Genomic DNA, 113,329 nt, shown 5'->3' on the forward strand with positions numbered 1-113,329 from the left:
TCGCCGAAGGCGGCGGCCCGCAGGCGCTGTACTACAACACTGTGACGCTGCATGACGGCAACCGCTTGCCGGACACGAAGATGTCGAGCCTGGAATCGTATCCGCTGCGGCTGTCGAAGGTGCTCGGCGATGTCGACAAGGTCATCGACATGGTGGCCAGTTCGGGGCGCAAGGCGGTCATTGTGTTCGTTCCCGAACACGGCGCGGCGTTGCGCGGCGATGCAAACCAGATTGCGGGCATGCGCGAAATCCCCACGCCGCGTATCATCCATGTGCCGGTGGGCGTGAAGCTCGTCGGCTTGCCCGGAGGCCAGTCGCCATCCGGCAAGACCGTGACGATCGATGCACCGACCAGCTATCTGGCGCTGTCGCAGCTGATTTCGAACCTGGTGGCAGAGAACCCGTTCCAGCCCGGCGCGCAGACGCTCGATCAGTATGCCGCGGACCTGCCCCAGACCCAGATGATCGGCGAAAACGAAGTCACGGTCACCATGCGCGACGGAAGCGGATACATGGTGCACACGCCCGATGGCGTGTGGATCGAGGGGAAATGATGAAACCGGCCAATGCCCGCGGGCTCGCGCTCGCTCGCAGCGACATCGACGTCCTCGGCAAGGAGGTGGCCGGCTTCGATCCGAATCGGTACTTCGACCAGCAGGACCTGCAGGCGGCACGCGCGGCGGCGCAGCGGTGGCCGCTACTGGCGAGCCTGCTCGGCTATGACAGCGCAGTCCCCGTGCTGGCCGGGAACGACGACCACGCCTAGCCGAGTTCCTGCGTGATGTAGAGGTAGAACGCGCGCGCCATTTCTGCTTCCAGCCTGCGGTCCGACAACCGGTACGTGCCTGACCGGTTCACCAGCGTGTAGATCAGCGTTCCAACCATCGCCTGATACGCGAAGCGGATGCGCGTTTCCAGTTCCGGCGACGCGCCCGCCGGATGCAGCCGCGCCAGCCGTGGCACCACCAGCTCCACGTAGTCCTGGTTCATCCGCTTGAGCGGATCTTCCCCCGTGATCGCGCGCTCGATCAGCGAGGCGCGCAGCACGCCCTCGTTGCGGTACGCCCACATGCGGTTGCTGCGTGCGAGCGATTCCACCACCTCGCGCAGCGTCTTCTCGCCCGCGTCGAACAGCGCCACGCGCTGCGCCATCCCGTCACGCAACTGCGCCACCAGCAGCGTCTGCAGCGCACGGAAGTAGCTTTCCTTGCCGTCGAAGCGACTGTAGAACGCACCGGTCGTTACGCCGGCGTGGGCGCAGATGTCCTGGATCGGGACCTGGTCGAGCGTGCGGTCTTTCAGCAGGCGGCGGCCCGCCTCGAGCAACCGTTCCGTCGTGCGCTTGCCGCGCGAGTAGCGCGGCACCGCGAATCCTTCCTGACCTTCCAGGGGCGTGAGGGCTTGTTTCATCGTGGCCGGCGTCTGTGTCCGTGTTTTCCCAGTGTTGACAAGCTTAACAGGCGTCTTTAGTCTTAAAAACATAATCTTGATTATGAATTCAACGGCGCGCTTCATGCCGCGCCATTGACGCCATTCGGGAGAACAACAAACGTGGAGACAACCCCCGTGCAGTCTGAGGACATGCTGTCCTCGGGCCTGCATCGCATCGCGCGCCGCCTCGACGCGCGCGCCACCGGCATCAGTGCGCTGCGCCGCCTGTCAGGTGGCGCCAACCAGGAAACCTGGTCTTTCAGCCTCGAACGGGCGGACGGTATTGCACCGATGATCCTGCGGCGCTGTCCGCCGCAAACGGCGCGCCCTTCGGGCACCGGCACCGCAGGCTTCACTGGCATGGCGACCGAAGCGGCCTTGCTCGATCGCGCCGCACGCGCTGGCGTGCCGGTGCCGGTGGTGCGGGCACAGCTTGCGCCTGCCGATGGCATCGGCGACGGCTTCATCATGGATCTTGTCGCCGGCGAAACACTGGGCGGACGCATCGTTCGCGATCCCTCCCTGGCGCATGCACGCACGGTGCTGGCCCACCAGTGCGGGCGTGCGCTGGCGGCAATCCACCGCATCGCGCACGCGGATTTGCCGCCATTGCGCGAAGCCGCGGCCGCAGAAGAAGTCGCGAACTACCTCGCACGCCACCGCGCTGGCGGCTCTGCCAAGCCTGTCTTTGAGCTGGCCTTCCAGTGGCTGCAGCGGAATCTGCCCCCCGCTCCCGAGCGCAAAGCGCTCGTCCACGGCGACTTCCGCAACGGCAACCTGATGGTCGGCGAGGATGGCCTGCGCGCCGTGCTCGACTGGGAACTCGCCCATCTCGGCGATCCAATGGAAGACCTCGGCTGGCTATGCGTCAACTCCTGGCGCTTCGGGCACACGAGCCTGCCCGTCGGAGGCTTCGGCACGCGCGAAGACCTGTTCGCCGGCTATGAGGCCGGCGGCGGCACCGTGGACGCGGCGCGCGTGCATTTCTGGGAGGTGTTCGGCTCGCTCAAATGGGGCATCGGCTGCGAAAGCATGGCGCAGGCGCCCGGTGGTGGCGCGCCGCGTACCGTGGAGCGCGCGGCCATCGGCCGGCGCAGCTCCGAGACCGAGATCGACCTGCTGAACCTGCTGGCGCCGCGCCAGGGAGCACGCTGATGCAAGACACACCCAACGCCGCTGACCTGCTGCGGTCGGTCACGGCTTTCCTGCGCCATGCTGCCATCCCGAAGCTGTCGGGACGCGAGGCCTTCGATGCGCGCGTTGCCGCCAATGTGCTCGACATCGTCGAGCGCGAACTGCGGCTGGCGCCCGATGCCAATGCGGCCGAACACGATCGCCTGCGCGCGCTGCTCGGCGCAGACGGCACGCTCGAAGCCCTGAACCGGCACCTGTGCGAAGCCATCGCCGCCGGTCTCATCGATTTGCAGACGCCCGGCCTCGCCGCGCATCTGTGGACCACTACCCTGAACAAGCTCGCCATCGACCAGCCTGCCTACAGCAGCTATCGCGCGGCGTTGCAAGCCATGGAGCAATGAATGGATTTCCAGCTTCCCGCAGAACTCGTCGCCTACCTGGAGGAACTCGACCGCTTCATCGAAGCCGAGATTGCCCCACTGCAAGCCGAAAATGACAACCAGCGCTTCTTCGACCACCGCCGCGAGTGGGCGCGCACGGACTTCGACAACCAGGGCCTGCCGCGTCCCGAATGGGAAGCGCTACTCGCCGAAGCGCGCCGCCGCGCCGATCGCGCTGGGCACCTGCGCTTCGCGCTGCCGCCGGAGTACGGCGGCAAGGGAGGCGGCAACCTGTGGATGGCCGTGATCCGCGAACATCTGGCAGCAAAGGGACTGGGCCTGCATAACGACCTGCAGAACGAGCATTCGATCGTCGGCAACAAGCCGTTCGTGCTGGTCATGCGCGACTACGGCACCGATGCGCAGAAGGCGTTCTTTATCCCCGGCATGCTCGATGAAACCGTCAAGCTCGCGTTCGGCCTGACCGAGCCCGAACACGGATCCGATGCCACGCACATGGCAACGCGTGCCATTCCCGAGAAGCGCGATGGCAAGGAAGGCTGGCGCATCGATGGCGAGAAGATGTGGACCACGGGCATGCACACCGCCACGCATTGCGTGGTCTTCGCGCGCACCAGCGGCGAGGACGGCGACGCACGCGGCATCACGGCTTTCCTCGTGCCGTCGGACACCGCGGGCGTACGCGTGGAAGAGTACCTGTGGACCTTCAACATGCCGACGGACCACCCGCGCGTGAGCTTCACCGGCGTGTGGGTGCCAGCCGACGCAGTGCTCGCCAAGGCCGGTTCGGGGCTATCCGTGGCCCAGCATTTCGTGCACGAGAACCGCATCCGGCAAGCGGCCGCGAGCCTTGGCGCAGCCGAGTACTGCATCCGCGAAAGCGTGCGCTATGCGCGCGAGCGCAAGCCGTTCGGGCAGGAACTCGCGCGCAACCAGGGCATACAGTTCCCGTTGGTCGAGCTGGCCACGCGTGCGCAGATGCTGCGTGCGTTTATCCGCCAGACCGCATGGGAGATGGACCGCATCCCGAAGAAGGAGGTGGAGAAGCAGCTCTCGGACAAGGTCTCGATGTGCAACTACACCGCCAACCGCCTGTGCTGCGAGGCTGCCGACCTGGCCATGCAGGTGCACGGCGGCATTGGCTATTCGCGCCACAAGCCGTTCGAGCACATCTACCGTCACCACCGCCGCTACCGCATTACCGAAGGCTCGGACGAGATCCAGATGCGCAAGGTGGCGGCTTACCTGTTCGGCTATATCAGCCGCGAATCGAAAGCCTGAACGAAGGGACGGAGACCTAGATGAACGTGGACCATTTGGCCACACTGCCGCGCGCCGTGCAGCATCTGGCGCGCGTGCAGAAGACGCAGATTGCCTATGTATTCGAAGGCAGGGAAACCACATACGGCGCATTCGGCACGCATACGGACCGCGTCGCCAACGGCCTGCTGGCTGCGGGGCTGGCACCGGGCGACCGCATTGCGTACCTGGGCAAGAACTGCGACCACTACTTCGAGCTGCTGATCGGCGCTGCCAAGGCGGGCGTCGTGATAACGCCGATCAGCTGGCGGCTCGCCGCGCCGGAGGTGGAGTACATCGCCGCCCATTGCGATGCGGCGCTGCTGTTCGTTGGCAACGAATCGGTCGAACTCGCACAGTCGATCGCATCGCAGCTGCCCGCGCTGCGCGGAGTAGTAGCCATGGAAGACGCCGTGGTCGACTGGCCCGCATACCAGGACTGGCGCGACGGACAGGCCACCACGCCGCCGACGCACGTCAGCCGGCCTGACGACGTCGTGCTGCAGCTCTACACGTCGGGCACCACCGGCCGCCCGAAGGGCGCGATGCTCACGCACCGCAACCTGACCGTCAGCGCGATCATCGCCGAGCGCGAGAACATCGCCTGGCTGCGCTGGGTGCCCGACGATGTCTCGCTCGTGGCCATGCCGGTCGCCCACATCGGCGGCACAGGCTGGGGCCTGCGCGGACTGCTGGCGGGCGCGAAGGGTATCGTGGTCCGCGACTTCGATCCGCGCCGCGTGCTCGACTTCATCGCCAACGACCGCATCAGCAAGCTGTTCCTGGTGCCGTCGGCAATTCAGATCGTGCTGCGCGATCCACGTGCGCGGCAGGTGAACTATTCGCGCTTGCGCTACCTGATCTACGGTTCCGCGCCGATGCCGGCCGACTTGCTGCGCGAAGGCATGGAAGTGTTCGGCTGCGGCTTCGTGCAGACCTATGGCATGACCGAGACCACCGGCAGCGTGACCGGATTGATGCCGGAGGACCATGCGAGCGGCAACACCGCGCTGCTGCGCGCCGCCGGCCGGGCACTGCCGTGGGCCGAAGTGGCGGTGGTCGACGCGGCGGGCAAACACGTGCCGCCTGGCGAAGTCGGCGAGGTCATCGTGCGTTCCTTGCAGACCATGGCCGGCTACTGGAAGCAGCCCGAAGAGACCGCACGCGCGATCGATGCCGACGGATGGCTGCGCACTGGCGATGCTGGCTACATGGACGCGGACGACTACCTCTATATCCACGATCGCGTAAAGGACATGATCATCAGCGGCGGCGAGAACGTCTACCCCGCGGAAGTCGAGAACGCGATCTATGGCCACCCGCATGTAGCCGAAGTCGCCGTGATCGGCGTGCCCGACGCCCGATGGGGCGAGGCGGTGAAGGCCATCGTCGTGCCGCGCGACGGCGCCACGCCAGATGCGCGAGACATCCTGCAGTGGGCGCGCGAACGGCTGGCGGGATTCAAGTTGCCCAAGAGCATCGATTTCGTCGATGCGCTGCCGCGCAATCCGTCGGGCAAGGTGCTGCGGCGCCAATTGCGCGAACCGTACTGGCAAGGCTATACGCGCCGGGTCAACTGAGGCCGGCGGACTAAACAGGATTTGCTTTCATGAACCACACTTTCCGACATCCGCGCCGCCAGTTCCTGAAGCTGGCCCCGGCGAGCCTGCTGCTGGGCGGCGCTGCGGCTACCCTGCATGCGCCGGCCGCGCGTGCACAGGCTTTTCCGGCCAAACCCGTCACGCTGATCGTGCCGTATCCGGCGGGCGGCGCCACCGATGTGCAGATGCGCTCGCTGGCGCTCGCGACGTCGAAGCGATTGGGCCAGCCGATCGTCATCGTCAACCAGCCCGGCGTGGGCGGCACGCTCGGACCTGCCACCATGGCGCGCACCGCCGCGCCGGACGGCTACACGATCTCCGTCATCAATGCGGCGCTGTTCCGGCTGCCGCATATCCAGCGCGTTTCGTACAACGCGCTGACCGACTTTACGTTCATCATGGGTCTCAACAGCTATGTGTATGGCGTGTCGGTGGCCGCGGACTCGCGTTGGAAGCGTGTGGAAGACCTGATCGCCTATGCCCGCGCCAATCCCGGCAAGCTCAGCATCGCATCGGTCGGCAATGGCACCTCGGGCCATATCGCCACGGAACGGCTCGCGAAGATGGCCGGCATCAAGGTCAACTTCGTACCGTTCAAGGGCGGCGCGGACGCGCTGGTCGCGCTGATCGGCGGCCATGTCGACGCGATGATCGAAGCGGGTTGGGGGGCCATGGCCGAAAGCGGCAAGGTGCGGCTGCTCGCCGTTGCGCTGAATGAGCGCCTGAAACGCTGGCCGCAGGTGCCAACGCTCAAGGAGCTGGGCTATGACATCGCTATCCAGTCCGAGGTCGGGCTGGCCGGCCCGAAGGGCATGCCCCCTGCAGTCGTGCAGGCATTGCATGACGCGTTCAAGGCATCGCTGTCCGACCCCGGTTACCAGCAGGCGTTGCAGGCGGAATCGATGCCGAACGTCTACCTGGGCACCGCCGAGTACCGCCAGTATGCGCAAACGCAATTTGCCAGCGACAAGCGCTTTGTCGAGGAGCTAGGCATCCGGCTCGCCGACTGACAGCCGGCGCCACCGCATCCGCCAAAAACACAACGGCGGGGAAATCCGATTGGACTTCCCCGCCGTTGCGCCTTCTTCCCTTTAAACCCGGATCGCCTTACAGCGTGGCGGCCGTCCCCAGGATCGCCGTTGCCTGGCTCGACAGCGTGCCGCCGTTGCCGTGGACCACGGCAACTTCCGCGTCCTTGACCTGGCGGTCACCGCATTCGCCACGCAGCTGGCGCACGGCTTCTATCGTGATGAACATGCCGTACATGCCCGGATGCACGCAAGACAGACCGCCACCGTTGGTGTTCACCGGCAGGCGGCCGCCCGGGGCGATGCCACCGCCACTGACGAAGTGACCGCCCTCGCCCTTCGGGCAGAAGCCAAGGTCTTCGAGGAACAGCAGCGTGTTGATCGTGAACGCGTCGTACAACTCGGCCACATCGACATCCGACGGCTTGAGGCCGGCCATCGCGAAGGCGCGCTCGCCGGATTCCTTGGCTGCCGTGACGGTGACGTCGGGCATGCACGAGATCTGGCGGTGCCACGTTGCTGTCGCGTTGCCGAGCACGTAGACCGGCGGCTTCGCCATGTCCTTGGCGCGGTCGGCGCGGACCATCACGTAGGCGCCGGCACCGTCGGTCACGAGGCAGCAGTCACGCACGGACAGCGGGTCCGACACCATGCGCGCGTTGAGCACGTCTTCGATAGAAAGCGGATCGCGCATCTGCGCTTCCGGATTGAGCTGCGCCCATTTGCGCGCGGCCACGGCCACTTCAGCCAGGTGTTCGCGCGTGGTGCCGTACTGATGCATGTGGCGTGCGGCAGCCAGTGCATAGGACGTGATCGGGCTCAGCGGCTGGTACGGATTCTCGTACGGCTGCGGGTCGAGCACGGCGCGCACTTTGCTGATGCCGGCACGGCCCACCGTCGAGGTGCGCTGGTTGCTGCCGTAGCAGACCAGCACCGCGTCGCACAGGCCGGCTTCGAGCGCCATCATGGCGGGCAGCATGTGCGAGACGAAGCTCGAGCCGCCGATCATGGTGCTGTCGACGAACTTCGGCTTGATGCCGAGGTACTCGGCCACCGGCATCACCCACATGGTGGCGCCGACGCTCGCGGTGGCGATGCCATCGATGTCGCGCATCGACATGCCCGCATCCTTCACGGCGGCCTTGGCGGCCTCCACGAGGATTTCCATTTCAGTCTTGCCATGGGCTTCGCCCAGGCCTGCCTGGCCCACGCCGACGATGGCGACGCTGCCGCGCAAAGAAGACAGACTCATTTTGCTTAGCCCTCCACCGGATCGAACACGACGAGAGCGGGCTCGCCTTCTGCCTTGCCAGGCGCCACGCGCGCCTTGACGCGCATGCCGATGCGCACAGACGTCGGCGCAATGCCTTCGACCCGGCTCATCATGCGCACGCCTTCGTCCAGGTCGACCAGCACGATGTTGTAGTCGCCGCCGGCCTCCGCCTTGCGACGGATCACGCTGGTGGAGTAGACCGTGCCCGTGCCCTCCGGCTCGGTCCAGTCGAGCGCGTCACCGCCGCAGTGCGGGCAGATGTTGCGCGGGAAAAAAACGTGCTTCTTGCAGTCCTGGCAGTGCTGGATGCGGAATTGGCCGGCGGCGAGCATTTCCGCATAGACCTTGTCCGGACCCGCTGCCGATCCTTCTTGGGGCATGGTGTCTCCTTCACAAATGATGCCGCCACGGGGCTTCCATGGCACAGCTGCCAGATTGCCGCACTATGCGCGGTGCAGCAATTCGCATCTGCCAAAGGCAGGATTCCCGAATGCGGAAAGCCTGCTTTGCCGAGGCGTGCCGGCGCTCAGATCACCAGCTCGATCAGGAACGGCCCCTTGCGCTGGTTGGCCATGCGGAACAGGTCGGCAAAGGTCTCCATGTCGTGCGCGCGCGCACCTTCCACACCCATGCCGTTGGCCATCTGCACCCAGTTCAGGTCGGGGTTGCCGATGTCGAGCATGTCGAGCGCGGTCTTGCCCGGATTGGCGCCGACACCGGCCAGCTCGCCGAGCAGGATCGCGTATTTGCGGTTGGCCAGCAGCACGACCGTGACGTCGAGCTGCTCGCGCGCCATGGTCCACAGCGACTGCAGCGTGTACATGCCGGAACCATCGGCCTGCAATGCGACCACGCGGCGACCGGGCGCGGCCACGGCGGCACCGGTGGCCAGCGGCAGGCCGGCGCCGATCGCGCCGCCCGTGAGCTGCAGCCAGTCATGTGGCGCAGCGTTCACGGTCCCCGGATAGAACGCACGCCCGAAACTGACGCTCTCCTCCACCACGATGGCCTGTTCGGGCAGCAGCGCGGTCAGTGTCCTGGCCACGGCTTCCGATGTGACGGCGCCGCGCGCAATGTCGGCAGGCGCCACCGCGGCAGATGCCGGCAGCCCCACGTTTCGTCCGCCCACTTCGTCGGCAAGGCGAGCCAGAGCATCGGCGAGGTCTTCTTCCTCGCGGGCCAGCACGTGCACGACCGCATCTTCCGGATAAGGCCGCGGCGACTTGCCCGGATAGGCGAAGAACGTCACAGGCGCCTGGGCACCGACAAGAATCACATTGCGGATGCCGGCGAGCCTGTCACGCGCTACATCGCCGGAGTAAGGAATGCGGTCCACTGCCAGGCGCCCTCTCCCCCGCGATACGCGTGCGTTGGACATCGGCGTGATCAGCCTTGCCTGCATGGCGGCGGCGATGCGGTGTGCATCGGCCAGCGGCGCTTCGCGCAATGCGCTGCCTGCGAGCACAATCAGCGTGGGCTGGCCAGAGCGCAGCACGCGCGCGGCGTTCTGCACCGCATCCGGCGCGACCTTCGGCACAGGCAGCGGCGGCAGCGGCGCGGCCACTTCACCGCCGGCGTCCCAGCACACATCCGACGGCAGGATCAGGCTGGCCACGCCGCCTGGCGCAGCGCGGGCCGCCTGCACGGCCGCGGCGGCGTCCGCCCCCACCGAGGCTGCGCGCGTCGCCGTGCGCGTCCACACCGAGACCGGGCGGGCCCAGCCTTCGGTATCGGCGGTGAGCGGCGCGTCGAGCGGGCGATGGTAAGTCGCCTGGTCACCGATGATGTTCACGACCGGCGTCTGCGCGCGGCGGGCATTGTGCAGATTGGCCAGGCCATTCGCCAGTCCCGGGCCGCAGTGCAGCAGCGTGGCGGCCGGCTTGTCCGCCATGCGTGCATAGCCGTCGGCGGCCCCAGTCACCACGCCTTCGAACAATCCCAGCACGCAGCGCATGCCGGGAATACGGTCGAGCGCCGCGACGAAGTGCATTTCGCTCGTGCCGGGATTGGCAAAGCAGGTATCCACACCGCTGGACAGCAGAGTCTTGACCAGGCTTTCGGCGCCGTTCATCGCTTGGGAAGTTTCCATGAGTCGGTTTCGTGATTCAAGACGGGTTGGCATCAGACTGCGGGCCGGAGGAGGCCAGCAGATCAAAATCGAGACAGACGAACTCCGTGGGGAATTCGATGCGGGCGTAGTAGACGATCACATCGTCGACGCAGGCGTAGCGGCGTAGTTCGGCCACTGGCGAGCCCACGGCAAGATCGAGCCCGACCGCGGATTCCGCCCCGGCCGCGACAATGGTCAGGCGCTGTCGCGCCGCGCTGACCTGCAGGCCGGGAAAACGGTCGAGTACCTGCACCGAAGCGCCATGCCGGAAGGCATCGGGCTCGCGTGCGAAGACGCCGGCCTCGATGTACACCTCGCACATCGCAAAAGGCCGCCCGTCTGCGCGATGCAGGCGGCGCAGGAAATGGTATTCGGCGGCACGCTGCCCGCTGCATGGCAGGCCAAGGTCAGCGGGCAACGCCACGTTCCCGCGGGATTCGACCAACGCTTCCGTATCAATGGCATCGCCAACGGCGACAGCCTCGTCCCAGCTAGTGGATAGCGACACGCGCCGCTGCGTCCGGCTGCCCGCCTTGACGAATGTCCCACGGCCCCGCGAGCGCTCCAGCAGACCCTCCTCGTCGAGCATCGACAGCGCCTGGTGCATGGTCATTCGCGCCACGCCGTACTGGCGGCACAGCGCGTCGAGCGACGGGATCTGCGCGCCGGGCACCCAGGCGCCGCTTTCGATCTGCCGACGGAAGATGGTCGCCAGCTGCAGATAGACGGGCTGGCGGCTGCGGGAAAGGAGTTCGGTCGAAGGGTGTTCCGGCATGGGAAGTCCAGGCTGATTCGCCTGTCTGTTGCAAAGGCCGCCCAGGCACATTTATACGCGGGGCGGCGTGCCGAAACTTTATAAAGGTATATAAACCTAGACTACTAGGGTTTACCACCCGAAGCGCTCCTTGATCCACACCATGTCTGCGAGGGATGGAGGGAAATGTGACACTCCAAGGAGCATTGGACCGCCGATTAACACCTTGTTCTTAATGCGTCAACTCGCACATTCGCGCTTTGTAATCATCTGTAATGTACTGAGATAATCCCACAGCCAAAAACGGTTGCCAGTCCGGAACCGCGTGGATTCGCATCACGGTGGATGCGGGAGACTAAGACCGAATCCCTGCGCCCTCGCAGGACGCCAGGACAGACGTGGAAGATTTTTCAGCTTTATCAGGTCGGGGAAACGCCGCTCAAGTCGGCACCGCTTTGCCGACTACCGTCCAGAAGTGGCCTCTTCTCGCGAATAAGCTCGCGCAACAGCAGTCCGCCGCCAGCATTTTTGTCATCGCGCTGCTCGCCCACATGATCCTGTGGACGCTGTTGCCAAGCCTGCTGCTGAAAAACGCTTCGCTGGACATCATCGAAGCGCTGGCGTGGGGGCATGAGTGGCAACTCGGTTACGAGAAGGATCCCCCACTCTGGCCGTGGGTGACCGAAGCCCTGACCGTGTGGCCGGGCAAGAATCTGTGGGCCTGCTATCTTGCCGCACAGGTCTGCATCGGGACCGTGTTCGTCTCTGTCTGGCAGCTGGGTTGCCGTATCGCCTCCAGGCGTGAGGCACTGCTGGGTGCCCTTCTGCTCGAGGGTATCTATTACTTCAACTTTCCCACTCCCGAATTCAACGACATTGTCCTGCAGATGCCGTTTGCGGCGCTGTTCGGTTGGCTGTTGCATCGCGCATTGACCGACAACCGGCTTCGCGACTGGTGCCTGGCCGGATTCGTTGCCGGCCTGGGACTATGGGCCCGCTACTCGATGGGGGCTTATCTCATCCCCATGGCCATCTTTGTGCTGCTACACCCGGTGGCACGCCGCCGTCTCGCCGAGGCGGGTCCGTGGGTTCTGGTAGCTACGGCGCTTCTCACCTTTCTGCCGCATATGGCCTGGATCGTGGACAGTGGCTTTATCTCGATCGAATATGTTGCGAGACGGGCGCCTGAGGCAACGAACGGGCTGCATTATGTGGCCAGGCTTTCCTCGTTTATCGGGGCGCAGCTTGCCGCACTGATCCCGATGCTGCTGCTCGCGCTGATGCTCTGGCGCTGGAAGAACCCCAATCCGCAATCGCCGTCGGATTCGCGCGAGTTTGACCGTGCCTACCTTGCGGCGCTGGCCTTTGGTCCGATCGTCTTCTCGGTGATCCTTTCGGCCATGACGCAAAGGCCCCCGCGGGTCATGTGGGCAGCGCCGCTGTTGTGCTACGTGGGACTATTCATCGCCACCTCGATCCGCCCGGTGCTCACGGCCCAGCGCTTGCGTACCTTTGGTCGGGCATGGATCGCCGTGCTGCTGCTTCCGGCGCTGCTGTTCACGCTGGAACAAGTGGCCCGGCCATATGTTATGGGCAAGGAAAACCGCAGCCATTTCCCCGGGCGATCGCTCGCCGCGGAGGTGACAGACAGATGGCATGCCGAGACAGGAACCCCGATGAAGTACGTGATCGGGGATACATGGTATGCCGGCAATGCCGCGTTCTACTCCGATGACCGGCCGTCCGCCTTGTTCGTGCATGGCGGGTATCGGTTCAACCCGTGGGTGACACCGGAAAAGCTAAAAAAGGAGGGCGCAGTCCTGGTCTGGGATGCCGCAAGCGAGGGCGCCGACATCCCGCCCATCATTGCCGAGCAGTTTCCCGGCGCGGCACTGCAGCCCGATGTTTCCGTGCGCGGACCGGCCTCCGTCCATCAGGTCGGCATCGCGTTCCTGCTCCCGTCTAAGACGGCCACGCCGGACCACGGCGAGCGGCTCGCAACGAGCCGCTGACCCGGTATCTTCCCCAGGGAACGCGCGGACGCCCTGCCCGCGCACGTCTTTCCATCGCCATGTCGGCCGACGGCCCGGCGCCACCACAGCCGTGGCCGGTGTCATGACAGTGCCAAAGTCACCACATCCTTGCGCCTAAGCAATGCGGCAAGCGGCCAGAATGCGTTATGCCCCGACCTTCCCCGGGGCATGCGCGACTGCCGCTTCGCAGTCATTCTCAGGAGTCAATCCATGTTGATGCGAGACGTGATCCCCCAAGTGCTGAACCGCGGTACTGCCATGCTGACGCAGGACCTGCTGGAGACACCCCCGCAGAAGACGTTCCACCACGCTATCGATATCTATCTCAAGGATTCGAATGCCTTCATGAACACCTACTTTGCCCGCTATTTCGAATGGCAGGGCATTTGCCGGGAACGCTGGTTCCACGAATGCATCCATGACAACCTGCTGGCCGCCGGCGGCGTCTTCGTGACCAAGCGCGCGCACCAGGAGTATGTCGAGGAAACGTTCCCGTTCCAGCGCGTGGACTGCTACCTGAACACGTTCCAGGTAAAGCAGTGCTCGGCATATCTGCTGTTCCGCTTCTGCGTCGGCGGCAAGCCGGTCTCGCTGGGCTACCAGCAGATCGTCTTTGCCGACCGGGACAAGCGGATCAGCCGCTTCCCGCACGGCATCATCGAGCGCGTGAAGGAATATGAACTGGTGCTGCCGGGGCTGGCCAGCTAAGGGCCTGCGAAGCAGCTAGTTAAGGCCGGCGGCTGGGCAAAGCCGCTGGCCGATACGCAAGCACAGCGCCGCCGGACTGGTCAGCCGGCGGCGCTGGCGCGCAACTGGCTGTCCGCCATGGGCGTGAAGCGCGGCAGCTTCAGCGTGAAGGTGGTATGGGAGCCCGGCATGGACTCGCATTCAATGCGGCCGCCGAACGACTCGATCGCGCGGCGGCAGAAGGCCAGCCCCAGGCCGGCGCCACTGCCATGGGCCTTGGTCGAGAAGAACGGGTCGAAAATGCGCGGCAGCACATTGGCGGGAATGCCGCAGCCGGTGTCGCGGAAGCGCACGACGTGGTACGGGCCTTCGGCCGCGCCTGCGATCTCGATACTACCGTCACCCCGGGCGCGGATCGCATGTAGTGCGTTCTTGAGCAGGTTGAACAGGACGTAGACCAGCAGCGTGTCCGATCCCACGAAGCGCCAGGCGTCGTCGATGCCACGCACCTGCACGCGCACCCTGTCGTCGCCCTGGAACGGATAGCGCTCCAGCGCCTCGTGTACGCATTCGCCGATGCCATGCGGTGCGAACGTGCTGCGGTCCAGCCGCTCGAGCGTGACCGAGGCCAGCGCCATGTCGATGACCGTACTGGTGCCATCAACCTCGCGGGTGATCGCGCCCACAAGGCTGGACACGCGTTCGAGCTGCCCCGGGCGCATGCGGTCTTCGCACAGCCCATGTTCGACGGCGAGCCGATAGCCCTGCAGCACTTCCGGCCAGGTCCGCGCCATTTCCTGCGCCTGCATGCGGATCGACGCGAGCGGCGTGCGCACTTCGTGTGCGACCGTGGCGGCGAGCGAATACGGATGCATGAGGTCGTAGCGCACCACGCTCAGCGCGAGGATGCCAAGGCTCAGCGCCACGAACACCACGCCAGGCGGATAGAAGGCGTAGCCATAGTTGACCGCGTAATCGACTGCCGCGATCGAGTAGAGCACCACCGCCACGAGGCACAGGTTATAGCGCTTGCGGCGTTCCGCAGTGGCGTTTCGGCGCGCTTCGAAGAGGATCCATGCGCTGCGCATCGCGACCAGGACGGTCTGCACCAGATGCAGTGGATGCAGGGGTCCAGCCTTCGGATAGTCGCCGAAAAAGTATGTGTAGTAGCCCGCCACCACCTTGTTGCTGGTGAGCAGCATCACGGCAAGCAGCAGGCTCATGCCGTATGAGGCGAGCAGGATCGGCCGTTCCTGGCGCCGTTCGGTGACTTCGGCAATGAAGTGGTAATACGTGGTCGGCAGGAACAGGATGAACAGGTAGCCGAGCCGCGCCAGCAGCGTCGCCACGTCGGGATGTTCGGCCTGGAACAGGAAGACCCAGGTTCCCTGCCACGCAAACGTGGTCACGCACAGCAGGAAGAACGACGCCGACACGCGCGTCACGCCCTTGGTCACGAGCACATAAAGGCCGTAACCAAGAAAGGTGGACGAGACGAAGGCTGGCAGGGCGGCGTACATGCGTGGCGCGATTAGGGGTGTCTCCGAAGCAACATGACATATTAAGTCGCGACAGGCTGCGGCGTGCATCATTTGATTGCATTCTGAGCTAACCTGCGCTTAACGCACCCCCTACTACCCGGGGATTGCCAAAACAGCAGGGCGGCGGCCGGATACATTTCGTACCCGGCCGCCGCCCTGTAGTGGGATGCCGACGCTTACCAGCGCGAGTCGTTTTCCCAGGCCTTCATCTCGTCTTCGGCGCGTTCCTTCGTGTAGCCGTAGCGCTCGCGGATGCGGCCGGCGAGCTGGTCGCGCTTGCCGTTGATCTGGGCGATGTCGTCATCGGTGAGCTTGCCCCACTTCTCCTTGATCTTGCCCTTGGCCTGGTCCCACTTGCCTTCGATCTGTTCCCAGTTCATGTGGTGCTCCTTGAGGTCGTCGATGGGTCGTCGATGTTCCGCGATGGTGGCGAATGCCGGCATCTGTCAGAACCGGATTAGCGCGCGTACTTCGCCTTCACGTCAGCCTGGCACTTGTCCTTGCTGTCGCCGGTCATGGCATCGCAGCGTTCCTTGTCAGCCTTGTAAGCAGCGTCGGTGGTGTCCTTGCGGGCATCGCGGCGCGCCTCGGCGACATCGGTCCGCGTACCGGTCGCAGCTGCCTTCTCTACCTTGGCTTCGCCGAGCGCCTTCTCATGCGCGGTCTTGGCGTCCTTCTTGCACACGTCCTTGTCGTTGCCGGACTTGTCGTCGCACATTTCCTTGGCTACGTCATAGTCGCGGTCGGCCTTGGTCTTCAGGGCTTTGGCGTGCGCCTTCTCCGTGCCATCGCGAGTTGCCTCGGCGTCGGCCTTGGCGACATCGCGGTCGCGCTTGGCTTCGGCCTTGCACACGTCCTTGGCATTACCCTTCATGCCATCGCATTTGCCCATGGCCGCCTTGTAATTGTCGTTGGCCTGCTTGACCGCAGTGTCGTAATCGGCCTTTGAACCGGTGTGGGTCTGGGCCACGGCGAAGCCTGCGGGGGCGGCGAACATCATCGAACATACTGCTGCTGACAGCCATTTCTTCATCATGTCGGGCTCCTTCCAAGTGAATGATTGGCGGGATTTGCCGGCACAGCCGACAGCGGGGTGCTGCCCGCCTTACTGCATGTGTTCAGGTTAGGTTTTGTGCCGTGCGACATGCAGAAGTGGGGTTCCGAAAGGTGCGTCAGAGGATTCCGACAGGAAACGCCACGGCGCCCAAAGAAAAAGGCCCGTCCTTGGGGGACGGGCCTTGTTACATCGGGGAAATCAGGTATCAGGATGACAGCGAATCCGACAACCGGTTGTTCGGCTCGTCGACTTCCTCGTCCGGCCAGTTTCTTCCGACCATCCATTCATACAGCGTGGGCAGCACGATCAGCGTCAGCATCGTGGCGGTAATCAGGCCACCGATGATCACGATCGCCAGCGGCCGCTGGGTTTCCGCGCCGATGGCGCGAGAAATCGCCATCGGGAAGAGACCTAGCATGGCCAGCAGCGCCGTCATCAGCACCGTGCGCAGCCGGTCCATGGATCCGGTCAGCACGGCCTGGCGCACCGGCATGCCTTCATCGCGCAGTTGGTTGAAGTAGGTCACCATCACCACCCCGTTCAGCACGGCCTGCCCGAAGAGCGCGATAAACCCGATGGCCGCCGACACCGACAGCGGAATGCCCGTCAGGAACAGCGCGAACACGCCGCCGATCAGCGCGAACGGAATGTTCGAGATGATCAGCGTGGCGCTCTTGAACGACTTGAACGCATTGAACAGCAGCAGGAAGATCACCAGCACCGACAACGGCACCACGATCGACAGCCGTGCCATGGCGCGCTCCTGGTTCTCGAACTCGCCCGACCAACTGATCTTGACGTCTTCAGCATTCACGTTTTTCTTGACCAGGGCCTGCATGTCTTTCACCACACTGCCCATGTCGCGGTCGTGGATGAAGATGCCGATCGACGTCGTGCGCTGGCCGTTTTCGCGGCTGATGTTCATGGCGCCGGAGGCGGCACGGAACGTCACCAGCTGCGACAACGGGACCTGCGCGCCATCGGCGGTCTGCATGAAGATGTTCGGCAGGTTCGGCAACTCGCGCTCCGACGGCTTCAGGCGCACAGCGACGCTGAAGTGCTTTTCCCCTTCCCACAGCTCCGTCGCAGCCTTGCCGGCCAGCGCGGTTTCCATCAGGTCCTGCACATCGGCCACGTTGATGCCGTAGCGCGCAGCCTGGGCACGATCGAACTCGAGCACGTACTGCGGCAGTTCGCCGTCACGGTCGATGAACGCACGCATCACGCCCTTGACTGACTGCACGTTGGCGAGAATCTGGTCCGCCACCTGCTTGTTGTGCTGCAGGCTGTCGCTCTGCACCTTGATGACGATCTGACCCTTGATCTGCGAGATCGACTCGAGGATGTTGTCACGCACTGGCTGCGAGAAATTGGGCTCGATGCCCGGCAGCTGCCGCAAGTTGTGGTTGATCTCCTCGATGATCTTGCGCTTGTCGTAGCCCGCGCGCCATTGCTTGTCGTTCTTCAGGTCGACAAGAATTTCCACGGTATTGATCAGCTTCGGATCGGTACCGTCATCGGGACGACCCACCTTGGAAATCGTGGTGTTGACTTCCGGCGTCTTACGGATCACGCCGCGCAGCTTGCGCGCCTGGTCGCGTGCCTCGTCGATCGAAACCGAGGCCGGCAGGTCGAAGCTGACCCACATCGAACCTTCGTCGAGTTCGGGAAGGAATTCGCTGCCCAGGAACTTGCCTACGCCCACGGTCGCCACCAGCAAACCCAGCGCCACGCCGACCACCATCTTCTTGTGGTCGAGCGCCCAGGCCAGCATCGGCTCGTACACCCGCTTGCAATGGCGCACCACGAAGTTGTCGTCGTGGGCGATGTTCTTCTTCAGCAGCAGGTGGCACAGCAGCGGCACCAGCGTCAGCGAGATGATCAGCGAGCCGACCAGCGCACCGGTCACGGTGTAGGCCATCGGCGCGAAGATCTTCCCTTCATGCCGTTGCAGCGTGAAGATCGGGATGTGCGCGGCGATGATGATCACCATTGAAAACACGGTCGGACGGCCGACTTCGGTCGTGGCCTGCAGGATCGCGTAGAGCCGCGCCTTGCTGTCCTGGATCTGCTGTTCCTTCAGTTCGCCGAGGCGTTTGAAGATGTTCTCGACCACGATCACCGCGCCGTCGACGATGATACCGAAGTCCATCGCCCCCAAAGACAGCAGGTTGGCCGGGATGCCGACCCACGTCAGCCCGATGAACGTCGACAGCAGCGCCAGCGGGATCACCAGCGCGACGATGGCCGCCGCGCGCACGTTGGCGAGGAACAGGTACAGCACCGCCATCACCAGCAGCGCGCCTTCGACCAGGTTGCCGAACACCGTGTGCAGTGTCTTGTCGATCAGCGTGGAGCGATCGTAGTACGGCACGATCTTCACGCCCTTGGGCAGGATCTGGTCGTCGAGCAGCTCGATCTTCTTCTTGAGCGCTTCGAGCACCAGCGACGGGTTCTCGCCCTTGCGCATCACCACGATGCCCGAGACGATGTCGTCTTCATCGTCCTGCCCCATCAGGCCCTGCGGCGGCGCCGCGCCGATCTTCACATCGGCGATGTCCTTGACCAGGATCGGCGTGCCGTTGTTCTCCGCCACCACCACGTTAGCGATGTCGGCCGAGGTACGGAAGCTGCCCAGCGAACGCAGCAGGAACTGCTGTCGGCCGTGTGCCACGGCGCCGCCGCCCGCGTTGGAGTTGGCGCGCTGCAGCGCGGTGAACAGCTGCGACAGGGATATCTTGGCGTCGCGCATGCGCGCCAGGTTCGGGTTCACCTCATACTGCTTGGTAGTGCCGCCAATGGTCACCAGGTCGGCCACGCCAGGCACCTGGCGCAGGTTCTTCTCGACCACCCAGTCCTGCAGCGTACGCAGTTCCTGCGCGGTGTAGCCCTTGCCGGTCAGTCGGAATCGGTAAATTTCGCCGATTGCCGTGGACAGCGGCGCCAGGTCGGGATGCACCCCGTCCGGCAGGTCCACGCCGCGCAGGCGTTCCAGGATCTGCTGGCGCGCGGTCACGTCGGTGGCCTTGTCGTTGAAGGTCACCATCATGAACGACAGGCCGAACTGCGTGTGCGAGAACACGCGCACCGAATTCGGCGTGCCGGCCATCGCGGTTTCGATCGGGATGGTCACCTGGCGCTCCACTTCTTCGGCCGCGCGGCCGGGGTAGAGCGTGATGATGTTGACCTGGATGTCGGACACATCCGGGAAGGCCTCGATCGGCAGGTTCTTGAACGCGGCCAGGCCGCCGCCCACAAAGATCAGCAGGCCCAGCCAGACAAACAGCTTCTGGTGCAGGGCAAAATTGACGATACGCGAAATCATCTGGCGGCCGTCCTTATTGCTTGGCCGCAGCGCGCGCGTTGTTGACGGCGGTGGCGTCGCGCAGGATGTCCTGCAGGTAGAGATTGCCGTCGGTCACCACGGTTTCGCCATCCTTGATGCCGTCAACCACCTCGCTGACACCAGGCAACGACACGCCGAGCTTCACCGGACGGCGCACGAAGGTGTTGGGCGCGGTGCGCACGAATACATAGTTGCGGTTGTCGGCCAGGAACACTGCCTTGGACGGCACGGCAATACCCTGGAACGACGCCGCCTGCAGCCGGGCCGTGACGAACATCTCGGCCTTGAGCCGGCGGTCGGCATTGGGCACGGCAAGGCGCACCTTGATGCTGCGCGAAGTCGGGTCGACATAATCGGCGATCTTCACCACGGTGCCAGGGAAGGTCTCGCCCGGATAGGCGGCAGAGATGAGCTGCACGGTCACGCCGGGCTTGAACAGGCCAAGGTCGGCCTCGCCGGCATCGACCTGTGCCCACAGCGTGGTCGGATCGGTTACCAGGAACAGCGGCGCGGTGGGCGGCTGGTCAGGGCGCAGTTCCATGCCGGGGTTGATGTTGCGCTCCACCACCAGTCCGTCGATGGGGCTGCGCAGCGAGAAGCGGTTGGCACCGTCGCCAGCCGCGCCGCCGTACTGCCGCAGCGCCGCCTGCGTGCGCGCCAGGTCGGCCGCCGTGCGTGCGGCGTCGGCCTGGGACTGCTCCAGGTCCTTCTGGGCAATCACGCCTGCTGCGTACAGCTCGCGTTGGCGCGCCAGCGCCTTGGCTGCGACCGAATTGTCGGCGGCAGCTTTGCGCGCATCGGCCTGGGCCACGCCAAAGTCCGACGAGGTCAGGTTTGCCAGCGGCTGGCCGGCTTTTACCGTAGCGCCCGGCTGAACCAGGATTTCCGTCACGCGGCCGGCAAACGGCGTGGAGACGCGCACGGTCTTGTCCTCGTTCCACCCCAGGCGGCCCGGCAGGTTCAGCATGCGCTGGCCACCGGTGCGGGCGGCTTCGCCCGCGATGCCGGGCAGAGTCTTCACGCTCGCCGGGAACTGGACGGTTTCGCCCGTGACCTTGGGCTCGTCATCGGCCTTGGGCGCTTCTTCCTTGCCGCAAGCGGCAAGCGCCAGCGCGCACAGGGACAAGGCGGCCACGCGCGCAGGCAGGCCGGCGGGAGAAACTCGAAACACTTCGGACAGCAGATTAGGGACGCGGCGCATCGGTACGGACCTGGGAATTCGGGATGGAGCTGACGGGAGTGGTGGTGGACTGCAACGCCGTGCGGTAAGCCGACAGGGCCTTGGCGTAGTCGCCCTGGGCATTGGTGGCGTCCAGCCGGGTCTGGCGCAGCGCGCGGCGTGCATCGAGCAAGTCGAGCACGCCGGTTGCGCCCTTCGTATAGGCAAATTCGGCGCTTCCTGCTACCGATTCGGCGGCGGGCACGACGGATTCGCGCATCTGCCTCAGCGACAGGCGTGCGGCTTCGAGCTGGTTGCGCAAGCGTTCGACCTCATTCTGCGCCTCGAGCAGCACGCGGTTGCGATCGTCGAGCGCGGCGTAATAGTCGACCTCGGCGCGGCGCGCTTCGCCGCCATTGCTGTGGCGCACGAACAGCGGAATCGAGACAAAGACGCCGTAGCTGTTGCCGCTGCCGTTCGTATTGGTTTCGGAAATCGGGTAGTGCTCGTATTGCGCACCCACGGTCACATCGGGCACGCGGCCGGCACGGGCAAGGTCACGCGCCGAGGCGGCGGCAGCCAGACGGGCCTCGGCCGCGGTCACGTCGGGGCGGCGCTGCGCAATTTCGAGATCGACCGGCGGGGTCGGCTCGTCGAGCGACGGCCAGTCCGCCACTAGGCGGTTGTCGGCCAGCGTGCCCGGCACCCCCATGGCCTGGGCCAGTTGCGCCTTGTCGCGCATATGGTCGGCCATGGCCTGGCGCATGTCGTTCTGCGCACGCAGGTTGTCGAGCTGGAGCTTGGTCACGTCGGCGCGCGACACGTCGCCGGCCTTCAGGCGAGTCTCGTTAGCCTGCTGCGTGCGGGTATAGAGCGCTACGGTCTCGCTCAGCACCTGGACGCGCTCCTGGCTTACCACGGCATCGTAGAACGCCTGCTCGACGGCGCCGGTCTGCTGGGCCACCACGGCCTGCACGGCCTCGCCGGCCGCCACGCTCGCCTTCTGCGCGGCGTCCTTGCGCAGGTTGCCCTTGTTCGCGGTTTCGATCAGCTGGTCGATGCGGAACGTGGAATCCACGGTCTTGCTGCGCAGGTTGCCGGAGCCGACGCCGGCGTGCGGATTGATGTTCTGCACACCAACGCTCAACACGGGATTCGGGCGCTGCGACGCGATCTGGATATCCGCCTGGCTCGCTTCCTCGCCGCGGCGCGCGGCAATGATGTCGCGGTTGCAGCGCAGAGCATCCTGACGCGCCTGCGCCAGGGTCAGGGTGGCCTTCGGGGGCGGCGGCAGGCAGGGCCCATCGGGCGGCAGCGGCTGGCTCGCCCCGTGGGCCAACGGGGCCGTCAGGCCGGCCACGGCCGCCAGGATGGCGGCAGCAGTAGCGCTTGAAACAGGAAAAGGCACGGTTCGATCTGGCTCGGGTTCGACAACAGTCAAAGGTAAACGACCGTGCCCGCCGATTGGTGCACCGAACTGACGATATTTCGTCATCTGGCGCGTTCCCGTCGCGTGTTATCCGCTATCTACGGGACCTTCGCACGATCTCCCGCCCGCATTCAAACCGAATCGGATTACAAAGCGCTTTCATCCTTGCAAAAAACTACGTTAATTGCTGCGAAAACGCAAAATCAAGGGAAAATCCCAGTAGCTCGGCCCACAGAATGCACCATATAGGTGCATTCATGACAGCGAGGTCGCTATGCCCTCGCCCGGTCATCGAGTCCAAGGCTACGGCCGATGATCTCTTTCATGATCTCGCTGCTGCCCGCATAGATTCGGGAGATTCGCGCATCGGTGTACATGCGGCAGATGCGGTACTCCTCCATATAACCCGCGCCGCCGTGAAACTGAACGCCTTCGTCGACCACCCGCCCCTGCAGTTCCGAAGTCAGTAGTTTGGCCGAAGCCGCGGTTTCGACTGTCAGCGTGCCGGCGTTGTGCTGCAGCACGCACTGGTCGACGAAGGTCTGCAGTGCGTCGAGCTGCGCACGCAACTCCGCCAGCCTGAAGCGGGAATCCTGGAACGTGCCGATCGCCCGGCCGAACGCCTTGCGCTCCTTGACGTAATCCAGCGTGATATCGAACGCCACCTGGGCCGACGCCATGTAGCCGCAGGCGCCGATCAGCCGCTCCTCGGCCAGGTGGCGCGTCAGATAGCGGAAGCCCTGTCCCGGTTCGCCGAGCACATTGGACTTCGGCACCCTGACGTTATCGAAGAAGAGTTCGGAAGTATCTTGCGAGTGCAGGCCCATTTTGCGCAGCTTGCGTCCGCGCTGGAACCCGGGCATGTCGCGCTCGACGATGAACAGGCCGAGCCCATGGCTGCGTTCCGGATCGGTGCGCGCCACCACGACCACGTAGTCGGCGAGTTGCCCGTTCGAGATATAGGTCTTGGCGCCATTGAGCAGCCAGTGGTCGCCCTTATCCTCCGCGCGGGTGCGTATGCCGGCCAGATCCGAGCCGGTCTGCGGCTCGGTCATCGCAATGGCGAAGATCTTCTCGCCGCGCGCCGCGGCCGGCAGCAAACGCTGGCGCTGCTCCTCGTTGCCGATGCGGCCGACATAGGGCGCCACAAGCCGCGAATGCAGCGTGCCGAAGAAACCCGTATCGCCATGGCGCGCATTTTCCTCGATCAGGATCTGTTCGTAGCGGAAGTCATCCACGCCCGCGCCGCCGTACTTCTCGTCCGCCCACATCAGCAGATAGCCCTGGTCCCCAGCCTTGCGAAACACGTCCCGGTCCACGCAACCCTGCTCGCGCCATCGCTCGCCGTGCGGACCAACCTCGCGCTGGTAGAAACGGCGCGCGGACTCGCGAAAGCTCTCGTGTTCGGCGTCGAAGATTAGGCGTTGCATGGGTTGTCTCCTTTCTCGTTTTTGGCTGACGGAATCGGACCAGTGTCGGCCTTGCGGCCGTTGTCAGGTTCGTCGGAAAGGATGATTTTGGGTGCGCCGTGCTGGGCAAGGGTGCATCGAAAAACAGCCTAGCGCCTTGAGACCGGAAATTCTGCGAGTAGCGCCGGCAAGTACACGTCGGGATCAAGGCGGGAAAAATGGGTAGCCAGTCCGGAAGGACTTATCTGCGCATTGATCAATGCCGCCACGAACCAAAAACGCCTTCAATGCAGAGTTTTTGATATGAAACCAACATAACTTTCACTAATCATTCCATCCGCCCGCACCGATACTCAATGCATACAAAACATCGACATGGAGCGGGAAATGGAAGTCACCCTGTGGATTGCCGGGGCGCTCGGCCTGATGGCGCTTGGCGCGACGGTGACGTACCTGATCGGCATGGCCGTGCCGGAACCGGTATTCGAACGCGCCCAGCAGCATGGGCGTTATGCCGGTCTGGGCGCAGCGACGCAAAAGCGCCGTGGCGGCGGCAAGCGTATCCGGCGCTTGCGCATCTTGCCGGCCGCGCATCCCGTCCCGCGCTTGGTGCCGGTGCGCGCCTGAGCGTCTCGGCCCCCTTCAAGACAGCGGAAAATCCCAGCGCTGCGACCAGTCCGATTCTTCACGCACGATGTCGTGGAGAATCCGGACCGCGTCGTCCAGGGCTTGTCTCCCTGGCGAACCGGCATGGACGAGGAATACCGGATACGAGAATTCCGATGCGTCCTCGACGCGTTCCAGCACGCCGCTGTCCAGATAGCTCTGCACAACCCGCGTGCGGAAATAGCCGCTGCCGCCATATTGCAGGATGTACTGCAGCGCCAGCGGCCCGAGATTGAAGTACAGCGATGACCTGGCGTACCCCGGCAACGCGCTGTCATGCTGCCGGCGGAATTCTGGCCCCCAGTCGACATAGACATAAGATCCAGCGCGCTGCGTGGAGCGGATCTGGATCAGCTTCTCTTCCATGAGATGCTCGACGTGCAGGCCAGCCGCGTATTCCGGCTGGTAGACCAGCGCGGCGTCCAGCGTGCCCGACTGCAGCTTGCGTTGTAATTCCGCGCCATCGCCGACTTCGGCGCGCACTGCGTGATCCGGCATCTGCTGGCGCAGGCGCGTAGCCCACAACAGCACAAGGGGGTTACCCAGGCTGATCTCCGCGCCGAACGTCAGCATGCTGCCGAGTCCAGCGGGCAGCGGCAGGTCTCGGCATGCCGCTTCCCAAGTCTGCACGAGCTGGCTGGCATACCCGAGAAAGCGCTGACCATCGGCCGTCAGCCTGGCGCCTGCCTTGTTGCGGTCGAACAGCCGGCAGTTGAGTTGCGATTCCAGGCTCTTGATGCGCGCCGTGACGGCGGTCTGCGTCACATGCAGCTTGTCGGCCGCCGCGAGAAGGCTGCCGGTCCGTACCACTTGCAGAAAGGTGCGGGCAAGTTCGATATCCATGCAAAACGAAGCGGGCTGGACAGGTGGAGTGCCATGCGCCGCACGGCGGCGTGGCTGCCAACCTTACCATGCCCGGGCGGAGGGCGCGCCACTCACCTTGCGGGGACAGCAGGCGCTGGCGCGGCAGTCGTGACGGCACGTACTTGCCCCATCGGCGACGACACGGGCGGCAGTTCGACACGCGTGGCAGCGGCGCGCGGACGCAATGGCGCCATGCCTTCAGCCGGGTGCATGGCCTGGCCGTTGTCATAACCGGTCGCCACGGCCTCAAGATAGCCTGACGGAAACTTCTGTTCGGGCGTGACGGCGGATGGGCCCGGCAAGGTGCCTTGCGCCAGCGCCACGCTGTTTGCGCACATGCCCAGCACACGCAGCAGGATCATGGCACGCCGCGCGCGGCGCAGTACGGTACGGGCGCGCGGCTGCGGCTCTTGGGATTCGGTATGGGTGGTCATTGCGGTTCTCCTGGGGAGCCATCGCTCCGGTTGGGACATCGAGCGTTGGCCCCGCGCTCGAGGCTTATTTCGCAATGACCGTGCCACGGACAGAATGGGGCCTGCCGCACGTATTGCGTCACTCGCGGGCTGCCAGAAGAACGAACGGCACCAACAGGCGCCGTTTGGGGTGTTGGCTGCGGACCAACAAACCGGTGAGCGATGTCAATACCGATAGCGATAGCGGTAGCGCTACCGGGGCCGCACCATTGGCGGCGGATACCAGTTGCCGCCGCTCACGGCAGCATCAGGTCCATACGTGCGGAACGTCAGGTGGTAATCCTGTCCGCCCGGCGTCGGCAACCAGTTGCCATCCGGCGCGCCGGACGGCTTCGCCGGCGCAAAGTACAGCGTCAGCGAGCCGTCGCTGCCGTACTGAAGGCGCGACTCCTTGTTGAGCAGGTAGCGCTTCTTCGGATTCTCCATCACCCGAAAATTGACGGCATCGACCGCGATGACCGACCAGAAGTACCGCACGTGGGCCGCCGGAAGGTCGGCCTTCGGGAAGGTCATCGTGTAGGTATTGGCCCCATTGAGCCGCCCGCCCTCGCCGTCAGTCACGCCCTGAAAGTACACGACTTCCTGCGCCGTGTTGGCCCAGATGCCGGCAAAGTTGGTCCGTGTGCGGGCCTTGTAGTCGCTCCCGTACTGTCCGACGACCGTGGGCCGCGCCCACCCGTTGCGCGCCGTCCCGATCTCCGTCGTCAGCGACTGCATGAATTGCGGGATCGCCTTGTCGCGGATCACCCGATCAATGCGTTCGCGCTGGGCCGGATCGGCCGCCACGTCCGCCGCGATCTGGCGCACGCGCGCCTGCAACGGCTCCATGCCCGGATTGATGTCGGGCTCCGAGTCTAGCGCCAGGGCGGCCGAATCGAATGCCTCCACGCCCGGCAACCGCGTATTGGCAAACGCCGGCGTGGCCGGTACCGGATCGATGCGCGGCGTGCCGGTCATGCGGATCTGGATCTGGCGTTGCAACTGCACCGCCTGCTTGCGGTTCTTGCCGATCTCGACACGCGCCAGCACCCTCGCCGTCTTGCCAGGCAGGTCAATGCGGTGGACATCGGGCTGCAGTTCTACGCTCGCACCCTTCAGGCACAGCCCGTAGCGCGCTGCCGCCCGCTGCGGATAGTTGCGCTGGTTGATATTGGCGACCGTCTCGCCCCATCCATTGAGGAACTGCACGGTGTAGTAACGCCCTTTGATCAGCGGCACGCTGAACACCATGCACGTGCGTTCGTCCACGCCGATCCACGCTTCGCTGTACACCACGTCGAGATTGGGATTGGCCCAGCTCACGCCGCCAACGTCCCGGTGCCGCATCTCGTTCCAGCGAAAGCGCTCCTTCTGGAAATCGACCTGCTCCTGCCGCAATACCAGCAGGCGCCCGAGCAGGTAGACATAGGCGTCGGCCACGTCCTGGTCGGCGGTCGTGCTTGCCGACGGCACAGGTTCCTGCTTGTGGCGTTCCTGCTTGTGGGCGCACGCGCACAGCAACGCGGCAACCGTGACGGTCAACAGGGCGGCGTGGGGTCGCATGCGCGTCTCCTGGCGGACTCGGGATGCCACAGATTGCGCCAGCTTGTCGCGCTGCGCAATCACTCCGTGCGTCTGGATGTGTTTTGCGGAACACAATCAAGGCAGCCGCCAGAAAAAACGCTCGGCTCGGCGAATTGCCTGAAATGGGATTCGGCGCCCCCGGCCTGGCGGCACGTCCCGCAGGCCCCCTCCCGGTTAGCCGGCAGAGGCGACGGCGCAAGAATGCGGATCTGCGGCGCGGGTTACGTGGGTTACGCGGGCTTCTCCGCCCACGCCAGCACCGCCGGCATCGGCACGACAAAGTCATTGCCCTTCATGTACGACGCAACCGTGCCGCGCAGCACGGCCCGGATCTCATCGCGCGCCTTGGGACTTTGCGCACGGATGGTGGCCGCGGCACGCACGGTGCCCTGTGCCAGCGCGTCGAAGAGCTGGTCGGGCGCCGAGAAGCGCCACAGCTGCGGCACCTGCCTGCAGGCTGCGCCAGTGAAGCCGGCGTTCTGCAAGGCGCTGATGCATTGCGGCGGATCGCTGAACTGGAAGAAGTTGGGGCCGGCCGGCAGGCCGACATCCATCGACCCATAGGCCCGGATCGCCGCGTAAACGGCGCCGAAGCCGATCGCGCGTTCGGGCGCGTCCCACACCGTGAAGCCGATGCGCCCGCCGGGACGCAGTACGCGGAATGCCTCGCGCAGCGCCTGGTCCGGATCGGTCAGGTGGCACATGCCGAAACCATTGACCACGGCGTCGAAGCTGTCCGCATCGAACGGCAGGTCCTGCGCATCGGCCTGTTCGAAGTGCAGGCCTGGATGGGTCTTGCGTGCCAGCTCCACCTGCGTGGCAGAGAAATCGATGCCGACCGTGTCCGCGCCCCGCCGGGCCGCAGCAGCGGCAACATAGCCAGCGCCGCTGGCCACATCGAGCACGCGCTGGCCGCTGCCGACGTGCGCGCTGTCGAGCAAGGCATCGACTGATTGCGTCGTGACGACCGTGAGCTGCTCGTGGTAGCGGCTGACGACGCCGGGATCTTCCCAGCCGGCCAGCTCGAAATCACGGAAACTCTCCCCCGTGTGATCCATTGCACCCTCCCTTGGCGAAATTCGCTGCGGGGCGCTGGCCTGCCGCCCTGTCTGGCGCGCGCGCCCCCCCGGCACGCCGGTCGCCAGACAGGCGAAGTATAGTCATCACGGGCCACGCGGTCAGCCACCGCGCAACCGCCGTTCGCGCTGCGCCGCCGCACCGCCGGTCAGTCAGCCGCTATCTCGCGCCGGTCACCCGCCATACGGTATTGCCGACATCGTCCGCCACAAGCAGGCCTCCACGCTTGTCGACTGCAACGCCAACCGGGCGGCCCTGCGCGTCGCCGTTCTGGCCGACGAAGCCGGTGAGAACGTCGAACGGCGCGCCATTGGGACGGCCGTTGTCGAACGGCACGAAGATCACCTTGTATCCAGCAAAGGGCTTGCGGTTCCACGAACCGTGCTGGCTCACGAACATGCCGTGCTGAAACCGCGCGGGCAGGCTGTTGCCGACGGCCCCGGTCATGCCGAGCGATGCCGTATGCGCGCCGACCGCATAGTCCGGCACGATCGCCTTGGCCACCATGTCGGGCGCGGGCGGCTTGACGCGCGTATCGACGTGCTGGCCGTAGTAGCTGTATGGCCAGCCATAGAAGCCGCCATCCCTGACTGAAGTGATGTAGTCGGGCACGAGGTCACTGCCGATTTCGTCTCTCTCGTTGACCGAGGTCCACAGTGCACCGCTTGAAGGTTCCCACGCCATGCCGTTGGGATTGCGCAGGCCGCTTGCGAAGATGCGGTGCTGTCCGGTCTTGCGATCCACCTCCCAGATCGCGGCGCGGCCTGCCTCCTTGTCGATGCCGTTCTCGCCCGCATTGCTGTTTGAACCGACCGTCACATAGAGCTTGCTGCCATCCGGGCTCGCGATGATGTTCTTGGTCCAGTGGTGGTTGATCGTGCCTGCCGGCAGGTCCACTACCTTTTGCGGGGATGCCGTGATGCTGGTTTGTCCTGGCTGGTACGGAAAACGCAGCACGGCATCGGTATCGGCCACGTAGAAGTCATTGCCCACGAGCACCATGCCAAACGGCGAGTGCAGGTCCTTGAGGAATACCGAACGCTCGTCGGCCACGCCGTCGCCATTGGTGTCCCGCAGCAGCGTGATGCGGTTGGCGCTGGGCGTGCCCGCACCCGCGCGCTCCTGGACCTTCTTCATGACCCAGCCGCGAATGCCCTTGTGGTCATCCGGTTTCGGCGGCGCGTTGGTCTCTGCAACGAGCACGTCTCCATTGGGCAGCACGTAGACCCAGCGCGGATGATCGAGCTTGTCGGCAAACGCCGCCACGGACAAACCCTCGGCAGCCGTCGGCCGCGCGCCGTCCGCCCACCCTTTTGCAGGTGCGATATGGATGGTTGGAATGAGCGTCTTATCGGGCGGCGGCAATTGCGGCGTGGGGCCGAAGCCCGCTTCCGACGGAAGCTTTGCCGATTCGCCGCACCCGGCCAGGGCCAGGGCCATGGCGATGGCGACCGCGGCAATGGCGTTCGCCGGCGAACGCGACACGGAAAGACGTGGATGCGGCATAGTGGCACCTCCGGACAAAGCGGCCTTGCTTTGACTATAGGTGCGCGCCTTGCCCGTCTCTGTCAGCGCGCAAGTAGCGCGCTGTAGGACGTTGCCCGACACATGTGCCGAGCCCCGCGATGCCTACGCGGCGATATCTCAGCCGCGATGCGGCGTGTCGAGGCCCTTGATTACTGCGGGACGGGCCACGAAGGCTTCGAGTGCGCGCGTCACATGCGGGAAATCGCCGATGCCGACGAGTTCGCCCGCTTCATAGAAACCCACCAGATTGCGCACCCAAGGGAACGTCGCGATGTCGGCGATCGTGTATTGCTCGCCCATGATCCACGACCGGTCGGCCAGGCGCTGGTTCAGCACGTTGAGCAAGCGGCGGCTCTCGGCCGCATAACGGTCGCGCGGACGCTTGTCCTCGTACTCCTTGCCCGCAAAACGGTTGAAGAATCCCACCTGGCCAAACATGGGACCGATGCCGCCCATCTGGAACATGAGCCACTGGATGGTCTCGTAACGTTCCGCGGGATCGGCAGGAATCAGCTGCCCCGACTTGTCGGCCAGGTACAGCAGGATGGCACCGGATTCCCACAGCGGCAGCGGCTTTGCGCCGGGTCCGTTGGGATCGATGATGGCCGGGATCTTGTTATTGGGATTCAGCGAAAGGAACTCGGGCGACAACTGGTCGTTGTGGTCGAAGCGCACAAGGTGCGGCTCGTAGGGCAGCCCGGTCTCTTCCAGCATCGTGGATACTTTCACGCCGTTCGGCGTGGGCAGCGAATAAAGCTGGATGCGGTCGGGATGCTGCGCTGGCCATTTGCTGGCGATGGGATAGGCGGACAGGTCGGACACAAAAACTCCTGGCAACTGGCGGCACGGCATCAATGCCGCGCCTGAATGTCCGATGATAAACCGCCCGTGCAGGCGCTGCAGGCCGGGGCCTTATTGCGCGATACACCGGAATCAAAGCAAAAAGAAAATCGGGATACCGGCAGAAGAAAATCAGCCGGAAAGAGAAAAGGAAAATACGGAAAAAGGGAGGTGGTGCCCATGGGCAGGATCGAACTGCCGACCTCTCCCTTACCAAGGGAGTGCTCTACCACTGAGCCACATGGGCGACGTCCGGTGCTGGGCACTGGAGCGGGAGACGAGTCTCGAACTCGCGACCTCAACCTTGGCAAGGTTGCGCTCTACCAACTGAGCTACTCCCGCGTTGTTTGGCTCCCCGACCTGGGCTCGAACCAGGGACCTACGGATTAACAGTCCGGCGCTCTACCGACTGAGCTATCGGGGAATCAACGCTTCCTCGTTGAGAGGAGGCCGGATTGTACAACGATTGACCGGCAAGGTGTCAAGCGATGGCGCAAGATTTTTTTGAAGTCTCCGTCACTCCGTGCGCCTCGGGTCTTTATGGCCGCGACTGCTTCGCCTTTCACAAAGATCGACGCAACGGTGGCCGCGTGATCGCGCACGCCCAGCGCTACACTGAACCATGACGCACCCGGAGCCCAACCCCATGCCAACCCTTCGCACCCTCTACCCTGCCATCGAACCGTATGCCACGGGCACGCTCGATGTCGGCGACGGCCACGTGATCCATTACGAGCGCGTCGGCACGCCTGGCGCCAAGCCTGCAGTTTTCCTGCATGGCGGACCCGGCGGCGGCATCAGTGCCGATCATCGCCGGCTGTTCGATCCCGCGCACTACGACGTGCTGCTGTTCGACCAGCGTGGCTGCGGCCGCTCCACGCCGCATGCAGGACTGGAGGCAAACACCACGTGGCATCTCGTCGACGATATCGAGCGCTTGCGCGAACTCGCGGGTGTCGAGCGCTGGCTCGTGTTCGGCGGCTCATGGGGCTCGACGCTGGCGCTCGCCTACGCGCAGAAGCATCCGCAGCGCGCGAGCGAACTCGTGCTGCGCGGCGTCTATACGGTGTCGCAAGCGGAGTTGGACTGGTACTACCAGTTCGGCGTGTCGGAGATGTTCCCCGAGAAGTGGGCGCGCTTTCAGGCGCCGGTGCCGGAAGCGGAACGCGGCAACATGATGGCCGCCTATCGCAAGCTGCTGACCGGCGACGACGAGGCAAAACAACTGCAAGCGGCGCGCGCGTGGAGCGTCTGGGAAGGGGAAACCATCACCCTGCTGCCGGACGCGGACAACAGCGCGAAGCACGATGATGCGCATTTCGCGCTGGCCTTCGCACGGCTCGAGAACCACTACTTCACGCACCGCGCGTGGCTTGAAGACGGGCAACTGCTGCGCGACGCGCATCGCCTGGCTGGGATTCCCGGCGTAATCGTGCACGGCCGCTACGATATGCCTTGCCCTGCGCGCTACGCGTTCGCGTTACACAACGCATGGCCTGACGCAGACTTCCATCTGATCGAAGGTGCGGGACATGCGTGGACCGAGCCGGGTATCCTCGATCAGTTGATTCGGGCCACAGACCGGTTCGCGCAGCAGTAACGTCGCCCCGATTTGTGCGGAACCTTAGTCCCGGTCCGGCGCGCCGGGTGGAAACAGCTTGCGGTACGGGCGCGCCTCGTCTACCGCCCGCGCAAATGCGGGCCGCGCCAGCAGCCGGCTGCGGTAAGCGCGCGCGTTGGTCAGGGCCGGGGCCATGGGATGCACCCAGTCGGCATAGAACAGGGCCGGTGCCGCCGCGCAATCCGCAAGGCCGAAGGCACCGGCCGCAGCCCATTCGCGCCCGGCCATGGCACGGTCGAGCCACTGGTATGAACGGTCCAGCAACTGCCTGGCGTCGGCCACCCCTGCCGCATCGCGCTGCCCAGGCGCGCGGATGTAGTCGAACACGATGCGCTGCATCGGCGTCATGACGTAGTTGTCGAAGAAGCGGCCCATCATGCGGACCTCCAACGCGTCGTCGGGGTCCGGCGGAATCCATTGCACGGGACCGCGATGGTGGATGTCGAGGTACTCGATGATGATGGTCGACTCGACCACGGTGCGCCCCGCGTCGACCAGCACCGGCATGCGTTGCATTGGCCAGAGCGCGGCGTGCTCGGCCAGCGTGTCGGGATGCTCCGGCGACAGCATCCGAAATTCGAACGGCGTGCCGTTTTCATACAAGGCAATCAGAACCTTCTGGCAGTACGAGGAAAACGGGTGCGCATACAGCAGCATGGTTACCTCCGGAATGACAGCGAGTTGAACAAATCTGACCGGCACTCCGGCTCAGAACACGCCGAGCGCAAGGCCGGCCGCCAGGCCCGCGCCGACTTCAGCGCAGCGCTCCAGATCGTCGGCGCCAATATTCTTGGGAGCGAGGATGCGCTCCGGCGTCTGCGCGTGCGTGCAGACGATCAAACCCGGCGCCACGCTCTTCAGGCGCCAGCCGGTCGCGATGCGGTCGATCTGCCGCAAGGCGTTCTGCCCGTCACTACCCGCGCAGATCATGGCGGCGTAAGGACGCCCGTTCACGCGATCGAGTGCGGCGTAGTAGCAGCGGTCGAAGAAATCCTTCATCAGGCCCGACATCGCGGCCAGGTTCTCCGGCGTCGCGAACAGGTAGCCGTCGGCGGCAAGTACATCGTCCGGTCCTGCATCAACCGCACGCAGCAGCGTGACCGTGACGTCTGGCTGCTCGCTGGCCGCGTCGGCCGCGGCCAGCGCCATCTGCGCGGTACCGCCAGTCATGGTGTGATAGACGATCAGCAGGGTCTTCATTCGTGCACGCTCATGCTCGCCAATGTCGGGCCGACTGTAGCATGCGCGTGCACGTCACCTACCGTTGCGCCAGCCGCTGCGACAAGCGGCCCAGCAGTGCCGCACCGTCGCCGCGCCACGCGCTGCCATGCATGCACGCCAGCGTGGCCGGGTGCAGATCGGCCAGCCGCTGCAGATGCATCCCGGTATCCGGGCTGTGCGCGTAATAGTCCATCTGCAGACGGAACGCCTCGCTCGATTCGAGGATGTCGCCTTCGGTCAGCGGCGGATTTGCGTCGCCGGGCTGCGTAAAGAGATCGCCGCACAGCAGTGTACGCGTGGTTTCCTCGAACGCCATCGAGCATTCCCAGCCATGCGGCACGTGCGGCGTGGCAAGCCAGCGGATGCGGTGCGTGCCAAGACTGATGACTTCTCCATCGGCCATGGCGCGCGCCGGACGAATGGCGATGTCGTCGATCGACACCATCGCGGCGATCTGGCCGCACAGCGGCACGGCATCGGGTGCGAGTTCGAGAAAGTCATTGAGTGTGCCGCATTCATCGGACTCCACGTGAGAGAACCCGACATAGGCCAGTCGCGACACCGGCATCACACGCTCGATGGCTGCGCGCACCTGCGTGAACAGCTTGCGCGGACCCGTGTGGTAAAGCAACGGCCTGTCATCCACCACAAGGTATTGGTTGAATGAGAAGCCGCCCGGCATGTCCTGCGGCGGGACGGGCGTGGAGATGCGGAAGATACCGTCAGCAATTTCGTCCACGGTGGTGACGGGTCCGGTGTGTTCCATGTTCATTCCCTTCCTTTCTGCCGGGACAACCCGGCCATTGGCCATCACTGGCACTGCTGCCGGATATAGAAGGCCCGTATCCAGCCGGCAAGCCGCAAGACGAATCCGCGCCCGGATCAGCCAGGGTTGCCGGACTTCCTGTCGATGTCGGCGCGCAGGCGCTCTTCCTGCTCGCGCAGCTCCGGGGTGAATGCCTCGCCGAAGTCATCGGCCTCGAACACCTGGCGGATTTCGATCTCGGAGTCGCCGTCCATCGGATTGGGACAGCGCCTGACCCACTCCACGGCCTCGTCCATGGATTTGACCTGCCACAGCCAGAAGCCGGCGATCAGTTCATTGGTTGCCGCGAACGGGCCATCGACCACGGTCCGGTTGCTTCCCGAAAAGCGGACCCGCTTGCCACGCGAGCTCGGGTGCAGACCCTCGCCCGCGAGCATGACGCCCGCCTTGACGAGTTCCTCGTTGAACTTGCCCATGGCCGCAAGCAATTCAGTGCCGGGCATTTCGCCAGCCTCTGACTGCCTGGTTGCCTTCACGATCACCATCACACGCATCGTCATGCCTCCGTGAATGCGCGGCCGGCTACGGGGAGCCGGAGCGCAGTGTTTCAGGATCCACTTTCGTGGTTGTGTCGCGCTAAAGCGCGCATGGCTACAGGTTAATCCAATGCCATGGAATGCAACGTGAAGTTGCGCTCACCGCCCATCAAATCGCCGCGCCAACCCCTTGCTGCGAAACGCGTCGACCACGAACTCGATGAATACGCGCGTGCGCGGCGGCAGCAGCGTGCGGCTCGGGTAGTAGAGCGCGATCGGCCCGTTGTCGGCGTACCAGCCGGGCAGCAGCCGCATCAGCGCCCCGCTCTCTAGCCGTGGCGCGGCATGGGGCATCGGCAGCAGCGCGATGCCTAGCCCGTGCATGGCCGCGTGGGCCATGGCTTCGGGGTCGTCGAAGATCAATCGCGCGCGGTGTTCCGCTGGCGCCTGTTCGCCGACCTGGTTGCGCAAGGTCCACGCGCGCAAGCGGCCGGTGGCGCCTGAACGCCGCACGATGCCGTCAAATGCAAGCAGATCCGACGGGTGCCTGGGCAGCGCCTTTCCCTGCATGAACGCCGGCGATGCCACCGCGACCACGTGCGTCCGGGCAAGCTCGCGCGCGACCACGCCCTCGGTCAATTCGATGCCACCGCCAATGGCGGCATCGAAGCCGTCCCGGATCAGGTCCGTGGGACGGTTCTCGAAGTGCCAGTCCGGCACGATGCCGGGATAGAGCGCCAGGAACTCGCCCAGCAGCGGCACCAGGTACTCGCGCCCGAACGCCAGCGCCATGCCGACCTTGAGCACGCCGGCGGGCTTGCCAGCATCCTCGGCCGCGCCGGCAAATGCATCGCGCAATGCCGAGAACGGGTTGGACACCTGCGAAAAGAACTGCTCGCCGCCCGAGGTCAGCGTCAGGCGCCGCGTGCTCCGATGGAACAGGCGCAGCCCAAGGTGACGCTCCAGGCGCGCGACATTCTTGCTGACCGCGGCCGGGGTCAGCCCCAGCCGGCGTGCCGCCGCCGAGAAGCTGCCCGTTTCAGCGCTATGGACAAAGGATTCGAGCAGGTTCAGGGCTTCCATGCCCCCAGCTTATACCAATGGTTGAAAAAAATGATCCACAGCGATGCCTACCGGTAGGGGAATCCACTGACCATACTTCGACGCACCAACCCCAACGCTTTCAGGAGCAAACATCATGAGCACCACTCTTTCCGGCAAGATTGCCTTCGTCACCGGCGGCGCGCGCGGTATCGGCGCTTCGGTCGTACGCCGGCTGGCGCGCGAAGGCGCGGCTGTGGCCTTTACCTATCAGAGTTCGGGAGCTGGTGCGCACGCACTGGCGGAGGAAATCCATGCCGCCGGCGGACGCGCACTGGCCTTCCAGGCTGATGCGGCGGACGCGGCTTCCGTGACGCGTGCCGTCGATGATGCCGCCCGGCAGTTCGGCAAGATCGACATCCTCGTCAATAGTGCCGGCGTGCTGCTGCTGGGCCCGGTCGACGACTTTTCGCTCGAAGATTTCGACAAGACGCTTGCGGTGAATGTGCGCGGCGTGTTTGTGGCAGCCAAGGCAGCACTGCCCCACATGGGCGACGGCGGCCGCATCATCAATATCGGCAGCGTCAACGCGGATCGCATTCCGTTCGCCGGAGGCAGCGCCTATGCCATGAGCAAGGCCGCGCTGAAGGGCCTGGTGCAGGGCATGGCGCGCGATCTCGGACCCAGGGGCATTACCGTGAACAACGTGCAGCCGGGTCCGACCAACACCGACATGAACCCCGAGCACAGCGACTTTGCGACATCGCTGCATGGCCTGATGGCATTGCAGCGCCACGCGCGGCCCGAAGAGATCGCTGGCATGGTGGCGTACCTCGCCGGCCCGGAAGCAGGCTTCGTCACCGGTGCCAGCCTGAATATCGACGGTGGCTTCGCCGCCTGAGTTGCCCCCACCTTCGCAGGGATACGGTTCATTGCGTGGATACCGTCATTGCATGCAGTGTGCTACTGCGGCACACGATTCCCCAATCATTGCCCGATCGTTCGGGACCGGCGGCCGCTGGCCGGCCGCCGGCTTTTTTCCCGATCCGACGGACGCGCGCAGGACGCCGTGCAACCGGGAATCGCGTACGCAGCAGGCAGTTGAGTAGTTCTACTCTTTCCTGAACTGCTGCGCTGCCGTCATAGTGCCCGCTTCACGCCCATCGGGCCGCGACAGGATAGCCAGACAGACGGTATGAGCAGGCGTAAGGACTATAGCGTCGGCGCACCAGCCGAGAGCCAGGACGGCCAGCGCCGGCGCATCGATGAATGGATGACGCTGGTCGGCCAGCACAAGACCACGCTAGGCTTCGACGACTGGCTTCAGCAGGTTCTCGATGAACAGCACCAGCGCGCTGCGACCGAGGCCGGCCACGGCGTATGCCAGCCCACGTCGCGCTTGCTGCGCCAGGGCGACATGCTGTTCCGGCTGGAACACGGGGCACGCTACCGCGTGCGCCATGGACAGGAGTCTCCGCGCGTCTTCACGTGCGTGTTCGATGGCGAAACGCCCTACATTGCATTCGAGAATGTGGTGACCGGCGTGCGCTTTCCATGGATCACCGTGGACGGCGTATTCCGGCAAACCGAATTGCGTTCGATGGAACGGCTTGACGCCGGGGACGCGGAAAAAAACGTGGAAATCGGCGGGACTGGTCCCATGGGACAGACGTCGCCTGCCTAAGCGTCCTGCATAAGAAAGCGCGGATATATTCGTTCGCGCAAGGGATCGATCGCGTTACGGTTGCATGCTGACCGGGCTGGCTGCAGTCCGAATGATTGACATGGCACGCATAACCGATGACTGCATCCCGAAGACAATTCCTCCGCTACGGCACGGTGGCTACCGCCGCCATCGCCACCGACACGCTTCTTCTTGCCGCACTTCCCGGCGCCGGCGCAGTCCGCGCACAGGGACGCCCGTTATTGAAAGCGGGCGACCAGAAAGGCGGCCTGCGTGCCTTGCTCGAGTCCGCCGATGCACTGCGCGGACTGTCCTACGACATCCAGTGGACAGAGTTCCCTGCCGCGGCGCCGCTCGCTGAAGCGCTCAACGCGGGCGCCGTCGACTGTGGCCCGATCGGCGATGCGCCGGCGATCTTCGCGCTCGCCGCAGGCACGCGCATCCGATTGATCGGCGCCAATCGTTCCGATCCTTATGGCACCGCCATCCTCGTACGCCCCGACTCGCCGCTGAAGAGTGCGGCGGACTTGAAGGGCAAGAGCATCGGCACCAATCGCGGTTCGATCGGCCATTTCGTCGCGCTCAAGGCGCTGGAATCGGCCGGACTGCGGCCGGAGGATGCCAACATCCGCTTCCTGCCACCGGCCGATGCCAAGCTCGCGCTGACCAGTGGTTCGGTCGATGCATGGGCCACCTGGGAACCCTATACCGCCATGGCGGAAACCAGCGGCCATGCACGCGTGCTGGTCAACGGGCGCGGCCTGTGGTCGGGACTGAGCTATGTGGCGGCGACCGACACGGCGCTGGCGGCAAAACGCGCGGTGCTGGCCGATTTCCTGCAGCGCGTGGTGCGCGCGCAGGCCTGGTCCTATCAGCATGTGCCGGAGTTCTCCGCGACGCTTGCGCGCATCATTGGGATTTCTCCGGAGGCGGCGCGCCTGCAGTTCGAGCGCAGGCACACGCAGTGGCAGAAGATCGACGATGCGCTCATTGCCGAGCAGCAGCGCACCGCCGATTTCTACCTGAAGACGGGCCTGCTCAAACAGCGGCTAGACGCGCGCGCCACGTTCGATACCGGCTTCGCTGTCACCTGAGCTTAGTAGCCGTAGTCCACTGGCGCCTGGTAATAGCCGCCCGGCTGCGGGCCGCACGGCACGTAGCCGCCGATGTCGCCGCGATAGCAGTAGCCCGGCGGAACGGCCGGCGCGGCATAGCTCACGCGGGCGGGCGGTGCGTAGGCGACTGGCGCGGGGGCGACGGCGACGGGAGCAGCCACCACAGGCGTGGCCATGGCCGCACCAAATGCGAGGCCGACCAGCGCGCCAACGGCAAGGGCCACGCCGGCCTGAGAGCCGCCGCCATGGTGATAGCGGTCATGCGCCGACGCCGGCCCGGCAGCCAGCAGGGCAAGCGACACGGCGGCAGCGGAAGCGATACGGATAGAGGGGCGCATGTCTGACTCCTGTTTCAGGGGGTACTTCGGTACTGATTTCGTGATGTCATCATGCACAAGAATCGCGCGGTCAGGTGTTTCGGCCGGCGCCCCCAGTTGTTAGCGATGTAACGCGCGCTTCCGCCGGTAACGGACAATTACAACTACGAGGCGACGAGGAAGGCGCATGCGGGGCCGTGTGATCTGAACGCTTTCATATAATCACCCGTCCGGCGGCCACCCACACCGACCGCCACTTAACCAGCCGGCTTGCCGCGCGCCAGACAGGCCCGAGGCCAAGCCATGCGGCAGCGCCGCACGTCGCTGGCTAATTTCGTGGAAGCGGCCCGGCCACAGCGTGGTCTCGCTTCCTGTGTCCGTCTCCCGCGCCCCCGGGCCAATCCGCATCCTCAGGCATTCGCTCCCCGCCATCCGGCGCACAGTGGCTTGCCGGAGCGCGGCGGCAGTTTCCGGGCGGCCACGTCACCACGTGAATCCGCCATGCGCAGACTTTCCTGGCTCGCCCTGAGCCTTGTGCTCACCGCACTGTTCCACCTGATGCCGGTCGCGCTGGCGGCCGAGCCGGCGTCCGCGCCCGAAGCGGATCAGCCTCCGGCCCTCACGCACGCAGAGGCCATCACCGAACTCAAGCGCCTGCAGACCGAGCAGGATCGCATCAAGCAGTCGGCATCAAGCGTCAACGGCACAACGCGCCTCGGTGACCTCGACGAAGGCCTGCACCAGCTCGCCAAGGACGTCGACAAGCTGACCGCCGCGCTGACGCCGCAGCGTGCGCAGTTGCAGGCCCAGCTCGACGTGCTCGGCCCACCGCCCGCAGCGGGCGCCACGCCGCCGGAAATGCCCGCCGTGGCACGCCAGCGGGCCGAGCTCAATGCGCGCAAGGTCCAGCTCGACAACGCGCTGAAACAGGCAGCAGAAGGCAAGGAGAACATCGAGAATCTGAACGCCCAGCTCGCCAAGCTGCAGCGCAGCCGCATGAAGGACCAGCTTGCGCTGCGCTCGGAAAGCATCCTGAACCCGCAGTTCTGGGCGCCGCTGTTCAAGCCATCCGATGACGACAGCGCCCGCTTGGAAGCGTTCGTGGATGAAGTTGTGCCGCTGTTGAAGGCCGCATGGGAACCGGAGCAGCGCGGCGCCACCGCGCTGCTGCTCGTACTGGCACTCGCGGTCTGGACGCTCGGCCGGCGACTTGCCGAACGTGCCGCCGCCTGGTTCTGCCTGACGCGCTTGCCCGAAACCCGCTTGCGGCGCAGCGCGCTCGCGCTCGCCACCGCGCTTACCACCGTCGTCACGACGGCGCTCGCGGTGCAGCTGGTCTACTACGCCTTCACGCGCGGCTACGAGCCGCCGACTGACCTGCAGGACCTGCTCGGCGCACTGGCCAGGCTCATGCTGACCAGTGCGCTGATTGCTGGGCTCGGCCGCGCGCTGCTGTGTACGCATCACCCTTCGTGGCGACTGCCGGCGATGGCGGACCCGGTGGCGCGCGCACTCAAGCCGTTCCCGCGCGCACTGGCCGGGCTGTTGCTGCTGGCGGGCACGCTCGAATTGCTGAACCATATTGCCGATACCAGCGTGCCGTTCACGCTGCTGGGCCGCGGCCTGGTGTCGCTGGTGGTGGTGTTCACGATCGGCGCCGCGCTGTTGCGCGCCAACCGCGTGCGCAGCGGGCTGGCCGCGGCCGGCGAGCGCGCCGAGGCACGCGCCACACTGGCGGGCATGATCCACGCCGGCGTCACGCTCGCCGTCATCGTTGCGCTGATTGCGCTGCTCGCGGGCTATGTCAGCTTCGCCCGCTTCGTGACCTACGAACTGGTGTGGTTCGACATCGTGCTGTGCACGCTGTACCTGCTGACCCAGCTCACGCGCGACATCTTCGAAAGCCTGCTGTCGACGCAGCACGCAAGCGGCCGCGTGATCCGGCAGCTGTTCGGCGTGGACGACAACCGCCTGGAGCAGGCATCGACGCTGCTGTCGGGCCTTGGCACCAGCGTGCTGACGATCGTTGCCATCATCGCGCTGCTGACCGGCGGCTTCGGCACCACGCCGGCGGAACTGCTCGACAGCCTGCTGACCGTGCTCGGCGGCGACAAGCTGCGCAGCTATAACATCATGCCGGAGCGCATCATCAATGCCGTGATCGCGCTGTCGGTGGGCATCTGGCTGCTGCGTTCGGTGCGGCGCTGGCTCGATGCGGAGCTGCTGCCGCGCATGTGCATGGAGCCGGGCCTGCGCGCGTCGCTGGTCACGCTGTTCAGCAATGTCGGCTACGTGCTGATCGTACTGCTGACGCTGGCCCAGCTGGGGGTGAAGTGGGAGAACCTGGCATGGATCGTCAGCGCGCTGTCGGTGGGCATCGGCTTCGGCCTGCAGGAAATCGTCAAGAACTTCGTGTCGGGCCTGATCCTGCTGACCGAGCGCCCGGTGAAGGTTGGCGACATGGTCAGCATCAGCGGCGTGGAAGGCGATATCCGCCGCATCAACGTGCGCGCAACCGAGATCCAGCTCGGCGACCGCTCCACGATGATCGTGCCGAACTCGCAGCTCATCTCGCAGAACGTGCGCAACGTGACCATGAGCCAAAGCACGCAGGGCGTGGCCTCATTGCAGCTCACGTTCCCGCTCAACACCGATCCGGAGCAGGTGCGCGACCTGCTGCTCGACACTTATCTGGATAACGAAACCATCCTCGACCACCCGGTGCCATCGGTCACCTTCAGCCAGCTTGCACCCAACGGCATCACGCTGAGTGTGACGGGCTTCGTGGCCAACCCGCGCATTGCCGCGTCGACCAAGAGTGATCTGCTGTTCGAGATCCTCAAGCGCCTGCGTGCCGCCGGCATTTCGCTGACCATGCCGCAGACGCTGCGTGTCGAGAACCTGCCGGGCATGTCGGCGGAAGCGCTGCTGCCGGCGCCATGACGCCGCGCACCGGCATGGGGCCGAGGCACCCGCACGTTGCCCCCCACGCTGCCAGATCGGTGCGCCGGCCGCGCGCCATGCATCGGTCTGGCGCGCCGTGCACGGCAAATACGTGGCATGCATGTTGCTGAATGCAAGCGGGGAAGCGGCCGCGTGTCGCTCACCGAAGGGTAGCTAGGGTTCCGGTCGTGCCATGCGCGCGATGGCTGGTCCGAGAGCGACCGGCCACCGGCACCTGATCCGCCGGCGGCTCCACGGCGGGACAAAAGCCCGGGAGGTTCACTTCGCAGAGAGGTGGCTTCCCTGCCTTTGTCACTGACCGGAGCCATTTCATGTCGGGATTCCCCGCCTACCGCCTCGCGCGCCCCTTTTGCGCCGCTGTCCTGTTGCTTGCTGCAGTTCACTTTTCCACCGCGGCACACGCCGAAGACAATCCGCCGCCCGCCGACCCAACCCCGGCAAGCCCGTATACCTTCACGGGCCACGTCGAGGCGGTGTCGCGCTATGTGTTGCGCGGTGCCACCAGCACCTATGGCAACGGCACACCGCTCGGCAATGCGGGCGGTGACGCGCCCGAGTCCTCGCGCCCCGCGCTCCAGTGGGGCGCGGATCTTGCCCATGAAAGCGGCTGGAGCGTCGGCTACTGGGCGTCGATGATCAACTACTCGTACCGGCAGCTCGGTAATTCGTACAGCGATCGCAGCGTCACCGACTTCCAGAAAGACCGCTCGATCGAGAATGATTTCTACGGCGCCTACAGTGGCAAGCTGCCCGGCGGCATCGGCTATACGGCTGGCATGACTGCGTACTACTACATCAACGGCAGCCATGCCAATGCGCTCGAAACCAAAATCGGCCTGTCCTACGGGCCCGTGAGCTTCAACGCGCAAACGCTGCTCAACGACGTAGTCTGGGGCAACAAGGGCGACACGTACTGGACGCTCGTGTTCACCCAGCCCCTGCCGTACGGCATGACGTTCACCGCCACGGCTGGTGCCTACACCTACCGCAAGGAAGGCAAGTATCTCGGCACGACCGACACGCTCAGCGGCACGTCCTGCGGCCCTGGTGCCGCGTTTGTCGTCAATGGCTGCTATGCGGGCAACGCTCCGGTCGGCGGCGCCTTCCGCCATCTCACGCTGGCGCTTGCGGCCCCGATTCCCGAGACACCGTTCAATGTTGGCATCCAGTGGATCCTTGGCGGCAAGAACCGCTTCGGCGTCAGCCAGAAGAACCAGTTCCTGGCCACGGTGGGATACGGCTTTCCCTGACGCTGTCTATGCCGTCGAGGCGATCGAGGCGGACGGTTACCGGTAAGTCTGCAGGTAGGCCAGCAGGTCGTCGATCTGCTGGTCGTTGCCGATGCCCCAGAAGCGCATGCGCGTACCTGGCACGACCTTGCCCGGCGATTTGATGAACGCGCGCAGCGTGTCGGCCGTCCACACCACGCCGGACGCGGTCATGGCGGGCGAATAGCGATAGTCGGAAGTGCTGCCCGCGCGCCGGCCGAAGACGGCGTTGAGCTGCGGGCCGAAGGCGCCGCGTGCGGACGGGCCCACGCTGTGGCACGACGCGCAACGGGTAGCAAACAGCGCCTTGCCGGCCTGGATGTCGGCGGCGGAAGCGGAAGAAGCGGCGGAAGCGGCGGAAGCGGCAAAAGCCACGGCAAGGCAAGTCAGGGCCGCCAGCCGGCGCGGTACAGCGTGATGCATGAGTCGTACGTCGGAGTGGGGTCCGGATGGGCCGGATGGCCCGGATGGACAGGCCCGCATGATAGCGCGATGCGCGCCACCGCACGTCAGACAGCCGCGCGATCGGCAGCCAGCCGCTTTTCGGATCGAACCTGTCGTGTTCTGGTTCGAGAATGGCCGCGCACGTTCCTAGACTCCTTCCATTCAGACAAGGAGACTGCACGTGCCAATTCCATCCGTTCCATCCATTCCATCCTGCAAGGCCCGCTGCGCCGTGCTTGCGATCGCCGCGGGCCTTTGCTTCGGCCCTGCCTACGCCGAGACATGGCCGACCAAACCCGTCACCGTGGTTGTGCCATTCCCCGCCGGCGGCGGCACGGACCTGGTGGTCCGCTCGATCCAGCCCATGCTGCAACGGGAGCTGGGCCAGCCGGTCGTGATCGACAATCGCAGTGGTGCGGGCGGCACGATCGGATCCGGCTACGTGGCACGTGCGGCGGCCGACGGCTACACCGCCGGTGTGGTCACCACGAGCACGCATGCGGTGAGCGTGGCACTCTATCCTAAGCTCGGCTACAACCCCGCTCAGGATTTCGCCTACGCGGGATTCATCGGCACGTCGCCGTATGTACTCGCGGTCAACCAGGCGTGGCAGGCCACCGATGTCAAGGCGCTGCTCGCCCGGCTCAAGGCCGACAAGTCGCTGCACAGCTTCGGTTCGGTAGGCGTAGGCACCGTGTCGCACCTGATGGGCGAGCAGTTCCAGAAGCTTGCCGGCACGCCGCTGGTTCATGTGCCCTACCGAGGCGCGGCGCCTGCCTACACCGACCTGATCGGCGGACAGGTGCAATTCATGTTCGACAACCCCGTCGGTCTCGCACCGTATATCAAGGCACGAAAGATCGCCGCGATCGCGACGACCGCCCCTACAGCGCTCCTGCCCGATGTACCCACGTTCGCGAGCCAGGGCGTGCCAGGCTTCGAACAACAGCTCTGGTACGGCATCGTCTTCCCGAAGGGAACGCCCGCTCCCATCGTCGCGCGCTTCAACGCGGCACTGAACAAGGTGCTTGGCGACAAGGCTGTCGCGAACGATCTGGAGAGCAAGGGCGTGACCGCGCGTCCCGGCACGCCGGCAGCACTGCAGGCCGCCGTGCAGAAGGACATCCCTTACTGGGGCGCCATTGCGAAGTCCGTAGGAGCGACCGGTGAGTGACGTCAACCTGATCCAGGTCTTTGTGCGTCGTGCCGGCGGTGGCAATCCGGTGCCATTGGTTGCCGACGCCCGCGGCATGAGCGCGGCCCAGATGCAGGCCGTCGCCGCCGCATACGGGCATGAATCCGCGTTCGTCCTGCCGGGCGACGACGCCGGCTGCGACTGGCGCTTCCGCTTCTTCGTCCCGCTGCACGAAATGGAGATGTGCGGCCACGCAACCGTCGGCACGCTGTGGGCATTGCGCCAGTGGGGCCGCTGGACGACGCCAACCGCACGCATCGCGACCATCAGTGGTGTGGTGCTGGCCTACTGGGACGCGGCACGGGAATGCGCGTGGATCTCCCAGCCGGAGGTGCGCACCGAAATACTCGATGCGCACGCGAGTACGCGAGTGGCCGAAACGCTCGGTCTGCCTCCGGGGACTCGCACGATCGTCAACGCCGCGACCAGCCGCGTGAAGACACTCGTTGCGTTGCCGTCCGTAGCAGAGCTCGATGGCCTGCAACCCGACTTCCCGGCAATGGAGGCGTTGTGCGGTGCCATCGGCTCGACCGGACTCTATCCGTATGCATTCGGCACGCCGCAGGACGATGGCCGACCCGTGGTTCACGCTCGGCAGTTTCCGAAATCCTCGGGCTATCCCGAGGACGCCGCCACCGGTATTGCGGCAGCCGCGCTCTGGGGATACCTGGCCGGCGAAGGTGCGCTAGCATGCGATGGCGCGCCCGCCGGGCCCATCGCAATATGGCAGGGCGATGCCATGGGCAGCCCGTCGGAAATCCTCGTTGCGCCACGCCGCTCAGATGATGGCGAGCCTGACGGCTGCTGGCTCAGCGGCAAGGCAGCATGGAGCCAGGAATGACGATCGACACACCTGAAGCGCGGCTTGTCGCCGCCGGCTTGGATCTGCCCGCGGTGCCCACACCGCGCGGCAACTACGCGCCCTTCTGCGCGATACCGGTCGGCCCTTGCCGCTGGGTGTCGATCTCTGGGCAGGTCTGTCGCGAGGACGGCGTGGCCATGTCCGGGCTATGCCGGACTAGCGACGACCTGGAGCCCGCGCGCCGGGCTGCCGAAGTCTCCATCCTCAACGCGCTTGCAGCCCTGCAACTGGCATGCGATGGCGAGCTGTCCCGCGTGACGCAGATCGTCCGTCTGCGTGGATTCATTCGCGCCTCGGCGGACTTTGGCAGCCACCCGGCGGTACTCGACGCGGCCTCCGCTGTCCTGCGCGTCGCGTTCCCCGATCAGCCGCTCCCGGCACGCAGCGCGCTGGGTGTGGCCAGCCTGCCTGATTGCGCATGGACGGAAATCGAAATCGATGCCATCGTGACCGCCCCCTGACGCTACCGGATACCGCGGCTATGGCGCATCGGGCAACTCACGCAGCAGCCGATGCAGATGTCCGCTGGAGGCAAAGCCGAGATGCACGCTGACGCTGGCCGCTGACCAGCCCGCTGCGATCAGTGCGCGCGCATGGGTCGCCAGCATGCGTCGCCGGACCGCTACGGGGCTGACACCGAACTCGATCCGGCAGGCTCGCTGCAAATGGCGGACCGATACGCCGAGTTCCGCGGCCACGGCATCGACCGACGGCAGGCGCAAATCGCGCTCGAGCGCGACGGTGAAGCGGCGTACCATGCGCAGCGCCAGCGACGCGGGTTCCTCCGGCATCGCAAGCGGCCGGCTCGCCATGATCTGCTCGACGATGGCGCGCACCAGCCACGATGCGCTCGACGCGGAAATCGTCGGCGCAAGCAGTGCCTCGAGCATCGCGATGGTCGCCGCATCGAGCCTGACCGCGCCGAACGGCCGGCACCCGGCCAGGCGATCCGGCGGCAGATAGAGTTCGCCGTGCTGCTGGCGTCCGGGCTCGGACGCCGTCAGGTGCGACGTGGACGCTGGCAACAGCACCGCGGTGCCGCGCACGAGCGTGGCGGCATGCCGGCCATCGGACTCGCCGGGCATTTCCTCCCACAACGTCCGGAGCCGGCCCATGCGCGGCCACAGCAGCATGCCGCAGTCGTGGATGTGCCATTCACGGCGGAAGCCGGGCTGGCGGCTGTCGTGCAGCGCAAACCCATGTGTCGCGGTCAGGTGGAGCTTCGGTGACAGATGAGGCACGTCGGCCATCGCAGGCGTCCCGGCAGAGATCGTTCGGAATGGCATCGATCATACGCCGTGGTGCCGCGGTATCGGCAGGTTGGCCTGACCTCTTCTTCCCGATCGCCGGAGGAGCAGGCACACTATCGCTGCCCGGTAGGGAAGCCCGGCTGGCATGGCCCCAGGCCTCACGCCGATCCCGGTCAATCCGAATGAACAAGGAAGTCACACCATGATCACCAGCGCACGCAATCACTTCTCCGGCGAAGTCGCCCTGGCCCGCCACGGCGCGGTCAATGATGAAGTCATCCTGCGTCTGGCCGGCGGCCAGGAGATCGTCGCCACGGTGACCAGCGAAAGCGCCACGCGGCTCGCGCTCGCCCCCGGCAAGAAAGCGGCCGCGATGGTCAAGGCCACGTCCGTGATCGTCATGGTCGATGTGGATGCCAGCAAGGTGTCGGCACGCAACGCGGTCAGCGGCAAAGTTACCGATATCAAGAAAGGCGCGGTCAATACCGACGTGACCATCACCGACGACAAGGGCCTGGCGATTTCCGCGATCATCACGAACAGCAGCAGCGACCGGCTGGGGCTCGCCTTGGGCAAGGCAGCCGTGGCCGTCTTCAAGGCTTCGAGCGTGATCGTGGCGGTGGATTAAGGCGTTATCGGAAAGAAGGGCTAGCGATGATGATCGTGATCGTCGCTGTCCGCACGGCGCATTCGCGGTCTCCGTTCGCTGCGGTAGGTAACACGCACGGCGCCAGCGGAAATCCCGCGATGCGAGATGGTGCTCAAGGTGGAAAGGATTCCGTACGAAAACCAGGATGCGGGCATCCCGGCCGCGATGCCAGGGACGCCCCTTATCCCTAAACCTTTTTCAGGAACTGAAAACATGAGCACATCCATTGTCAGCGCGCTCAATGCCGCCGATCCGGGCTCGGACCCGGTATCGCTGCTGATGCTGCGCAAGACGCTGGACCTGCAGGCCCAGAGCGTGGCCAGCCTGGTGCAGACGGCCGCTGCCGCGGCACCGGTGGCCAGCAACCCGCCCCATCTTGGCCAGAACGTTGACGTGAAGGTCTGAGCCCGAACCGCGGCGTTGCAGGCGCGACACCGCCAATATGCAAGGAGGCCCCGCATTTGCGGGGCCTTCTTCTTTGCTGCGAGTGCCAGCGCCTGTCAGGCGGCTTGCTGCAGGGAGACTTCTTCGATGGCGGCCTCGAGTTCCCTCACCTTCAGCTTGAGCCGGACCAGGAAGTTATACGACACCCCGTCATCACACTCGTTGCGGTCGTACTTGTGGAACCACTCGTCCGGCCGGACGTACGCAGCATTGAAGTCCGCCGCGCCCATGTTCTGCTTGGTCTGCTTGAAGAACGAGTAGCTCTGCACGCTGTAATGGTTGATGCGGAACTTGTCCCAGGACGGTTGCGCATCGGGGTTGTCGCGGATGATCGGGTCCGTGATCAGGCGCATCTGCTCGTCATACGTCCCGTGCGGCGTCCGGAACAGGTGCGAACTCGCAATCTCGATCTGCTGCCCGCCCCGCACGATGGACTTGATATGGCGGTTGTCCTGGAACGAACGGGCGCTGTGGCGCGTGTAGTTCTCCATGATCAGGCCCGCGGGCTCTTCGATATGGCCGCTGCTGCCATAGCACATCCAGTACACCGCCAGTGCCGACAGCGGCTTGCCGGCATACGGCGCCAGCGCTTCGGCCATGCTGGATTGTGCCGTCGGAAAGAGGAATTCATCGCCGTCGATAAACGCCATCCAGTCGACGTCCTGGCCGTGCGTATTCCAGGCATGGTGGTAGGCCGCGAGCTGCGGCTTGTCATCCGATTCGAGCCCGTAGACCTGGATGGGATACCGCTGGGTCAGCTTCAGCAGCGTATCGGACATACCGTCGCGGCACTTGTGGCTGTAAATGTAGAACTGGTTGAAGCCCACCAGCATATGGAAGGCCAGCCATTCGACAATCCAGGGATTGCGGTCGCGCTGAATGGAGGTGACGGCGATTTTCATTGCATTCCCGCTTTCGCGCGCGCGTTGGCGGGCCGGTTCATGGTTGGAGAGGGCCGGCGGCAAACAAGGGCCCGATGGTGTGCGGCCCTATCTTATGTGCCACGCACCCGCGCCAATTCGGACGTCACAGGGTCAAAACGGCCTCAATTCGCTGGCACACGAACCCGCACCGCCTGACAAGGAGGACGGTACAGCACCTACTCGGCCCCAGGTCGGCTCCCGGCTGTTTTCACCGTCCTCGCTGCGGCTGGAGCGACTGATTTCCGCACCTGTTTCAAAGTCGAATCAACCTGCATTCCCCTGTCTGAATGATGGGAACAGAGTGCCTCGTGGCATACGCTTGCCTGAAACAACGACGCCACAAAAACCGGGGGAAACATGAATCAGAGCGACTGCGAGCCGTGCGAGCCTGCGGAGGCAACCTTATGCAAGGCGCCGGAGTCAGGCATGGCTGGAACGCCGGTGCGAAATCCGGCGAAATATCCGTCGGGCGCGGATGATCCGTTTCTGGGCTGCTTGTTGATCATTAACCGGACATGGCAGTGCCCGGTTTCGCCAGCCGCCCTGGTGAAGGCACTGTCACGCGAAGGGCACCGCCTCACATTGGAGTTCCTTGGCTCGGCAGCGGCAAATGCCGGCTGGTCAACCGAGCTGGTTGAAATGGGGCTCGACGACATCGCGGACAGCGTACTGCCCGCGATCCTGCTGCTGCGAAAGGGAAGGCCTTGCGTATTGCTGGAGCGTCGTGGGTATGGGCGCTTCCTGGTTGCACTGCCGGGCTGGGGCGGTGGGGTGCAAGAAGTCGAACGGGAAGCGTTGCTGGCCGAGTACAGTCGGTACGCCGTCCTGGCGGAGCCTGTGACGCAAGCGCACGCCCAGGCATACACGGCGCCGGCGCCGATCCGGTCGACAAGTGTACCGATGCGCCGTTCAAGCCCCTGGGACCGACTGGTTGCCATGGCGCACAAGGTGCTTTGGTTGCAGGGCAGGCACCGTGTAGAAGAGGCTGCCGGCGCTGGCGGCTAGCCGTGCCGTCACACCGCAGACTTGTCCGCGCACGATCGGGGGCTGATGTCGTATCTTTCCCGTGATCCCATTCCCTCCGTCAGCCCGGCCACAAATATGATTTTGGAATTATTTAGTCTTAAATTATGATTGTCCTAAGCCCGGAATGCGGCGATCATCCTCGCAGGCTCCAACGATACAGACAGCCCTCGAACATTCCGACGCAATGCCGCCCCGTCAAAGCATCGAACAAGACGCGTTTCCGGATCTGCTCGCCCACTATCCCTTGTTTCGCTCCAAGGATGTCGAGGAAACGCAGGGCAAGGTTGCGGCGGTGTTTTGCCCGCACGTGCTTCGCGTCGTTGGTGCGACGCAGCATCTGCGCGTCCAGCACAACCTGGTAAAGCTGCATGACACCGCTATCAATTTCCTGTCGTACGGTGCGGACGTAGACATCGACCCGGGCCGGCTGGGCAACTTTTACCTGGCGCAGATTCCTGTCGCAGGCCATGCAGACATCCAGTGTGGCGCGCAAAGCCTGGTGTCTGACGTCAGGACAGCCAGTTTGCTCAGCCCGGACACCCCCACGCGAATGCACTGGCACCAGGACTGCGCGCAAGTGTTGCTCTGGATAGAGAAGGCGGCAATGGAGCACCGCTTCGCCTTGTTGACAGGGCGCGACCCCGTGGGCTCGCTCGCCTTCGATCCGTCGCTGCCCCAGCACGCAGGTCTTGCCAGCCCCTGGACGCAGGCTGTGCTCGACCTCGCACGGAATATCGATCAGCACGGCACGCACTGGCTCGCGTTTCCCGCAGCGGTGGCTTCGATGGAAGACTATCTCTTGCGGACACTGCTGCTGCTTCAGCCGCACACCTACACCTATCTCCTCGCGCGCAGCGCCGAACCGGCCAGGCCGCGTCATATGCAGCGGGTCATCGACTACGTCCACGCGAATGCGGAAACGCCCCTGACGGTGGCAGATCTGGCGCAGATCGCGTGCGTCAGTGTCCGGGCACTGGAGGAAGGCTTCCGACGTCATCTCAATACCACGCCGGTTGGATATCTGCGCGACGTCAGGCTGGACGGGGTGCGACAAGCACTGATCGCCGCAGCGGGAGCCGAGCACGCCTCCATCACGGATATCGCATATCGGTTTGGCTTTACGCATCTGGGCCGCTTTGCGGCCTATTACAAGCAGCGCTTCGGCGTTTCTCCCTCGGCGACTTTGCGTGGCGAGGCGACGGAACGCCCTTCCGGCGATACGCGGCGTTGAGAGGCATCGGTCTGCGTCGTTGATACGACAATAGGGCAGCGCACGCCGCACACTAGCACCGGCGGGCGAGCTGTCTGCCAGGTGGCCCTCTTCTTTCTGCCTGTCTGCCTGCATCCCGCCCACCTCCCCGCCCACACCTTTCCGCCCGACATCCCTGCTGTCGGCAAAGGCGCGCAATCCGGATATCAGGCCAGCGGATTCCGGATAGCAACCTCGTCATCGCTAAACCAAACTACCTTCCACATGGCGACGTACAAGCCAGAAAACAAGCGGAGACAGACATGCAAGGCATGGAAGGCAAGACGGCCATCGTGACCGGCGGTGCAACGATGATTGGCGAGGCGGTGGTTTCGGCCCTGATTTCGGCAGGCGCGAACGTTGTTGTCGTTGACATCGACCAGGCAGGTGGCAATCAGATTGCGCAGCGTCATCCGTCGCGTTGCCGATTTGCCGCGGTGGACGTCACCAGCGATGCGGACATCGCGACCTGTATCACCCGGACCGTCGAGGCATTTCACGGCATCGACCTGCTTATCAACTGTGCCTGCACGTATGTGGACAATGGCGCCGATTCCACCCGGGAGCAGTGGCTGGATTCCTACAACGTCAATGTCGTCGGCGCGGCAATGATGCTCAAGGCCTGCGTGCCGGAGATGAAGAAGCGCGGCGGCGGAGCGGTCGTGAACTTTGCCTCGATCTCGGCCGGCGTGGCGCAGTCTGGGCGTTGGCTGTATCCGATCAGCAAGGCCGCGATGCAGCAGTTCACCCGCAGCGCGGCGCTTGACTTGGCCCCGGACAATATTCGCGTGAACTCGGTTTCGCCGGGATGGACGTGGTCCTCGGTCATCAGCGCTCTCAGCGGCGGCGACAAGGCAAAGGCCGACAGTGTCGCCGCCGACTTCCATCCGCTCGGACGCCTCGGCAAGCCCGAAGAAGTTGCGCAGGTTGTCCTGTTCCTGCTGTCCGACGCAGCCGCGTTCGTCACCGGTACCGACTACGCGTGTGATGGCGGCTATGGCGCGTTGGGACCGGAAGGCCGGCATGCCGCCATCCAACGCCTCATGGCGTAGCAGCGCCAGATGAATCGCCGCGCGGGCGTCCGGATCGTGCCCAAGCGTCAGACAAAGACAAGCCCCCACTGGAGACACACATGACAACCCATTCCTTTGCCAAGATCACGCCGCGCAAGATTGCCATCGTCGGCGCAGGCCAGGCCGGCCTGTTGCTCGGATGCGCCTTGCTCCATCAAGGTTATGCGGTCACGCTGGTGACCAACCGAACCGCAGAAGAAGTCTGGAGCGGCAAGGTGATGTCATCGCAGTGCATATTCGACCAGGCGCTCCAGATCGAGCGCAGTTTCGGGATGAACCAGTGGGAATCGCAGTGCCCCAGCGTGAACGGCATTGGGCTGACGATCCCGACTTCCGATGGCAAGGGCGAGATGGCCATCCACTGGCGTGCTCGCCTGAATGCCTATGCACAGTCGGTGGACCAGCGCGTCAAGATGCCCGGATGGATGGCGGAGTTCGAGCGTCGCGGCGGAGATCTGCGTATCGAGAACGTCGAAATTCCCCAGCTCGAAGCATTGAGCGAAAGCCATGATCTGGTCCTGCTGGCCGGCGGCAAGGGCGAGATCGTCAACCTGCTGACCCGCAATGATGCGCGCTCTCCCGTTCGCCAACCGCAACGCCAACTGGCACTCGCATACGTGACGGGGATGGAGCGCAGCGGCCCGTTCGAATGCGTCAATTTCAACCTGATTCCCGGCGTTGGCGAGTATTTCGTGTTCCCAGCCCTCACCACCAAGGGCAGCAGCGAAACGCAGGCCTGTGACATCATGGTCTTCGAAGCCATTCCGGGCGGTCCCATGGACCGCTGGGCGGATGTCAAATCTGCCGACCAGCATCTGGACGTTTGCCTGGGTATCCTGCGCGACTACCTTCCCTGGGAAATCGAACGGTGCGCCAATGTCCAGCTCACCGATGCGAATGGCATCCTGAGCGGGCGTGTCACGCCGACCGTGCGTAATCCCACCCTTACGCTGCCCTCCGGCCGGATTGTGATGGGCCTCGGCGACGCCGTCATGGTCAATGATCCGATCACGGGGCAAGGCTCCAATAACGCGACCAAGGGCGCCCTGCACTATTTCGACGCCATCCTGCGCAACACTGACAAACCCTTCGACAAGGCCTGGATGCAATCCACCTTCGACGGCCTTTACGAGAGCTACGCAGAGCCTGTGATCCGTTGGACCAACTCATTGCTGTTCCCGCCGCCGGACCACATCGTCAGGCTGCTGGCCACCGCGCAGCACGCGCCGCGCGTCGCCCAGCGCATAGCCAACGGCTTCAACGATCCGCGCGACTACGGCAGCTACTGGTTCGACGAAGACGCCACCGACGCCTGGATCGCACAAGCGTCCCAGTCCCGGGCCGCCTGAATACATCACCGCCCCACCAGAACAAGTCGCCTGCTTGCGCCCTCATGGCGGCAGCAGGCCACAGGAGACAACCATGACCGATGCTCGCGGGTTTCGGAATGCCCTCGGCCGCTTCGCCACTGGCGTAGCCATCGTCACAACCCGTACCGCCGATGGCGAACCGTGGGGCGTGACTGTCAACAGTTTCAGCTCGGTATCCCTGGAGCCGCGCCTGGTGCTGTGGAGCCTCGCAAAAAAGTCATACAGCCTCGAGGCATTCCGCAAGTCCGGCAGTTTCGTGATCCACGTCCTGGCGTCCGATCAGGAAGACGTCTCGAACCGCTTTGCGCGCGGTACGGACGGCAAGTTCGCTGGAATCTCGTGCACCGACGGTATCGGGGGAGCCCCTGTTCTGCCAGGCTGCGCAGCGGTCTTCCAGTGCCGCAACGCACAGCAGTACGACGGCGGCGACCACATCATATTCATTGGCGAGGTCCATCATTTCGACACATCGGACCGCGAATCCCTGCTCTTCTATCAGGGCAGCTATACCCGCGCCGCCAACTCGCTCACCGACCTTGCAGAACGCATCCGCAGCGAACAGGTCGCAGCGGCCTGAATGCCACGCGCGGCCGTGCGCGCAGGCCGACTGCAGGCCAATGCAGCCACCAGACGCATTGCCCTGCCCCTTCTTATCCTTGCCCCCGGGATCATCCATGTCAACCTATGACGCCGTGATTGTCGGCAGTGGTATCAATTCGCTTGTCTGCGCTGCCGTCCTGGCGCGGCGCGGCAAGCGCGTCTGCGTGCTCGAACGCAACAGCACGCTGGGCGGATGCATTCGCACCGAGGCCCTGCACGCACCGGGCTACCTGCACGATACGTTGTCCACGGCACACCCGCTGTTCGTCACGTCGCCCGGCTATGCGGAGCTGAAGGACGATCTCCATCAGGCGGGACTCAGCTATGCCAATAACGACACGCCCACAGGCGTATTGCTGCCCGACAATCGCTCGCTGATTCTGGCTACGTCCCGCGAGCGCAATGTCAGCGCCTTCAATGCCCTGGCAAGCGGCGACGGCGATGCCTATCTGGCCGCCATGCAGGAGGTCGAGCAGAATGCCGGCCTCGTGTTCTCGCTGCTCGGCAACGAACTGTGGAGTGCCGATGTAGCAAAGACGGTGGCCGGCCGCCTCTGGAAGCAGGGTGTGCATGACACGGTCGCCTTCTTTTCCCCTGCACTGATGAGTTGCCGGAGCTGGCTGGAGACCCGCATCCGGTCCGACCTGGTCCGGGCGCTGCTGGCGCCCTGGGTATTGCATACCGGCCTTGGTCCGGAGAGCGCCATGTCCGCGCTGATGGGTAAAGTGGTCGCGTTCAGCCTGGAGGCGGTGGGACTTCCGATCGTCCAGGGTGGAAATGCCCGCACTGTGGAGGCATTCCGCCAAATCGTGGAAAGCCACGGCGGTGCTTTCCACGTCAATGCCGACGTCGAGGACGTCCTGGTCGAAAACGGCTCGGCGCGCGGCGTACGGACGCGGGACGATCGCGTATTCATGGGCAAGGAGATCATCTGCAACGTCACGCCCGGGCAGCTCTACGGCAAGCTGCTGGCCCCCGCGCATGTTCCACCAGCCCTGCGGCAGCAAGCGGCGGAATATCGGTATGGCAAGGGCAATATGCAGATCCACCTGTCGTTGTCAGCCCCGCCGGACTGGCCCCACGCGCATTTGCGGAACGTCATCTACCTGCACCTTACCTCGGGTCTGGACGGCGTCTCCAGGGCAGTCAGCGAAGCGGAGCGCGGACTGCTTCCGGCCGAAGGCACGATCTGTGTGGCGCAGCCTTGCGCAGTTGACCCGTCCCGGAGCCCGGCTGGCGGCTGGGTGCTCTGGATCCAGGTCCCCGAGTGCCCGCGCACGATCAAAGGCGATGCCTTGGGAGAAATCGACGCCCCGGCGGACGGCCGCTGGACACCGGAAATCAGAGAGCGCTACGCCGACCGGATCATCGACCGCATTGCGCGTCAGGTGCCCAACCTGAAGGCAAGCATCGTCGGTCGGACTGTCCTGTCGCCCGCGGACCTCGAAGCGATGAACATCAATCTCGTCGGCGGCGATCCTTATTCCGGCGAATGCAGCATTGATCAGTTCATGGTCTGGCGGCCGCTTCGGGGCGCCAGGAATCATGCAACGCCGGTTAAACATTTGCACCACATCGGCGCCTCTACCCATCCGGGGCCGGGGCTTGGCGGTACGTCCGGCTACCACGTCGCCAATGCGCTGGCACGGAAGCGGGCGAAATCAAACCGAACATGAAAAGCTCTGACAGGAGACGACCAGACAGGACCAACGGAGTGAGTCGGCGCTCAAAGGATCCTCGCTTGTCCCGTGTGTCACCATGATGACGCGCAGAGATCGGACAGCCTCGCAACCCCTCGGTGTTTCCCCGAGATTGTCCTGACCGTGCCTTACCCTAATAATCGCGCCCTCAACCACCATCGTGCAGGCGCAGCAAGGCGTGGTCAGCAAAGGATAAAGAGGTAGCCCCGATGTTCCGCTTCGAGTATGGACCGAGCAATGTTTATGTACAGCTTGGCTTCGAGGACGCCGAAGAAATCCCCCTCAAGGCGGGAATCGTGAAGGACATCACCGATCGGATTCGGTGTGCCGGACTGACGCTGTCGGACGCCGCCGCCATGCTCGGGACGTCGCAATCAGATCTGCTCCTGGCGCTTTGCGGGAAACTCCAGTCTTTTCGGGCGGCGGAGCTGCTCGCTTGGCTTGATCGCCTGAGCTTCCCCTTGCAGTTGAAGAACCGCTAGCGGCCGGTCGCCTGGAGAGGCATCAGGGGAGCGGAACTTATCGCAGTACGAGCCATGAGCAGCTGGTCCCAATGCGCGTCTGTCATGCCGGATATCCAGGTATTGTGTGTCGCCGTGGGCAACACGAGTAGCGTGGATGATCCCCGGCTGGCGAGTTGTTTTTGAAGTGCCAGTCCCGCCTGAGGGCCCACCAACTCGTCCTGACCGGCTACCAGAACGGCGGAAAGCCCGTGATAGTTCGCAAGCGCCACGCTGGAATCGAACGGAGACTTCAATAGCAGGCGGACCGGGATAAACCACATTTTCCGAGCCGCTGTCTCTCGCAGGCTGGAGAACGGCGTAATCAGCACCAGCCTGTCAACACGCTCTGGCATGGCCGCTGCAACTTGCGCCGCCACGCCACTTCCCAAAGACTCGCCCACAAGTGTCACGCGGCCGGGCCAGCGCTGGGAAATCTCGCGCATCAAAGCCATCGCAGAGGGAACAATGGTGGCCTGCGAAGGCTTTCCCCGATTGGGGCCAAAGCCGGGATACTCGGCCAGAACAAGCCGGTACCCTCTGGTGTTGAAGACCTTGGCCAGGCTGAGCCGCTCGAAGGCATTGCCGTCGTTTCCGTGAAAGAAGAGCGCTGTTTTCGTCGATGCATCAACGACCGGAGGCTCCACCACGATCGCATTCAAGCCTGGAATGATCCGGGCTTTGGCTTCTACCGCCTTTTCCCGCCACAGTGACTCGTCGGCCGTCACCGGGAAATAGATGAAGTGATCCTGGCGCACATACATCCACACCAGAATCACGCAGTAGATCAGCGCGGCAATGAGCGGCGTTCTTCTTAAGGCCAGCCGAACTTGCATAGGAAGAGCCTTTGCTAACGTCATGCGTCATGCGCTAACTTGCGGCATCGTCGGAAAGCGAAGGTTCTCAAACGACGAGTCCGTCGATGATGGTACGCCAGTACCGGCCTATGAGGGTAGCCCGCTGCAAGAGTAAGGCGAAGACAGGACGGTTCGCCTAAACTTTCGACAGAACGAACAGGAGGAGCCTTGCCATGTCCCAGTCCCGCCGCCAGGTGTTTCGCGCTTGTCACGTCCTGGGCGCCGCGATGGTTGGACCCGCGATTCTCCTTGGGGTGGCGCTCGCTCTCGGCGGCTGCGAAGGCGTTCCGCGAGATACCACTGCGACGCCGCCTCCGCCTCGTCAGCCAATCCCAAGCAGCGATGACCAGTACCCGGCACCGCGGTCCGAGCGCGACACGCGCAGCCCTTCGGCACCGGCACGCTAGGAGACTGTCCGACGAGAGCAGATCTTCGGCTGAATAAAAAACAAAGGGCAACCACAAGGGTTGCCCAAGGCAAAATTCTCACACCCGACTATGCATCCGTTGTCGCCAATGGCGCCCCCGAAAACAGGGGGCGCCATTGGTGGTGGTGGCGTCGGGGTGCCGCGGAGAACCTTACAGGTTCACGCCATCAGCGACTTCCTTGAAGTCCTCGATCTGGTCGAAGTTCATGTACTTGTAGATCTTGTCGCCATTCTGGTTAATGACGCCAATATCGGCCATGTACTCTTCCTTCGAAGGGATCTTGCCCAGACGCGAGCAGATCGCGGCCAGTTCGGCCGAACCCAGGTACACGTTGGTGTTCTTGCCCAGACGGTTCGGGAAGTTGCGGGTCGAGGTCGACATCACCGTCGCGCCCTCGCGCACCTGTGCCTGGTTACCCATGCACAGCGAGCAGCCCGGCATTTCGGTACGCGCACCGGCCGTGCCGAACACGCCGTAGTGGCCTTCTTCGGTCAGCTGCTTCTGGTCCATCTTGGTCGGCGGGGCCACCCACAGCTTGACCGGGATGTCGCGCTTGCCTTCCAGCAGCTTCGAAGCGGCACGGAAGTGGCCGATGTTGGTCATGCACGAACCGATGAACACTTCGTCAATCTTGGCGCCAGCCACGTCCGACAGCGTCTTCACGTCGTCCGGATCGTTCGGGCAAGCCACGATTGGCTCATGGATGTCGGCCAGGTCGATCTCGATCACGGCAGCGTATTCGGCGTCGGCATCCGGAGCCAGCAGTTCCGGCTTGGCCAGCCATGCTTGCATGGCTTCGATGCGGCGCTGCAGGCTGCGCGGGTCCTGGTAGCCCTGGGCGATCATCCACTTCAGCAGCGTGATGTTGCTGTTGATGTATTCGATGATCGGTTCCTTGTTCAGGTGCACCGAGCAACCGGCGGCCGAACGCTCGGCGGAAGCATCTGACAGTTCGAACGCTTGCTCGACCTTCAGGTCAGGCAGGCCTTCGATTTCGAGGATGCGGCCCGAGAAGATGTTCGTCTTGCCTTGCTTGGCCACGGTCAGCAGGCCTTGCTTGATTGCGTACAGCGGGATCGCGTTGACCAGGTCACGCAGGGTCACGCCAGGCTGCATCTTGCCCTTGAAGCGGACCAGCACCGATTCCGGCATGTCCAGCGGCATCACGCCGGTGGCAGCGGCAAAGGCGACCAGGCCCGAACCGGCCGGGAAGCTGATGCCGATCGGGAAGCGGGTGTGCGAGTCGCCGCCCGTGCCGACGGTGTCGGGCAGCAGCATGCGGTTCAGCCACGAGTGGATCACGCCGTCGCCCGGACGCAGCGAGATACCGCCGCGGGTCGAAATGAATTCGGGCAGCGTGTGGTGGGTCTTGACGTCGACCGGCTTCGGATACGCCGCAGTGTGGCAGAACGACTGCATCACCAGGTCGGCCGAGAAGCCCAGGCAGGCCAGGTCCTTCAGCTCGTCGCGGGTCATCGGGCCGGTGGTGTCTTGCGAGCCCACCGAGGTCATCTTCGGTTCGCAGTACGTGCCCGGACGGATGCCCTTGCCTTCCGGCAGGCCGCAGGCGCGGCCGACCATCTTCTGGGCCAGCGTGAAGCCCTTGCCAGTGTCGGCCGGGTTCTGCGGCAGGCGGAACAGCGTCGACGGGGCCAGGCCCAACGCTTCGCGGGCCTTGGCGGTCAGGCCACGGCCGACGATCAGCGGAATGCGGCCGCCGGCGCGGACTTCGTCGAACAGCACGTCGGACTTGACCTTGAACTCGGCGATCACTTCACCGTTCTTCAGGGCCTTGCCTTCGTACGGGCGCAGTTCCACCACGTCGCCCATTTCCATCTGCGACACGTCCAGCTCGATCGGCAGCGCGCCGGCGTCTTCCATAGTGTTGTAGAAGATCGGGGCGATCTTGCTGCCCAGGCACACGCCGCCAAAGCGCTTGTTCGGGATGAAGGGGATGTCTTCGCCGGTGAACCACAGTACCGAGTTAGTGGCCGACTTGCGGCTCGAACCGGTACCGACCACGTCGCCGACGTAGGCAACCAGATTGCCCTTCTCGGCCAGCGACTGGATGAACTTGATCGGGCCGCGCTTGCCGTCTTCTTCGGGCTGGAACGCCGCGCCTTCACGCTTGTTCTTCAGCATGGCCAGCGCGTGCATCGGGATGTCCGGGCGCGTGGTGGCGTCCGGAGCCGGCGACAGGTCGTCGGTGTTGGTTTCGCCCGGCACCTTGAACACGGTGATGGTCAGGCTCTGCGGCACTTCCGGGCGGCTCGTGAACCACTCGGCGTCGGCCCAGCTCTGCAGCACGGCCTTGGCGTTGGCGTTGCCCTTGTCTGCGAGTTCCTTGACGTCGTGGAAGGCGTCGAACATCAGCAGGGTCTTCTTGAGCGCATCAGCGGCGACGGTGCCGACTTCGGCATCGGCCAGCAGCGAAATCAGCGGGGCGATGTTGTAGCCGCCGAGCATGGTGCCCAGCAGTTCGGTCGCCTTGGCGCGCGAGATCAGCTTGCAGCTGTCCTTGCCCTGGGCAACGGCGGCCAGGAAGGCAGCCTTGACCTTGGCGGCGTCATCCACACCGGCAGGCACGCGGTTGGTGATCAGGTCGACCAGGACCTGTTCTTCGCCGGCCGGCGGGTTCTTCAGCAGGTCGACCAGCTCGGCGGTCTGCTTTGCCGACAGCGGCAGCGGAGGAATGCCAAGCGCGGCGCGTTCGGCAACATGGGCGCGATAGTTTTCAAGCATGGGAACCTGCTTAGTAATTGGGTTGTAGAAATTCCGTTGACGTCGCGATTGTAGTCGGAAGCGCCGCCTCGGTCAAATGTCTTATATCTTATATAAGAGTGAAAAATAAAAATCTCTTTCTTAACAACCACTTACAAACCATCAAATCTGTCGATCAGCATGATCGACTACCCGAGTAGTGTAGTGGGGATTGATGGTGGCGCCAGTTATTTGGCACCGGCCGGAAACTCACGCCGATCGGGGGCGGGCCGGACGCGCACCGGCAACTCAAGTTCCGCGAGCAATACGCGTTAACCATGCAGCAGGCGTGCACCGCACGCCTGCTGGCGCAGCCATGCCTGCTCCCTTTCCGCTCAAACGGCCAAGCTGAAAGGGTTTCTCCCTTTTTTTCGGCCCTTTGCTGGCCTGCGATTCCGCAAGAATGGCAGGCATTCCGATACAGGCTTCTCATGGCGAACACGGCTTCTCCTTCCCAGATTGGCGGCACCTCAAGCAAGCGAGGCCGCATGCTGCTGATTGGCGGCGGCGTGCTGATCCTGGCTCTGGGCGCCGGAGGATTCGTGCTGGGCAGCATCCTGAGCAACCGGCAGCCGGCGGTACCCGCCGCACCGGCCGCGCCCGTGATCCCGCCGCCCATCTTCGTGCCGCTGGACGCCTTCACCGTGAACCTCAAGGGCGAGGACGGCGATCGCTTCCTGCATACCGGCCTGTCGCTCAAAGTGGCGGACGCCGACACGCAGGCACGCATGACGCAGTACCTGCCCGAAGCCCGCAGCCGCATCCTGCTGCTGCTGTCAGCCCGGCAACCGGCGGATCTCGCCACGGTGGAAGGCAAGCGCAAGCTGGCCGATGACATCCGCAACGCGATCAATCAGCCGTTCGCGACAGGACTGCCGCCGCAGCGCGTGCTCGACGTGTTGTTCACCTCCTTCGTGGTGCAGTAAGCCCCTGCCCCGACAGCCAACCCGATATGAAACTGCCATCCGCCTGCCAGCAACGCCACCACCGCACCCGCATGCTTGCGGGCCGCCGTGCGCGCTGACGCGGATATGGACAGTTCGATTCACACCGCAGCATAAGGGGCAGGACACCAGATGGCCTATGACAAGTTCCTCTCGCAGGACGAGGTAGACGAGCTGCTCAAGGGCGTTTCCGGCGAAGCGGACACGCCCAAGGCGAGCGAGCCCGCCGCGCCCGACGAGGGCGGCGTGCGCCCGTACAACCTCGCTACGCAGGAACGCGTGATCCGCGGGCGCCTGCACACGCTCGAGATCATCAACGAGCGCTTTGCGCGTTCGCTGCGTACTGCACTGTTCAATTTCATCCGCCGTGGCGCGGACATTACCGTGGGGAGCGTGCGCATCGAGAAGTTCGGCGATTTCGCGCGCAACCTGCCGATGCCGACCAACCTGAACCTGGTCCACATGAAGCCGCTGCGTGGCACGGCACTATTCGTGTACGACCCGAACCTGGTGTTCCTGGTGGTCGACAACCTGTTCGGAGGCGACGGCCGCTTCCACACCCGCGTGGAAGGCCGTGACTTCACCCAGACCGAGCAGCGCATTATCCAGCGCATGCTGGAGATGACGCTGACCAGCTACGGCAATGCCTGGCGCACCGTGTATCCGATCGAGACCGAATACGTCCGCTCGGAGATGCACACCAAGTTTGCAAACGTCGCCACGGTCAATGAGGCCGTGATCACCACCGCCTTCCACATCGAACTCGGCGCCGTGGGCGGACAGCTGCATGTCTGCCTGCCCTACGCCATGATCGAGCCGCTCAAGGACCTGCTGATGAATCCGCTGCAGGACGAGAAGGAGGTCGACAAGAGCTGGCTCGCGAAACTGTCCACGCAGTTGCGCGCGGCCGATGTGGAAGTCGTGGCCGAGTTCACGCACGTGCAAAGCACCGTCGCGGAAGTCCTGGCGCTGCGCGCCGGCGACGTGCTGCCGATCGAGCTGCCGGAGCACGTGTTCGGCAAGGTGAACGGCGTGCCCGTCATGCAATGCGGATTCGGCACGATCAATGGCCAGTACGCGCTGCGGGTAGAGCGAATGATCAATCACCAAGACAGCGATTCCAACAAGGAAACCGATCATGACTGACGGCATCGAGGACAAGCCGGTCGATCCGATGGACGACTGGGCCAGCGCGCTGGCGGAACAGACCAGCGCCACTGCGGCCGAAGCCCCGGTAGCGGCCGCCATCCCGGCCGCCGCCACCGTTTTCCCGCCGCTGGCCAAGGAAGCACCGAGCGGCTTCCAGAACGATATCGAGATGATCCTCGATATCCCGGTACAGCTCACGGTCGAGCTTGGCCGCACCAAGGTGCCCATCAAGAACCTGCTACAGCTTGCGCAGGGATCCGTGGTGGAACTGGACGGCCTGGCCGGCGAGCCGATGGACGTGCTGGTCAACGGCTACCTGATTGCGCAGGGTGAGGTGGTGGTGGTGAACGACAAGTTCGGCATTCGCCTGACGGACATCATCACGCCGTCCGAACGCATCCGCAAGCTCAACAAATGAACGCCGTCGCCCGCCTGCGGCGCGCCGTCCTGCCGCTCGCGGCGGTGGCGGCGCCGTGCCTGGCGCATGCCGCCGAAGGCAACGGGCCCGCCATCAGCGGCGCGGGCAGCCTGGCCCAGGCCGGGCTCGGGCTGTTTGGCGTCATTGCGCTGATCCTGGGCCTGGCCTGGGTGGCGCGCCGCGCGGGCCTGGTGCGCCACGGCCCGCAAGGCATGATGAAGGTGATCGGCAGCACCATGCTTGGCGCACGCCAGCGGCTGGTGCTGGTCGAGGTGGGCGACACCTGGCTGGTGCTCGGCGTGAGCGCTGGTGAAATCCGCACCTTGCACAGCATGCCGGCAGGACAGGCGACGCCATCGGCGCCGTCCGGCCCCGGCGGCAAGACTTCCGGCGGCAGCTTTGCCGAAAAGCTGCTGCGCTCGATGCAGGAAAACTTCAAGTCATGAACACCGAGCGCGCCGCCACACCGCGGCGCAAGACGCAATTCCGTGCGCTGGCCATCGGCAGCGCGCTACTGGTGGCCGTGCTGGCACTGGCGCTCGCGCCGGCACCCGTGCTGGCACAGGCACTGCCCGGCGTGACCAGCAAACCCGGCCCGGGGGGCGGCCAGATCTGGTCGCTGTCGATCCAGACGCTGGTCCTGCTGACTTCGCTAAGCTTCCTGCCGGCGGCCGTGCTGATGATGACCGGCTTCACCCGCATCGTCATCGTGCTGGGCCTGCTGCGCAACGCGCTCGGCACGGCATCGTCGCCGCCGAACCAGGTGCTGGTGGGCTTGTCGCTGTTCCTGACATTCTTCGTGATGAGCCCCGTGCTCGACCGGGTCTACAACGACGCGTACAAGCCGCTGTCCGAAAACAGGATCAGCCTCGAGACCGCGATGGCCAAGGCAGCCGAGCCGCTCAAGGGTTTCATGCTCAAGCAGACCCGCGAGAAGGATCTCGCCATGTTCGCGCAGATGGCAAAGGCGCCTGAAATGCAGGGCCCCGAAGAGGTGCCGATGAGCATCCTGGTTCCCGCGTTCGTCACGAGCGAACTCAAGACCGCATTCCAGATCGGCTTCACCATCTTTATTCCGTTCCTGATCATCGACCTCGTCGTCGCCAGCGTGCTGATGGCGATGGGCATGATGATGGTGCCGCCCGCCACGATCTCGCTGCCGTTCAAGCTGATGCTGTTCGTGCTCGTGGATGGCTGGCAGCTGCTGCTGGGCTCGCTCGCGCAGAGCTTCATGAATTGACCCGCCCCGACTGAACCTGGCCATGACTCCGGAAACCGTAATGACCATCGCGACCCACGCGATGAAGATGACGTTGATGCTGGCGGCGCCGCCGCTGCTGGTGGCGCTTGCCGCCGGTCTGGTGGTGAGCCTGTTCCAGGCCGCCACCCAGATCAACGAAATGACGCTGACCTTCATTCCGAAGCTGGTCGCGCTGTTCGCCACGCTGGTGCTGGCCGGCCCGTGGATGATCAACACCATGGTGGACTACATGCGTGAAGTCCTCCAGAGCATTCCTGCGATGGCGCACTGACGCTGTCCTCGTCGCAATCCGCATCCTGCCGTGATCGAAGTCACCAACGCGCAGCTCTATGGCTGGATCGCGACCTTCCTGTGGCCGTTCTTCCGGCTGCTCGCGCTGATCGGCACGGCGCCGCTGTTCGGTGAATCCACCATCCCTGGCCGCGTCAAGGTTGGGCTGGCCGCCATCACCGCGATGGTGGTTTCGCCCACGCTCGGCAACCTGCCCGTGGTGCCGGTCTACTCGTGGGAAGGCCTGATCATCATCCTCAACGAAGTTGGCATCGGACTGGCTACCGGCTTCACCATGCGGCTGGTATTTGCGATCGTGCAGCAGGCCGGCGAAATCATCGGCATGCAGATGGGTCTGGGCTTCGCCTCGTTCTTCGACCGCGCCGCCGGCGGCCAGACCATGGTGCTGGCGCGCTTCCTCAATATCATCGCTGTGCTGCTGTTCCTGGCCATGGATGGCCACCTGCTGATGCTTGGCGCGCTCGTCGACAGCTTCCAGGGATTGCCTATCGGCGCCACGCCGGTGTCGGGCGAAGGCTGGCACGCGGTAGCGCGTGCAGGCGGCATGGTGTTCTCGTCGGGGCTGCTGCTCGCGCTACCGATGATTGCCGCGCTGCTGACGCTGAACCTTGCCATGGGCGTTCTGAACCGCGCGTCGCCGCAGCTGTCGATTTTCGCGGTCGGCTTCCCGGTCACGCTGTCGGGCGGTCTGCTCGTGCTGGCGCTGGTGATGCCGCAGATGGGCAGCTACATGCAGCACATGATCGAAGCGGGACTGGACGCGGTGAACACGGTGCTGAGCCAGTTCGCGCGCTAATGCGCGCGTGGCGGACCGTCCCGCCGGACATGGCGGGACGCGATCTCCTCACAGGGACCGATTCGTTCGCCACCCACTCAATGCGCCAGCAGTTTCGCAGCATCGTGGCATTCATAGCCAAGATCGTGCGCGACCTCCTTGCATGTCACCATGCCGAACGCCACGTTCAGGCCGTTGGCAAGATGCGGGTTGTCCGCCAATGCCGCCTTCCAGCCTTTGTCCGCGATCTGCAGCGCGAATGGCAGCGTGGCGTTGTTGAGTGCGTAGGTCGAGGTACGCGGCACCGCGCCGGGCATATTCGCGACGCAGTAGTGCAGCACCTGGCCGACCAGATAGGTCGGTTCCGCATGTGTCGTCGCCTTGGCAGTCTCGCAGCAGCCGCCCTGGTCGATCGCCACATCCACGATGACCGACCCCGGCTTCATCGCGTCCACCATGCCGGCCGTGACCAGCTTGGGCGCGGCCGCGCCAGGAATCAGCACGCCGCCGATGACGAGATCGGCCGACAGCACGTGGCGCTCGACGTTGTCCTGGTTGGAGTAGACCGTCGTCACACGGGCGCCGAGCAGACGGTCCATGCGCCGCAGCACGTCGATATTGCGGTCAATCACCACTACGTGGGCGCCGGTGCCCACGGCGATCTGCGCCGCGTTGCTGCCCACCACGCCGCCACCGAGAATCACGATCTTGGCCGGCTCCACGCCCGCCACGCCGCCCAGCAGCACGCCCATGCCGCCGCGCGCCTTCTCCAGGCAGTGCGCTCCGGCCTGCACCGACATGCGGCCCGCGACCTCAGACATGGGCGCCAGCAGCGGCAGCCCGCCGCCCGCCTGGGTGACGGTCTCGTAGGCGATGCACACCGCGCCGCTGCGGACGAGGTCAGCGCACTGGTTCGGATCCGGCGCCAGGTGCAGGTAGGTATAGAGAATCTGCCCCTCGCGCAGCATGGCGCGCTCGTTGGCCTGCGGCTCCTTGACCTTCACGATCATTTCCGCCTTGGCGAAGATCTCCTGCGCCGTGTCGACGATGGTGGCGCCGGCCTTGCGGTAATCGGCATCGCTTGCGCCGATGCCGGCGCCAGCCGTCGTCTGTACGAGCACGTGGTGGCCGTGTGCCGTCATCTCGCGCACAGACGATGGCGTCAGGCCGACGCGATACTCATGATTCTTGATTTCCTTCGGTACTCCGATCCTCATTGCTGTCTCCTGTTTGAATGGTATGCAAATCCGGTACGGTGGCGCTGCTGTCTTACCAGGGCAGCGAGTAGGTCTTGGTATTGCAGAAGCTCTTCATTGCTTCGAGCACGCCTTCCTTGTAGCCCAGCCCCGAGTCCTTGATGCCGCCAAACGGCGTCATCTCGAGCCGGTAGCCCGGGACTTCGCGGACATTGACTGTGCCCACCTGCAATTCGCGGATAAAGCGCGTGATGTAGTCGAGACGGTTGGTGCAGACCGACGACGACAGCCCGTAGGCCGTGCCGTTGGAAATCCGGATGGCGTCGTCGATATCCTTGAAGCGGATCACCGGCGAAACCGGGCCAAAGGTCTCGTGCCTGACCACGGCCATTTCCGGGTCCACGTGATCGAGCACGGTCGGCGCGTAAAGTGCGCCGTCGCGCGTGTGGCCAGCCAGCAGGCGCGCGCCGCCGGCGATGGCGGCATTCACGACGGACTCGAACTGGATGGCCGCGGCCTCGTCGATCACCGTGCCCATATCGGTTGCCGGGTCCAGCGGGTCGCCGTACTTCACTTCCTGCGTCTTGGCCACCAGCAACTCGACAAAGCGGTCGGCCACGGACTCCTGCACCAGCATCCGCTTCACCGCCGTGCAGCGCTGGCCGGAGTTCTTGTACGAGCCGCCCGCTGCCAGCGTGGCGGCTTCCTCCAGGTCGGCGTCTTCCATTACGATGATCGGATCGTTGCCGCCCAGTTCCAGCACCTGGCGTTTGTAGGCCGCCTTGGCCGCGATGTACTTGCCGATCGACACGCCGCCGGTAAAGGTCACCAGATCCACGTACTGGCTGGTCAGCAGCTCGTCGGCAATCTCGCGCGGATCGCCGGTGACCACCGACAGCATCTGCGGGGGCAAGCCGGCCTCATAGAGGATGTCGGCCAGCGCGAACGCGGCCAGCGGCGTCTTCTCGCTCGGCTTGAGCACCATGCGGTTGTTGGTCGCCACGGCCGGCGCCACCTTGTGGATCACCTGATTGAGCGGGTGATTGAACGGCGTGATAGCCGAGATGGCGCCCAGCAGCGGCTCCTTGAGCGTATAGACCTTGCGGCTCTTGCCGTGGGGCGTGAGATCGCATGAGAAGACCTGGCCGTCGTCCACGAGCGCCTGGTTAGCGGCGAACAGCAGCACGTCGGAAGCGCGGCCGACTTCGTAAAGCGTGTCCTTGAGCGACAGTCCTGATTCGAGCGTAATCAGCGTCGCGATCTCTTCCTTGCGCTTTGCGATGATCTCGCCGGCACGCATCAGGATGCGATAGCGCTCGTAGCGGGTCAGCGTCGAGCGGTATTGGTGCGCGATGCGCAGCGCGCGGCGCACGTCTTCGATATTGGCCTTCGGCACGGTGGCGATGACTTCGCCGGTGTAGGGATAGGTCACTTCGATCACGCGATCGCGATAGACCTTTTCGCCGGCAATGCGCAGCGCTTCATGGCGGATGTTGGAAGTGGCTGGCGTGCTCATGTTTGTCTCCTGTTGATCTCGTTCGGCAGGCGCGACTGTCCCCCCGCCCCTGCGCAAGGGGCGTATCAGGACAGCAGGCAGGTAGGCTGGAAGCCGCCGTCAGGCGGCGTGATTCAACGCGAGGTCGAGTGCGTCGAAGTTGCGCAGGCGGCGGTCCGGCTGCAGGCCGACCATTGAACGATTGCAGAGCAGCGGCACGACTTGCTCGGACACCCCGCCGTGGGAGCGCAGCGGTGCGTCAAGTCCGGACAGGTCATGCCTGGACTTCGATGTGCCGATCACGACGTTCTGCCGCGATACCGCGACGATGTCGCCGATGCGGTCTGGCGGCAGCCCGAAGCGCTCCGCGGCCTCCTGGCGGGTCAGCACGCTTTCCATGCCGTCGATGTCGGCGATCCGCGAAATCCAGCGGGCGGCGCTCTCGGCGTCCGGCGTATAGATGGTCGCGAACGAGCCCAGCGCGCCGTGGTGGACCACGTAGGGATCGGTAATGGGCAGGATCACGCGGGCCGCGCCCTCGCCGTACCAGCTGTCGAGCTGGTCCTGCAGGTAGATGACGTTGGGCTCGCCGGTGGCGCCGTGCTTGTCGTTCATGCCGTGGTCGGCAGTCAGCACGATCGTGGCGCCAAGCGCGTCGAGCTGGCTCAGGTAGCCGTCCATCATCTGGTAGAAGGCGTTGGCGGCCGGACTGCCCGGAGCCGCCTTGTGTTGTACGTAGTCCGTGGTGGACAGGTACATCAGGTCGGGCCGCTCGCGCTCCATCAGCTTGACGCCGGCCGCGAAGACGAACTCTGACAGCGCCGCACTGTAGACCGACGGCACCGGCATGCCCACCATCTCCACGACGCCGGTGATGCCGTTTTCCTCCTGCGTGACCTGGTCAGCCTTCTCCGACGAGAAGCAGATTCCCGTCATGCCATGGCCGAGCAGCTTGCGCAGCTTGTCCTTGGCCGTGACCACAGCCACTTTCGCCCCGGCGTTCGCGAAGGCCGCGAGCACGGTGCCGGCGCGCAGGTACTTGGGATCATTCATCATCACTTCGGCGCCCAGTTCCCGATCGAAGAAATAGTTGCCGCAGATGCCGTGGACCGACGGCGGCGCCCCTGTGACGATGGACAGGTTGTTGGGGTTGGTGAACGAGGGAATCACGCAGTCGCCCAGCAGGCTCGTGCCGTGCTGCATAACCTTCCGCAGGAAAGGTGCCACGCCCGCTTCGGTGGCCGCGTGCAGATATTCTGGTGCGCAGCCGTCGACGCATACCACGACCACCGGGCAGTTCATCCAGCGGTAGGTCCTGCCGTTGACTTCAATGCGTTCAGCCTTGGTCGTTCCCATTTCCAATCCCCTTGGTGATGAGCGTCAGCTCATGGTTCGTTGTTGCTTTCCGGATGCACCTTGCGGTGCGCCTTGAGCATGCGTACGCGGCTGGCGGCCACGTGTGCGCGCAGCGCGGCGCCGGCATGCCTGGCATTGCCCGCCACAATGGCGTCCACGATCGCGCGGTGTTCGTCGGCAGACACATCAAGCCCTCCGCCCTGGGTCAGCGCCTGCATGCGGAACAGGTGCAACTCTTTCACGAGCCGCCGGTAGGTCTCGGTGAGCTTGTTGCTGCCCGCGTGTTGCAGCAGTAGTTCATGGAACCGCAGGTTCAGCGATGCGTACTCGGCCGCCTCTTTCTTGTTGGCGACGTCTTCCATGGCGCCCAACAGCTGGTTCAGTTCACTGACCAGCGTCGGGTTGACGCGCTGCGCCACCCGCTTGCCGATGATTTCCTCCAGGGCCTCGCGCAGTTCATAGATCTCATCGGCCTCTTCCACCGAAATCTCGCGCACGAAGACCCCGCGGTTCTTCTCGTTGCGGACCAGCCCCGCTTCCTCCAGCGCGCGCAGCGCTTCACGGATCGGACCGCGGCTAGTGCCAAAGCGCGCCGCGATATCGCTCTCGTTGATACGCGTGCCCGGTGGCAGTTCGCCGGTCATGATCAGGCGTTCGATTTCCTCCTGCACCAGCATCGGCAGCGAGCTTGAACGCAACAGTTGGATGGCGTCGGTCATTCCCATGGCTCCATTAAAGTTCCCTGTCTGTAGATTGTCAACAGTTTTCAATCTTACGTTGACAGTCTTCAGACTACGTTCTACATTGAGTTCATCTTACCGCAGGGTGCGGCACGACACACCGCGGAAGGCCGTAGTGCAGACAACAGATCTGACTAACAGGAGACAGAGCATGAAACACTCACTCGCCATGGCGCTTTGCGCTTCCGCGCTGGTATGCACGGCTGGCAGCGCTTCCGCGCAGCAAAAGATCACCCTCACGGTCTACACAGCGCTGGAAACGGACGCGATGAAGCTCTACAAGGACGGCTTCGAGAAAGCCAATCCGGATATTGAAGTGCGCTGGGTACGTGACTCCACCGGCATCGTGACCGCGCGCCTGCTGGCCGAAAAGGCCAATCCGCAGGCGGATGTGGTAGCCGGGCTGGCGGCGAGCAGCCTGGTGCTGCTGTCACAGGAAGGCATGTTGCAGGCCTACGAGCCCAAGGGTTTCCAGCAACTGAGTCCCAACTATTCCGATACCGCGCGGCCGCCGCAGTGGGTCGGCATGGACGTCTGGGCGGCCGCGATCTGCTTCAACCGCGTGGAGGCCCAGAAGCTGGGCCTGCCCAAGCCGGAGAGCTGGAAGGACCTGACCAAGCCGATCTATAAAGGCCGTATCACGATGCCGCATCCGGCCTCCAGCGGCACCGGCTACCTCGACGTGGCGGCCTGGCTGCAGATGTGGGGAGAAAACGATGGCTGGAAGTACATGGACGGCCTGCACGAGAACATCGCCCAGTATGTGCACTCCGGCTCCAAGCCGTGCAAGCAGGCGGCGACCGGCGAATTCCCGATCGGCATCTCGTTCGAATTCCGTGGCCACCAGGTGCGCAAGTCCGGTGCCCCGGTCGACCTGATCTTCCCAACCGAGGGCCTCGGCTGGGACATCGAGGCCACGAGCATCATGAAGACGACCAAGAAGCTGCCGGAAGCCAGGCGCTTCGCCGACTGGATGGCCAGCCGCGATGCGAACCAGATCAGCGCCACGTGGTGGGCCGTGGTGGCGTACCCCGGCGTCGCCAAGCCACTGGACGGCATTCCGCCCAACTACGAAAGCCGCTTCGCCCGCAACGACTTCCAGTGGGCCGCCAAGAACCGCTCTCGCATCCTGGCCGAGTGGAGCAAGCGCTACGACAGCAAGGCTGAAGCCAAGTAAGCCACGCGAGGGGGGGCGCGCCGCTCCCATCAGTACTGTCTTTACCCTCATCGCCATCGCCATCGCCATCGCAGCCATCACCAGATTGTGGGGAACCCATGGAAATGACCAGCGCCAAGTTCGTCGCCACGCGCGCCGGCAGCGTGCCCGCCCTCGAGATCCAGGGCGTGCGCAAGGAATTCGAAACCTTCACCGCCCTGCGGCATATCGACCTGACCGTCTACCAGGGCGAGATGCTGTGCTTCCTCGGCCCGTCGGGCTGCGGCAAGACCACGTTGCTGCGCATCATTGCCGGACTGGAGAAGCAGACCGCCGGCACCATCCTCCAGCTCGGGCGCGATATCTCCGCCCTGCCTCCTTCCAGGCGCGACTACGGCATCGTGTTCCAGTCGTATGCGCTGTTCCCGAACCTGACGATCGCCGATAACGTGGCCTACGGCCTCGTGAACCGTCGCACCGGCCGGGCCGAGATCGCGCAGCGGGTGCAGGAACTGCTTGACCTGGTGGGCCTGCCGACCTCCGGACGCAAGTACCCCAGCCAGCTTTCGGGGGGCCAGCAGCAGCGCGTCGCGCTGGCGCGTGCGCTGGCGACCCGGCCGGGCCTGCTGCTGCTCGACGAACCGCTGTCCGCGCTCGATGCGCTGGAACGTGTGCGCCTGCGCGGTGAGATCCGGCGCCTGCAGCAGCAAGTGGGCGTAACGACCATCATGGTCACGCACGACCAGGAAGAGGCACTGTCCATGGCCGACCGGATCGTCGTCATGAACCACGGTGTCATCGAGCAGGTCGGCACGCCGCTGGAGGTCTACGAACGCCCGGCCACGCCGTTCGTGGCGGACTTTGTCGGGCGCGTGAATGTGCTGGCCGGCACGGCGCTCGGTGGCCGCCGCTTCCGCGTGGGCACGCTGGAGCTGACCTGCGAGGGCTGCAGCCGCGAATTCGAGCCCGGCACGGCCGTCAATCTCTATCTTCGTCCCGAAGACCGCCACATCGGACAGTTCGGCGGCGACACACCCAACCAGCTGACCGTCAACATCGAGAAGGTCGAATTCCTGGGTGACACCTGCATGGCCGAGGCGAGCTGCGAGCACCTTGGCGGTCAGTCGCTGTGCCTGCAATTCACCCTCGACCAGTTCCACGATCACGGCATCCGCGCCGGCCAGCCGCTGCGTATTGCGCTGCGGGCCAGCCGCATCCAGGCCTTCGCAGCGACTGGAGCAAAACGATGAAAGAGATCGTACTTCCCCAGATGCCGTCCCAGACACCCAAGACCACCACGACAAGCTGGCTGGCCCGCTGGAACTGGGACGAAATCATCGCGCGCGCGGTGCTGGCCTGCGTGCTGCTAGCGCTGTTCCTCTTCCTGCTGGCGCCGATGTGCGCCATCCTCGCCAATGCCGTGCTCGATCGTGACGGCCATTTCGTCGGACTGGCCCACTTCGCTGCCTACATCCGCACACCGTCGCTGCTGCAGTCGGCACGCAACTCGGTAATGCTGGCCGCGAGCGTGGTCGGCATCTCCGTGCCACTGGCCTTCGTCTTCGCCTATGCGCTGACACGCAGCACGCTGCCAGCGCCGCTGAAAGCCGCCTTCCGGCTGATTGCACTGATCCCGCTGCTGGCCCCGTCCCTGCTTTCCGCCATCTCTTTCGTGCAGTGGTTCGGCAACCAAGGCGTGCTCAAGCCGCTGCTGGGCGGGGCATCGATCTACGGCGCGCGGGGCATCATCATCGCGGAGGTCTACAACACCTTTCCCCATGCGTTGATGATCCTTGTCACGGCGCTGTCGCTCGCTGACGGGCGCCTCTACGAAGCCGCCAGCGCCCTTGGCGCCAGTACCCGGCGCAAGTTCTTCAGCGTGACCCTGCCCTCCTGCAAATACGGCCTGATCAGCGCGGCGACCGTGACCTTCACCTATGTCATCTCCGACTTCGGCGCGCCCAAGGTGATTGGCGGCGACTTCAACGTGCTGTCCATCGATGTCTTCAAGCAGGTGATCGGCCAGCAGAACTTCTCGATGGGTGCGGTAGTCGGTGTGCTCCTGCTGGTGCCGTCGGTCCTCTCGTTCATGATCGACGCCGTGGTGCGCCGCAAGCTGCGCGCCCAGCTCACCGCACGTTCGGTACCCTACGCGCCCAAGCCCAATGCCTTGGCCAACGCGCTCCTCGGCGGCTACTGCATGCTGGTTTGCGCACTGTTGCTCTCCGTGGTCGGCATGGCGATCTATACCTCGCTGATCAAGCTGTGGCCCTACGACCTGACGCTGAGCCTGCAGAACTACCACATCGTGCTGTTCGAAAGCGATATGGCCGGCGCCTACAAGAACAGCCTGGTACTCGCCACCGCCACGGCGCTGTCGGGTTCGCTCATCGTCTTCACCGGCGCCTACCTGATCGAGAAAACCCGCAACCTCGGGCTGATGCGGCCGGTCATGCATTTCCTGGCGGTGCTGTCGATGGCCGTGCCGGGTCTGGTGCTTGGGCTAGGCTATGTGATCTTCTTCAACCACCCGTCGAACCCGCTCAACTTCCTTTACAACACGATGATCCTGGTGATCCAGTCGACCATCATCCACTACTACACGTCGAGCCACCTCACGGCCATCACCGCGCTCAAGCAGATCGATAACGAGTTCGAAGCGGTCTCGGCCTCGCTCAAGGTGCCGCAATGGCGCACGTTCCTGCGCGTCACGCTGCCGGTATGCCTGCCTGCCGTACTGGACATCGCCCGCTATTACTTCGTGGTGTCGATGTCGACGCTGTCGTGCGTGATCTTCCTCTACACGCCGGAAACCATCCTCGCCTCCGTCGCCATCATGCACATGGACGATGCCGGCGACATTGGTCCCGCGGCGGCGCTTGCCAGCCTGATCGTGCTCACGTCCACCGCCATCTGCCTGGTCTATGCCCTGTGCACCCGCGTGCTGCTGCGACGCACGCAGGGCTGGCGCGACCTGGCCCGCCACTGAGCGCCGCGATCCCGGAATACCGAGATACCGACAAGCCGACAGACCAGAACCCAACGTCAGGAGACACCCATGACCGCCACGCCCTACCCCATCCTGCTCACTCCCGGCCCCCTCACTACCTCGGACCGCACCCGCGCTGCCATGCTGCGCGACTGGGGCTCGTGGGACACTGACTTCAACGCCATTACCGCCCGCATTCGCCAGCAGGTGCTGGCGATCGTCCACGGCGACGACACGCATGAATGCGTGCCCCTGCAGGGCAGCGGCACCTTCTCCGTGGAGGCCGCCATCGGCACGCTGGTGCCGCGCGACGGCCATGTGCTGGTGCCTGTGAACGGCGCCTATTGCCAGCGCATCGCGAAAATCTGCAAGACCCTTGGCCGGCGCCTGTCCACCATCGACTATGCCGAGGACCGCCCCATGCGGGCAGCGGACATCGACCGCCAACTGGCTGCGGACAGCACCATCACCCACGTCGCGGTCGTCCATTGCGAAACCGGCACCGGCGTGCTCAACCCGCTGGACGAGATCGCCCAGGTCGTAGCCCGGCATGGGCGCGGCCTGATCGTCGATGCGATGAGCTCCTTCGGCGCCATCGACATCGACGCCCGCACGACCCCATTCGATGCCGTCATTGCGGCCTCCGGCAAATGCCTGGAAGGCGTGCCCGGCATGGGCTTCGTAATCGCGCGGCGCACGGCGCTGGAGCGCTGTGAAGGCAACAGCCATTCCCTTTCGCTTGACCTCTATGACCAGTGGAAATACATGGAACGGACCACGCAGTGGCGCTTCACGCCGCCGACGCATGTGGTCGCGGCGCTTGACCAGGCGCTCCAGCAGTATGTGGAAGAAGGCGGACTTCCGGCACGCGGCGCGCGCTACGCCCGCAACTGCCAGTTGCTGGTGGACGGCATGGAGACGCTCGGCCTGAAGCCTTACCTCGAGCGCAAGGTACAGGCCCCGATCATCGTCACGTTTCATGCGCCGGCCGACCCGCGCTATGACTTCAAGACCTTCTATCAGGCCGTCAAGCAGCGCGGCTACATCCTGTATCCGGGCAAGCTCACCGAAATCGAGACCTTCCGCGTGGGATGCATCGGCCATTTCGGCGACGCGGGCATCCCCGGCGCGGTGAAGGCCATCGGCGAAGTCCTGGCGGGGATGGGCGTCGAGATCGGGATGACCGTTGCCGCGTGACGGTCGGCGCCTGCGCCATTGATTTGAGCTTGACTGACATGGCCAGGACACACCGGCGAAGCAGCCGATGCGATCCTGGCCATTTTTTATGGTTCTTCACCGATTTCCGGGGAAGGCCGCCCGGATCTTCAGGAAGAAGTAATGGTCATCACGGAAGCCATAGGCCATCCGTTTGATGACCTTGATCCGGTTATTAATGCCCTCTACCAGATTGGTTCCCAACGGCCAGCGGCTATGAGCCAGGATGCCTGGCAGGTATGGCTTGAGGCGTTTGGCGAACAGGCACAGAGGTACGATGCCGCTGGCCATTGCGCGCTCGTACCACCCTTGCCAGAAGCGCCGGGCGTAGCCGGGATGCCGGTATGTCCAAAGCGTCTTGAGATCGTCCTTGAGCACGTAGACGGTCATCAGCGCCTGGTTGGCAGCCAGTATTTCATCAAGCCGGATCTGATCGGCCTCACGGGTGACGTTCTCCCGATTGCGCAGCAGTAACCAGCGAGAAGACTTCACCACCTTACGGGCGGCCTTGTCGCCGCGCAGCCGATTAGCCTCGTCCACCCTAACCCGGTCGATGACTTCACGGCCGTACTTGGCCACCACATGGAAGAGGTCATAGACGACCTGTGCTTGTGGGCAATGCATCTGCACTTCAAGGTCGTAAGCGGTATTCATGTCCATCACCGCGGCGCGAAGCTGGGCGCAGCCTTCGGGACCAAGCAGCTTGAAGAAGGGTCGGATTTCCTCTCGCGAACGTCCGCGCCCAACCCAGAGTACCCGCTTGCTCGACGGCTCGACGATGACCGTGGCATAGCGATGGCCCTTCTGGATAGCAAACTCGTCCATCGCGATCACGGTGACGCCTTTCAGGTCGACCGGCCCCAGTTCCCGCTCCAGATAGCGCAGGTCGATGCGCTTGACGGTAGTCCAGGCCAATTGGTAGAAGCGCGCGACATGGCGCAACGACATGACTTTGCACAGTCGCGCTACGCTGGCGGCTAGCCGCGTTGTCACCCGCGCATAGGGTGCGAGCCAGTCCAGGCGCTCCAGCTTCGGGCCACATCGCCGGCAAGCCAGACGAAGTCGCGGCACGACCAACTCCACCGGAATCTCGAACATTGGCAGATCCCGCACGCGCCGCTCTACCCGATCGTGGATGCTGCTAACGCCCCGACCACAGCCATCGCAGCACCGTCTCCGGCGCCCCTTAGGTTCCAGCCGGACGATGCAAATGCGCTGCCCATTACGGGTCTCCTCCCAACTATCGCGCAGGCGATAGCCTTCCCAGCAGCCGAGCTGGGCCATACAATCGCGCAGGGCCAACCTCCACCTTCCTGATTCTTGTTGTGTCGCAACTCCAAGATAACAGTGGTGGGCGTGTTGGCCCTTTTTGTTTCTAAACGGTCACGCAGATCGGCGAAGAACCTTTTTTATTGGCACTGCGCTGCTGCGCAGTGCGGCTTGTCAGGCAAGACTCGATACCCGCCGGCGCTCAGGCCACCTTGTCGGCTTTGCCAGCGGCCTGGGCAAAACGGGCCAGAAATTTGTCGAGCAAGAACGGTTCCGTGTGACGGTCTTCGGCGCTTTCCTTGCGCCGAATCGCGTTGCGTACCAGCAGCGACCCGAGATAGCGCACCGGTTCGGGAGGGAACTGGCCACGCGGCCCCTTCGCCAGGCCTGAACGCGTCCAGGCATTGTCCTCGCCCAATGCCAGCGACGACAGCAACTGGCCGCCCATATAGCTCGGCGCCACGCCATTGCCGGAATAGCCGAAACCATAGGAGATTGCCCGGTTTCCGTTCAGGTAGCCGAAAAACGGAAAGCCGGTAGACGAGCGGTCCGAGGGGCCATTCCAGCTGGCAATCACGGGCACATCGCTCAGGGCTGGAAAGAACGCGCGCAGGCTTTGCGTGAGCATCGTCTCGTACGGGGATGCCTGATTGAAGACCGGCGCGATGCGTCCGCGGTAGGAAAACGTATTGCCGCCCTTGCCAAGCATGAGCCGCCCGTCGCGCGTGGTGCGGTAATAGTAGACAAAGGTGCGCGAATCCAGTACCGAAGTGCCGTGATCGAGCCCGATGCTTGCCAGCAGGTCGGGGCAGCGGTCGGTCATGATCATGTCGCTCGACACAATGGCCACCGACCGCTCGAATTGCGGAAACAGCGTAGGCATCCAGGCATTGAGCGCCAGCACGACGTGGTCGGCTTCCACGCGCCCGCATGGCGTCACGACCGCGGGACGCGCGGCATCGACCAGCGAAATCATTGGCGAGCGCTCATGGATGTCGATGCCCTGGCTCAGCGCCACGCGACGCAGTCCGCGCACCAGCTTTCCGGGGTGCACCGTGCCGGCCAACGGCGAAAAGAAGCCGGAGCGGTTGCGGGCCGAGCCCGTTCGCGCGGCAACCTCGCCACTGCTCAGGCGGTGCCAGCTATTGAGCCCCCAGTCCTCCAGCGCCTGCACGACCGGATCGAGCAAACCCTCCTGGGCGGGATTGGTGGCGGTATAGATCGTGCCGTCCATGCGCAGATCGGCATCGATACCATGCAGGCGGCAGAAATCCGCGATGGCAGGGATCGCATCCTCGGACGCCCGTACCAGCCGCATGGCTTCGGCTTCGCCGAACAGCCGCGTCAACGTAAAGAGTTTGGTAGACCACGTCAGCATGCAGCCGCCGTTGCGGCCGCTCGCGCCTGCGCCGCAAATGTCGGCCTCGAGGATGGTAATTCTCGCGGCGGGGCGCCTTTGCCTGATCTGCAGCGCTGTCCATAGCCCGGTGAAACCGCCGCCTACGATGCAGATCTCGGCCTGTCGGGTTCCGCGCAAGGCGGGGGCAAGATCGGTATCGCCGAGAAGGGCCTGTTCTAGCCAGAAGGGGCGCATGGAGTCATCCGAGGGGTGGGGGTCCTCCTCAAATTACAACAATACGCCACACAATGCAACAAAATGACACACGCCTTCGCACTGCCTGTCGTCCGGCTAGCCTTTCACGCACACAAGCTGCCGGAGCGTGTGCACGATCTCCACAAGGTCTGACTGCGCAGCCATTACCGCTTCAATGTCCTTGTAGGCCATCGGGATCTCGTCGATCACGGCGGCGTCCTTGCGGCATTCCACGCCTTCGGTCGCGCGCACCTGGTCGGCCACGCTGAAGCGGCGCTTCGCCTCCGTGCGGCTCATGGTGCGACCTGCGCCGTGACTGCATGAGCAGAACGACTCCGGGTTGCCCTTGCCGCGTACGATGAACGATCGCGCGCCCATCGACCCCGGAATAATGCCCAGCTCTCCCGCGCGCGCACTGACGGCACCTTTGCGCGTGACCAGCACGTCCTGGCCGAAGTGGCGCTCCTTCTGCACGTAGTTGTGGTGGCAGTTAACGGCCTCTGCCTGCGTGGTGAACGGCTTGCGGATCACGCGCTGGGCGGCAGCCAGCACGTTGGCCATCATCAGCTCGCGGTTTCGCCGAGCGAACTGCTGCGCCCATGAGACAGCGAACACATAGTCGTCATAGTGCTCCGACCCTTCGGTCAGGTAAGCGAGGTCGCGGTCGGGCAGGTTGGCCAGGTGCCGGCGCATGTCCTGCTGCGCCAGCGCGATGAAGGTGGTGCCGATCGCGTTGCCCACGCCGCGCGAACCCGAATGCAGCATGAACCAGACGGCATCGGCCTCGTCGAGGCAGACTTCGATGAAGTGATTGCCGGTGCCGAGCGTGCCGAGATGGCTGCGGTTGTTGGTGCGGGCGAGTTGCGGATACTTGTCGGTGATGCGGCGGAAGTCGGGGGCCATCCCGGCCCAGACGCTGTCGACCTGGTCCGGGATCTTTCCCCAGGCGCCTTCGTCGCGCCGGCCGCCCTGCCCGGTGCGCCCATGCGGCACCGCGTGTTCGATGGCGCTGCGCAGCGGGCCAAGGTTATCGGGCAGGTCGGATGCGTGCAGCGATGTACGCACGGCCATCATGCCGCAGCCGATATCTACGCCGACCGCCGCCGGAATCACGGCACCTACAGTAGGAATCACCGAGCCGATGGTCGAGCCCTTGCCGAGATGCACATCGGGCATCACCGCGAGATGGCTGAAGATGAACGGCAACTGCGCGGTGTTGGCAAGCTGGCGGCGCGCCTCTTCCTCCACGGGCACGCCGCGGGTCCACATCTTGACCGGGCGGCCCTTGTCGGTCTTCAGCAGTTCGTAGCGGGCCTGTTGCGTCATGGATGTCTCCGGGTCGGATCGGCTGCAGTTTAGACGGTCAGGCCCGCAGTCAAATCCCGAAGTGAGGAAACCGGCATCCGGCGTCAGGGAACACGCTTAAAGACAACCCGCTTAAAGACACAGCAGGGCCGGGCCCTGCGCGACGGGAGCGACAGGCAGGACCCGTACCTCACCTGTCCTGCCGCCGCACTATTCCACTACGCCATGACAACGCGCCCCGAAGCCTGAATCGCCCTTGTGCCTGGTTCATGCCGCGCATGCGATTCCCCAGGCAGCCGGAAGACCGACACCAGTTCGTTCAGTTCGCGTCCTTGCTCCTCGAGCGAGCGCGACGCCGACGCTGCCTCGCTGACGAGCGAAGCGTTGTGCTGCGTGACCTGGTCGATCTGGACGATGGCCTGGTTCACCTGCTCGATGCCGCGTCCTTGTTCCGACGATGCGGTGGCAATCTCTTCGACAATGGCCATGACCTGGGCCACGGCCTGCGTGACGGACGCCATGGCGTGACCCGCCTCGCCGGCCAGTTCCGCGCCCGTGGCAACCTGCTGGCCCGACGTATCGATGAGAGCCTTGATCTCCTTGGCCGCACCGGACGAGCGCTGTGCCAGCGCACGCACCTCGCTCGCTACCACCGCAAACCCGCGGCCCTGCTCCCCCGCACGCGCAGCTTCGACGGCGGCATTGAGCGCAAGGATGTTGGTCTGGAATGCAATGCCTTCGATGATGCCGGTGATCTCGGCGATCTTGGCGGAACTCGCGCTGATGCCCTGCATGGTCTCCACTACGCGGCCCACGGTGCCGCTGCCCTCCTGCGCGACATTGGCCGCGTTGCGGGCCAGTTCCGTGGCATGACGCGCGTTGTCGGTGTTTTGCCTGACGGTCTCGGTCAGCTCTTCCATGCTGGCAGCGGTTTGTTCCAGCGACGCGGCCTGCTCTTCGGTGCGGCTGCTCAGGTCCGCATTCCCCTGCGCGATCTCGCGCGTCGCGCCGGCAATGCTGGCGCTGCCCGACCGCACGCGCGTGACCGTTTCGGTGAGCCGTTCATTCATGTCGCGCAGCGCCGCGAGCAGGCGCCCGGTCTCGTCGTTGCTGGTGACTTCGATGCGCGCGCCGAGATCGCCGCTGGCCACCGTGCGCGCCACGTCCACGGCCTGCCCGATAGGCCGCGTGATCGCGCGCGTGATCAGCACACCGCCGATCCATGCGAGGGCCACCGCGGCCAGCGCGATCACGATCAGCAGGTTGCGCCGGCTGACATAATCCGCGGCGAGCTGTGCTTCCATATCCCGCTGCCGGCGATGGGTCAGGTCGTCATAGGCGTCGACCGCACGCAGCAGCGACGCGAGCAATGGCCGGCATTGCGTGTTGATGCGGGTAATGGCCTCCTCGGCGTGCTTGTCCGCGGCCAGCGTGACGATGGCCGTCGCCACGGGTCCGTACTGGGCCTCGACGCGAACCACGTCCGCGATGCGCTGGCGCGCTTCGTCGCTGGCGGATTTGTCCTGCACCATCTGGCTGAGCTTGCCAAGGCGGCTCTGCACATCTTCATGCGCACGCAGCGCTTCCGCTTTTTCCTTGTCGATCTCGGCCGGCACGGTTGCGAGCACCATATTGCGCGCGGCGATGGCGCGGCGGTCCACTGCGGCACGCACTTCCGCGGACAGTTCGGAACGTGCATTGAGACCGTTCAGATACTGTGTGAAGCCGTCCGTCGATTCACCCAGTGCGTGCAGGGAATAGGCGGATACAGCCAGCACGATGCTGGCAAGCGTGCCAAAGCCGGCGAGGAGCCGGGCCTTGATCGAGAAATCCCTGAAGTTCATGAATGCCCCCCTTCGCGTCCGTCGGACGCAAGCGCTGCGGTTGATTGCCAATCCTCCTGACAGACCCGGCAGGCATGCCCGCCGTGTAACGCCTTGCGCCCGTTCCAAAGCCCTGCGCGGCCAATGCCATGCCACGCCGGTAAGGGGTTCATGCGCGGCGCCGCCGAGACAGCGCACACGATGACCACATTCGTTCAAAACCTGTTGTTCCGCTAACGGCGAGGTTCCGCAAAGTTTGACCCCTCCGAAGAAGGGCGGGGTTAACCCATGAAGCAGCGCGACGGCGTGCAGCGTCAGCCCACCGCCACGCGGTCTCGCCCGTCCGCTTTGGCGCGGTACAGCGCCGCGTCGGCGCGCGACAGGACGCCATCGAGCGTGGTTTCGCCGGCCTCGACACTGGCCAGGCCAACGCTTGCCGTACACGTGGGCCAGCCGTCGCGGGCCTGCTGGTTCGCGACGGCCTGCCGCAGGCGTTCAGCCGTGGCGAGCGCGGTCGGACGGTCGGTCTGCGGCATCAGCACCACGAATTCCTCGCCGCCGAAGCGGCCGAGCTGGTCAGTGTGGCGCAAAGCCTGCCGCACAGGATCAGGACCTGAAGCAGCAGGATCGCCACAGTGAAACGCGGCCCGAAGCCCTTGCCGTGACGCCACATCAGTCGTGCGTGTGCGAGGCACACCGCTGCCACGGTGCATGCCAGCAGCACAACGCGGATTCGGTAGTCCGGCGAGATTGCCTGGTACCAGCCAAGGCCTGCCAGGCAGGCCAGGCCCGCTGCCAGCCAGCGTAGGGGGGCGTTCTTGACAGGCGCCGCTGTTTCGCCGGCGTAGCCGGCGAGTCACTTTCTGTCCGAGCGACAGAAAGTAACCAAAGAACGCGTCGCCTGGCGGCTGGCCATCAACGGTACGCTTCTTGTTATCAAGCGGCTTGGGTCTCGCGAGACGTGGTCATCGTTCAAGCCTGCTCACGCTATGTGAGTCAGAACCTGTGCCTGGCGCGGTACGACTTTTGAACGATCCCCAAGTTGGACTCGGGTACAGCGTTCCAATACGGTCAGTGGTGGGACGCCTTCGGCTGCGCTGCGCGCACGTCGTCGTCGGGGTGCAAGCTCATCAACGGCGGGCGCCCGAGGTCCGTTTTCTACTCCTTCTCTCTACTTCGCGCATGCAGCGCGGGCATCGTTGCCGAGGCGCGGTTTGCCCTGGGCTCCCGCGCTCAGACTTGAACTCTGCGCGTAGCGCAGCCGAAGGCGATCACCCGATAGCGGTAGCAGCAGGGTCCACGGACAGTTTCGGGGCTCGTTCAATCAGCGCTGTATTCCCTCTCACGGTCGTGCCCCACGCGGCAGGCAGCGTGACGCACTCTGAAGCTCATACCCGTACAACACCCTGACCCCACTACGATAAATATTCGCCCGTTAGGGCAAGCCTGACGCGCTTTTGCCTCCTTTTGCCGCTCGGACAAAAGGAGGTCGCCGGCTACGCCGGCGAAACAGCGGCGCCTGCCAAGAACGAAGGCCCTAACCCCCAGCAATCGCCAGACATTCAATCTCAACCCTTGCACCCAACGCCAGCCCATTAGCCCCCAACGCACTCCTAACCGGATAAGGGGGCTCAAAAAACCCCTTATAGACCTCGTTAAAAACCTGCCATTCACTAATATCCGCGAGCATGATCGTGCATTTAGCGACATCCCGCATCGTCAGCCCATGGGCTTCCAGCGTCGTACGGATATTCATAAGCGCCTGCTTGGCTTCTTCCCGGATGCCGCCCGGCACGAGGCGCGTACTGCCCGGCACGATACCCATCTGCCCTGACAGGTAGACAACATTGCCAATGCGGACGGCTTCGGAGAACGGCAGTCCTGCGGGCAGGACCTTGCCGGAATTCAGGAATTCCATGTCGCCCCTCCATGGTGGATGTGCGGCGCGCCGGAGCGCCGGCGCGTGGAGCATCCAATGTAGGCGCCAAAGCCAAACCGCTCAAGGCGTGGGGACAACAGCGTCCGGCACTTCTCGGTCGGCGGCGCGCCGGAGGCAGTCGAGCATTGCGGCGACGGCGGAACGATTGACCGAATCTTCGCGCCAGTACATCGACACCGAGCCAAACCCGGCGAGGCGCAGCGGCACAATGCGCAGCGCGCCAAGTTCTTCCAGCCGGCGCGCGGTCCGGTGCGAGGCCAGGCCGATCATGTCGCTGCTGTTGAGTAGCGTGAGGTTGAGAACCGTGGAGTTCGATTCCACGCAGTCCGCCGGCAACGGCCGCCCGGCGCTGGCCAGCGCCGCCTCGAGCGCATTGCGGATCGGCGTGCCGCGCGGCCAGACGACCCAGCGGTAGCTTTGCAGCGCCTCCCAGGTCACCGTGTCCTGCGTGGCCAGCGGGTGGCGTGGCCGTGCCACGAAATGGATCGGTTCGAGGTACAGCGATTCGCCAATGGTCTGCGCGTCCTGGAGCTCGGGCGCGGACCGCCCGACCACAATGTCCAGCTCATTGTGCGCAAGCTGGTTCATGAGCCGGTCCATGGTCGTTTCGACGAGCCGAACCTGCGCGCGCGGCATGCGCTGCAGCAGTTGCAGCACGGCCAGCGGCACCGTGTCGGCAGCCGACGCGCCCGACGTGCCGACCACCACCAGCCCGCTACCGCCCTCCCGCATCGCTGCCAGGTCATCGCGCGCCGTGTCGAGCTGCGCGGTAATGCGGCGCGCGTGCTCGATCAGCGACTCGCCGTAGGGGGTCGGCTGCAGTCCGCGCGCCTGCCGCTCGAACAGCGGCAGCCCGATGTCGTCTTCCAGGTCCTTTAGCCATTTCGATAGCCCCGGCTGCGTGGTGTTGAGCAGCGCCGCAGACTGGCTCATGTTGCCGGTTTCGGCGAGGCTGAGGAGCATCTGCAGGTTGCGCAGACGCAGGCGCTGGGTCCAGTCCATGTGTGATCGCTCGGTTCATCTATACGATGAATCGTATAGATAAGAGGATTTATTCATTTCAAATCTTATATCGAGGGACGTATAACTCCAAGCAACAGCCTGGCAGCACGCCGGCGAACACAAAAAGCCACGGAGACAGCATGTCCGAACACTCGCCCGATCCCGCCCGCGTCGCGTACTACGAGCGCATCGGCCACAGCCATATGACGCCGCTGTGGGAGTCGCTCCACAGCCTGGTGCCCCCGCAACCGCGCCCGCAGATCATCCCGGCCATCTGGAAGTACGACGCGATCCGCCCGCTGATCATGCAAGCCGGCGCGGTCATCAGCGCCGAAGAGGCCGGCGCCGCGTGCTGATCCTGGAGAATCCGGGGCTGCCTGGCAAGTCGAGCATCACGTCGACGCTCTACGCCGGCCTGCAACTGATCCTGCCGGGCGAGATCGCGCCGAGCCATCGCCATACCCAATCAGCACTGCGCTTCATTGTCGAAGGCAAGGGAGCCTGGACCGCCGTCAACGGCGAGCGCACCACCATGCATCCGGGCGACTTCATCATCACGCCGTCGTGGACGTGGCACGACCACGGCAACCCGAGCCTGGAGGACGGCGGAGAGCCGGTGGTGTGGCTGGACGGCCTCGATATCCCGCTCGTTCAGCAGTTTGATGCAGGTTTTGCCGAGAACTACCCTGAGTCGCAGCAACCCGTGACACGCCCCGAGGGCGACAGCTTTGCGCGCTTCGGCCAGAACATGGTGCCGGTGCGCCACAAGGTCACCGACCCGACATCGCCCATCTTCAGCTATCCATACGATCGTTCCCGCGAAGCGCTCGACAAGCTCTACCGCAATGGCGAACTGGACGCGTGGGACGGCGTGAAGCTGCGCTACGTGAACCCGGCCACGGGCGGCTGGCCGATGCCGACCATCGCCACCTTCATGCAGTACCTGCCGGCCGGCTTCCAGGGCAAGACCTATCGCAGCACCGACGCCACCGTCTACAGCGTGGTGGAAGGCCGCGGCACCGTGCGCATCGGCGATGCGCAGTTCCAGTTCGAGCCGCGTGATGTGTTCGTCGCGCCGTCGTGGGCACCGGTGCAGCTCGGCGCGATGGAAGACGCCGTGCTGTTCAGCTACTCCGACCGCCCGGTGCTGTCGGCGCTGAACCTGCTGCGCGAATCGCGCACCTGAGCCCCTTTCCACCCGATTCATCCGATTTCATATGCCCGGGTGCGCGCATAGCGCGGCACCCAGGCCCCCGCACACCCTTCTGACTGAACCGACCATGTCCTACGTCTTCACGCCCCCCGCTACCGTCGCCATTCCCGTTGTTGGCAGCGATGACCAGTTCGCCGTGCGCCGCGTCTACTGCGTCGGCCGCAACTACGCCGCCCATGCACGCGAAATGGGGTTCGATCCCGACCGCGAGCCCCCGTTCTTCTTCTGCAAGCCGGCCGACGCCATCGTGCCTGTGGCTGACGGCCAGACGCTGGAACTGCCCTACCCCGTACAGACGCAGAACTACCACTATGAAGCCGAGCTGGTCGCGGTGATCGGCAAGGCCGGTTCCGACATTCCGGTCGAGCAGGCGCTGGAGCACGTTTGGGGCTACGCCGTAGGCCTGGACATGACGCGCCGCGACCTGCAGATGAAGATGCGCGAGATGGGCCGCCCGTGGGAAATCGGCAAGGCCTTCGACGCCTCGGCACCAGTCGCGCCGATCCATCGCGCTGCCGATATCGGCCACCCGCAAGAGGCTGCGCTCTGGCTGACCGTCAACGGCGAAGACAAGCAGCGCAGCAATATCACGCACCTGATCTGGTCGGTGGCCGAAACGGTCGCTTACCTGTCGCAGTTCTTCCGCCTGGAACCGGGCGATGTGATCTTCACCGGCACCCCGGAGGGTGTGGGCGCGGTCAAGGCCGGCGACACCATGGTGACCGGCGTCGACGGCCTCGGCGAACTCAAGGTCCGCGTGGTCTGATATCCACGCCGGCAAGCAGCGAAGCCATCATGCAGCTCTATAGTTTCTTCAACAGCTCCACGTCCTACCGCGTGCGCATTGCACTGGCGCTCAAGGGCCTGCCGTTCGAGACCCTGCCGGTCAACATCCGCACCGGCCAGCACCGCGAGGCGGAGTACGTGCAAGGCATCAACCCGTCTGCGTGCGTACCCGCGCTGGTGGACGGCGACTTCACGCTCGGACAGTCGCTTGCGATCATGGACTACCTTGACGCGCACTACCCGGAACCGCGGCTGCTGCCGCAGGACGCGGAGCCGCGTGCGCGCGTGCTGGAACTGACCAGCCTGATCGCCTGCGACATCCATCCGGTCAACAACCTGCGCGTGCTGCGCTACCTGCAGGATGTGCTCAAGGTGACGCCGGAACAGAAGGATGCCTGGTACCGCCACTGGGTCGATGAAGGCATGGCCGGTGTGGAACGCCTGCTCGCGCTGCACGGCAAGGGCCCGTGGTGTTTCGGTGACAAGCCGACCCTGGCCGACGTCACGCTGGTGCCGCAGATCGCCAACGTGCAGCGCATGGGCTGCGACCTGTCGCCCTACCCGCGCGCCATGGCGGTCTATGCGCATGCCACGGCGCACCCCGCGTTTGCCAAAGCTGCGCCCACGCAGCAACCCGATTACACGGCCTGATTCGCTGACCCGGCCAGGAGAAAAGCATGAATACATCACAAGACACGGGCCGCAAGGTTCTGATCATCGGCGGCGGCATCGGCGGGCTGGCAGCGGCGCTGGCGCTCGCGCGCAAGGGCATCCGCATCGAACTGCTGGAGCAGGCCGAGCAGATCGGCGAAATCGGCGCCGGCATCCAGCTCGCGGCCAATGCGTTCGCAGCCATGGATGCGCTGGGCGTCGGTGAAGCCGCACGCGGCCGCGCCGTCTTTACCGACTACCTGAGCCTGCGCGATGCAATCGACACGCATGAGATTGCGCGCGTCGATGTCGGCACGCCCTACCGCGAGCGCTTCGGCAACCCGTACGCGGTGATCCACCGCGCGGACATCCATCTGTCGATTCTCGAAGCGGTGAAGGACCATCCGCTGATCAGCTTCCGCACCGCCACGCGCGTCGAAAAGCTCGAGCAGGACGAGCGCGGCGTCACCGTCATCGACCAGCGCGGCGCGCGCCACCAGGCCGAGGCCGTGGTCGGCTGCGACGGCGTCAAGTCCGCGATCCGCGACGCGCTGATCGGCGATGCGCCGCGCGTGACCGGCCACGTGGTGTATCGCGCAGTCGTCGAAGTCGAAAACATGCCGAAGGACCTGCAGGTCAACGCCCCGGTGGTGTGGGCCGGTCCGAACTGCCACCTCGTGCACTACCCGCTGCGTGGCGGCCAGCAATACAACCTGGTCGTGACCTTCCACAGCCGCGAGCAGGAAACCTGGGGCGTGCGCGAAGGCAGCAAGGAAGAAGTGCTGTCGTACTTCGACGGCATCCACGCGCTGCCGCACCAGATGCTGGACCGGCCGACGTCGTGGAAGCGCTGGGCCACCGCCGACCGGGACCCGGTCGAGCGCTGGAGCTTCGGCCGCGCGACCCTCCTCGGCGATGCCGCGCACCCGATGACGCAGTACGTCGCACAAGGCGCCTGCCAGGCACTGGAAGACGCCGTCACGCTGGGCGCTGCGGTGGAAGCTGCGGGCAATGATTTCGAGGCCGCGTTCAAGCTGTATGAGCAGGCCCGCATCCCGCGCACGGCACGCGTGCTCTACGCTGCGCGCGACATGGGCCGCGTGTACCACGCCAAGGGCGTGGACCGCATGGTGCGCAACTCGCTGTGGACTGGCCGCACGCAGACCCAGTTCTACGATGCGCTGCAGTGGCTGCATGGCTGGCGCGCCGAGCGCTGCCTGAGCGCGACGCCCTGGCTCTGACACCCCGCAAACCCAAGCAGTAACCGACAAGGTGACTGGCGGCCCATCCGGCCGCCGGCCCGAGTTCGTCCCGAAACAGGCAACGAGGAGGAGACAACCCATGCCTGCCAGCCAGACCATCAATATTTCCGCGTTCATCGACCGCCAGCCGCTGTCGCCCTTCCAGGTCATGATCGTGGTGCTGTGCTTTCTGATCGTCGCCATCGATGGCTTCGATACCGCCGCCATCGGCTTCATCGCGCCGGCGATCCGCGCCGAATGGCAACTGACGCCGGCGCACCTCGCACCGCTGTTCGGTGCCGGACTCGGCGGCCTGATGGCCGGCGCTTTCCTGTTCGGCCCGCTTGCCGACCGCTTCGGCCGCAAGAGCGTGCTGGTGTTCTCCGTGCTGTTCTTCGGCGTGGCAAGCCTCGCTTCCGCGTGGTCGGGCGGGTTGTGGGAGCTGATTGCGCTGCGCTTCCTGACTGGCCTTGGACTCGGCGGAGCCATGCCCAACACCATCACGCTGACGTCCGAATTCTGTCCGGAGAAGCGCCGCTCGTTCCTGGTCACGACCATGTTCTGCGGCTTCACGCTCGGCTCGGCGCTCGGTGGCCTCGCTTCGGCGGGATTGATCGAGGCGTATGGCTGGCGTTCAGTGCTCGTCGTTGGCGGCGTGCTGCCGCTGGTGCTGTCGGTGCTCCTGGCCCTGCTGCTGCCGGAATCGGTGCGCTACCTGGTGATGGCCCGCCGCGCGCCGGAACGCATCGCCGCAACGCTGCGGCGCATTGCCCCGCAGGCCAACCTGGATGGCGCCACCTTCACGGTGTCGGAATCCCGCAGCACCAGCTCGCCGGTGCGCCACCTGTTCAAGCCCGAGCTTGTACGCGGCACGCTGCTGTTCTGGCTGACCTTCTTCATGAGCCTGCTGGTGATCTACCTGCTGTCGAGCTGGCTGCCGACGCTGCTGCGCGGCACCGGCCTGTCGCTGCGCACCGCGGCGCTGGTCACCACCATGTTCCAGGTCGGCGGCACGCTTGGCGCCATCGTGCTGGGCTGGCTGATGGACCGATTCAATCCGCACTACGTGCTGGCGATCAGCTACGCGCTGGCCGGCGTGTTCGTCGCCGCGATCGGCAGCCTGGCCGATACTCCGATGCTGGCAGGTGTCGCGGTATTCCTCGCTGGCTTCTGCGTCTCGGGTTCGCAGGTCGGCGCCAACGCATTGTCGGCCGGCTTCTATCCGACCGACTGCCGCGCGACCGGCGTGAGCTGGGCCAATGGCGTAGGCCGGATGGGCTCGGTGGTGGGCTCTGTCGGCGGTGCGACGATGCTGTCGATGGATCTGGGCATGCCCACGCTGTTCTTGCTGATCGGCATCCCCGCTCTGCTGGCAGGGGGCACCATGCTGTCGCTTGGGCTGGCACGCCGCGCGCCTGTACGGCAAGAGTTGGCCGCGAGCTGACGGCCGGCAGCGTCAGTGAGCCCGCAGCGCATCGACGATGTTCATGCGGGCCGCGCGCAATGCCGGCAGGAAGCCGCCGATCAGCCCCATCGCCATCGAGAACAACAACGTCCGGACCACGACGCCCGGTGTCAGGATGAAACGGAACGACAGGTCGGCGAAGGTCTGGAAGTTGGTGGTCGAGAACGAGGCGAACTGCATCAGCGCGGCGCAGCATAGCCCGGCCACGCCACCGATGAGTCCGAGCAGCAGCGCCTCGATCAGGAACGCCGCCAGCACGTTGGTGCGCCGGAAGCCCAGCGCACGCAACGTGCCGATCTCCGCCACGCGGTTGGCCACCGACGCGTACATCGTGATCATGGCACCAATCATCGCGGCAATCGAGAAGATCGTGGTCAACGTCAGGCCCAGGATGTTGATGAACGTCGACAGCGCCTTGGACTGGTCGCTGTAGAAGGTCTGCTCGAGCTTGGCCTCGTTGGCCAGCCGGGGATCTACGTCGATGTCGGCGCGCAGCCGTGCGAACGCATCTGGCCGCGTCAGCCGTACCACCATCGACGAATAGCTGCTGCGGCGGAACGACTGCATGAGCTGGTCGGCATCGCCCCAGATCTCCGAATCGAAGCCGCTGCCGCCCGCATCGAACACGCCGACGATGGTCCAGTCGCGTTGGGCGAAGCGCAGGCGCCCGCCTGGCTGCGCACCGGTAAAGCCGCCGGCCACGCTGCTGCCGACGATAATCTCCGATGAACCGGGCCGGAACGTGCGCCCCGTCACCATCCGGATCTGCGGCCGCAGTTCCAGTCCCTTTGGCGACACGCCGCGAATCACCACGTTGGACGGCGTATCCGATCCGCGCTTGTTCAGCGAAATCAGCACCACGGCTTCTTTCGACGCCATCGGCCGGCCGTTGCCGTCCATCGCGACCGATGGGTGCATCTCCATGATGCTGGCCTGGTCGCGGCTGATCGCGCTCTGCACTTCGGTCTCCGCGCCCTTGCGGATCATGACGACGTTGTCTTTCTCGCCAGTGGTGACCAGCGTGCGCTTGAGCCCCGCGTCGAGCATCAGCATGGTCGCGAACACGAACACTACCAGCGCGAGGCCGCCCGCCGTCAGCGCCGTGGTCAGCCGACGGGCCCACAGGTTGCGCGCGATATAGCTGAGCGGGATCGCCATGTGATCCCTAGCCGATCGCCCGCAGGCCTTCGACGATGCGCACGCGTGCGGCCTGCACCGCCGGCACCACCGCGGCGAAAAGCGCCACGACGAGCGCGCAGGCCGCCTGCATCCACATCGTCTCGGGCGACACCGTGAAAACGGGGAAAACGCCGCCCACCGACTGCTTGAATATCGCGGCCATCGGCGGCGTGGCCAGCATGCCGATGCCGCCGCCCACGAGGCAGATGAACATCGATTCGCCGAACATCAGCAGCGCCAGGAAACCGGGCCCGAAGCCCAGTGCCTTGAGCGTGGCGTACTCCACCGTGCGCTCGCGCGCGCTCATGGCCATGGCATTGGCCATCACCGCCATGATGATCAGGATCACGACGTACGACACCACACGGATTGCCGCGATGATCTGGTTCGACATCGCCACGAAGCCGAGCTGGAACGCCTGCTCGGTCTCCGTCAGCGTCTCGGCGAGCGAATTGCGGAACACGGCGTCCACGTTTCTTGAAATGGCTGCGGCATTGTCCGGGTTGTCGATACCGAGGATGTACACACCGACCTGGTCGGCCTGCTTCGGCGAGCGCTTGCGCACCGTCTCGTTCAGGTATTCCCAGTGGAACACCATGTGGCGCGTGATCGTGCTCTCATCGCGCCCTTCCATGATGCCGCGCACGATGAACTCCCACGTGCCCGGATAGATCGTGCCCTTGATGGGGACCACGTCGCCGACCTTGAAGCCATACTGGTCCGCAAGCTGCCGGCCGATCAGCGCGCCCTTGCGATCGCGCGCGTAGTCAGCGCGCTGCTGTGCAGTGACGATGAATTCCGGATACAGGTCCAGGTAGTTGTCCGAGACCGCGAACTGGGCGAAGAAATTCTTGGGATCGCGATAGATGCCGCCGAACCAGTTGGAGCGCGCCACGACCGTCACACCGTCCACGCCGCGGATGCGGTTCTCGTAGCTGAGTGGCAGCGGGAACACCAGCGAGATGGCATTGCGCGTCACCAGCCGCCCGCTCGAAGCCGCTGCGGCACCCGCATACCATGCATCGACCACGGTCTGCAGCAGCCCATAGGCCAGCACCGCGACCACCAGGCCGGTCACGGTCAACACCGTGCGCAGCTTGTGGCGCAGTGCGTTGCGGGCGATCAGCTTCAGCACGAACATGGCGTGCAGTCAGCGTGGTTCAGGCGCCGTTGCCATGGATCAGCTCTCCCTTCTCCAGGTGCACGAGCGACCGCGCCGCATTGGCGGCATGCGCGTCGTGCGTGACCATGATGATGGTCTTGCCCGCCTCACCATTGAGCCGCTTCAGCATGGCCAGGATATCGGCGGCGGCGTTGCGGTCGAGGTCGCCGGTGGGCTCGTCGGCGACGATCAGCATCGGGTCGGTGATCAGCGCGCGCGCAATGGCCACGCGCTGCTGCTGCCCGCCCGATAGCTCGGACGGATAGTGGTCCATGCGGTCGGCCAGGTTGACCATGCCGAGCACCAGCTCCACGCGCGCGCGGCGCTCGGCGCGCGACAGGCGCGTCAGCATCAGCGGCAGCTCCACGTTCTCGAACGCGGTGAGCACCGGCATCAGGTTGTAGAACTGGAAGATGAAACCGACATTGGCGGCGCGCCACGCGGCCAGCTCCGACTCGGCCAGCCGCGTGATGTCCTGCCCGCCCACCAGCAGTTCGCCGCTGTCGGGCCGGTCGATGCCGGCGATCAGGTTCAACAGCGTGCTCTTGCCGGAGCCGGACGGCCCCATCAGCGCGATGAAGTCGCCCTCGGCAATGTCGAGCGTGATATCGGTCAGCACGGGCACGGTCTGCATGCCGCGCCGGTATGACTTGGCGACGTGGCGGATGCTGACGAGCGGGATCGCGGCCACGTTACTTCTTCGCCACGGTGACGCGGGCGCCGTCGTGCAGCTTGTCACCGGGCGAAAGCACCAGCACATCGCCCGCGGCCACGCCGTGAACGGCCACCAGTTCGCCGATGCGCTCGCCGGTCGTCACGGTAGTTTCATGCGCCTTGCCGTCGCGGACGACGAACACCACCTTGTGGCCGTCACGCGAGGCAATCGCGGCCGGCTGCACGGCGATAACGGCCTTGCGGTCCTGATTGGCCAGCGGTTTGGACAGGAACGCAATCTTGGCGCTCATGTCGGGCAGCACGCGCGCGTCGCGGTCGACAAAGCGCACCTTGACCAGCACGGTCGCCTTGGAGCGGTCCACGGTCGGCACGATGCGCGACACTTGGCCCGCGAATCGCATATCGGGCAGCGCATCAAGCTGCAGCAGACACGGCTGGTCCGCGCGGATCTTCGCGATATTGGATTCAGCGACGTCGGCCTCGACTTCGAGCGTATCCATGTCCGCAATCGTCACGACCGCGCCCTTTGTGTCGGACGCCGACGAGAACGGCGTGATGTTGTCGCCCACGTTGGCATGCTTGATCAGCACCACTCCGTCGAACGGCGCGCGAATGACCGTCTGGTCGACCGACACTTGCGCAGCCTGCGCATTCGCCTGCGCGGAGGTGATGGCCGCACGCGAATTCGAGACCGACGCCTGCGCCTTCTTGAAGCGGGCCAGGTCGGCATCATACTGCTGGACCGAAATCGCCTTCGGGCCCAGCAGTTGTTCCGAGCGGCGCAGGTTCACTTCCGCGTCGCGCAGCTCGGCGAGCTGCAATTCCAGATTGGCTTGCGCTACCTTCACCTGCGCGGTCGCCTGCGCAAGCGTGGCATCGACGTCCCGGCGTTCTATCCGGGCGATGATTTCGTCCTTCTTTACGCGCGAACCTTCCAGCACGCCCAGCCACTCCAGCCTGCCTTGCGCCTTGGAGGCGACAGCCGCCTTGCGTTGCGGCACGACATAGCCGGTAGCGTTAAGCAGGGTGTAGTTTTGGGAAGGATAGGCGGACGAGACCGTGACGGTTTCCACCGCGGCGGGACTGGCTACCTTGAAGGCGATAGCAGCAGCTGCAGCGAGCGCCACGGCGATGGCCACATAAAGCAGCCACCGGCGGCGGCGCGGCGGGGCCGCGTGTGGACCGCGGTCGATTTTCAGCCGGGAGAGGTCTTGGTCGGCCAATCGGGTCATCCTGCTGGGAGAGGTTGTCAGTATAGCGCTGGGGGCACTTTGGGCTCGTTGTCGCGGGGCAACCGCACGCCACCTAAAAAATTCCCTTGACCATTTCCCTATACCCATCATAATTGCAAACGTTTGCTGCAAACGTTTGCAAAGGAGATGAACAATGCAGACCATCCAATACAAAGAAAACGATCTGCGCCTGATCGAAGACGAGCATTCCGTCACCCAGATCGTCCAGGCCGCCATGGCTCAAACCAGCAGCCCGCGCCTGCGCTTCGTCATGGGTCTGCTTGTCCAGCACCTGCACGACTTCCTCCGTGAAGTGCGTCCAACAGACGAGGAATTTGAAAAAGCGCTGGAGTTCGTCGCCGCGCTGGGCCACGCAACCCACGCCACCAACAACGAAGTGGTGCTGGCCGCCGACGTGCTGGGTCTCTCCACGCTGGTTACCGTGATGAATAACAACACCACGGACGGCCGCACGCCTGGTGCGCTGCTGGGCCCGTTCTACCGAGCCAACGCCCCACGTTACGACTGCGGCGACTGCGTGGTGCAGGATGACGCACCAGGCCTGCCATTGTTCGTGCGCGGCACCGTGCGCGCGACGGACGGCACACCGTTGTCCAACGCACTTGTGGAAATCTGGCAGGCATCGCCCGTCGGCCTGTATGACAACCAGGACCCCCGCCAGCCCGACCGCAACCTCCGCGGCTGCTTCCAGACCGACGCAGAAGGCGGGTACCACTTCCGTACCGTGCGCCCGGCCGGCTATCCGGTGCCGACCAATGGCCCGATCGGCACACTGCTCGACGCACAGCAACGCCATCCGTACCGCCCAGCGCATATCCACTTCATCGTCGCCGCACCGGGCTACCGCACGCTGGTCACGCAAGTGTTCGTGGACGAGCCGCAAGCGCTCGAATCCGACGTGACATTCGGCGTGCACCGACAGCTCGTCGGGCAACTCGAACTTGTCGACCAGGGCCGCAGCCCATGGGGCGACCAGCCCGCGCCGTTCTACACGATGGACTTCGACTTTACGCTCGAACCGGGCGAGCAGACCTTCCCGAAGCCGCCGATCGACTGACGTCTCGGTCCTCCACATTTCCACGCAGCACAACTGAACACCATGAGCCTCTCTTCTCTCTCCGGCAAGGTTGCCGTGATCCTCGGCGGTACTGGCGGCATCGGCCTGGCGACAGGCACTGCGCTGGCGCAGCTTGGCGCCAGCGTCGTCCTGACCGGGCGCAATCGCGATACCGCGGCCAGCGCGGCGGCTTCGCTGCCGGCCGGCAATCACATGGGCGCAGTGGCCGAGATCGGCGACACCGCATCGCTAAACGCGCTCGCCGCCGAAGTCGCTCACCACTACGGCCGCGTCGACATCCTCGTCAATACCGCAGGCTTCACGCAGGCCATTCCGCACGCCGATCTCGACGCGCTCAACGATGCACTGATCGACGAGTTGTTCGCGATCAACTGGCGCGGCCAGTTCGCGGCGATCCGCGCATTTGCGCCGCATCTTCGCGCCAATGGCGATGGACTGGTGGTCAACGTAGGCTCGATCGCGGGCCGAACGGGCCAGGGCAGTAACGTGGCGTACTGCGCGGCCAAGGCGGGGCTCGATGTCATGGCCGTGTCGCTGGGCCGCGCGCTGGCGCCGGCCATCCGCGTGCTGAACGTGTCGCCGGGCGTAGTCGATACAGGCTTCGTCCCCGGCCGCGACGGCACCTTCAACGAACGCGCGGCCAAAACCACGCCGCTGCGCCGCATCGGCCAGGCACAGGACGTGGCCGACGCCATCGTCGCCTGCGCGACTTCGCTGCGCTTTGCTACCGGCACCACCATCGTCGTCGATGGCGGCCGTCAGCTCGGCTGATCCATTTCCACCCTTAGCCCAACGCAACCATGCACGCTCGCAAGACCATCATCACCTGCGCGGTGACAGGCAATATCGTCACGCCTGAGCAGTACCCCGATCTGCCGGTCACGCCCGAGCAGATTGCCAATGCCGCACTCGACGCCGCCGAAGCCGGCGCCGCTGCCGCGCACATCCACGTGCGCGATCCCGAGACGGGCCGCCCGTCGATGTCGCTCGACTACTACGCCGATGTCATCGACCGCATCCGCAAACGCAACCGCGCACTGATCATCAACCTGACCACGGGCCCCGGCGGGCGCTTCGTGCCCAGCGAGGACGAGCCGCGCGTGGCCGCGCCGGGCACCACGCTGCTGCATCCGTCCAAGCGCGTCGAGCACATCGCGGCACTGCGCCCCGACGTGTGTTCGCTCGACCTGAACACCATGAACTCGGGCGGCGACGTGGTCATCAATACGCCGGCCAACGTGCGCAAGATGGCGGGCGTGATCCGTGCGGCAGGCGTCATGCCGGAGCTCGAGATATTCGATTCGGGCGACCTCAACATGGCGCTCGATTTCATCCGCGAAGGCGTGCTTGACGGTCCCGGTCTGTGGACCTTCGTGCTCGGGGTGAAGTACGGCTTCGCGCCGACGCCCGAAACCATCTTCTACGCACGCAACATGCTGCCGCCCGGCGCGCACTGGTCAGCGTTCGGCATCGGCCGTGCGGAGTTCCCGATCGTCGCGCAGGCATGGCTCGCGGGCGGCCATGTGCGCGTCGGCCTGGAAGACAACCTCTACCTGGAAAAAGGCGTACTCGCGCCGAGCAATGCCGCGCTGGTCGCCAAGGCGAGCGACATCGTCCGCTCGCTGGGCGGCGAGATCGCCTCGCCGCACGAAGCGCGCCGCGTACTTGGCTTGCGCGAAGCCTGAGCATTCACAAAACCGAACACTGAACGAGGAAGACACCATGAACACGATTCGCGTCAGCGAGAAAGCCTCAGGCATCGATACCCTGAAACTGGAACTGGTGGGCGCACCGCGCCCTGAAGCCACCGATGGCCAGTGCGTGATCGAAGTAGCGAGCGCTGGAGTCAACCCGAGCGACGTCAAGGCCACGCTCGGCCTGATGCCGCATGCGGTCTGGCCGCGTACGCCGGGCCGCGACTATGCGGGCACCGTGGTCGACGGCCCCACTGGCATGATTGGCCTGACCGTATGGGGCAGCGGCGGCGAGCTGGGCATTCGCCGCGACGGCACGCATGGCAAATACCTGAGCGTCAACGCGCAGTCGGTGCGCGAAAAGCCGGCCACGCTGTCGCTGCTCGAAGCCGGCGCGGTCGGCGTGCCCTTCATCACCGCGTATGAAGGCCTGCGCCGCGCGGGCATGCCGAAGCCCGGCAGCGTCGTGCTGGTGTGCGGCGGCAACGGCAAGGTTGGCCAGGCGACCATCCAGATCGCCACCGCGCTGGGCGCGCGCGTGTTTGCCGTGGAGCGCACCGAGGAGCCCTACCGTGGCCACGCGAACGCCGCGGTGCGCATGATCGACGCAAGCAAAGAATCTATTTCCGCCGTGGTGCGCGACGAGACCGACGGCCATGGCGCCGACATCGTCTACAACACCGTGGGCAGCCCGTATTTCGAGCAGGCCAACCAGGCCATGGCGATCGGCGCCACGCAGATCTTCATCTCGACGATCGAGCGTCCGGTGCCGTTCGACATCTTCACGTTCTATCGCGGCCAGCACACCTACGTGGGCGTCGATACGCTGGCGCTTGACAGCAGCGCGGGCGCAAACATCCTGGACCAGCTCGCGCCGATGTTCGCCTCTGGCGCGCTGAAGCCGTTCCCTGTGCTGCCCGAATACACGTATGCGCTGGCCGACGCCGCCGACGCCTATCGCGCCGTGCTGCAGGGCGCGACCGAACGCGTGGTGCTCAAGCCATGAACACGACCCGCTTCGCCCAGGCGCCAGCCTACTTTCCGCCGAACCACGACGGCATGCACTGCCTGCGCCTGCAGGGCCACGAGGCCGGGCCGTCGGAATCGCTGTGGATGGGTGTGTCGGTGCTGCTGCCCGGCGGACATACCAGCATGGATGCATCCACTGTGGAAAAGCATTACGTCGTGCTCGAAGGCGAGGTCTGCATCCGCACGCCCGACGAAGCCGTGACGCTGCAACAGTTCGATTCGGTGCGGCTGGCACCGGGCGAAGCGCGGCAGGTGTCGAACCCGGGCAACCGCCCCGCCATGCTGCTGCTGGCCATGCCTTATCCGAAGGCCTGACCGGCAGCCTTAGCAGCAAGCAGTATCCGGCGCCCCGGCATGGCGCCGTGCCCGCGCATCGGTGCGGGCGCCACTTCCACAACAAGCACACAGAAACACAGAAGCGGGAGACTACCCATGAAACGCGTTCCCATGCGAAGCGCTGTCCTGACCCTGGCCGCATGCTGCATAGCCGGCGAGGCCGCGGCGCAATCGTCGGTCACGGTGTATGGCCGCATCAACACGGCGCTCGAATACTCCAGCGCCAGCACGGCAACGGACGGCACGCATCTTGGCGGCACGGGCCGGCTGACCAACAACCGCTCGGTGTTCGGCCTGCGCGGAGAAGAGGATCTCGGCGGCACGCTCAAGGCCATCTGGCAGATCGAAAGTAATGTCTCGCTCGATACAGGCCAGGGCCAGATTGCCGGGCGCAATGACCGCATCGGGCTGCAGGGCAAGGCCGGTACCTTCTTCATGGGCCACTGGCAGACACCGTACACCGTGTCGACGATGGGCTATGACCCGTATTACCCGACCACCGCCGGCTACATGGCGCTGATCGGCAACGGCTCGGCGTCCAGCTCCGACAACGTGCAGGACACCAGCTCGTTCGACCGCCGGCAGAAGAACATCATCGTCTACCAGACGCCATCGTTTGCTGGCTTCAGCGGCTCGGCGGCGTGGGGCATCAACGAGGAAAAGCTGACGGTGCCGCGCAACCCGGGCCTGTACTCGTTCTCTGCCGCGTACGACAACGGCCCGCTCAATGTCGCGCTCGCCTACGAAATCCACCAGAACTACCAAGTCAAGGGCCGCAACGACGATGCCATGAAGGCCGGGGTGTCGTACCGGTTCCCCAGCACGACCGTCGCCCTGCTGTACGAACGCCTGCATTACCGCACCGCGACCGGCGATCTCACGCGCAACGGGTACTACGCATCGCTCGTGCAGAAGCTCGGGCCGGGCAGCGTGAAGCTGGGCTTTGCGCTGGCCAGCAACGGCACCGGCAACGCGACCGAAACCGTCGGCTTCTTCCGCAGCGGCGCGGATACCGGCGCCACGCAGGTGACCATCGGCTACGACTACCCGCTGTCCAAGCGCACGACGCTGTTCGCGTACTACAGCCGCATCGATAACAAGAAAAACGCGATCTACGACTTCGCCATCAACGAACTTGGCGTGAGCGCAGGCGCCGACCCGCAGACCTTCGCGCTCGGCATGCGCCACTTCTTCTGAATTCACCGGTTGTGAGGAGACAAACGATGTATCGCCCCCTTCGTCGCAAGACTCTGTTCACCCTGTCCGCCGCCGCACTCGCCGTGCTGGCCGCTGCTCCGCCCGTCATGGCGCAACCGCAATACCCTGCCAAGCCGATCCGTCTCGTGGTGCCGTTCTCGGCCGGCAGCGCGACCGATATCCTGGCCCGCATCGTCGGCACGAAGATGGGCCAGAACGCTGGTTACCAGGTCATCGTCGACAACCGACCGGGCGCCGGCGGCACGCTGGGCGCCACCGGCGTGGCCAAGGCCGCGCCCGACGGCTACACGCTGATCCTGGTGTCGGTGGGCCACGCCATCAACGCCACGCTATACCCGAAGCTAGGCTATGACACCGTCAAGGACTTTGCGCCCGTGTCGCTGGTGGCGAGCGTGCCGAACGTGCTCGTTGTGAATGCCACGAGCAAGTACAACTCCGTGCGCGACATCGTCGCCGCAGCCAAGGCAAACCCGGGCGCGATGAACTTCGACTCGGCCGGCTCGGGCAGCTCGACGCACCTCAGCGGCGAGATGTTCAAGATGCAGGCCGGCATCGACGTCGTCCATATCCCGTACAAGGGTACCGGCGAAGCGCTGACCGATGTCATGGCCGGTCGCGGCGACATGATGTTCGCACCGACCGTATCGGCGATGCCGTTTGTGCGGCAAGGCAAGCTCAAGGCGTTGGCCGTGACCACCGCGAAGCGGGCCGGCTCGCTGCCCGACATTCCGACCGTGGCGGAATCCGGCCTGCCCGGCTATGCGTTCGATTCGTGGTTCGGCATTCTGGCGCCGGCCGGCACGCCGAAGGAGGTCATCAACACGCTCAATGCCGAGATCGGCAAAGCGCTGGCGTCGCCCGATGTCAGGGAAAAGCTTGCGGTCCAGGGCGCCGAGCCGCGGACGTCCACGCCGCAGGAGTTCTCCAGCTACATCAAGACGGAGATCGCCAAGCTGGCGCCGGTGGTGAAACAGTCGGGCGTTCAGGGCGGCCAGTAACGGGGCGGACAGCGCCGCACGGGGCTCGGGTGGCGGCCGCCCGGGTCCCTTGCCTTAGAATGGCGTATTGCCGATTCCGATCAGCGCCGAGCGCCCACGGCGCCGCCGCCCCGCTTCCCGCCGACATGTCCGAGCGCAAACGCCTGACCCTCAAAGACCTCGCCGCCGAAATCAATGTGCATTACTCGACGGTGTCGCGCGTCATGAACCCGGCAACGCGGCATCTGGTGGCAGACGACGTGGCGGCGCGCGTACTCGCGCTGGCCGACGAGCGCGGCTTCCGCCCAAACCGCATTGCGGCAGGGCTGCGCACGCAGCGCTCGGGCCTGGTCGGCGTGGTGCTGCCTGATATCGCCAACCCTGTGTTTCCGCCGATCCTGGCCGGCATTGAATCGGTGCTTTGCCAGCAGGGTTATGTGCCGATCGTGGTCAATGCGGGCACCGACAAGGAACGCCAGCGCTTCGTGATCGACCAGATGGTCGGGCGCCAGGTCGAGGGCCTGCTGCTGGCCACCGCCGAGCGTGATGATCCGATCCTCGACTATTGCCTGGCCCAGCGCATTCCCGTGGTCATGGTGAACCGCGGCGAAGACACTGGCCGCGCATCATGCGTGGTCAGCGACAGCCTGCTGGCCATGCGGCTGACCGTGGACCATCTGATCGGCCTTGGCCACCGCCGCATCGGCCATATCGCAGGCCCCGCCACGCTGTCGACCGGCTTCCTGCGCCGCGCAGGATTCCTGCGCGCCGTGCGGCACCACCGCCTGCGGCGGGAGCAATGGCAGGTCATCGAAGCCCCAAGCTATTCGCGCGAAGCGGGCCGCGAAGCCTGCGCGAAGCTGCTGGCCGAGTTTCCCGGCATGACGGCCATCGCCGCCGGTAACGACCTGATCGCCATGGGCTGCTATGACTACCTGCGCGAGCGCGGTCTGCGCTGTCCGGAAGATATCTCGGTGGTCGGCCACAACGACATGCCGTTCGTCGATGCGCTGACACCACCGCTGACCACCGTGCGCATTGCCGTGCACGAGATGGGCGAAGAAGCCGCAAAGCTGCTGCTCAGGAAGATCAGCGAGCCCGACGCCGATGCCGTGACGGTCGAGCTCAAACCGGAACTGATTGTGCGCGGATCGACGGCGGCGCCGGCGTCCGCCTGAAACTGGCTGCCACCACCGCCAGAAAAACGCGCGGATTCGAAGTCCTTCTATAGTTTCCGTGGCTGCGGAACCCTAGTCTACGACCCGAAGATCCGCAGCATTCCACGTCGCTCGCCATATTCACGACTGAAGCCAGTCTCCCGGACAGCCAGGCTGGCCGAGGGCAGGTGTTTGCCGCGGATCGAAGTCCTTCGATCAACCCTGGGCACCACCATGAGATTGACTATCGCTTCGCTGACGGCCACCGTGGCATTGACGGCCACGATCCTTTCCGGATGTTCCACCACCTCCAGCCACCCCACCAACCAGGGCACGTCCGCCAACGTCGTATTCCCCGACAAGGCAAGTGCCTGGCCTGAACAAGGCACGTTCCCGAACCTAGACAGCCTGCGGCTGCTGCAGCCGGGCATGACCAAGGACCAGCATTACGCGCTGATCGGCCGGCCGCACTTCAACGAAGGCATGGCCGATGTGCGCGAGTGGGACTACCTGTTCAACTTCCGCACGGGCAAGCCGGCCCCGAACGATGTCGTGCAATGCCAGATGAAGGTGCTGTTCGACACGGCCATGGCGTCGCGCTCGTACTACTGGGCACCCGAATCGTGCGCGGCGTTCCTCCGGTATCCCGAAACGCCGGCTGCAATGCCTGCCATCGTGCAGACCACCGCCACCACCACCACCACGCTCGGCGCCGATGCGCTGTTCACGTTCAATGGCTCGACTGCCGCGGAGTTGGTGCCCGATGGCCATGCCAGGATCGACGCGCTCGGCCAGCAGCTGGCCGGCATGAAGATGCTCAAGCATGTGGACGTGTACGCGTACACCGATCGTCTTGGCACCGACGCCTACAACAAGCGCCTGTCACAGCAGCGCGCCGACACGGTGAAGTCCTTGCTCGTGGCACAAGGCGTCGACAGCCGCCTGGTAACGGCGCAGGGCATGGGCAAAGCCGACCCGCTCAGCCATTGCGGTGCGATGCCGCGTCCGAAGCTGATCACTTGTCTGGCGCCTGACCGGCGCGTGGAGATTCGCTCCGCAGGCGTGAAGTAGTACGCCGCGAGGCCGGCGTGAACACGCCCGGCTGATTTCCTCCATACACGAAGCTTCTCAAAACATGCCGCAGCGTGCGGCAGGGGCGGACTCGTGCCGCATTTCCGCGACGCGGCTCCGATGAGGCGCTGGCCGCCGCACGCCATCTCTGACTCAAGGGAACAGGAATTTCATCATGAACAAGACTTACCGCAGCATCAGGTCCACCTGCCGGTTAATTGCCTGCGCAACGCTTGCTGTCACTGCTGGATTGGCAATGCGAACCGCCTTCGCCTTCACGCCTATTGGCGATGGCGCAAGCGGCAGCTCCTCCGACCTGGTCATTGGCGACAACGCCAAAGGTGACACCACGCCAACCTACTTCTGGATCGTTCCCGATAAGGATCCCGCCGGCAACGCAATACCTAGCGTGGGCTCGACGATCGTCGGCAACTATGCCAACGCTAACGAGTACGCGGGCGTGACCTTGTTCGGCGACCATACCTACGCGACCGGCAACGGTGCGGTAGCATTCGGTCCCAATGCATCGGCTGGTACGGTTGCGACGGCGGTCGGCAATGATTCCATGGCCTCAGGCAAATGGAGCCTGGCTTTTGGCGCGCGCTCGTATGCTTCGGCCGATGCGTCCGTGGCGTTGGGCGGCATGTCGACCGCGTCCGGCGCGTATTCCAATGCCGTGGGGGTATATGCCAATGCCTCCGGCTATGGCTCGTTTGCGGGGGGTTTTGCCTCGGCCGCAGGCTCGGGTGGCATTGCCATCGGCCTGGGGGCCACGCAAACCGATGACAATGGCGTCGCGCTCGGGGCTTTGGCCAGTGCAGGCGGGACGTCGTCGGTGGCCATCGGCTACGGCGCGCGCACGAGCAGTGCCGACGCCATCGCGCTGGGCAAGAACGCCTCGGCACTTGGCAATCGCTCCATCAGCATTGGCACAGGCAGCACCGTGACAGGCGCACGGTCTGGCGCGATCGGCGATCCGAACACCGTCACCGGCTCTGGCAGCTACGCACTCGGCAATGACAACAACGTCGGCGCCGACAACGCATTCGTGATGGGTAACAACGTGACCGCACCGGCCGGCCTGAACGGCGTTGTCGTACTGGGCAACGGGTCGACCGTGTCAGCCGCTACGCCGGTGCCGGGCATGACGATGAACGGCGTCGCCTACACCTTCGCCGGTGGCTCCCCGGCAGCCGGCGATGTCGTGAGCGTCGGTTCCGCGGCCGCACCGCGCCAGATCCAGAATGTGGCCGCCGGCCGCATCAGCGCCGACAGCACCGATGCCATCAACGGTTCGCAGCTGTACGCGACCAACCAGGCGGTGAACGAGAACACGCAGGACATTGCCAACCTGAACCAGCAGATTGGTGGCAACACCCAGGCAATCAGCAACCTGAGCAACCGGATCGACGGCGCGCAGCGCGATGCCAATGCGGGTACGGCGTCAGCCATGGCCCTGGCGGGCCTGCCGCAGTCGGTGCTGCCGGGCAAAGGCATGGTTGCGCTGGCGGGCAGCACTTACAGCGGACAGTCGGCGCTGGCGCTGGGCGTATCGAAGCTCTCGGATTCCGGCAGGTGGGTCTTCAAGGGTGGCGTGACAAGCAATACGCGCAGGAACGTCGGCGCAACCGTCGGGGCCGGCTTCCACTGGTAGGCGCAAAGCCGTTCACTTGCCACCGTCGTTCCCGCCTGTGCGGGAATGACAGTCAGGGAGCGATCATGACTTCAAGCCGTGCTTCTGTGCATAATCGAACAGCTCGGCATCGTTCGACACCCCGAGCTTGCGCATGGCATTGGTCTTCTGGGTGCTGATCGTGTTGATGCTGCGATGCAGGTGCCGCGCCATCTCCGACGTCGACATGCCATTGACGTACATGCGCACGACCTCGGTTTCACGCGGGCTCAGCTGGCGGGCGGCATGCCGCTGCGACATCTGGTGTTCCCATTGCCTCAGGTCCTCGTGCACGGACGTGCTCAGCAACCTTCTGCGCCGGAATGCTGCCGCAATCACCGCCGGCAATTCCGACAGGTCGTCGCGCTTGTTCACGATGCCGAGCACGCCGACATCCTGCATGCTGACCATGAGCCCGGCATTCTCGAGCATGGTCAGGACAACCACCCTGACATGGGGAAACCGCTGCCGCAGGCTCGTCAGCATCGCCAGGCCATCTGGCGTTGCGCCGCAGGGCATGGAAAAGTCCGTTACCAGCACATCGCATGGCACGTTGCGCAGCAGTTCGGTCAGTGCGCCGGGGTCCGGGGCGTCCGCTACCACGCGAATGCCCGGCGCCGAAGCAAGCGCCTGCCGTACGCCAAAGATGATCAGCGGATGGTCATCCGCGACTATTACCCTGATTGCCATTGCTTCTCCCCTCTCCAGATTCAAGGCCGCCATGGGAATCGCCCATCGCGCATTCGGCACGCGACAGCATGCAATTCCGGCAGTTCACTGGCGCCTGCGCGCGCGCTTCGGCATCGCGTGTGTCCTGCGCCAGCGCCTGCGTCAGGTGGGCAATCGCGTCCAGGACGGGGCGGCTGGCATTGCGGATCCTGTCGCCGTTACCGCGTTCCACGGCCCGCTGAAGGCTGTCGATGATGTCGTCGAGGTGAGGCTGACCAAAGACGGAGAGCGCGCCCCGCATGCGGTGGCACCATGCGCGCAGCACCGGCGTCGCGCCCGTGGCAAGGCCATCTAGCAGGGCCTTGCGGTCTGCCTGCAGCGCAGTGATGCACGCTTGCAGGCCGGCTTCGCCCGAGCCCGGGACAAGCACAGCCAGCAGGTCATCGCGCCTTACGCGTGTTGCGTCGAAGCGCGGCGCATCCGTTGCCTCCCACTGTTGCCGGCGACTCCCGACCGGTACGTTAGCGCTGAATTCCGCGTGCATTGCGCTCGCAAGTCCTTGCCGCAGCGACGCGAGCGTGATCGGCTTCAGTACGCATGCGTTCATGCCAGCCTCGAAGCCGCGCTGGTGTTGCTCCCGCACGGTGGTCGCCGTGATCCCCACCACAGGTAGCGCCCGCAACGTGGCGTCCCGGCTGTTGCGCAGGGCTTGCGTCAGCGCGAAGCCATCCATGCGCGGCAGGTGGAAGTCCGTCAGCAGCAGGTCGAACGTGCCGGCACACAACGCGTCAAGCGCTGCCTCGCCGTTGTCAACCACCGTGGGCGAGTGGCCCAGCACCACCAACTGCTGGCGGATGACTTCCTGGCTGATGTAATGGTCCTCGGCCACCAGGATGCGCCAGCAGGCCGGCATCTCTGACATCTCTGTTTCACCCACGCTTATCGCCTCGCTCTGCCCCATCGGCATGGGCGGTCCGGATTCCTCAGGCATGACCGGACACGGCACACGCAAGGACGCCGTGGTGCCAGTGCCTTCCTCGCTGGTCAGCACGAGGCTTCCGCCCATCATCGCCGCCAGGCTTCGCGAGATGGCAAGTCCGAGCCCCGTGCCGCCCATGCGGCGTGTCACGCTGCGTTCGCCCTGCATGAACGGCGTAAAGAGCCGGGGCATGTCCGCGCTGGCGATACCGATGCCCGTGTCCTGCACTTCCAGCAGCAGCGCGGCTGTTTCGCCGTCAGACGTTTCGGCCGAAGCGTGAAGCGTGACGCTGCCGCGATCGGTAAACTTGATGGCATTGCCAAGCAGGTTGAACAGGATCTGCCGCATCCGGATGCCATCGGCGCGCACGGTCGCGGGAACATCGGCGCTGACGTGTACGCGCAACTGCAGGCCCTTCTGCTGCGCCTGTGGCAGCAACAGCGACGAGACGCTGTCCAGCAGCTCGCGCAGGTCCACCGGCGCCGGCACGATCGCAAGGCGGCCGGCTTCGATCCTCGCGTAGTCGAGGATGTCGTCCAGGATCTGCGCAAGCGCATGGCCGGACTCATGCGCGAGCGTCAGCATGCGATGCTGCGCCGGCGTCAGTGCAGTGTTCCGCAATAGTTCGACAAGCCCGAGGATGCCATTCATCGGCGTGCGGATTTCATGGCTCATCATGGCTAGAAAGCCTTCTTTGGCTCGCAGGTCTGCCTCGGCCGCGTCCTTCGCCTCATGCAGCGCCTCGGCTTGCCGGTGCACGTCGGTGACATCGATAACCACGCCGTTCCACACCGTGCAGTTGCCGTCCCGTCTCGGCATGGCGCGGACGCGGATCCATCCCGGTGCCGGCCCGCGATTCAGGCGCCCTTCGACATCCAGCGGCTGGCATGTACGCGCGCTCTCGAGGATTGCCGTGCGCAGGCGCGGGCGATCCTGCGGACAGAAGGCCGTGCTGTCGGACGGCGCGGCACCGAGTGCGGCAACCGTATCGATGCCGCGCCCGACACCATCGCCGGCGGCATACGTGACCTCCCAGCCGCGGTCCGATGCATCCTGCGGCAGACGGCTCTGGAATACGGTGACAGGCAGGCTGTCGACCACGTCCTTGAGCCGGCGCTCGAACGCCTGCGCGCGCTCGCGCGATTCATCGATATCCGTCACGTCGAAATGCACGGTCACGATGCCGCCGGGCATGCCATCGGGATTGCGGAACGGCAACGCCCAGAAGTTCACCCGGCGCGACTGGCCCGATGCGTTCCTCATCTGCAGCCGCGCCTGGCGCGGTTCCATGGTGCGGATGGCTTCGTCCTGCAGGCCCAGCAGGTCGCCCGTCATCCGCTCCCGCAAGGATTCGACTTCCAGCGCGTGCCTGCCCATGGCATCCGCCTTGGCGATGCCAAAAAAGTGCTCGAATGCGGGATTCAGTTCGATGTAGCGGAGATCCGGGTCTTTCGCTGCCACGGGTTCCGGCAGGCAGGCCAGCAGCGCCTTCCTGAGTGCGAGTTCATGGCCAAGCTTGGCCTCGGCTTTGGTACGCTGCGTGATCAGCCGGCGCATGCGCAGGTAGCCGATGGCCAGCACACCGCTGGCGAACATGAACGGCAGCAGCAGCGGCCATACGGCACGAAGCATGCCGCCCCGCTCCGTCATGACCTGCGCCGCTTCGTCGAGCAGGAACAGGAACAACCCTCCTGCGAACAGCGCACGACCGATATGCAGCCCCAAGGTGCTCCCCTTCTGTCTCCATGGCGATCCGCGTTCGCCGCATTGTTTGTTCGCGTCTGCGCGAAAGCATTTATTGCTGTCGTCCGCGGGTATTGGCGACAGCGTGGAAAAGTCTAGGCTCGGCACATCGTGCACGGCTATAGAAGGAATTCGATTCTTCAGACAATCCTGATGCAGTCCCGACGAACGGGTTCGCCTGCAGCTTCAACGGCGTGCGAATGATGAAGTGGGGAACAGGACCGCTCATGATGCTTTGGCGTTGAACCATGCCGGCGCGCGAAGCGCGAAGCGGGTGTCGAAGCTGACCGGCGACGTGGTGTCACACCGTGTTCGAGGAAAAGCCGAGAGCCATTCTAGGACTGCAGGCTGGGGACGCCTTGCGGTGTGTCAGCGTTCCGTGCAGGGTATCGCCGCGGCCTTGCACCGCCGGCGTTCGTGCTGCGCGCTGCGCCGACAGGCGCGGCACAGCAAGAGGATGGCAAAGGGATGCATTAGGCCGGAAGGAACCGAGGGCAGGTGCCGACAGCCATTCCGACCCCAAAATGCGCCTGCGCTATCCGGCCTTTGCCGAACTCTCGAAGCTGGCGAATACGCGAGCCTGCACCGCGTCCATGATTGCAAGCACCTGCGCGTCGGTCTGGCCGCTGGCCGCCACGCCTGTCGCATGTTTCGGCTTGGCGCCGGGAGGATAGAACACAAAGGCGGCGTCGCTGGTTCCGGCCAACTCCTTCTTCAGCTGCTGGTTGAGCGCCTTCAGGTACTGCTTCTTGATCGTCTTCGACATGAGTGACCCGGCTCCGTTTGCTGTGCTGTTTCCGATGATGGGCTGCCATCCTTGAAGGAAGCATGACCCGGTGCGGCCATGGGGCTCCACTGCCTGCTGTGATGCATCCTTCGGCCGCCATACGACCGGAGGGAACCTTTGCATAAAAGTGATTTACGAATAACCCAGAGAGGAGATCGCCCCTTTCGAGTGTACGCCCCGGCGCGAGGGCCGCTCGGTATGGCTCCGCACGTCGCGCCTTCGGTTCAGGTCAGGGTGGCCAGCAGCACGCTCTGTGCCGATTCCCCCTGGCGCGAGCGCTTGCGCCGGTAGCCGCCGGCGGGTTCCATTTCCCAGGCATCGCGCTTGTCATGCAGGTACGGCTTCAGGCCTTCGCCGATCACGCGCTTTTTCAGGCGCGCATCGAGCACCGGGAAACAGATTTCAATCCGCCGGAACAGGTTGCGGCCCATCCAGTCCGCGCTGGACAGCATGACGTCTTCGGCCTTGTCGTTGTAGAAGTAAAAGATGCGCGAATGCTCCAGGAAGCGGCCGATGACCGAGCGCACGCTGATGTTCTCGGACAAACCCGGGACACCGGGCCGCAAGGCACAGGCACCGCGCACGATCAGGTCGATGCGCACGCCGTCACGCGAGGCGTCATAAAGGGCCTGAATCAGTCCCGGCTCCAGCAACGCATTCATCTTGGCAATGATCCAGCCCTTGCGCCCTGCCTTCGCATGCTCGGCTTCGCCGCGGATCGCATGCATCAGCGACTTGTGCAGCGTGAATGGCGACTGCCAGACATGCGCCATCTTGCTGGTCTGCCCGAGTCCGGTCAGCTGGGCGAAGACATTGGCGATGTCCTGGGTGATTTCAGGATTGCAGGTCATCAGGCCAAAGTCCGTATAGAAGCGCGTCGTCATGCTGTGATAGTTGCCAGTACCCAGGTGCGCATAGTGCCGCAGGCGTCCACCTTCGCGCCGGACCACAAGCACCATTTTGGCGTGCGCCTTGTAGCCAACCACGCCATAGACAACATGCGCGCCCGCCTCTTCCAGCTGCGCGGCCCAGCCGATATTGGCTTCCTCGTCAAAGCGCGCGAGCAGTTCCACGACCGCCGTGACCTCCTTGCCCTTGCGCGCGGCCTCAGTCAGCGCCGACAGCAGCACCGAGTCGTGGCCGGCCCGATAAACGGTCTGGCGGATGGCCACGACATCCGGGTCCTGCGCAGCCTGCCGGACAAAATCGACCACCGGCGAGAACGACTGGAACGGGTGGTGCAGCAGCACGTCCCCGTCGCGGATCGCTCGGAACATGTCGCTCTGCTGCTGCAGCGCCTTGGGCAGGCCCGGCCGGAAAGGCGGGTATTTGAGATCGGGCCGGTCGACCTGGTCGGGCACTTTCAGCAAGCGCACCAGGTTGACCGGCCCGTTAACCGAAAACACCTCCGTTGCCGACAGGCCGAACTGCTGCTGCAGGAACAAGGTCACGGCCGGCGGGCAGTTGTCTGCCACTTCAAGCCGCAACGCATCGCCGAAATGCCGCTGTGGCAATTCACCCTGCAATGCTTCACGCAGGTTCTTGATTTCTTCATCGTCGACGAACAGTTCGCTGTTGCGCGTCACTCGGAACTGGTAGCAGCCGCGCACCGTCATGCCGCTGAACAGCTCGCCGACATGTGCATGCAGGATGGAAGACAGGAAGACGAAACCATGCCGGCACCCGGCCACGTCCGGCGGCAAGGCAATGACGCGCGGCAATGCACGCGGCGCCTGGACGATGGCGTTGCCGGAGCGGCGCCCAAATGCATCCTTGCCTTCCAGCTCCACCGCGAAATTCAGGCTCTTGTTCAGTACGCGCGGGAACGGGTGCGCGGGATCCAGGCCGATCGGCGTGAGCACGGGCATCAGTTCATTGAAGAAATACTCACGGATCCATTCCGCCTGTGCCGGGTTCCACGATGGCCGCCGCAGAAAACACACGTCTTCGGCGGCCAGCGCGGGAATCAGGACATCGTTGAACATCTGGTACTGCAGCGCGACCAACTCGCGGACCCTCGCGTTCACGAGGTCGTAGAGCGTCTGCGGGGACAGGCCATCGGGACCGGTGACCGGCGACTGCACCAGGCACTGCTCCTTCAGCCCCGCAACCCGGATCTCGTAGAACTCGTCCAGGTTGCTGCTGAAGATGCACAGGAACTTCAGCCGTTCCAGCAAGGGCGTACCCGCGTCGGCGGCCTGCATCAGCACGCGCCGGTTGAATTCAAGCTGACTCAGTTCCCGGTTGACGAACCATGCATTGCCGTTGGGCCACGCCGAAGAAGCGGCGTCCGACGCGTGCGCGGCCTCGATACCGGCCGGCGGCGGCAGCGCGCTCAGTGGAGTGATCGAGTCGTCTTCCATTTGGCATCCGATCAGAAGAGGTTCCGCCGCACGCACGCTGTTCGCGGCCGACGCCAGCACCAACACAAGGAATGCCGGCGCGGGCCCGTTTGGATTCTAGTTCACGACGTCATGGAAATCGCGTTCGCTGCCCTTTTAGGATCAGCTCGGACGAGCATTGAATTTTTTTGATTAACTTGTTTAGTATCGCATCCGGAATCTGGCCAATTACGCGTCTATTCTTCCGTCATGCAGGGAGACGTTTCATTCAACGAATTTCACGCTCACCCGGTTAATCTCAACTTTGGAGCTTGTCATGACCCCCAGCCTTTCCCGCCTGTACCCCGCCGGCCGCGCCCTGCTGGGCGTGCTCTTCCTGATTTCCGGAGTCCTCAAGATCGGCGGATTTGCGGGCACTGCCGCGTGGATGGCGAGTGCCGGACTACCGTTGGCGAGCGTCCTGCTCGTATTGACGATCGTGATCGAGATCGCCGGCGGCCTGACGCTCATTACCGGCTGGAACGCACGCTGGGGCGCGCTGGGCCTGGCAGTGTTCCTGGTACCGGTGAGCCTGGTTTTCCACGGCTTCTGGAGCGCGGACGCCGCGACGTTCCAGAACCAGCTCAACCACTTCCTGAAGAACGTGTCGATCCTGGGCGGGATGCTTGTGGTGTATGCGCTGGAGTCGCAGATCCGCGGTGGTACAGCCAAGGCACAGTGACGGTATGGCGCAGGCCGCGTGTTCGTGGCCTGCCATTGCAGGTGTCTCAAATGAAAAAACCCGCGCCATGACCAAGCGCGGGCTTTCCATTAAACAGTAGGTTTCGCTTACGCAGCCGCCTGATGCGCGCCTTCGCGATACTGCGCAAGCAGTGTGTCGCGCCGTGCCTGTGCCGCATGCAAACTGGCCTCCTTCACATGGCCGAAGCCCCGGATGTCGTCCGGCAACGTCGCCAGCGCGATAGCGCTATCGAGCCGCTCAACGCTTAGCGATTGCGCGAACTCATCTACCATGGCCAGGTACTCGGCGATCAGTTGCCGTTCGGCGCGGCGCTCTGCGGTCTTGCCAAACACGTCGAGCGCGGTGCCACGCAACCCCTTCATTCGGGCCAGCAGCCGGAATGCCGTCATGGTGCGCGGGCCGAAGCGGCGCTTGAGCAGGCGGCCCTTGTCGTCGGTCTTCGCAAGCATCGGCGGCGCCAGCCAGAAGTTGAGCTGGTAGTCGCGGCCCGGTTCGCCTTCGAACTGCGTACGCAGCTTGTCGAGGAACGCGGGATCGGTGTAAAGACGCGCGACTTCGTACTCATCCTTGTAGGCCATCAGCTTGGCAAGGTTGCGCGCAACGGCTTCGGTCAGCGCCAGCTTGCGGCCCGCGCCGAGCTTCTGCTCGGCGGCGCGGACACGCTCGACCGCGTCGCGATAGCGGCCCGCATAGGCGGCATTCTGGTAGTCCGTCAGCATGGCTTCGCGCTTGCGGATCAGGTTGTCCACCGTCTGCGGCATGGCCACGACCTGCTCGCGCCGCGGAGACGGCAGCAGCGCCTGCACTGCAGCCTCGCCATGATGCGCGAGATAGCGGCCCCACTCGAACGCCAGGCGGTTCTTCTCGACCGAAACGCCGTTGAGTTCGATCGCGCGCACCAGGCTGTCGCGCAGCAGCGGAATCCAGCCCTTCTGCCAGGCAAAGCCCAACAGCAGCGGGTTCGAGTAGATGGCGTCGGCCAGCAGCGTGACCGCCCATGCGCTCGCATCGACAAAGGCGCAGGCATCGCCGGCGCTCGCGCGCAGGTCCTGTTCCGCGCTGGCGCCCGGGAACTTCCACTTCGGGTTCTTGATGAAGTCGGCGGTCGGCGTGTTGGCGCTATTGACGACAGCGGCGGTCACGCCGTGGCGGACCTTCGATAGCACCTCCGCCGAGGCGGAGACGATTGCGTCGCCGCCGATCACCAGCCGCGCATCACCGGTGGCAATGCGCGTGGCGTGCAGTTCGGCCGGGCTCGGCGCAATCTGCACGTGGCTGATCACCGCGCCGCCTTTCTGCGCCAGGCCCGCCATATCCAGCACCGTTACACCCTTGCGCTCCAGATGCGCGGCCATGCCCAGCAGGCCGCCGATCGTCACCACGCCGGTGCCGCCCACACCGGTCACGAGCACGCCATAGGGGCGCTCGAGCGCCGGCAGCAAAGGCAGCGGCAGCGCGTCGAAATCCGCACCCACGCCCTTGCCGCCGGCAGCCGCCGGCTTGCGCACCTGCGCGCCTTCAGCCGTGACGAAGCTCGGGCAGAAGCCGTTGACGCAGGAGAAGTCCTTGTTGCACGACGACTGGTTGATCTTGCGCTTGGTGCCGAGCTCGGTTTCGAGCGGCTCCACCGACAGGCAGTTGGACTTGGCCGAGCAGTCGCCGCAGCCTTCGCAGACCGCATCGTTGATGAACGCGCGGCGCGCCGGATCCGGATAGGTGCCGCGCTTG

104 protein-coding genes, 3 tRNA genes, 1 pseudogene and 1 riboswitch (2 of these 109 running past the window's edge) are annotated in these 113,329 nt (G+C 64.7%); of the genes and pseudogenes, 55 read left to right on the forward strand and 53 right to left on the reverse strand.

The genetic code is table 11. The features are described from left to right. Both bcsG and bcsR read left to right on the forward strand, forming a co-directional pair. A protein-coding gene (gene bcsG / locus K2O51_RS03805) for a cellulose biosynthesis protein BcsG (RefSeq protein WP_220630507.1) crosses the window boundary here: on the forward strand, window positions 1-554 show its 3' end. 1,015 nt of this gene lie to the left of the window's left edge; 554 of the gene's 1,569 nt are visible here — the last part of the coding sequence; the start codon falls outside the window, past its left edge; it ends in the stop codon at window positions 552-554. Further along, window positions 551-766 (forward strand): BcsR/BcsP family cellulose biosynthesis protein, encoded by a 216-nt coding sequence (gene bcsR, locus K2O51_RS03810; RefSeq protein WP_041680109.1) that lies wholly within the window; start codon window positions 551-553, stop codon window positions 764-766. Before bcsG ends, bcsR begins: the two co-directional genes overlap by 4 nt. On the opposite strand, the gene K2O51_RS03815 is transcribed toward bcsR, so the two are convergent. After that, window positions 763-1,410: a TetR/AcrR family transcriptional regulator gene (locus K2O51_RS03815; protein ID WP_011299643.1), complete on the reverse strand. Its 648-nt coding sequence runs from the start codon at window positions 1,408-1,410 to the stop codon at window positions 763-765. The genes bcsR and K2O51_RS03815 overlap by 4 nt on opposite strands. 141 nt (window positions 1,411-1,551) lie before the next feature. Between K2O51_RS03815 and K2O51_RS03820 the strand changes: the two genes are divergently transcribed. Genes K2O51_RS03820 through K2O51_RS03840 form a run of 5 tightly spaced genes read left to right on the forward strand, consistent with a single transcriptional unit; the run spans window position 1,552 to window position 6,876 of the window. Beyond that, window positions 1,552-2,586, forward strand: coding sequence for a phosphotransferase family protein (locus K2O51_RS03820; RefSeq protein WP_245001831.1), 1,035 nt, complete (start codon window positions 1,552-1,554; stop codon window positions 2,584-2,586). Further along, the gene (locus tag K2O51_RS03825) at window positions 2,586-2,966 is read left to right on the forward strand and encodes a DUF6285 domain-containing protein (protein WP_220630508.1); all 381 of its coding nucleotides are present in this window, start codon (window positions 2,586-2,588) and stop codon (window positions 2,964-2,966) included. The genes K2O51_RS03820 and K2O51_RS03825 overlap by 1 nt, the downstream gene beginning before the upstream one ends. Beyond that, the gene (locus tag K2O51_RS03830; RefSeq protein WP_011299640.1) at window positions 2,967-4,247 is read left to right on the forward strand and encodes an acyl-CoA dehydrogenase family protein; all 1,281 of its coding nucleotides are present in this window, start codon (window positions 2,967-2,969) and stop codon (window positions 4,245-4,247) included. Window positions 4,248-4,267: 20 nt separating this feature from the next. After that, window positions 4,268-5,845: a fatty acid--CoA ligase gene (locus K2O51_RS03835; RefSeq protein WP_220630509.1), complete on the forward strand. Its 1,578-nt coding sequence runs from the start codon at window positions 4,268-4,270 to the stop codon at window positions 5,843-5,845. A 29-nt stretch (window positions 5,846-5,874) separates the two neighbouring features. Continuing rightward, window positions 5,875-6,876: a tripartite tricarboxylate transporter substrate binding protein gene (locus K2O51_RS03840; RefSeq protein WP_220630510.1), complete on the forward strand. Its 1,002-nt coding sequence runs from the start codon at window positions 5,875-5,877 to the stop codon at window positions 6,874-6,876. A 97-nt stretch (window positions 6,877-6,973) separates the two neighbouring features. On the opposite strand, the gene K2O51_RS03845 is transcribed toward K2O51_RS03840, so the two are convergent. The 4 genes from K2O51_RS03845 to K2O51_RS03860 all read right to left on the reverse strand — a co-directional run bounded on the left by K2O51_RS03845 (window position 6,974) and on the right by K2O51_RS03860 (window position 11,052). After that, window positions 6,974-8,146 carry a thiolase gene (locus K2O51_RS03845; RefSeq protein WP_011299637.1) on the reverse strand — a complete coding sequence of 391 codons (1,173 nt, stop codon included), beginning with the start codon at window positions 8,144-8,146 and terminating at the stop codon, window positions 6,974-6,976. Window positions 8,147-8,151: 5 nt separating this feature from the next. Beyond that, a complete protein-coding gene (locus tag K2O51_RS03850; protein WP_011299636.1) occupies window positions 8,152-8,547 on the reverse strand; it encodes a Zn-ribbon domain-containing OB-fold protein in 396 nt (131 codons plus the stop codon). 146 nt (window positions 8,548-8,693) lie between these two features. Next, window positions 8,694-10,238 carry an acetolactate synthase large subunit gene (locus K2O51_RS03855; protein ID WP_220630655.1) on the reverse strand — a complete coding sequence of 515 codons (1,545 nt, stop codon included), beginning with the start codon at window positions 10,236-10,238 and terminating at the stop codon, window positions 8,694-8,696. Window positions 10,239-10,272: 34 nt separating this feature from the next. Further along, the gene (locus tag K2O51_RS03860) at window positions 10,273-11,052 is read right to left on the reverse strand and encodes a GntR family transcriptional regulator (protein ID WP_140948773.1); all 780 of its coding nucleotides are present in this window, start codon (window positions 11,050-11,052) and stop codon (window positions 10,273-10,275) included. 377 nt (window positions 11,053-11,429) lie between these two features. On the opposite strand from K2O51_RS03860, the gene K2O51_RS03865 reads away from it, so the two are divergent. After that, complete coding sequence (locus K2O51_RS03865) at window positions 11,430-13,043, forward strand: glycosyltransferase family 39 protein (protein WP_220630511.1); 1,614 nt, start codon at window positions 11,430-11,432, stop codon at window positions 13,041-13,043. Window positions 13,044-13,274: 231 nt separating this feature from the next. Then, window positions 13,275-13,772 carry an acyl-CoA thioesterase gene (locus K2O51_RS03870; RefSeq protein ID WP_011299632.1) on the forward strand — a complete coding sequence of 166 codons (498 nt, stop codon included), beginning with the start codon at window positions 13,275-13,277 and terminating at the stop codon, window positions 13,770-13,772. A gap of 80 nt (window positions 13,773-13,852) precedes the next feature. On the opposite strand, the gene K2O51_RS03875 is transcribed toward K2O51_RS03870, so the two are convergent. The 7 genes from K2O51_RS03875 to K2O51_RS03905 all read right to left on the reverse strand — a co-directional run bounded on the left by K2O51_RS03875 (window position 13,853) and on the right by K2O51_RS03905 (window position 23,713). Then, the gene (locus K2O51_RS03875; protein ID WP_041680105.1) at window positions 13,853-15,271 is read right to left on the reverse strand and encodes a sensor histidine kinase; all 1,419 of its coding nucleotides are present in this window, start codon (window positions 15,269-15,271) and stop codon (window positions 13,853-13,855) included. Window positions 15,272-15,468: 197 nt separating this feature from the next. Then, window positions 15,469-15,672, reverse strand: a complete 204-nt coding sequence (locus tag K2O51_RS03880) for a CsbD family protein (protein ID WP_041680104.1) — start codon at window positions 15,670-15,672, stop codon at window positions 15,469-15,471. A gap of 77 nt (window positions 15,673-15,749) precedes the next feature. After that, window positions 15,750-16,328, reverse strand: a complete 579-nt coding sequence (locus K2O51_RS03885) for a hypothetical protein (protein WP_011299629.1) — start codon at window positions 16,326-16,328, stop codon at window positions 15,750-15,752. 226 nt (window positions 16,329-16,554) lie between these two features. After that, on the reverse strand, window positions 16,555-19,674 hold the full coding sequence (locus tag K2O51_RS03890) for an efflux RND transporter permease subunit (protein ID WP_011299628.1): 3,120 nt from the start codon (window positions 19,672-19,674) through the stop codon (window positions 16,555-16,557). Between the two features lie 13 nt (window positions 19,675-19,687). Continuing rightward, the gene (locus K2O51_RS03895) at window positions 19,688-20,896 is read right to left on the reverse strand and encodes an efflux RND transporter periplasmic adaptor subunit (RefSeq protein ID WP_011299627.1); all 1,209 of its coding nucleotides are present in this window, start codon (window positions 20,894-20,896) and stop codon (window positions 19,688-19,690) included. Next, window positions 20,880-22,262: a TolC family protein gene (locus K2O51_RS03900; RefSeq protein WP_425332977.1), complete on the reverse strand. Its 1,383-nt coding sequence runs from the start codon at window positions 22,260-22,262 to the stop codon at window positions 20,880-20,882. The genes K2O51_RS03895 and K2O51_RS03900 overlap by 17 nt, the downstream gene beginning before the upstream one ends. Before the next feature lie 293 nt (window positions 22,263-22,555). Then, complete coding sequence (locus K2O51_RS03905) at window positions 22,556-23,713, reverse strand: acyl-CoA dehydrogenase family protein (RefSeq protein ID WP_220630512.1); 1,158 nt, start codon at window positions 23,711-23,713, stop codon at window positions 22,556-22,558. A gap of 366 nt (window positions 23,714-24,079) precedes the next feature. Here K2O51_RS03905 and K2O51_RS03910 point away from each other — a divergent pair, with 366 nt between their 5' ends. Then, window positions 24,080-24,319: a hypothetical protein gene (locus K2O51_RS03910; RefSeq protein WP_140948776.1), complete on the forward strand. Its 240-nt coding sequence runs from the start codon at window positions 24,080-24,082 to the stop codon at window positions 24,317-24,319. A 15-nt stretch (window positions 24,320-24,334) separates the two neighbouring features. On the opposite strand, the gene K2O51_RS03915 is transcribed toward K2O51_RS03910, so the two are convergent. The 10 genes from K2O51_RS03915 to K2O51_RS03960 form a co-directional block, all read right to left on the reverse strand. Continuing rightward, the gene (locus K2O51_RS03915) at window positions 24,335-25,201 is read right to left on the reverse strand and encodes a LysR family transcriptional regulator (protein ID WP_011299623.1); all 867 of its coding nucleotides are present in this window, start codon (window positions 25,199-25,201) and stop codon (window positions 24,335-24,337) included. 92 nt (window positions 25,202-25,293) lie between these two features. Beyond that, on the reverse strand, window positions 25,294-25,656 hold the full coding sequence (locus K2O51_RS03920; protein ID WP_011299622.1) for a hypothetical protein: 363 nt from the start codon (window positions 25,654-25,656) through the stop codon (window positions 25,294-25,296). A 231-nt stretch (window positions 25,657-25,887) separates the two neighbouring features. Continuing rightward, window positions 25,888-27,237, reverse strand: a complete 1,350-nt coding sequence (locus K2O51_RS03925; RefSeq protein ID WP_220630513.1) for a DUF1214 domain-containing protein — start codon at window positions 27,235-27,237, stop codon at window positions 25,888-25,890. Between the two features lie 251 nt (window positions 27,238-27,488). Further along, window positions 27,489-28,316 carry a class I SAM-dependent methyltransferase gene (locus K2O51_RS03930; RefSeq protein WP_140948778.1) on the reverse strand — a complete coding sequence of 276 codons (828 nt, stop codon included), beginning with the start codon at window positions 28,314-28,316 and terminating at the stop codon, window positions 27,489-27,491. 178 nt (window positions 28,317-28,494) lie between these two features. Further along, window positions 28,495-29,775: a PQQ-dependent sugar dehydrogenase gene (locus tag K2O51_RS03935; protein ID WP_373460800.1), complete on the reverse strand. Its 1,281-nt coding sequence runs from the start codon at window positions 29,773-29,775 to the stop codon at window positions 28,495-28,497. Window positions 29,776-29,979: 204 nt separating this feature from the next. After that, entirely contained in the window at window positions 29,980-30,684 is a 705-nt protein-coding gene (locus K2O51_RS03940) for a glutathione S-transferase N-terminal domain-containing protein (RefSeq protein WP_041680102.1), read from the reverse strand. Between the two features lie 29 nt (window positions 30,685-30,713). Next, entirely contained in the window at window positions 30,714-30,884 is a 171-nt protein-coding gene (locus K2O51_RS03945) for a hypothetical protein (protein ID WP_166487063.1), read from the reverse strand. Next, a tRNA-Thr gene (locus K2O51_RS03950) sits at window positions 30,875-30,949 on the reverse strand. The genes K2O51_RS03945 and K2O51_RS03950 overlap by 10 nt, the downstream gene beginning before the upstream one ends. A 19-nt stretch (window positions 30,950-30,968) precedes the next feature. After that, window positions 30,969-31,044 (reverse strand) — tRNA-Gly (locus K2O51_RS03955). Window positions 31,045-31,050: 6 nt separating this feature from the next. Beyond that, window positions 31,051-31,126 (reverse strand) — tRNA-Asn (locus tag K2O51_RS03960). Between the two features lie 222 nt (window positions 31,127-31,348). Between K2O51_RS03960 and pip the strand changes: the two genes are divergently transcribed. Then, window positions 31,349-32,302 carry a prolyl aminopeptidase gene (pip, locus tag K2O51_RS03965; RefSeq protein WP_220630514.1) on the forward strand — a complete coding sequence of 318 codons (954 nt, stop codon included), beginning with the start codon at window positions 31,349-31,351 and terminating at the stop codon, window positions 32,300-32,302. 24 nt (window positions 32,303-32,326) lie between these two features. On the opposite strand, the gene K2O51_RS03970 is transcribed toward pip, so the two are convergent. The 5 genes from K2O51_RS03970 to K2O51_RS03990 form a co-directional block, all read right to left on the reverse strand. Continuing rightward, window positions 32,327-32,980: a glutathione S-transferase family protein gene (locus K2O51_RS03970; RefSeq protein WP_220630515.1), complete on the reverse strand. Its 654-nt coding sequence runs from the start codon at window positions 32,978-32,980 to the stop codon at window positions 32,327-32,329. 51 nt (window positions 32,981-33,031) lie between these two features. Then, window positions 33,032-33,523, reverse strand: a complete 492-nt coding sequence (locus K2O51_RS03975; RefSeq protein ID WP_220630516.1) for a flavodoxin family protein — start codon at window positions 33,521-33,523, stop codon at window positions 33,032-33,034. A 58-nt stretch (window positions 33,524-33,581) separates the two neighbouring features. Further along, window positions 33,582-34,310 carry an oxygen-binding di-iron domain-containing protein gene (locus tag K2O51_RS03980; RefSeq protein WP_011299614.1) on the reverse strand — a complete coding sequence of 243 codons (729 nt, stop codon included), beginning with the start codon at window positions 34,308-34,310 and terminating at the stop codon, window positions 33,582-33,584. Window positions 34,311-34,426: 116 nt separating this feature from the next. Beyond that, window positions 34,427-34,864, reverse strand: coding sequence for a YciI family protein (locus K2O51_RS03985; RefSeq protein ID WP_011299613.1), 438 nt, complete (start codon window positions 34,862-34,864; stop codon window positions 34,427-34,429). A 141-nt stretch (window positions 34,865-35,005) separates the two neighbouring features. Then, on the reverse strand, window positions 35,006-35,929 hold the full coding sequence (locus K2O51_RS03990) for a LysR family transcriptional regulator (RefSeq protein ID WP_011299612.1): 924 nt from the start codon (window positions 35,927-35,929) through the stop codon (window positions 35,006-35,008). Window positions 35,930-36,044: 115 nt separating this feature from the next. Here K2O51_RS03990 and K2O51_RS03995 point away from each other — a divergent pair, with 115 nt between their 5' ends. The 3 genes from K2O51_RS03995 to K2O51_RS04005 all read left to right on the forward strand — a co-directional run bounded on the left by K2O51_RS03995 (window position 36,045) and on the right by K2O51_RS04005 (window position 38,665). Further along, the gene (locus tag K2O51_RS03995; RefSeq protein WP_011299611.1) at window positions 36,045-36,788 is read left to right on the forward strand and encodes an SDR family oxidoreductase; all 744 of its coding nucleotides are present in this window, start codon (window positions 36,045-36,047) and stop codon (window positions 36,786-36,788) included. A 294-nt stretch (window positions 36,789-37,082) separates the two neighbouring features. Beyond that, window positions 37,083-37,571 carry a hypothetical protein gene (locus K2O51_RS04000; protein ID WP_011299610.1) on the forward strand — a complete coding sequence of 163 codons (489 nt, stop codon included), beginning with the start codon at window positions 37,083-37,085 and terminating at the stop codon, window positions 37,569-37,571. Between the two features lie 116 nt (window positions 37,572-37,687). Next, window positions 37,688-38,665, forward strand: a complete 978-nt coding sequence (locus K2O51_RS04005) for an ABC transporter substrate-binding protein (protein WP_220630517.1) — start codon at window positions 37,688-37,690, stop codon at window positions 38,663-38,665. Between the two features lie 2 nt (window positions 38,666-38,667). Here the strand turns inward: K2O51_RS04005 and K2O51_RS04010 are convergent, their stop codons facing one another. Next, window positions 38,668-39,024 (reverse strand): mechanosensitive ion channel protein MscS, encoded by a 357-nt coding sequence (locus K2O51_RS04010; RefSeq protein WP_220630518.1) that lies wholly within the window; start codon window positions 39,022-39,024, stop codon window positions 38,668-38,670. 480 nt (window positions 39,025-39,504) lie between these two features. Here K2O51_RS04010 and K2O51_RS04015 point away from each other — a divergent pair, with 480 nt between their 5' ends. Next, window positions 39,505-41,946: a DUF3772 domain-containing protein gene (locus tag K2O51_RS04015; protein ID WP_220630519.1), complete on the forward strand. Its 2,442-nt coding sequence runs from the start codon at window positions 39,505-39,507 to the stop codon at window positions 41,944-41,946. Window positions 41,947-42,109: 163 nt separating this feature from the next. Continuing rightward, a riboswitch (guanidine-I (ykkC/yxkD leader) is annotated at window positions 42,110-42,225 on the forward strand. A 53-nt stretch (window positions 42,226-42,278) separates the two neighbouring features. Next, window positions 42,279-43,217, forward strand: coding sequence for a TorF family putative porin (locus K2O51_RS04020; RefSeq protein WP_011299606.1), 939 nt, complete (start codon window positions 42,279-42,281; stop codon window positions 43,215-43,217). Window positions 43,218-43,253: 36 nt separating this feature from the next. On the opposite strand, the gene K2O51_RS04025 is transcribed toward K2O51_RS04020, so the two are convergent. Continuing rightward, on the reverse strand, window positions 43,254-43,658 hold the full coding sequence (locus K2O51_RS04025; protein WP_041680100.1) for a c-type cytochrome: 405 nt from the start codon (window positions 43,656-43,658) through the stop codon (window positions 43,254-43,256). 202 nt (window positions 43,659-43,860) lie between these two features. Between K2O51_RS04025 and K2O51_RS04030 the strand changes: the two genes are divergently transcribed. From K2O51_RS04030 to K2O51_RS04040, 3 genes are read left to right on the forward strand one after another with little or no spacing between them, the layout of a single operon-like run. After that, the gene (locus tag K2O51_RS04030) at window positions 43,861-44,853 is read left to right on the forward strand and encodes a Bug family tripartite tricarboxylate transporter substrate binding protein (protein WP_011299604.1); all 993 of its coding nucleotides are present in this window, start codon (window positions 43,861-43,863) and stop codon (window positions 44,851-44,853) included. After that, window positions 44,846-45,715, forward strand: coding sequence for a PhzF family phenazine biosynthesis protein (locus K2O51_RS04035; RefSeq protein ID WP_011299603.1), 870 nt, complete (start codon window positions 44,846-44,848; stop codon window positions 45,713-45,715). The genes K2O51_RS04030 and K2O51_RS04035 overlap by 8 nt, the downstream gene beginning before the upstream one ends. Beyond that, window positions 45,712-46,197, forward strand: coding sequence for a RidA family protein (locus tag K2O51_RS04040; RefSeq protein ID WP_220630520.1), 486 nt, complete (start codon window positions 45,712-45,714; stop codon window positions 46,195-46,197). Before K2O51_RS04035 ends, K2O51_RS04040 begins: the two co-directional genes overlap by 4 nt. An 18-nt stretch (window positions 46,198-46,215) precedes the next feature. Here K2O51_RS04040 and K2O51_RS04045 read toward each other — a convergent pair whose 3' ends face one another. After that, window positions 46,216-47,022, reverse strand: a complete 807-nt coding sequence (locus K2O51_RS04045) for a helix-turn-helix transcriptional regulator (RefSeq protein WP_245001833.1) — start codon at window positions 47,020-47,022, stop codon at window positions 46,216-46,218. Between the two features lie 166 nt (window positions 47,023-47,188). Here K2O51_RS04045 and K2O51_RS04050 point away from each other — a divergent pair, with 166 nt between their 5' ends. Beyond that, window positions 47,189-47,614 carry a TOBE domain-containing protein gene (locus K2O51_RS04050; RefSeq protein ID WP_011299600.1) on the forward strand — a complete coding sequence of 142 codons (426 nt, stop codon included), beginning with the start codon at window positions 47,189-47,191 and terminating at the stop codon, window positions 47,612-47,614. Between the two features lie 234 nt (window positions 47,615-47,848). Further along, window positions 47,849-48,040, forward strand: a complete 192-nt coding sequence (locus K2O51_RS04055) for a YjfB family protein (protein WP_011299599.1) — start codon at window positions 47,849-47,851, stop codon at window positions 48,038-48,040. 95 nt (window positions 48,041-48,135) lie between these two features. Here K2O51_RS04055 and K2O51_RS04060 read toward each other — a convergent pair whose 3' ends face one another. Continuing rightward, the gene (locus tag K2O51_RS04060) at window positions 48,136-48,981 is read right to left on the reverse strand and encodes a glycosyltransferase family 2 protein (RefSeq protein ID WP_011299598.1); all 846 of its coding nucleotides are present in this window, start codon (window positions 48,979-48,981) and stop codon (window positions 48,136-48,138) included. Window positions 48,982-49,428: 447 nt separating this feature from the next. Between K2O51_RS04060 and K2O51_RS04065 the strand changes: the two genes are divergently transcribed. From K2O51_RS04065 to K2O51_RS04095, 7 genes are all read left to right on the forward strand, one after another. Beyond that, window positions 49,429-50,007, forward strand: a complete 579-nt coding sequence (locus K2O51_RS04065; protein WP_220630521.1) for a cysteine peptidase family C39 domain-containing protein — start codon at window positions 49,429-49,431, stop codon at window positions 50,005-50,007. Window positions 50,008-50,152: 145 nt separating this feature from the next. Further along, window positions 50,153-51,259, forward strand: a complete 1,107-nt coding sequence (locus K2O51_RS04070) for an AraC family transcriptional regulator (RefSeq protein WP_011299596.1) — start codon at window positions 50,153-50,155, stop codon at window positions 51,257-51,259. 281 nt (window positions 51,260-51,540) lie between these two features. Continuing rightward, window positions 51,541-52,329, forward strand: coding sequence for an SDR family oxidoreductase (locus K2O51_RS04075; protein ID WP_011299595.1), 789 nt, complete (start codon window positions 51,541-51,543; stop codon window positions 52,327-52,329). Window positions 52,330-52,409: 80 nt separating this feature from the next. Continuing rightward, a complete protein-coding gene (locus K2O51_RS04080) occupies window positions 52,410-53,699 on the forward strand; it encodes a styrene monooxygenase/indole monooxygenase family protein (protein WP_140948794.1) in 1,290 nt (429 codons plus the stop codon). Between the two features lie 73 nt (window positions 53,700-53,772). After that, window positions 53,773-54,297, forward strand: coding sequence for a flavin reductase family protein (locus K2O51_RS04085; protein WP_011299593.1), 525 nt, complete (start codon window positions 53,773-53,775; stop codon window positions 54,295-54,297). 97 nt (window positions 54,298-54,394) lie between these two features. Next, window positions 54,395-55,996: a phytoene desaturase family protein gene (locus tag K2O51_RS04090; RefSeq protein WP_220630522.1), complete on the forward strand. Its 1,602-nt coding sequence runs from the start codon at window positions 54,395-54,397 to the stop codon at window positions 55,994-55,996. Between the two features lie 233 nt (window positions 55,997-56,229). Then, on the forward strand, window positions 56,230-56,502 hold the full coding sequence (locus tag K2O51_RS04095) for an XRE family transcriptional regulator (RefSeq protein ID WP_011299591.1): 273 nt from the start codon (window positions 56,230-56,232) through the stop codon (window positions 56,500-56,502). Here K2O51_RS04095 and K2O51_RS04100 read toward each other — a convergent pair. Both K2O51_RS04100 and acnB read right to left on the reverse strand, forming a co-directional pair. Continuing rightward, window positions 56,499-57,356 carry an alpha/beta hydrolase gene (locus K2O51_RS04100; protein WP_049796480.1) on the reverse strand — a complete coding sequence of 286 codons (858 nt, stop codon included), beginning with the start codon at window positions 57,354-57,356 and terminating at the stop codon, window positions 56,499-56,501. The genes K2O51_RS04095 and K2O51_RS04100 overlap by 4 nt on opposite strands. Before the next feature lie 599 nt (window positions 57,357-57,955). Continuing rightward, window positions 57,956-60,547 carry a bifunctional aconitate hydratase 2/2-methylisocitrate dehydratase gene (gene acnB, locus K2O51_RS04105; RefSeq protein WP_220630523.1) on the reverse strand — a complete coding sequence of 864 codons (2,592 nt, stop codon included), beginning with the start codon at window positions 60,545-60,547 and terminating at the stop codon, window positions 57,956-57,958. A gap of 449 nt (window positions 60,548-60,996) precedes the next feature. Between acnB and fliL the strand changes: the two genes are divergently transcribed. The 7 genes from fliL (at window position 60,997) to fliR (ending at window position 65,424) form a co-directional block, all read left to right on the forward strand. Further along, window positions 60,997-61,491: a flagellar basal body-associated protein FliL gene (gene fliL / locus K2O51_RS04110; RefSeq protein ID WP_041680375.1), complete on the forward strand. Its 495-nt coding sequence runs from the start codon at window positions 60,997-60,999 to the stop codon at window positions 61,489-61,491. A 150-nt stretch (window positions 61,492-61,641) separates the two neighbouring features. After that, complete coding sequence (fliM, locus tag K2O51_RS04115; RefSeq protein WP_011301989.1) at window positions 61,642-62,655, forward strand: flagellar motor switch protein FliM; 1,014 nt, start codon at window positions 61,642-61,644, stop codon at window positions 62,653-62,655. Continuing rightward, window positions 62,648-63,076: a flagellar motor switch protein FliN gene (fliN, locus tag K2O51_RS04120; protein WP_011301988.1), complete on the forward strand. Its 429-nt coding sequence runs from the start codon at window positions 62,648-62,650 to the stop codon at window positions 63,074-63,076. The genes fliM and fliN overlap by 8 nt, the downstream gene beginning before the upstream one ends. Continuing rightward, entirely contained in the window at window positions 63,073-63,522 is a 450-nt protein-coding gene (gene fliO, locus K2O51_RS04125) for a flagellar biosynthetic protein FliO (protein ID WP_220630524.1), read from the forward strand. The genes fliN and fliO overlap by 4 nt, the downstream gene beginning before the upstream one ends. Then, entirely contained in the window at window positions 63,519-64,316 is a 798-nt protein-coding gene (gene fliP, locus K2O51_RS04130; protein WP_011301986.1) for a flagellar type III secretion system pore protein FliP, read from the forward strand. The genes fliO and fliP overlap by 4 nt, the downstream gene beginning before the upstream one ends. A gap of 22 nt (window positions 64,317-64,338) precedes the next feature. After that, window positions 64,339-64,608, forward strand: a complete 270-nt coding sequence (fliQ, locus tag K2O51_RS04135; protein WP_011301985.1) for a flagellar biosynthesis protein FliQ — start codon at window positions 64,339-64,341, stop codon at window positions 64,606-64,608. A 30-nt stretch (window positions 64,609-64,638) separates the two neighbouring features. Next, window positions 64,639-65,424: a flagellar biosynthetic protein FliR gene (gene fliR / locus K2O51_RS04140; protein WP_220630525.1), complete on the forward strand. Its 786-nt coding sequence runs from the start codon at window positions 64,639-64,641 to the stop codon at window positions 65,422-65,424. Between the two features lie 77 nt (window positions 65,425-65,501). Here the strand turns inward: fliR and ald are convergent, their stop codons facing one another. The 4 genes from ald to K2O51_RS04160 all read right to left on the reverse strand — a co-directional run bounded on the left by ald (window position 65,502) and on the right by K2O51_RS04160 (window position 70,169). Next, the gene (ald, locus tag K2O51_RS04145; RefSeq protein WP_140948801.1) at window positions 65,502-66,620 is read right to left on the reverse strand and encodes an alanine dehydrogenase; all 1,119 of its coding nucleotides are present in this window, start codon (window positions 66,618-66,620) and stop codon (window positions 65,502-65,504) included. Between the two features lie 52 nt (window positions 66,621-66,672). After that, window positions 66,673-68,115: a phosphonoacetaldehyde dehydrogenase gene (gene phnY / locus K2O51_RS04150; protein WP_011301982.1), complete on the reverse strand. Its 1,443-nt coding sequence runs from the start codon at window positions 68,113-68,115 to the stop codon at window positions 66,673-66,675. Between the two features lie 99 nt (window positions 68,116-68,214). Beyond that, a complete protein-coding gene (gene phnA / locus K2O51_RS04155; RefSeq protein ID WP_140948803.1) occupies window positions 68,215-69,450 on the reverse strand; it encodes a phosphonoacetate hydrolase in 1,236 nt (411 codons plus the stop codon). Between the two features lie 29 nt (window positions 69,451-69,479). Then, window positions 69,480-70,169, reverse strand: coding sequence for a phosphonate utilization associated transcriptional regulator (locus tag K2O51_RS04160; protein ID WP_011301980.1), 690 nt, complete (start codon window positions 70,167-70,169; stop codon window positions 69,480-69,482). 172 nt (window positions 70,170-70,341) lie between these two features. On the opposite strand from K2O51_RS04160, the gene K2O51_RS04165 reads away from it, so the two are divergent. The 4 genes from K2O51_RS04165 (at window position 70,342) to K2O51_RS04180 (ending at window position 75,532) form a co-directional block, all read left to right on the forward strand. Continuing rightward, the gene (locus tag K2O51_RS04165; RefSeq protein WP_140948804.1) at window positions 70,342-71,367 is read left to right on the forward strand and encodes a putative 2-aminoethylphosphonate ABC transporter substrate-binding protein; all 1,026 of its coding nucleotides are present in this window, start codon (window positions 70,342-70,344) and stop codon (window positions 71,365-71,367) included. A gap of 98 nt (window positions 71,368-71,465) precedes the next feature. Beyond that, window positions 71,466-72,596, forward strand: a complete 1,131-nt coding sequence (locus tag K2O51_RS04170) for a putative 2-aminoethylphosphonate ABC transporter ATP-binding protein (protein ID WP_140948805.1) — start codon at window positions 71,466-71,468, stop codon at window positions 72,594-72,596. Continuing rightward, on the forward strand, window positions 72,593-74,335 hold the full coding sequence (locus K2O51_RS04175) for a putative 2-aminoethylphosphonate ABC transporter permease subunit (RefSeq protein ID WP_140948806.1): 1,743 nt from the start codon (window positions 72,593-72,595) through the stop codon (window positions 74,333-74,335). The genes K2O51_RS04170 and K2O51_RS04175 overlap by 4 nt, the downstream gene beginning before the upstream one ends. Window positions 74,336-74,404: 69 nt before the next feature. Then, window positions 74,405-75,532 carry a 2-aminoethylphosphonate--pyruvate transaminase gene (locus tag K2O51_RS04180; protein WP_220630526.1) on the forward strand — a complete coding sequence of 376 codons (1,128 nt, stop codon included), beginning with the start codon at window positions 74,405-74,407 and terminating at the stop codon, window positions 75,530-75,532. 96 nt (window positions 75,533-75,628) lie between these two features. On the opposite strand, the gene K2O51_RS04185 is transcribed toward K2O51_RS04180, so the two are convergent. From K2O51_RS04185 to K2O51_RS04215, 7 genes are all read right to left on the reverse strand, one after another. Then, on the reverse strand, window positions 75,629-76,834 hold the full coding sequence (locus tag K2O51_RS04185) for an ISL3 family transposase (RefSeq protein WP_011295769.1): 1,206 nt from the start codon (window positions 76,832-76,834) through the stop codon (window positions 75,629-75,631). Between the two features lie 187 nt (window positions 76,835-77,021). After that, a complete protein-coding gene (locus K2O51_RS04190) occupies window positions 77,022-78,413 on the reverse strand; it encodes an FAD-dependent oxidoreductase (protein WP_140948808.1) in 1,392 nt (463 codons plus the stop codon). Window positions 78,414-78,509: 96 nt separating this feature from the next. Then, a complete protein-coding gene (locus K2O51_RS04195) occupies window positions 78,510-79,739 on the reverse strand; it encodes an RtcB family protein (RefSeq protein WP_011301974.1) in 1,230 nt (409 codons plus the stop codon). Window positions 79,740-79,936: 197 nt separating this feature from the next. After that, the gene (locus K2O51_RS04200) at window positions 79,937-81,562 is read right to left on the reverse strand and encodes a methyl-accepting chemotaxis protein (RefSeq protein ID WP_220630527.1); all 1,626 of its coding nucleotides are present in this window, start codon (window positions 81,560-81,562) and stop codon (window positions 79,937-79,939) included. Between the two features lie 293 nt (window positions 81,563-81,855). Continuing rightward, the gene (locus tag K2O51_RS35080) at window positions 81,856-82,131 is read right to left on the reverse strand and encodes a GGDEF domain-containing protein (RefSeq protein ID WP_245001834.1); all 276 of its coding nucleotides are present in this window, start codon (window positions 82,129-82,131) and stop codon (window positions 81,856-81,858) included. Window positions 82,132-83,078: 947 nt separating this feature from the next. Beyond that, window positions 83,079-83,459 (reverse strand): RidA family protein, encoded by a 381-nt coding sequence (locus tag K2O51_RS04210; protein WP_011301971.1) that lies wholly within the window; start codon window positions 83,457-83,459, stop codon window positions 83,079-83,081. 81 nt (window positions 83,460-83,540) lie between these two features. Next, complete coding sequence (locus tag K2O51_RS04215) at window positions 83,541-84,482, reverse strand: LysR family transcriptional regulator (protein ID WP_220630528.1); 942 nt, start codon at window positions 84,480-84,482, stop codon at window positions 83,541-83,543. 140 nt (window positions 84,483-84,622) lie between these two features. Here K2O51_RS04215 and gtdA point away from each other — a divergent pair. The 5 genes and pseudogenes from gtdA to K2O51_RS04240 all read left to right on the forward strand — a co-directional run bounded on the left by gtdA (window position 84,623) and on the right by K2O51_RS04240 (window position 89,817). Further along, window positions 84,623-85,668: pseudogene (gene gtdA, locus K2O51_RS04220) on the forward strand (gentisate 1,2-dioxygenase). Window positions 85,669-85,762: 94 nt separating this feature from the next. Further along, complete coding sequence (locus K2O51_RS04225) at window positions 85,763-86,461, forward strand: fumarylacetoacetate hydrolase family protein (protein ID WP_041680373.1); 699 nt, start codon at window positions 85,763-85,765, stop codon at window positions 86,459-86,461. Window positions 86,462-86,490: 29 nt separating this feature from the next. Further along, window positions 86,491-87,132, forward strand: a complete 642-nt coding sequence (gene maiA, locus K2O51_RS04230; RefSeq protein WP_011301967.1) for a maleylacetoacetate isomerase — start codon at window positions 86,491-86,493, stop codon at window positions 87,130-87,132. 26 nt (window positions 87,133-87,158) lie between these two features. After that, a complete protein-coding gene (locus tag K2O51_RS04235) occupies window positions 87,159-88,373 on the forward strand; it encodes a 3-hydroxybenzoate 6-monooxygenase (RefSeq protein ID WP_011301966.1) in 1,215 nt (404 codons plus the stop codon). Window positions 88,374-88,473: 100 nt separating this feature from the next. Next, a complete protein-coding gene (locus tag K2O51_RS04240) occupies window positions 88,474-89,817 on the forward strand; it encodes an MFS transporter (protein WP_011301965.1) in 1,344 nt (447 codons plus the stop codon). A gap of 12 nt (window positions 89,818-89,829) precedes the next feature. On the opposite strand, the gene K2O51_RS04245 is transcribed toward K2O51_RS04240, so the two are convergent. From K2O51_RS04245 to K2O51_RS04260, 4 genes are read right to left on the reverse strand one after another with little or no spacing between them, the layout of a single operon-like run. After that, on the reverse strand, window positions 89,830-90,996 hold the full coding sequence (locus K2O51_RS04245) for an ABC transporter permease (RefSeq protein WP_011301964.1): 1,167 nt from the start codon (window positions 90,994-90,996) through the stop codon (window positions 89,830-89,832). Window positions 90,997-91,003: 7 nt separating this feature from the next. Then, window positions 91,004-92,158: an ABC transporter permease gene (locus tag K2O51_RS04250; RefSeq protein WP_011301963.1), complete on the reverse strand. Its 1,155-nt coding sequence runs from the start codon at window positions 92,156-92,158 to the stop codon at window positions 91,004-91,006. Window positions 92,159-92,177: 19 nt separating this feature from the next. Then, complete coding sequence (locus tag K2O51_RS04255; RefSeq protein WP_011301962.1) at window positions 92,178-92,870, reverse strand: ABC transporter ATP-binding protein; 693 nt, start codon at window positions 92,868-92,870, stop codon at window positions 92,178-92,180. A 1-nt stretch (window position 92,871) separates the two neighbouring features. Then, a complete protein-coding gene (locus tag K2O51_RS04260; protein ID WP_140948815.1) occupies window positions 92,872-94,077 on the reverse strand; it encodes an efflux RND transporter periplasmic adaptor subunit in 1,206 nt (401 codons plus the stop codon). A 163-nt stretch (window positions 94,078-94,240) separates the two neighbouring features. Between K2O51_RS04260 and K2O51_RS04265 the strand changes: the two genes are divergently transcribed. The 10 genes from K2O51_RS04265 to K2O51_RS04310 all read left to right on the forward strand — a co-directional run bounded on the left by K2O51_RS04265 (window position 94,241) and on the right by K2O51_RS04310 (window position 104,321). Next, window positions 94,241-95,164 (forward strand): dioxygenase family protein, encoded by a 924-nt coding sequence (locus K2O51_RS04265; protein ID WP_220630529.1) that lies wholly within the window; start codon window positions 94,241-94,243, stop codon window positions 95,162-95,164. 42 nt (window positions 95,165-95,206) lie between these two features. Beyond that, the gene (locus tag K2O51_RS04270; protein ID WP_220630530.1) at window positions 95,207-95,956 is read left to right on the forward strand and encodes an SDR family NAD(P)-dependent oxidoreductase; all 750 of its coding nucleotides are present in this window, start codon (window positions 95,207-95,209) and stop codon (window positions 95,954-95,956) included. 29 nt (window positions 95,957-95,985) lie between these two features. After that, window positions 95,986-96,870, forward strand: coding sequence for a beta-keto acid cleavage family enzyme (locus K2O51_RS04275; RefSeq protein ID WP_220630531.1), 885 nt, complete (start codon window positions 95,986-95,988; stop codon window positions 96,868-96,870). Between the two features lie 37 nt (window positions 96,871-96,907). Continuing rightward, window positions 96,908-97,885 (forward strand): quinone oxidoreductase family protein, encoded by a 978-nt coding sequence (locus tag K2O51_RS04280; protein WP_011301957.1) that lies wholly within the window; start codon window positions 96,908-96,910, stop codon window positions 97,883-97,885. Further along, entirely contained in the window at window positions 97,882-98,223 is a 342-nt protein-coding gene (locus tag K2O51_RS04285) for a cupin domain-containing protein (protein WP_220630532.1), read from the forward strand. The genes K2O51_RS04280 and K2O51_RS04285 overlap by 4 nt, the downstream gene beginning before the upstream one ends. Window positions 98,224-98,340: 117 nt before the next feature. Continuing rightward, window positions 98,341-99,441 (forward strand): porin, encoded by a 1,101-nt coding sequence (locus tag K2O51_RS04290; RefSeq protein WP_011301955.1) that lies wholly within the window; start codon window positions 98,341-98,343, stop codon window positions 99,439-99,441. A gap of 26 nt (window positions 99,442-99,467) precedes the next feature. Then, on the forward strand, window positions 99,468-100,460 hold the full coding sequence (locus K2O51_RS04295; protein WP_011301954.1) for a tripartite tricarboxylate transporter substrate binding protein: 993 nt from the start codon (window positions 99,468-99,470) through the stop codon (window positions 100,458-100,460). A gap of 125 nt (window positions 100,461-100,585) precedes the next feature. Beyond that, entirely contained in the window at window positions 100,586-101,617 is a 1,032-nt protein-coding gene (locus K2O51_RS04300) for a LacI family DNA-binding transcriptional regulator (RefSeq protein WP_220630533.1), read from the forward strand. 213 nt (window positions 101,618-101,830) lie between these two features. Continuing rightward, window positions 101,831-102,667, forward strand: coding sequence for an outer membrane protein assembly factor BamE domain-containing protein (gene bamE / locus K2O51_RS04305; protein ID WP_220630534.1), 837 nt, complete (start codon window positions 101,831-101,833; stop codon window positions 102,665-102,667). 256 nt (window positions 102,668-102,923) lie between these two features. Continuing rightward, window positions 102,924-104,321 carry a YadA family autotransporter adhesin gene (locus K2O51_RS04310; protein WP_041680370.1) on the forward strand — a complete coding sequence of 466 codons (1,398 nt, stop codon included), beginning with the start codon at window positions 102,924-102,926 and terminating at the stop codon, window positions 104,319-104,321. A gap of 63 nt (window positions 104,322-104,384) precedes the next feature. Here K2O51_RS04310 and K2O51_RS04315 read toward each other — a convergent pair whose 3' ends face one another. The 4 genes from K2O51_RS04315 to ppk1 form a co-directional block, all read right to left on the reverse strand. Next, a complete protein-coding gene (locus K2O51_RS04315) occupies window positions 104,385-105,029 on the reverse strand; it encodes a response regulator (protein ID WP_011301950.1) in 645 nt (214 codons plus the stop codon). Beyond that, window positions 105,001-107,712 (reverse strand): ATP-binding protein, encoded by a 2,712-nt coding sequence (locus K2O51_RS04320; RefSeq protein WP_220630535.1) that lies wholly within the window; start codon window positions 107,710-107,712, stop codon window positions 105,001-105,003. Before K2O51_RS04320 ends, K2O51_RS04315 begins: the two co-directional genes overlap by 29 nt. Window positions 107,713-108,265: 553 nt before the next feature. Beyond that, window positions 108,266-108,496, reverse strand: a complete 231-nt coding sequence (locus tag K2O51_RS04325) for a hypothetical protein (protein WP_011301948.1) — start codon at window positions 108,494-108,496, stop codon at window positions 108,266-108,268. 245 nt (window positions 108,497-108,741) lie between these two features. Beyond that, window positions 108,742-110,880, reverse strand: a complete 2,139-nt coding sequence (gene ppk1 / locus K2O51_RS04330) for a polyphosphate kinase 1 (RefSeq protein WP_011301947.1) — start codon at window positions 110,878-110,880, stop codon at window positions 108,742-108,744. A gap of 295 nt (window positions 110,881-111,175) precedes the next feature. On the opposite strand from ppk1, the gene K2O51_RS04335 reads away from it, so the two are divergent. Beyond that, window positions 111,176-111,580, forward strand: a complete 405-nt coding sequence (locus K2O51_RS04335) for a DoxX family protein (protein WP_011301946.1) — start codon at window positions 111,176-111,178, stop codon at window positions 111,578-111,580. A gap of 107 nt (window positions 111,581-111,687) precedes the next feature. Here K2O51_RS04335 and K2O51_RS04340 read toward each other — a convergent pair whose 3' ends face one another. Beyond that, a protein-coding gene (locus tag K2O51_RS04340; RefSeq protein WP_220630536.1) for an indolepyruvate ferredoxin oxidoreductase family protein crosses the window boundary here: on the reverse strand, window positions 111,688-113,329 show its 3' end. Its footprint extends 1,919 nt past the window's final position; only the last 1,642 of its 3,561 coding nucleotides appear in the window; its start codon lies beyond the right edge, outside the window; the stop codon is at window positions 111,688-111,690.

It is taken from the genome of Cupriavidus pinatubonensis (genome assembly GCF_019602855.1).
Lineage (GTDB): Bacteria > Pseudomonadota > Gammaproteobacteria > Burkholderiales > Burkholderiaceae > Cupriavidus > Cupriavidus pinatubonensis.

What these genes read in the sequence shown, in the direction of transcription:
- bcsR (WP_041680109.1), top strand. Translation starts at nt 551, where the DNA reads ATGATGAAACCGGCCAATGCCCGCGGGCTCGCGCTCGCTCGCAGCGAC.
- K2O51_RS03815 (WP_011299643.1), bottom strand. Translation starts at nt 1,410, where the DNA reads ATGAAACAAGCCCTCACGCCCCTGGAAGGTCAGGAAGGATTCGCGGTG.
- K2O51_RS03825 (WP_220630508.1), top strand. Translation starts at nt 2,586, where the DNA reads ATGCAAGACACACCCAACGCCGCTGACCTGCTGCGGTCGGTCACGGCT.
- K2O51_RS03830 (WP_011299640.1), top strand. Translation starts at nt 2,967, where the DNA reads ATGGATTTCCAGCTTCCCGCAGAACTCGTCGCCTACCTGGAGGAACTC.
- K2O51_RS03835 (WP_220630509.1), top strand. Translation starts at nt 4,268, where the DNA reads ATGAACGTGGACCATTTGGCCACACTGCCGCGCGCCGTGCAGCATCTG.
- K2O51_RS03840 (WP_220630510.1), top strand. Translation starts at nt 5,875, where the DNA reads ATGAACCACACTTTCCGACATCCGCGCCGCCAGTTCCTGAAGCTGGCC.
- K2O51_RS03845 (WP_011299637.1), bottom strand. Translation starts at nt 8,146, where the DNA reads ATGAGTCTGTCTTCTTTGCGCGGCAGCGTCGCCATCGTCGGCGTGGGC.
- K2O51_RS03850 (WP_011299636.1), bottom strand. Translation starts at nt 8,547, where the DNA reads ATGCCCCAAGAAGGATCGGCAGCGGGTCCGGACAAGGTCTATGCGGAA.
- K2O51_RS03855 (WP_220630655.1), bottom strand. Translation starts at nt 10,238, where the DNA reads ATGAACGGCGCCGAAAGCCTGGTCAAGACTCTGCTGTCCAGCGGTGTG.
- K2O51_RS03860 (WP_140948773.1), bottom strand. Translation starts at nt 11,052, where the DNA reads ATGCCGGAACACCCTTCGACCGAACTCCTTTCCCGCAGCCGCCAGCCC.
- K2O51_RS03870 (WP_011299632.1), top strand. Translation starts at nt 13,275, where the DNA reads ATGTTGATGCGAGACGTGATCCCCCAAGTGCTGAACCGCGGTACTGCC.
- K2O51_RS03875 (WP_041680105.1), bottom strand. Translation starts at nt 15,271, where the DNA reads ATGTACGCCGCCCTGCCAGCCTTCGTCTCGTCCACCTTTCTTGGTTAC.
- K2O51_RS03880 (WP_041680104.1), bottom strand. Translation starts at nt 15,672, where the DNA reads ATGAACTGGGAACAGATCGAAGGCAAGTGGGACCAGGCCAAGGGCAAG.
- K2O51_RS03885 (WP_011299629.1), bottom strand. Translation starts at nt 16,328, where the DNA reads ATGATGAAGAAATGGCTGTCAGCAGCAGTATGTTCGATGATGTTCGCC.
- K2O51_RS03890 (WP_011299628.1), bottom strand. Translation starts at nt 19,674, where the DNA reads ATGATTTCGCGTATCGTCAATTTTGCCCTGCACCAGAAGCTGTTTGTC.
- K2O51_RS03895 (WP_011299627.1), bottom strand. Translation starts at nt 20,896, where the DNA reads ATGCGCCGCGTCCCTAATCTGCTGTCCGAAGTGTTTCGAGTTTCTCCC.
- K2O51_RS03905 (WP_220630512.1), bottom strand. Translation starts at nt 23,713, where the DNA reads ATGCAACGCCTAATCTTCGACGCCGAACACGAGAGCTTTCGCGAGTCC.
- K2O51_RS03910 (WP_140948776.1), top strand. Translation starts at nt 24,080, where the DNA reads ATGGAAGTCACCCTGTGGATTGCCGGGGCGCTCGGCCTGATGGCGCTT.
- K2O51_RS03915 (WP_011299623.1), bottom strand. Translation starts at nt 25,201, where the DNA reads ATGGATATCGAACTTGCCCGCACCTTTCTGCAAGTGGTACGGACCGGC.
- K2O51_RS03920 (WP_011299622.1), bottom strand. Translation starts at nt 25,656, where the DNA reads ATGACCACCCATACCGAATCCCAAGAGCCGCAGCCGCGCGCCCGTACC.
- K2O51_RS03925 (WP_220630513.1), bottom strand. Translation starts at nt 27,237, where the DNA reads ATGCGACCCCACGCCGCCCTGTTGACCGTCACGGTTGCCGCGTTGCTG.
- K2O51_RS03930 (WP_140948778.1), bottom strand. Translation starts at nt 28,316, where the DNA reads ATGGATCACACGGGGGAGAGTTTCCGTGATTTCGAGCTGGCCGGCTGG.
- K2O51_RS03935 (WP_373460800.1), bottom strand. Translation starts at nt 29,775, where the DNA reads ATGGCCCTGGCCCTGGCCGGGTGCGGCGAATCGGCAAAGCTTCCGTCG.
- K2O51_RS03945 (WP_166487063.1), bottom strand. Translation starts at nt 30,884, where the DNA reads ATGGGCACCACCTCCCTTTTTCCGTATTTTCCTTTTCTCTTTCCGGCT.
- pip (WP_220630514.1), top strand. Translation starts at nt 31,349, where the DNA reads ATGCCAACCCTTCGCACCCTCTACCCTGCCATCGAACCGTATGCCACG.
- K2O51_RS03970 (WP_220630515.1), bottom strand. Translation starts at nt 32,980, where the DNA reads ATGCTGCTGTATGCGCACCCGTTTTCCTCGTACTGCCAGAAGGTTCTG.
- K2O51_RS03975 (WP_220630516.1), bottom strand. Translation starts at nt 33,523, where the DNA reads ATGAAGACCCTGCTGATCGTCTATCACACCATGACTGGCGGTACCGCG.
- K2O51_RS03980 (WP_011299614.1), bottom strand. Translation starts at nt 34,310, where the DNA reads ATGGAACACACCGGACCCGTCACCACCGTGGACGAAATTGCTGACGGT.
- K2O51_RS03985 (WP_011299613.1), bottom strand. Translation starts at nt 34,864, where the DNA reads ATGCGTGTGATGGTGATCGTGAAGGCAACCAGGCAGTCAGAGGCTGGC.
- K2O51_RS03990 (WP_011299612.1), bottom strand. Translation starts at nt 35,929, where the DNA reads ATGGAAGCCCTGAACCTGCTCGAATCCTTTGTCCATAGCGCTGAAACG.
- K2O51_RS03995 (WP_011299611.1), top strand. Translation starts at nt 36,045, where the DNA reads ATGAGCACCACTCTTTCCGGCAAGATTGCCTTCGTCACCGGCGGCGCG.
- K2O51_RS04000 (WP_011299610.1), top strand. Translation starts at nt 37,083, where the DNA reads ATGAGCAGGCGTAAGGACTATAGCGTCGGCGCACCAGCCGAGAGCCAG.
- K2O51_RS04005 (WP_220630517.1), top strand. Translation starts at nt 37,688, where the DNA reads ATGACTGCATCCCGAAGACAATTCCTCCGCTACGGCACGGTGGCTACC.
- K2O51_RS04010 (WP_220630518.1), bottom strand. Translation starts at nt 39,024, where the DNA reads ATGCGCCCCTCTATCCGTATCGCTTCCGCTGCCGCCGTGTCGCTTGCC.
- K2O51_RS04015 (WP_220630519.1), top strand. Translation starts at nt 39,505, where the DNA reads ATGCGCAGACTTTCCTGGCTCGCCCTGAGCCTTGTGCTCACCGCACTG.
- K2O51_RS04020 (WP_011299606.1), top strand. Translation starts at nt 42,279, where the DNA reads ATGTCGGGATTCCCCGCCTACCGCCTCGCGCGCCCCTTTTGCGCCGCT.
- K2O51_RS04025 (WP_041680100.1), bottom strand. Translation starts at nt 43,658, where the DNA reads ATGCATCACGCTGTACCGCGCCGGCTGGCGGCCCTGACTTGCCTTGCC.
- K2O51_RS04040 (WP_220630520.1), top strand. Translation starts at nt 45,712, where the DNA reads ATGACGATCGACACACCTGAAGCGCGGCTTGTCGCCGCCGGCTTGGAT.
- K2O51_RS04045 (WP_245001833.1), bottom strand. Translation starts at nt 47,022, where the DNA reads ATGCCATTCCGAACGATCTCTGCCGGGACGCCTGCGATGGCCGACGTG.
- K2O51_RS04050 (WP_011299600.1), top strand. Translation starts at nt 47,189, where the DNA reads ATGATCACCAGCGCACGCAATCACTTCTCCGGCGAAGTCGCCCTGGCC.
- K2O51_RS04055 (WP_011299599.1), top strand. Translation starts at nt 47,849, where the DNA reads ATGAGCACATCCATTGTCAGCGCGCTCAATGCCGCCGATCCGGGCTCG.
- K2O51_RS04060 (WP_011299598.1), bottom strand. Translation starts at nt 48,981, where the DNA reads ATGAAAATCGCCGTCACCTCCATTCAGCGCGACCGCAATCCCTGGATT.
- K2O51_RS04065 (WP_220630521.1), top strand. Translation starts at nt 49,429, where the DNA reads ATGGCTGGAACGCCGGTGCGAAATCCGGCGAAATATCCGTCGGGCGCG.
- K2O51_RS04070 (WP_011299596.1), top strand. Translation starts at nt 50,153, where the DNA reads ATGCGGCGATCATCCTCGCAGGCTCCAACGATACAGACAGCCCTCGAA.
- K2O51_RS04075 (WP_011299595.1), top strand. Translation starts at nt 51,541, where the DNA reads ATGCAAGGCATGGAAGGCAAGACGGCCATCGTGACCGGCGGTGCAACG.
- K2O51_RS04080 (WP_140948794.1), top strand. Translation starts at nt 52,410, where the DNA reads ATGACAACCCATTCCTTTGCCAAGATCACGCCGCGCAAGATTGCCATC.
- K2O51_RS04085 (WP_011299593.1), top strand. Translation starts at nt 53,773, where the DNA reads ATGACCGATGCTCGCGGGTTTCGGAATGCCCTCGGCCGCTTCGCCACT.
- K2O51_RS04090 (WP_220630522.1), top strand. Translation starts at nt 54,395, where the DNA reads ATGTCAACCTATGACGCCGTGATTGTCGGCAGTGGTATCAATTCGCTT.
- K2O51_RS04095 (WP_011299591.1), top strand. Translation starts at nt 56,230, where the DNA reads ATGTTCCGCTTCGAGTATGGACCGAGCAATGTTTATGTACAGCTTGGC.
- K2O51_RS04100 (WP_049796480.1), bottom strand. Translation starts at nt 57,356, where the DNA reads ATGCAAGTTCGGCTGGCCTTAAGAAGAACGCCGCTCATTGCCGCGCTG.
- acnB (WP_220630523.1), bottom strand. Translation starts at nt 60,547, where the DNA reads ATGCTTGAAAACTATCGCGCCCATGTTGCCGAACGCGCCGCGCTTGGC.
- fliL (WP_041680375.1), top strand. Translation starts at nt 60,997, where the DNA reads ATGGCGAACACGGCTTCTCCTTCCCAGATTGGCGGCACCTCAAGCAAG.
- fliM (WP_011301989.1), top strand. Translation starts at nt 61,642, where the DNA reads ATGGCCTATGACAAGTTCCTCTCGCAGGACGAGGTAGACGAGCTGCTC.
- fliN (WP_011301988.1), top strand. Translation starts at nt 62,648, where the DNA reads ATGACTGACGGCATCGAGGACAAGCCGGTCGATCCGATGGACGACTGG.
- fliO (WP_220630524.1), top strand. Translation starts at nt 63,073, where the DNA reads ATGAACGCCGTCGCCCGCCTGCGGCGCGCCGTCCTGCCGCTCGCGGCG.
- fliP (WP_011301986.1), top strand. Translation starts at nt 63,519, where the DNA reads ATGAACACCGAGCGCGCCGCCACACCGCGGCGCAAGACGCAATTCCGT.
- fliQ (WP_011301985.1), top strand. Translation starts at nt 64,339, where the DNA reads ATGACTCCGGAAACCGTAATGACCATCGCGACCCACGCGATGAAGATG.
- ald (WP_140948801.1), bottom strand. Translation starts at nt 66,620, where the DNA reads ATGAGGATCGGAGTACCGAAGGAAATCAAGAATCATGAGTATCGCGTC.
- phnY (WP_011301982.1), bottom strand. Translation starts at nt 68,115, where the DNA reads ATGAGCACGCCAGCCACTTCCAACATCCGCCATGAAGCGCTGCGCATT.
- phnA (WP_140948803.1), bottom strand. Translation starts at nt 69,450, where the DNA reads ATGGGAACGACCAAGGCTGAACGCATTGAAGTCAACGGCAGGACCTAC.
- K2O51_RS04160 (WP_011301980.1), bottom strand. Translation starts at nt 70,169, where the DNA reads ATGACCGACGCCATCCAACTGTTGCGTTCAAGCTCGCTGCCGATGCTG.
- K2O51_RS04165 (WP_140948804.1), top strand. Translation starts at nt 70,342, where the DNA reads ATGAAACACTCACTCGCCATGGCGCTTTGCGCTTCCGCGCTGGTATGC.
- K2O51_RS04170 (WP_140948805.1), top strand. Translation starts at nt 71,466, where the DNA reads ATGGAAATGACCAGCGCCAAGTTCGTCGCCACGCGCGCCGGCAGCGTG.
- K2O51_RS04175 (WP_140948806.1), top strand. Translation starts at nt 72,593, where the DNA reads ATGAAAGAGATCGTACTTCCCCAGATGCCGTCCCAGACACCCAAGACC.
- K2O51_RS04180 (WP_220630526.1), top strand. Translation starts at nt 74,405, where the DNA reads ATGACCGCCACGCCCTACCCCATCCTGCTCACTCCCGGCCCCCTCACT.
- K2O51_RS04185 (WP_011295769.1), bottom strand. Translation starts at nt 76,834, where the DNA reads ATGGCCCAGCTCGGCTGCTGGGAAGGCTATCGCCTGCGCGATAGTTGG.
- K2O51_RS04190 (WP_140948808.1), bottom strand. Translation starts at nt 78,413, where the DNA reads ATGCGCCCCTTCTGGCTAGAACAGGCCCTTCTCGGCGATACCGATCTT.
- K2O51_RS04195 (WP_011301974.1), bottom strand. Translation starts at nt 79,739, where the DNA reads ATGACGCAACAGGCCCGCTACGAACTGCTGAAGACCGACAAGGGCCGC.
- K2O51_RS04200 (WP_220630527.1), bottom strand. Translation starts at nt 81,562, where the DNA reads ATGAACTTCAGGGATTTCTCGATCAAGGCCCGGCTCCTCGCCGGCTTT.
- K2O51_RS04210 (WP_011301971.1), bottom strand. Translation starts at nt 83,459, where the DNA reads ATGGAATTCCTGAATTCCGGCAAGGTCCTGCCCGCAGGACTGCCGTTC.
- K2O51_RS04215 (WP_220630528.1), bottom strand. Translation starts at nt 84,482, where the DNA reads ATGGACTGGACCCAGCGCCTGCGTCTGCGCAACCTGCAGATGCTCCTC.
- K2O51_RS04225 (WP_041680373.1), top strand. Translation starts at nt 85,763, where the DNA reads ATGTCCTACGTCTTCACGCCCCCCGCTACCGTCGCCATTCCCGTTGTT.
- maiA (WP_011301967.1), top strand. Translation starts at nt 86,491, where the DNA reads ATGCAGCTCTATAGTTTCTTCAACAGCTCCACGTCCTACCGCGTGCGC.
- K2O51_RS04235 (WP_011301966.1), top strand. Translation starts at nt 87,159, where the DNA reads ATGAATACATCACAAGACACGGGCCGCAAGGTTCTGATCATCGGCGGC.
- K2O51_RS04240 (WP_011301965.1), top strand. Translation starts at nt 88,474, where the DNA reads ATGCCTGCCAGCCAGACCATCAATATTTCCGCGTTCATCGACCGCCAG.
- K2O51_RS04245 (WP_011301964.1), bottom strand. Translation starts at nt 90,996, where the DNA reads ATGGCGATCCCGCTCAGCTATATCGCGCGCAACCTGTGGGCCCGTCGG.
- K2O51_RS04250 (WP_011301963.1), bottom strand. Translation starts at nt 92,158, where the DNA reads ATGTTCGTGCTGAAGCTGATCGCCCGCAACGCACTGCGCCACAAGCTG.
- K2O51_RS04265 (WP_220630529.1), top strand. Translation starts at nt 94,241, where the DNA reads ATGCAGACCATCCAATACAAAGAAAACGATCTGCGCCTGATCGAAGAC.
- K2O51_RS04270 (WP_220630530.1), top strand. Translation starts at nt 95,207, where the DNA reads ATGAGCCTCTCTTCTCTCTCCGGCAAGGTTGCCGTGATCCTCGGCGGT.
- K2O51_RS04275 (WP_220630531.1), top strand. Translation starts at nt 95,986, where the DNA reads ATGCACGCTCGCAAGACCATCATCACCTGCGCGGTGACAGGCAATATC.
- K2O51_RS04280 (WP_011301957.1), top strand. Translation starts at nt 96,908, where the DNA reads ATGAACACGATTCGCGTCAGCGAGAAAGCCTCAGGCATCGATACCCTG.
- K2O51_RS04285 (WP_220630532.1), top strand. Translation starts at nt 97,882, where the DNA reads ATGAACACGACCCGCTTCGCCCAGGCGCCAGCCTACTTTCCGCCGAAC.
- K2O51_RS04290 (WP_011301955.1), top strand. Translation starts at nt 98,341, where the DNA reads ATGAAACGCGTTCCCATGCGAAGCGCTGTCCTGACCCTGGCCGCATGC.
- K2O51_RS04295 (WP_011301954.1), top strand. Translation starts at nt 99,468, where the DNA reads ATGTATCGCCCCCTTCGTCGCAAGACTCTGTTCACCCTGTCCGCCGCC.
- K2O51_RS04300 (WP_220630533.1), top strand. Translation starts at nt 100,586, where the DNA reads ATGTCCGAGCGCAAACGCCTGACCCTCAAAGACCTCGCCGCCGAAATC.
- bamE (WP_220630534.1), top strand. Translation starts at nt 101,831, where the DNA reads ATGAGATTGACTATCGCTTCGCTGACGGCCACCGTGGCATTGACGGCC.
- K2O51_RS04310 (WP_041680370.1), top strand. Translation starts at nt 102,924, where the DNA reads ATGCGAACCGCCTTCGCCTTCACGCCTATTGGCGATGGCGCAAGCGGC.
- K2O51_RS04315 (WP_011301950.1), bottom strand. Translation starts at nt 105,029, where the DNA reads ATGGCAATCAGGGTAATAGTCGCGGATGACCATCCGCTGATCATCTTT.
- K2O51_RS04325 (WP_011301948.1), bottom strand. Translation starts at nt 108,496, where the DNA reads ATGTCGAAGACGATCAAGAAGCAGTACCTGAAGGCGCTCAACCAGCAG.
- ppk1 (WP_011301947.1), bottom strand. Translation starts at nt 110,880, where the DNA reads ATGGAAGACGACTCGATCACTCCACTGAGCGCGCTGCCGCCGCCGGCC.
- K2O51_RS04335 (WP_011301946.1), top strand. Translation starts at nt 111,176, where the DNA reads ATGACCCCCAGCCTTTCCCGCCTGTACCCCGCCGGCCGCGCCCTGCTG.